The following is a 115343-nucleotide window of genomic DNA, read 5'->3' as shown; positions in this document are numbered from 1 at the left end:
CGACGCGGAGGACAGCACGAGCGACGACGCGCCGTAGAAGCCGTTGTCGACGATCTGGTCGGCCAGCATGAACGAGGTGAAGAACAGCGGCCGGAAGAGGACGAGCAGATCTTCGTCGTCGGCCCGGTACGCGGCGTCACCGGTGGTGAGGCGGTAGGCGTTGTACGGCGACGGCAGGTCCGCCCGGTGGGCGGTGGCGTCCCGGAAACCGGTCGCCCCGACCCGTTCCGGACGCACGACAAGGTGCCCGGCGGGCGGAAGGTAGCCGTAGAACCGCTGGCCCTCGTCGACTCCGGGAACGGTCGACGCGATCACGTCGGCGAACCCCCATACCGGCGGCAGCCCCCACTCCGCGTCGAGTCCACGGGGTTGGGGCGGGAAGAACTCCCAGTACCGCATCGCGTCTCCGAGGACCGCGTACGTGATGTTGTTGGCGGTCAGCCCGACCCGGTCCACGCGGAGGAGGGCTGCCCCCTCGGGCGGGTCGGGAACGTCGTTGTCGACCAGTGTGGTGCGGGCGAGGTCGGCACGGGCGACGGCGAACGTCCAGGAACGGGGCATGGCGTGACGGTAGGAACACCCGTTCCTGCTGACAACCGTCGGTCCCTGTGACGTTGTCCGACGGGACGAACGTGACACGCTCATCTCGCGGTGGCAGTGAGCACACTGGTGCCCGACGGAGAGGGGTGGTCATGGCGGTGGATCCGACCGGCGAGGACCTGGCGGCGTTTCTGGCCGGCGACCCGGACAGCCCGGTCGTCATGCTGAATCTTCTGCGGTTCGCCGAGGGTGGCCGCGAGCCGTACAGGGAATACAGCGAAGCGTTCCAGCGGACGTTCGCGCCGCGCTACGGCGTCGAGGTCATCTACGCCGGTAACGGTGAGACCGCGCTGGTCGCCGAGGACGGGCAGCAATGGGACGCCGTGCTTCTCGTGCGCTACCCGACGCGCCGCGCGTTCAGCCAGATGGTCGCCGACCCCGAGTACCGGCAGATCACCCACCTGCGCCGCAGGGCTCTCAGCGAGGCGGTCCTGCAACCGACGCAGCCGTGGGGGCGTCGACCCGACTCCGGAACGACTTCGGGCTGACCGGACCGACATCGTCGTGAGCTACCTGACGCGCTGATCGGTCCCCAGGGCACCCTCGGTGCACCCCGGTTGCCCGGGCCGGAACCGGTATCCTCACAGGCGTCGATGGCGAGCGGAGCGGGGCCCGAGAACGACTCGCGGGACTGGCGTCTGGCCGGGGGGATCGCCGACTTCGCCGGGCTCGACCAGCATCAGCTCACCGAACTGCGCGGCAGCGTCCTGCGCGGCCGCGACGACAGCAGGAATCTGATCGCGGCCGCCGTGGACGTGACCCGGCCGATCGAGGCACGCCTGGACGGTGGCTGGATCCTGCCCCCGGCGCTCGCCGCGTTGGTGGAGGACGTCGGGCCCGCGTCGTCGGGGCCGCTCGCCCGCGAGGTCTACACCCGCGCCGCTCAGCCCGGCGAGGACGAACTGTACCGGCAACTGCTCGGCACATCCCCGGCGTCGGTGGACCCCGCCGGCGGCGCCGTGGCCTGATCGTGGCCGGCGCGATCGGTGCGTCGGTGGTGGCGTCGGTGGCCTGGTTGATCGTCCGGTCGCTGGGTCCCGAGACCGGGGAGCTGCCGTACTCGCCCAGTGCGTTGTCCGACGTCTGCGACGGCACCGTGTACCCCGACGCGTCCGGCTACACCGGCGCCGGGCCGCACCTCACGATGCTGTACGCCACCGACTACAACCTGCGCCAGACCGGCCGCTGGAGCACCCCGCCGGAGATTGTCGACGCCGGGAACGCCGCAGTGTTCTCTCCGCGGCCTGGAGGCCGCAGGAGTCCAGCGAGGTCCGGGCGGTCGCCTGCATGGCCGTCGACGAGAAGAGCCAGAACACGATCGACCGGTGCGGGTACAGAGACCCGCAGCGGCCGGGACTCGCCCAACCCCCGATACCCGTTCCGATGTACCGCGGTGAGTTCACCATCACCCTGTACGAGACCCGCACCGGCCGCCGCATCCACCGGACCACGATCTCCGGCCAGGACGCCGAGTGCCCGTCGACCCTGCCCGCCGGGGTTTCGTCGACGGATGAGCGAGGGTCGCCGATGCGGCGGTGCTCGCGCATCCCCGCGTGCCGTGTGCGCGCGGATGTGGGCACGGTCCGGGTCGGTCCGGACGCACGGGGTCAGGGCGGAGCGCTCGGGGTGCCGCAACATGTTGTGAAGTTCTTACGGGCAGCGGGATCTTCTTACAGACCGGTTACCGGTACCGCTGTCTTCCTCGTGTGGTGGTTCGTTGCGCGTATCCCCGGATGCCGCCGTCGTGCCCGGCCGGCACGGAACACCACAACGAGGTGAGAGCGAATGAGACACGGAACGGTAGGCATCCCTCCCCGGCGGTTGCGGGTGGGACTGGTCGTGGTGACCGCGGTCGGGTTGGCCGTCGCGGGGATCGGAACCAGCGTCTGGAACGCGCGGGCGTCGGCGGAGGCCGCGCCGAGGTCGGCGTTCGTACGGATCCAGGACGTCGCACCGAACGTGCGGACGCCGCAGGTCCTGCCGACCGGCTCGACCGGTGTGTTCACCGTGGACTGCGGCACGAACGGCAACCGGAAGTTCAGCCCGGACAACCCGGTGGCCCAGCCCGGCGTGAAGAACGGCGCTCAGCACGTCCACGACTTCGTCGGGAACCTGTCCATCAGCGCGGAGTCGTCGGACTCCAGCCTGGAGGAGTCCGACACGACGTGCCGCAACGGCGACAGGTCGTCGTACTTCTGGCCGGTCGTGCGGATCGACCGGAAGGCCAACGTGATGGCGCCGGACGTGTCGGGGACACCGACGGTCAGTTGCCCCTCGGTCGCCGGCCGGCTGCCGGCGGTTCCGCAGCAGGCACGCGCCGAGGTTGACCGGAACCTTGCCCTCCTGGGCCAGCAGGTCGCCGAGGCGAACCAGCGGCTGGCCGCTACCCGTGGACAGGGCGGGCCGGACTTCGTCAACAACGCGATCCTCGGCCCGTTGCGCAGCAAGCGGATCGCCACCCTCGACCGGATCGCGATCGCGATCGGCCGCACCGGTCCTCGACCCACCGGCCTGGAGTCACTGGCCGACTGCGATCTCAGCTACGACGGCGCACACGCCGGTCACGCCGCGCGCCGCACGTCCCGTGGCCAGGCCTCCACGCCGCTGGCCGTCACCCCGACGGTGAACTGCCCGACGGTGCGGGACCGGCTGCCCGGTGTTCCGGCGCAGGCGCTCGACGAGGTGAACCGCAATCTCGACCTGCTGGACAAGCAGATCGCCGAGGCGAACCAGCGCCTGGTCGCCACCCAGGGCCAGGGCGGGCCGAACTTCGTCAGCAACGCCATCCTCGGCCCGCTGAGGGACAAGCGGGTCGCGACGCTCGACCGGATCGCGATCGCGATCGGACGGCATGCCGCCCGGCCCACCGCACTGGAGTCCTTCGCGCAGTGCGCGCTGACCAACGGCGGTGGCGTGACCGCGACGCCGGGCGGCGCCTCGCCCGCGCCCACGGCGTCCCCGTCCGACCTGCCCGGTGTGGTGGGTCCGAACCTGGAGATCGCCGGCAACGTCGGCGGCATCGTGCGACCGGCCAGCGTCACCATCGAGTACCGCGGCAACGCCGTCGACCGGGTGGTGCCCATGCCGAAGTTCCTGAAGGCCATCGTCGGCGACGCCAAACCGACCAGCCGCGGACCGGCCAACGCCCGCGCCACCTGGACCTGCAGCGGCTTCACCGACCGGTTGTCGGCCAAGTACGTCATCTGCCCGGCCGGCAGCCAGGTCATGCGCGTGCACAACTTCGCCAGCTGCTGGGACGGCAGGAACACCGACAGCGCCAACCACCGCGACCACCTGAAGTTCGCGGACCCCGTGACCGGCGCCTGCCCGAGCGGGACCGTCGCCGTACCGCAACTACGCATCACCATCGCCTACGACATTCCCCGCAGCGTCCAGAAGAAGGGCCAGTACCAGCTCGACTCGTTCCCCGAGGAGAACCACAACCCGTTCTCCGACCACAACGACTTCGCCAACGTCAACTCCACCGAGACGATGGCCAGGATCGCCGCCTGCATCAACGCCGGCGGCCGCTGCAGGTAGAACGCCTCGACGAAGACCCGGGTGGGTGGTCGACAGGCCACCCACCCCGGAGGTTGCGTGTAGCCCGTGTATAGGACGCTGTGATCGACTGTCGTGTACGCAGCCCCCAGACCTGTCGAGGCAGAGCGACCAGCCACATGAGTTCCGACCCACCCGATCCGTATGTCGTGCTCGGTGTCTCGCCTGGCGCCTCTCTCGAGGACCTCAAACGGGCCCGCCGCATCCTGGCGATGAAATGGCATCCCGACCGGGGCTGGGCCGACTCGGGTACCGACAGGCTCGAACGCGACCGGCAGATGAAGCTGATCAATGCCGCGTATCAGGAGCTCTCCCGGCGGGATCCCGTTCGGGAGGCGGCCCGCGCGCGGTCCGAGCAGGCGGAGCGTGAACGGGAAGCACGCGAGCGGGAGGCCCGTGAGCGCGCGGCGGCCGACACGGCTGCCCGTGAACGCGCGGACCGCGAGCGGAGGGCCCGCGAGCGCGCCGAGGAGGCCGCCCGCGAGCGCGCGGAGCGCGAACGCCGGGAGCGGGCGGAGGGTGCACGCCGGGAGCGCGAACGCGCGGAGCGTGAGCGCGCCGAGAACGAACGCGTGCAACGGGAACGGGCCCGGGCGGAGCGCGACGCGCGTCAGCCCAGCCGGTTCGCCGCGGAGACGTTGTCCGAACGCACCACGTTCCGTCCCGTGGGGCTCGTGTTCCCCAGCGGGCGGGAGGGTTTCACGATCCGGATATGCGTCGACGGGGACGACGACGTCATCTTCCTGGCCCGCGGACGCCGCCTCCTGCTGTTCGACTCACCGGGGTCGATGGCGACGTTCCTGGTGACCGACTACAACCACGACCTGACCAGGCTTCCGGCCTGGAAGGACATCCGCACGTCGATGGCGCAGTCGCCACCGGTGCCGGACGTGGACGACTACGCCGACTTCGAGTTCATCCTGCAGTCGCTGCATGCCGCGCCGGCGGAATGGGTTCCGGAGCCGTTCCTGGTGTGCCGCGACATGGTCCTCGAGATCGGGACGGCGTTCGACCACCGCAGACTCCTGGAGCTGGTCGGCCCCGGAACACCCATCGACCGGCTCGACGACCTCCTGCGGGCCGTCGAGACCCCGTTACCGGGGTGGCGTTCGCGTCGCCAGCTTCGGAAGCTCGACGCCAACCAGCTCGGCATGCACTGGCGACTCGCCGCCAGCCGGCTACGGAGCATCGCGCACTGGCACGCCCTGCCGTGACACCGCCCAACGCGTCGGCACCGACGGGCGGCGTTACCTCCGACGGATCCGGGTAGTACGCCCTCGTGGAGTCGTTGATATTCGGAGCGGTCGCCTCCAGTGCTCTCGTCCTCGGGGCGCTGGCCGGTGTCCGTATCCGGCTGCCGAAGGCTGTACTCGCGGGCATGCTCGCGTTCGCCGCGGGAGCGTTGATCACCGCTCTGTCCTTCGAGCTGTTCGAGGACGCCTATGAACGCGGTGGGATCTGGCGGGCCGCCCTCGGCCTGGTCGTCGGTGCCACCGTGTTCACGTTCCTCAGCCGCTGGCTGGACCGCGTGGCGCAGGGCCGGCACGAGGAGGCCCACGGCAGCGAGAAGCTGGATCTCGACGCGCCGGCCCAGGATCGGCCGGCCTCGACGGCGTCGACGTCCGGAGCCGCCGGCCTGGCCCTGCTGGCGGCGGTGACGCTGGACGGCGTGCCGGAGAACGTCGCGTTGGGGGTCTCGCTGGAGGAGGGCACCGGCGGTCTGGCCCTGCTCGCGGCGATCTTCGTGTCGAACTTTCCCGAGGCACTGGTGGGCAGCGCGTCGATGCGGGCGCAGGGACGCTCGCAGCGGTTCGTCCTCGGCACCTGGGCCGCGTGTGCGGCACTGCTCACCCTTGCGGTGGTACTCGGCGCCGGACCGCTGTCGAACACGTCGGGGGAGACGATTTCGCTGCCCCTGGCGTTCGCGGCCGGCGCGGTTCTCGCGTCGTTGGCCGACACCCTCATGCCGGAGGCGTTCGAGAAGGGCGGCCCACTGGTCGCGTTGAGCACCACGGCCGGGTTCGTCCTGTCGTTCGTCCTGGCCACGCTCTGAGCCGCGGTCCGCACATCGAGGCGCGTACGCGCCTCGAGCGCATTCCGGTCGACGTCGGCAGTCAACCTTTTGCCATCGGCGGTCGTCTTGCTCCCCGACGAAGGGAGCATCCATGCACTTTCCGCTCGGGCGCCGCATTCCGCCGGCGCTCGCGTTGACCGGTCTGGTCGCGGGATCGACGATCGCGCTGACCCTCCTGCCCGGGCCGAGGGCCGAGGCCGAACGACAGCCCGTCGGGCACCACGCCGGCGGGCGCACGGTCACGCTGGTCACCGGGGACCGGGTCACGATGGAGGGCGACCGGCCGCTCGTCGAACGGGGACCGGACCGCGACGGCGTGACGTTCACCGTCTCGACCGGCGACGGGCGGGTGCGGGTGGTTCCGTCCGACGCGGCCCCGGCGCTGACCGCCGGCCGGCTCGACCCACGGTTGTTCGACGTGACCGGGCTGCTCGACATGGGGTACGACCGGACCGGCTACCTGCCGCTGATCGTCACCGGCGACACTCCCGCGCTGAGGTCCGCCACCGGCCTGCGGCAGCAGCGCAGCCTGGCCGCGATCGGCGCGACCGCCGTCCGGCAGGAGCGCGCCGGCGCCGCCCGGTCATGGCAGGCCCTCACCGCGAACATCAAGGGCAAGATCTGGCTGGACGGGATGCGCAGGCCGGCCCTGGACGCCAGCGTGCCCCAGGTCGGCGCCCCCGCCGCCTGGGCGGCCGGGTACACCGGCACCGGGTCCACCGTCGCGGTGCTGGACAGCGGCGTCGACGACACCCACCCCGACCTGGCCGGACAGGTCACCGCCCGGATGAACTTCACCGATGGGCCGGAGCCGGACCGGGACCTGACCGGCCACGGCACCCACGTGGCGTCGACGATCGCCGGCACCGGTGCGGCGTCCGACGGGCGCTACAGGGGCGTGGCGCCCGGGGCGAAGCTGTTGGACGGCAAGGTCTGCGGCGTCGAGGGCTGCGCCGAGTCGGCGATCCTGGCCGGGATGAACTGGGCCGCCGCCGAGCAGCGCGCCAGGGTGGTCAACCTGAGCCTCGGCGGCGAGGACGACCCGGCCGTGGTCGACCCGGTCGAGGAGGCCGTGCAGACGCTGTCGGACCGGTACGGCACCCTGTTCGTGGTCTCCGCCGGAAACAGCGGAATCGGCGCCGTCGACGTGTCCGGACAGATCTCCTCGCCGGGCAGCGCGCCGGCCGCGCTCACGGTCGGTGCGGTCGGAGGCGACGGGCGGATCGCCGGCTTCTCACTGCGCGGGCCGACGGCCGACGGATCGCTCAAGCCGGACATGACCGCACCGGGCGTCGACATCACCGCCGCCCGCAGCGCTGAAAGCCCGGGCAGCGGACCGTACACGGCGAAGTCCGGCACCTCGATGGCCGCGCCGCACGTGGCCGGCGGCGCCGCGATCCTCGCCCAGCGGCACCCGGACTGGACCGGCCAGCAACTCAAGGCCGCGCTCGTCGGCTCGGCGACGCCCAACGCCGCGTTCGACGTGTACGCGCAGGGCGCCGGTCGGCTCGACCTCGCCCGCGCGGTCACCGCGACGGTGACGGCGGCACCGGCCACCATCGGGTTCGGCATCCAGCGCTGGCCGCACGCCGACGACGCCGTGCTGACGAGGACGGTCACCTACCGGAACTCCGGCCGGGCGGCGGTGACCCTGGCCCTGCGGCTGGACAGCGCCTCGCCGGTGTTCGCACTGAGCACCGCGACGCTGACCGTGCCGGCCGGCGGCACCGCCGACGTGACGGTCACCGCGGACACCCGGACGGACGCGCCGGACGGGCTTCTGGGCGGCTGGTTGATGGCGAGCGCTGGCGAGGTGACCGTCCGCACGCCGGTCGCCGTGCACAAGGAGGTCGAGAGCTACGACCTGACCATCCGGCCCACCGACCGCAAGGGAGGCACACCGCCGGCCTTCGGGCTGACCATGATGACCCACGCGGGTGCGGCGGTGATCACCACGGGGTTCACCACGGTGAACGGGACGCGCACGTTCCGGCTGCCGCGCGACAGCTACACCCTCGTCGGCACGGTGGCGGAGAGCACGACGAACCCGAAGGAGGTCCCGGTCCGCACGCTGCTCGCGCAGCCGGACCTGGTGCTCAACCGCGCGCTCACCGTCGACCTGGACGCCCGGGTCGGCCAGCCGATCACCGTCACGGTTCCCCGTTCCGACGCCAGGCAGGTCGCCGCGCACCTCGGGGCCGGCACGGACGCGGGCGGTGTGACCTTCCTCGGCGACGACTTCTCGACCGTCTTCGCCGGCCGCATCGGCGGCGACACGCGGTTCGAGAAGTTCCGGGTGTTCGTCGGCGCCGATTTCGCCCGGGCCGACGCGACCGGATCGACGTTCGCCAGCCCGTACCACTACGCGCTGGCCTACCCGCAGCGCGGCTCGATGTTCGCCGGGTTCCAGCGCACCGTGGTCGACAGCGAACTTGCCCGGGTGACGGCGGACTTCGCGGCGTCCGGCAGGGACGGGTCGACCGGCCTGAAGCGGACGCGGATGATCGCGGCGGAGATGGGCGCGTCGGCGTCGGTGTTCATGCCGGTCCCGCTGCCGTTCACGCGCACCGAGTACTACAACACCGAGCCCGGCGTGACGGTGGCCGGCGACTTCAGGGAGCAGGACGCGGACGGCAACGAGGTGCAGTCCAACCTGACCGAGGGCGGCGTGTCCTACCGGGCCGGCCGGTCGTACCGGGAACTGTGGAACCGGGGCGTGTTCGCACCCGCGGTCGCCACCACGCCCGGCAGCGCCTTTGCCGGGGTGGGCCGGGACGGTGACACCATGGTGATCCGGCCCGCCCCGCTCGCCGACGGAGCCGGCCGCCCCGGCGGCGACGCCACCGCGACGACCACGACCCGGCTGTTCCGCAACGGGATGGAGATTCCGCTGGGTCCGCCGGGGGCGCCGACGTCCGTGCCGTCGGCCGACGCCGCGTACCGGTTGGAGTTCCGGTCGACCCGCACCGGTCCGCTGTCCCCGACGGTCGACGCGGTCTGGACGTTCCGGTCCGGACCCGTCGAGGCCGGTACGCACACCAACCTTCCACTGTGGACGGTCCGGTTCGCGCCGCGGCTCGACGGGCGCAACACCGCACCCGCCGGCCGCCCGTTCACGGTGCCGGTGCTGTTCACGCCGCAGCCCGGATCGGGCACCGGCACGCTGAGGAGCCCCCGCGTGGAGGTCTCCTACGACGACGGCCGCACCTGGGTGCCGGCGAGAATGAACGGCCTCACCGCACACCTGACCCATCCGCGGAACGGCGGGTTCGTGTCGCTGCGGGCCACGGCGTCCGACAGCCGGGGCAACACGGTCACGACGACCGTGATCCGCGCGTACCGCTACGCCTGATCCGGCGCGGGCATGGGCCGCCCCGGGCGGCCCATGCCCGCGATTGACCTGCCGTGTGGACGGCTGACCCGGCCGGCGAGAGTCGTGGCCGGACGCCGGGACCGTGCGATGCGCGCGCTCATCGGCGATGCTCTGTGCCATGGCTGAACCGGAGATCCTCAAGGACGAGCCGCACCGTCCCGTGGTGCGGATCGGCGACACCGTCCGCCGGCCGGTGCAGCCGTGGACGCCGGCGGTGCACGGGCTGCTGCGGCACCTGGAGTCGGTGGGCTTTCCGTACTCGCCGCGCGTGCTGGGCATCGACGACGAGGGTCGCGAGGTTCTGACGTACCTGGAGGGCGAGTCCGGCACCGACGGCCTGGCCAAGGTGGTCGACGACCGCGGACTGGTGGCGATGGCCCGGCTGCTGCGCGAGTACCACGAGGCGGTCGCCGGGTACCGGCCGGCCGGCGCCCGATGGGCCCTGACCATCGCCACGACGGGCGCGGCCGATCCTCCCTCGCCCGGCGAGCTGATCTGCCACGGCGACTTCGGCCCGTGGAACCTCGTCTGGCGCGGTACCGAACCCGTCGGCATCATCGACTGGGACTACGCGTTGCCGCATCCGCCCCTGTGGGACGTCGCCTACGCCCTGGAGTACGTGGCCCCGTTCCGCGACGACGCCGAGTGCCTGCGGTCGCTGCGCTACCCGGCGCCGCCGGACCGCAGGGCCCGCCTCGAGCGCTTCGCCACCGCCTACGGCCTGACCGACCTGACCGGCCTGGCCGACGCCGTCATCGATCAGCAGCAGTCCGTCCTCGACTGGTCGCTGCGACTCGCCGACGAGGGCCACCAGCCCTTTCTCGCCTGGCGCGGTTCCGGCCACTTCGACGGGGTGGCCGAGCGGGTCCGGTGGAGCCGCGCCAACCGCCACCTGTTCAGCGCGGCGCCGCCTACCTCGGCATCCTCGTCGCCGCACGCACCCTGACAACTACCCGAGCGATGTACGGGAGGATCGGCGGTGGTCAGCGTCCCCAGCGGTCGGCCCGCCAGAGCCGGATCCGGCCCGTGTAGCTACCGGTGACGAACCGGGTGCCGTCCGGGCTGATCGCCACCGTCGATATCTCGTCGGCGTCGACCCGCCAGACCGACCGGCGATCGCCGGTGGCGGCGTCCCAGAGCCATACCCGGCCGCCCTCGTCGGCGGTGACCATGGTCGATCCGTCCGCATTGAGTTCGACCTGGACCAGGCTCGTGTCGACGGTGCGGCGCCACCGGACCCGACCGGTGTCGACGTCCCACGACCGGACGAGTTCGTGACCGTCGGCATCCTTTTCGATCGTGGCCAGGGTCGATCCGTCGCCGCTGAAGGCGAAGGCGGAGTCCGCCGCCCTGGTGAGGCTGTGGAGGCGGGCACCGGTCGTGGTGTCCCACAGCGCGATCCCGTCGTCATTGGTCGACGCGAGCGTGGGCAGGCGTGGATGGAACAGGAGGATGGAGGCGTTCGGGACCGGGAGGGTGCCGACCGTCCGGCCGCTCGCCACGTCGATCAGGCGGACGCCGTCCTCCTCGGCGGACGCGAGCACGGAGCCGTCGGAGCTGAGGGCCAGTTCGCCGGATGAATCCAGGGTGGTGTCGGCGACGAGGACCGTGCGCCGTTGGCCGGTCGCCGCGTCCCAGATACCGATCTCCCGGGGGGAGAATTCGTCCAGGTTCGACGCCAGGGCCGTGACATCGGCGGCCAGGGTCGACCCGTCCGCGCTGAGGGCGAGTGCGAAGCCCACGTTGATGCCGTCGCCGACCCGGACGGTGCGGCGAATGCGGTGGGTCACGGGATCGTGGAACCGGGCCGTGCCGTCGTCGGAGCCGCTCACCAGGGTGCCGTCGGTTCCGTACAGCAGATACGTCACGGTGTCGTCGTGGTCCGGTAGGTCGGCCTCGTACGCCTCGGGGAGCACCACCGACGTGACGGGCAGCAGCGCGACCGCGAGCAGGGCCGCCATGGGCCACCACCGGCGGGCCCGGGGATCGGTCCGGTCGGGCGGAGGCGGCTCCGGCGGCGCCAGGTGGACGCGGAGCAGGTCGTGCCGGAACTGGTAGGACGGGCCGGCCTGGCGCAGGACGCCAGCGGCGTGCGCCCGCCGGAGGAAGCGCATCGGCCGCCACGGCAGGTGGCCGCGTGCCGCCAGCCACAGCCGCGCCATCGTGTAGGACAACCACGCCGCCCCGGTGCCGAACGCGGCGAGCAGACCGAACACGGCGGCGATCGTCAGCGTCACCACCGGGTGCAGGCCTAGAGGCGCGGCGTAGATGAAGTGGGCGGTGACCGCGGTACCGGCGACGACCACGGTGACGGTCGCGAGCAGCGCCGTTCGGTCGCTGCGCAGCATCGACAGGGGTGAGGTCACGACGTCGGCCGCCGGTGTGCCGGTGAGCCAGCGACCCAGACCGACCGGAATCCCGATGACAAGCATGAACGCGAGCGGAAGATATGGACCCCCGAGTGGAATCGTCAGGAGGCCCACGAGGAGCCCGAGCGTCAGCCCGAATCCGAGGCTCGGCAACAGGCGCCCGGGGCGCAGCGAACTCCGGCGTGGTTCGCCGCCGCGGCCGGCGCCGAGGCCGGCGAGCACCGCCGCGAAGATCGAGCCGATCACCGCGAATGTCACGGCGTAGCCGGGCTGGATCACCAGATCGGTGCCGACGATGACGAGCAGGGTGTTCGCCGCCACGGCGCCCGGCGGGTCGAGCAGCCCCCGGACCGCCAGGAACGCCGTGACGAGCACCGAGAACAGCGCGGCCACGGTCGTCACCGCGACCGTCACGTCCACTATGGAGTTTCGTGCCGTCGCCCAGATCCAGCGCCGGCCGGTGACCTGTCCCGTCGCCCGGGTCACGCGGACGGTGTGGCGGCCGCACAGCACGCCCACCGAGAGACCGATCGCCGCGCCGAACGCCGCATTCGGGGCGCTGCCGTCGACTGCCAGGCCCGTCAGCGATCCGACGACGGTCAGCGCGGCGGCGACGATGCCGATCAACACCCCGTCGGGGACCGCGCGGGCCAGGCGCCACCAGAGCAGGTCCGGGTCCCGGGCGGTGTCGCGCAGGTGCCGGGCCAGGTATGCGAGCCAGCGGCGTTCCCGCCGGCCGGCGTCCGGGCCCGGGTAGGCGGTCTCGAGCAGGCGGTCGAGGAGGTGGCGTTCGAGTTCGGCCACGGTGCGAAAGGCACACAGCTGGGAAGGATCGGTGCCGGGACGCTGGTACACCCGACGGGCAAGGGCGATCATCAGCGGCGTCGACAGGACCGTCGCGATCGGACCGGTCGGGTTGCGGCGTAGCTCGTCGAGCACCGGTTGCCAGCGGGTGCTGCCGGACACCTCCCGGTCGGTCAGGAACGCCTCGGCGTCGGCGGCGCGGACCGGGTCGATCTCGACCACGGCGGCGTTGGACAGCGCGCCGGCTTGGCCGACGGCCTGCTCGAACTCCTCGTGCCGGCACGTCACCACCATCGGGAGGCCGCTGCCGGCGGCCCGGTCCAGGCTCTCCAGGGCCGGGCCGAGCAGGGGCAGCGGCATCTCGTCGAGGCCGTCGAGGACGGGCAGGACGAGCCGGCCGTCGATCAGCTGCCGTACCGTGGCGACGGCGGCGGGTCCGAACCCGGCGACCGCCGGGTAGTCCGCGGCGATCCGGCCGGCCACCCAGGTCTCGATGGGCTCGGCCGGGTTCCAGCCGGCGACGGTGAGCAGCACCGGTACCGGCCCGTCGGCCGCTTCCGCGGCCGCGATGGTGAACAGCACCGCGAGCGTCGTCTTGCCGGCGCCGGGCGCGCCGAGCACCACCAGTTGCCGCTGGCCGTTGGTCCGAAAGGCGTCGACGAGCCCGCGGGCCGAGGCAAGCGCGTCCCGGTCGGCCAGTGACCCGCGCAACGACCGCGTCCCGGTGCCCGGGGCCGCAACGCTCACCGGACGGGCGGTCGGGTGCCAGGTCAGCCGCAACGGCCGCGGCTGGGTGAGACGGCGGGCGGCGGCCTCGGCGGTCCACTGCACGCGGACCGCCTTCCGGAGCCGGTCGGCCACCGGCGGGCCACCGTCGTCGACGCGGCGTGCGAGGCGGACCAGCCACACCACCAGCGAGCACAGCGCCAGCAGGCCGGCGAGCACGAGCGACAGGACGCCGGCCCAGTCGCCGGAGCCGTCCATGCCCTGACCCGCCACGAACACGGTCACGCCGGCCAGACCGGCGAATCCGGCCAGGCCGACGCCCACGGCGGCGACGAGCCACGGCGTCCGGCGAGTGCTCACTTACGCAGTGTGATCGATCGGCGGCATCGATCGCATCCGCTCGACGGTCGGCATTCGGACCCCGCTGTCGTATCGGGGACGGTCGCTACTCTCTGCGTCGTGACCTTCTCGGAGCAACTGTGGCTGGTTCTCCTCCAGGCGTCGTCGACCGCCGTTTTCGTCACGATCCTCGGAACCGTTGTCGTGTCCAGCTGGACAACCCGGCGCGAGCGTGGCCGGGCCGCGTTCGAGACCAGGACCAAAATCCTCGACGAGGTGGCCCGCATCGGCCAGGGCACCTACGTGTTCATGCAGCACACCCGTCGGCAGATCATCCGCGCCTCCGACGAATCCGATAGGGCCGAGACCCTGCGGGCACTGGACCAGCGCTTCTTGGACTTCTCCGTCGAGGCCGCGCGAATTCAGACCGTCATCCGTGCCCGGTTCGGAGTCCAGCGAGCGGCTGCGACGCCTGGTGCCGGCGCGTTCCTTGTCGAACAGGAGCCGGCCGACGCCCACTCTGGGGCCGGTGCGGGTATGCCAGGGCGCGAACAGCCGCGTGCCTTCGCGGCCCATATCTCCGTTTGATCACCAGCCGACTGGCGGCAATATACCGACGGTCGGTATATTGCCGGAATGGTCATGCAGGAACCGACGTTCTTCATCCTCACCGCGCTTGCCGAACGGCCACGTCACGGTTACGGCGTCATCCAGGCCGTCGCTGACTTGTCCGACGGGCGGATCAGGCTACGCGCGGGCACGCTCTACGCCGCGCTCGACCGGTTGGCCGATGGCGGTCTGGTGACCCTCGACCGCGAGGAGGCCGTCGGCGGGCGCCTGCGCCGGTACTACCGGCTGACCGAACACGGCGCCGCCGCCCTCGCCGCGGAAGTCTCCCGGTTGCAGACCAACGCCGCCGTCGCCGCCGCCCGGATCCGGTCCTACGGTTCCCGTACCGCCTTGGGGTCGGCCTGATGAGCGCCGCCGACCCGCTCGCCCGCGCCTACCGTCGACTGCTGCGGGCGTACCCGCGCCACTACCGGCGCGTCCGCGGCCTGGAAATGCTCACGACGCTGCTCGACTCCGTCGCCCCCGGCCAGCGCCGGCCGTCGGCGCGCGACGTCGTCGACATCGTCTACGGCGGCGTGGCGTACCGATTCAGGGTGCCGCCCACCTTGGGCTACCGGGTGATCGCCGCCACGGCCGCGGTGTCCGTCGCCGGACTCGCGGGGTGGATCGGCGCCCTGGCCGGCTGGCAGCGGGGTACGAGTCTGCCGACCAGGGCCGAGGTCGTGGCGGCGGTCACCGTCGCCGTTCCCGACGCCGCACAGCGCATGCCCACCGGGCAGAAGACCTGTGACTGGCGATGCGACCCGTCCGACCCGTCCGACGACGCGGTGACCACGTACCGCGGTCCGTTCCAGTCCGACCCCATACATGCGCAGCTCTTCGACCGTCCGCGGGGGACCGATCCGGCGGTGAACCGGGTCTATCTGCCGTTGACGACGCCCCGCGATCAGATGCCGACGACCGCCGCACAGGCGCACGACCGGCTGGCCGCGGCCGGCTGGCGGGTCAGCCCGGTACGCATCGATGGCGACACCCAGGGCTTCTGGGCCGTGAAGGGCGGCCTCACCCTCCGGTTCCAGGGGCGCGGCACGACATACCCCGACGATCCGGCGGTCGCGTTCATCGTCCACCACGACGCGCCCGCGGCCACCCTGCCGGCCGCCGTCGTCGGTGCCGGCGTGGGCCTTGTCTGCGGCTGGTGGGCGGCCGCGTTCGCGATCCGGCGTTTCCCCCGCCACGGCCGGCCGATCCAGACCGCCATGCTCTCGACCGGCGTGGCCGCGCTGTCCGTCGCCGCGGTCACCTCCGCGAACGCCCTGCTGAACACGGTGTCCCACCTCAGCAACGGCGGCCCGGGCCAGGCGCAGTCGGTTCTGCTCGGGGCCATGTTGCAACCGCTGCTCCCGCTCGCGGCGATGGGCCTGCTGGTCTGCCTCGTCCTGGCCATGACACCGGTACGAAGGACCGCGGAGATGCCCGCACCCGGCCCCCGGCCCGACCCCGGCCCGACCCCGGCCTGACCCTGTCCGCGCGCAGCTGGCGCGGGGCGTGGCCCGGAAGACGCCCGACACGACCCCTCGGTGCCGGTGTCCGATGTCGATCGACCGCAATTCCCTGCGGCGCGGCCGGATGAGATCGCCCAGGAGATTCAGGGCGCGGATGGACAACGAGATCGCCGACGGGCGGCCGCTCGCCAGCAACGTCGACCAGGTCGAAGGATGAGGACGAAGCCCGACCCGGTGGGGATTGTGTTCCCGGCGGAATCGGGCGACTGCCCGGCGGATCGGGCACCGTCCCGATCCCCACGGGCCCACCGCTGGGCGACCGTGGACGGGACCGCGTCGACCGGATGAAGGGTGGCGACCGTGTCGTTTGCGAATCTGGGAATAGGAGCCTGGGCCGCCGTCTGGATCGCCGTCGCCGGGGTCGTCGCGTACCGGGCACGCCGCGGCGACCGGCACCGCGCCGCCGCCTGGATGATCACCGTCGCGGCCTTCCTCGCCGTGCAGGAGGACCCGGCGCTGTGCATCTGGTACGCCTCGGTCCCGCCGAGCGTCGACCCCGATGGCGTTCTCGGTGTCGTCCACGCGCACTCGCGCGGTCACATGCTCGGCAGTGGGGTCTTCGCCGTGGCCGGACTCGCGGTGGCCGTCTGGGTCGCCCACGTCGCGTTGAGACGCGGTGAGCGCTGGGCGTGGCGCGCGCTGCTGGCCTACCTGCTGCTCGGCGCCGCGGTCGACATCGCGCAGGTGCTGTTCATCTACCCGCACGGCTTCCCCGTGGGAGCCACTCCCGCGGATGGCGTGCGCGGGTTCGGCTGGCCGCAGATCGCGGCGTGGATCGCGATCTGGAGTTTCGCACTGTGGTTCAGCCGTGGAGAGGCGGTCACCAGAGCCGGCCGGAAGCCATCACTGACGCACCGGTCGACCCCGGAGAACGGATGAACGCCAGAACCCGATCGACGCCACCACGCTGACCGGCCCCGGATCCGGTGCAGGCCTGCTCACCGTGGCGGGCGACCCGCTGACCGACCTCACCGCGCTGACCGCGGTGCGTGCCGTGTTCCGGGCAGGCGTCCGGGCCACGTGACATCCCCGATGCCCAACCCACACGGATCCTCCGCTACCGGCGGCTGGCGAGCACGGTTCGTGCGAGGTCGGCCGGGTCGCGGAGGCGCGGTTCGAAGGGCTCGTCGTCGGTGGTCAGGTCGGTCGGTACCGGCTCGGCGCGGCGGCGAGGCGCGCGAGCCCGGGCGGGCCGTCGCGGTCGAGGTCGGTGTCGAGGTCGCGGTCGTCGGTGGTTTCATGGGACGGGCGCAGCACGGTCAGCAGGTGCTGCAAATCCTGCTGGGCCTCGCGTCCCGCGGCGGCGACGGTGTCCAGGGCCGCCCGGGCTGTCGGCGGGTCCGTGGTGAACACGTACTGGGCAAGGTTGGCCTGCACCGAGATCACCGACATGTGGTGCGCCACCACGTCATGCGGTTCGCGGGCGATCCGCACCTGCTCCTCGGCGACGGCCTGCCGCTCGCGCGCCTCCTGCTCGCGCCGTAGCTGCTCGGTTCTGCACGACCAGGATGTGCATGGGAACCAGGTCGTAGTTGGTGCCGCTCCACGTGGTGGTGGTGAACGTCAGGACGGACCCGATGACGGCCATCCACCGTGGGCGGTGCGCGACGACGAAGTACAGCCCGATCACCGGTCCCCACCACACCAGGTCCATGTGGTAGCCGACGGCCATGTAGAACATGTGCGCGCCGTTGGAGATCACCAGCGCGGTCATCGGGAAGTACCGGCGGCCGGCGAACGGCAGCACGATGAGAGCGCTCAGCAGGTACGCCGGTCCCTCGAAGTCCTTACCGGTGACCGGGTCGTGGTTCCCGCCGGCGAACCAGGTGAGCCCGACCAGCGCGAGGTAGAAGACGACGTCCCAGAGCAGCGGTCGCCGGACGAACGCCATGACCGCTGCGTAGGGCGCGGGGGTGGTGGCGGTCGTCCGGTCAGGGGTGGACATCGCGCTACCGCGCCGGGTGGACGAGGCCGGACTCGTACGCCATCACCACCGCCTGCGCGCGGCTGGTCAGGCCGAGTTTGGCCATCAGGCGGGTGACGTGCGTCTTCACGGTCGCCTCGGCGACGACCAGCCGGCCGGCGATGTCGTGGTTGGACAGTCCCCGGCCGATGAGGCGCAGCACCTCCTGCTCCCTGGCGGTCAGGGCGTCGAGCGAGGGGCGGGCGACCGGCCGTTCGGTGTACGCCTCCACCAACCGGCGCAGCACGCTGGGCGCGTAGACCGCCTCGCCGTCGGTGACGGCGGTCAGCGCCGCCAGCAACCGGTCCGGCCCGGGCTCCAGGCCGGACTCGTCGGTCAGCAACTGGCGGGTCCGGCGGTAGGCGGCGAGCGCTTCGGCCCGCCGCCCACCGCGGTACAGGGCGGTCATCAGCTGGCCGGTGAGGCGCTCGCGCACCGGATTGGTCGTGACCGCGTCGACCAGGTCGGCGACGATCGCGAGGTGGCGTCCGGCGGCAAGCTCCGCGTCGAAGAGCTCCTCGACCGCGATGATCCGCCGCTCCTCCAGCGGCACCTTCAACTAGATGATCTATTCCGAGGGCTCGGACGTCCGTCCGCCTGTTTCGTGATGAATGTCGGGAGCTCCGCCATACCGATACGTCGATGATCGTGAGCGGGTGGGAGGCTATGAACATCAACAAGCGTTTGTGATGTTCGTAGCCTCCCACCCATCGGCATCGGTTGATGGCCGATGGTCCCGTGCGGGTCGCGGAACAGCCATCAAACAGGCAAAACGCCCAGTCATCCCGTGCCAGGCCTTGGAATCAATCATCTAGATGAACGAGGGCGAGGGCGTCCACGATCTGGACACCCTCGCCACCGCACCGTATGTGGAGATCGATGCTGGCGAACCGCTTCGGCTGCGTTGTGGCTGGCCGGTTTCGAGGTCAGGTCGACGGATATCCGAAGGTGACCGTCCCGAGCGGAGCCGCCTTCGCCGACGCGAAGACGGTCGTGCCGTTGACGGACAACCGGAAGGAGCGCAGCCGGAAGATCGTCGGCCCGTCGGTTTCGAGCACGAGCCGGTCGATGTCGCCGAGGTGGAGGTCGCCGTACGTGTCGACGACCCCGAGGCCGTTGACCGGGCCGTCGATGCGGTACCGGCGGTCGGCGGCGACGCGCAGGAACATCGGCACGGCGCTGAGCGGGATCGTGATCGGGCCCGGCACGGTCTGCTCGGCCTCGACCTCCACCGCCAGCACGTCGACGACCATGTTCTGCAGCGCGGCCCGCAGACCCGTCTCCGGGCGCAGGCCGTAGCGCCGCAGCGTCGTCCGGACGCTCATCGGGTCACCGCCGATCCGGGTGAGATCGCGGCGCAGTGAGGTCTCGCGGTGCCGCGCATGCCGGGCGACGATGCGGTCGGCGTACCGCCGGGCGCCGGCCTCGTTCGGGTGCAGGAACGAGGCGATGACGCTGACCTCGATCCGCCCGATCTCCCGGTTGACCGCCGAGACGGCGGTCCGCACGTTGGTCTGGAACTGTCCGGCGCCGTCCTCGATCACGGTGGTCAGCCGGGCGAGCATCGAGGTAGGACCGTCCAGGGAGTCGCGAATGGCCGTCAGCTCGCGCAGGACGCGGTCGCGGACGTGGTCCCGCAGGTCGGTCCCCACCAGGTTCGTGAGCTGAACGGCCCGCTGCAGCTCGGGAAGCCGGCCGATCCTCGGGATGGCCGCGGCGCGGGCCTCGAGGGCGACGTCGCGGACCTCGTGCCGGCCGTCGCCGGGCGCCCGGTACCCCTCGTGCAGGAACGGCGTGCCGTCGGCGAAGAGGCTGTTCTCGGGACGGAAGCCGGGATGGACGAAGAAGGTGCCGGTGCCGGGCGACACCTCGGCGACGGCTCGGCGCATCCAGTACAGGCCCCGGGTGTGTGCGAACTGCGACCGCCGCACGACCTCCCTGGCGAGCTCGTCGACGTCCTCGGTGAACAGGCCGGTGAACCAGCCCAGGTTGAACGGCAGCGCCCATCGGGAGAACCCGGTGGTGAGGACGTCGTTGAGCCACAGCTGCCAGCCGGGCCGACCGGACATGTGCTTGGCCATCGCCACGAGCTGGTCGTGGTCGGTCTTCGTAGAGAACGGCGAGTAGTACCCGGTCACCGCGATCACTGCCCGGGGGAAGGTCGCCCGGGCCCGCTCGAGCATCCGGAGCGTCCGTTCGTACGCGAACCGCTGGACGGCCCGGTCGATCTCGTCCAGGGAGCTTCCGTCGAGCGGGTCCAGGGCCTCGTCGATGCCGACGTCGTTGACGCTGCCGTCGACGATGAGCAGGTCGATGCGACGGGCGCGCGCGTCGTCGACCTGGTCCAGCTGGTAGGTGATGGTGGGGAACACGGCCGGTACCTCGCCGCAGGCGGCCCGGTTCGACGTGCCGCACAGGTCGCGCACCATGCTCTCGTCGCGGCCGCTGAGGAAGGCGGTGGCCTGGTCGTCGGCGACGAACAGGGCCGGGTAGGTGTCGTAGAACCGGTACCGGTCGCCGTCGGGCACCGTACTGGTGGCCCCGGAGGGCAGCGTGACCCGCCGTTCCCGGTCGCGCGTGCGGGCCGCCTCGAGCTTGGCCCCCGACCGGGCCGAGAACGGCGCCAGGACGAGCGTCCGCCGGTCCTCCTGGGCGATGCGACGTGCGGCCAGCCGGGCGAACGTGTCGTCCCGGGCGAGGCCCTGTCCCCACATCGCGGAGTCACCGAGAACGGCGACCCGCAGCACCTGATCGGTCACGGCAGCTCCCTCGCGCGGCGAACTTTGTCCTTTTCGTCATCTACGTGACATCGATCGACGTTCTGTGCCACGTCCTGGCACACTCGCGTGCGATGGGCTTCGTCGGCCGTCAGCGCGAGCTTCAGGTGCTCGACGACGTCCTCGTCGCGGCGGCAGGCGGCGAGGGCAGCGCGGTCCTGGTCACCGGTCCGGCGGGGATCGGGAAGACGGCCCTGTGCCGTGAGGTCGCGGCCCGCGCCCGGCGGGCCGGATTCACTGTCGCCTGGGGCGGCTGTTGGCCCGACGGCGGGGCGCCGCCGTGGTGGCCCTGGCCCGAGATCCTCGGCGCGGTCGACGGCGGGCGCGGCGCCGACCTGTTCGGCGCCGCCCACGACGCGGTCGAGCCGGAGCGCTTCGCCCGGTTCACCGCGATCCTGCGGATCCTCGACGCGGCCAGCGCGCAGGCGCCGCTGCTCGTCGTCGTCGACGACATCCACGCCGCCGACGCGAGCGCGCTCCTCCTGGTGCGCTTCCTCGCCCGGTCGGTTCCCTGGCGTCCCGTGCTGCTCCTGCTGACCCGCCGCGACGCCGCGGCGGGTCCGCAACCGCAGGACCCGGATCTCCACGACGAGACCATTCCGGTGACGCTCGGCGGCCTCGACCGGGCCGACACCGGGGCACTGGTGCGCGCCTGGGGCGAGCCGATCGACGACGATCTGCTGACCACGCTGTTCCGGGTCACCGGCGGCCATCCGCTGCACCTGCGCCGCGTGATGGCGATGGGTGGTCCGCACGAGGCCCGGCACGGGGTCCGTGAGGTCATCGCCCGTGCCGTGCGCGGGCTGAGCGACCACGCCTGCCGCGAGCTGAGCCTGGCCGCCCTGCTCGGACCGGCGCCGTCGGTGTTCGAAGCGGCCACCCTCAACCGGATCAGCCCGGCGGCGTTGCGTGAGTCGTTGGCCGAGGCGGCCGCCGACGGTCTGGTCGAGCTCGTCGGCCGGAGCCGGTTCACGTTCACGCACGAACTGGTCCGCGAGGTCCTCGTCGAGCAGCTGCGGCCCGCCGAGGAGGCGGAGGCGCACGCGCGGGCGGCCGACCTGTTGTCGGGCCCGGCCGGCGACGTCGACCGGCTCACCCGACGGGCACGGCATGCGCTGCTCGCCGCCGACCGGTCGGCCACCGACGCGCGGTTGGCGGTGACGGCCTGCCGGGCCGCCGCCCGGGCCATGCTCGACAGCTTCGGATACGAGCCGGCGGCCGACCTGTTCGCGGCGGCGGTGGCCGCCCATGAGCGCGCCGGTACCGACGAACCCCGGGCGCCGCTGCTGGTCGAGCACGCCGAGACGGTGCTGCGGTGCGGGCGGTTGGCCGAGGCGCGGGCGTTGTTCGACACGGCGGCCCGGGCGGCGGACGCGGAGGGCGACGTCGTGGCGATGGCGTCGGCGGCCGCCGGTCTCGGCGGTGTGTGGATCAACGAGCACAGAGATCGATGGGACCGGGAGCGCGTGGCCGCGCTGCAGCGGCGCGCGCTGGCCGCGCTTCCGCCCGACGAGGCGCACCTGCGGCACCGGCTGCGCCTGCGCCTCGCGGCGGAGGCGGTCTACCAGGGCGGTCCGGTCGACGCGGCGGTGGCGGCCCTCGACGACGCCCGTCGGCTGGGTGACGGAGGCGTCCTGGCCGAGGCGCTCTCGCTGGTGCATCACGCGTTGCTGACGCCGCGCCACACCGCCGACCGCCTGCCGCTCGCCGACGAGCTGATCGCCGTCGCGTCGCGGGCAGGTGAGGGCATGCTGGCGCTGCTGGGCCTGTGCTGGCGCACGGTGGACCTGTTCCACCTCGGTGACCACCGGGCCGAGCGGACCCTGACCGAGCTCGGCCGCCGCGCCGACGCGCTGGGCTGCCTGAGCATCCGGTACATCGTCGACGCCATCTCGACGATGCTGCTCATCCGGTCGGGGCGGCTGGAGGAGGCCGAGGCGTCCGCGTCGGCCTGCTACGACCTCGGCGCCCGGGTCGGCGACCCCGACGCGATGGGGATTCTCGGTGCACACCTGATGTCGATCCGCTGGCTGCAGGGCCGCGATGTCGAGATGCTGCCCATGGTCGAGGAGATCGCCGGTTCGCCGGGGCTCAACCCGGCCGAGTTCGCGTTCCAGGCGACGGCGGCGAGCCTGGCGGCCCGGGACGGCCAGCGGGAGAAGGCGGAGCAGACGCTCGATCGGCTGCTGGAGCCCGGACTGGAGGTGCTGCCGGAGTCGAGCACGTGGCTCGCGGGCATGCTCGCGATCGTCGAGGCGGCCCGGGCGCTCGACAACCGCGAGCTGGCCCGCCGCGCCCACGCGGTGCTGCTTCCCTACGCCGCCCTGCCGGTCATGCCGTCGCTGGCGGTGACGTGCTTCGGCTCGGTGGAACGCGTACTGGGGCTCGCGGCGTTGGTGCTCGGCGACCGGTCCCTCGCCGTCGCCCATCTGGAGCGCGCCGTCGCGGCGAACCGCGACCTGGGCAACCTGCCGGTCACCGCGGTGACCCGGGCCGACCTCGCCGAGGCGCTGATGGCCCGGTGCGGGCCCGGCGACCGCGACCGGGCGCGCGAGCTCGTCGAGCGGGCGTGCGCCGACGCCGACGGCATGGGGATGGCGGCCCGGACCGCCGCCTGGCGCGGGATCCTGGGCCGCACCGTGGCCCGGGACGGCACGATCCGGCGGCAAAACCGCTACTGGGCGCTCACCGTGGACGACCGACGCGTGGTGGTGGCCGACCGCATCGGGGTGCGGTATCTCGTCCGGTTGCTGACCAACCCCGACCGGGCCGTGCCGGCGCTGGAACTGGCCGGCACGCCGGCGGGAGCGGCACTGGCGGCGACGTCGTCGCAGCCACTGGCCGACGGGCCGGCGCGGGCGGCGTACCGCCGGCGGGTGCAGCAGCTGACCGACGCCCTGTCGACCGCCGACGCCCGCGGCGACCACGTCGGCAGCGAACGGCTGCAGTCGGAGCTCGACGCGCTGCTGGACGAGCTTCGACGCATGACCGGCAGGGGCGGACGCAGCCGCGCCTTCGTCGACGAGAGCGAACGGGCCAGGACCGCCGTCCGCAAGGCGATCAAACGCGCGATCGACGAGATCGCGGCCACCGAACCGGAACTGGGCCTCATGCTGCGGACCACCGTGACGACCGGCTACGTGTGCCGCTACACACCCGACCCGGTCGAGCCGGTGACCTGGACCCACCTCACCTCTTCCTGAGACAGAGCACGTAGTCGCCGCTCGTGCCCGGGCTCTTGTCCATGACGTAGCTCGCGTTCCACCTGCCCGCACCGGCCGTCGTGTCGCACCGTTTCTCGTCGGTGGTGAACGGCACCTTGGCGACGACCTCGTACGACTTCGCCGTGGTACAGGCGACCTTCCGGACCTCGGCATCGTTCTCGGTGCCCTCGTTGACGAAGCAGTCGCCCTTGACGAAGGTGTCGGGGTTGCTCCCGCCGGACCCCGTCGTCGGTGGTTTCGTGGTCCTGGTGGCGGTCGGTGTCGGCGGCCGGTCCGGCTTGTCGCCGCCCGCCTGCCCTCCTGGGCCGCCGATCGGGGGCGGAGCCGCGGATGGGGCCGACGCCGCCGACCCGGTGACCGACGCACCCGACGACGCGATGACGCCGGGGTAGCTCGACGGCGCGTCGTCGGTCTGTCCACTGAGGACCCACGTCGTCGCGCCGACGGCCACGGCGGCGGCGAGAACGGCGGAGCCGGCGGGAACCACGAACCACCGGTGCCGGGAGCGGGACGCCGACCGGTCGCCGTGGCCGGGGTCCTTGTCGTCTCTCATCGGGTACATCGGCAGTCCTCCCCGGCCAGCACCGTCATCGCGGCGTTGAGGCCGGTGTCGACCTGCCCGCCGCGTTCCAGGATGTTGAGGCCGAGCTCGTTGAGCCGGCGCAGCGTGTCGCCGTCGCGGAACTTCTGCTCGATGGCCGCGGCGACCCGGGTGTAGTGGGCGAGCCAGGCCTCCTGGGCCTGTCCCGCCGCCGTGTACTGCTGGCGCAGCTTCTCCGGAACCTCCTGCTGTGCCAGTTGGGCGAACTCCGTCCGGACCCGGGACACGTTGCCGCGTATCACGGCGAGCAGGGGACCCTTGTTGATCCGGATCATGTCCTCCGGGTTCGTCACGCCGGGGCGCGGGTCGGGCCGCAGGATCTCGTTGTGCTCCGTCGTCACGATGCTGTGGACCCGCTGGCACGTCGCGAGCACCTGCTTCCGGTACGCCACCACGGGTTCGTCGCGGTCCGGCAGGAGCGCGACGATGCCGGTCACCACGCCGAAGATCACCCCGGCGACCGTCGCGACCCCGACGATCGTCGCCAGCTTGTCCCGCCGCTGCCGTTCGCCGGACGAACCGGCCGGCGGATCGTCGCGGCCACCGGCCTCCGTCGGCGCCGGACGGCTCCTCCGATCCGGTCGTTTGTCCGGGTACCAGTCGTGGTCCGGTCGCATCGTCACCGCTCCTACTGCAGGGCCACCAGGATCGGCACGAGGCCACGTCCCGACGCCAGCGGCCGCAACGCCTTGCCGATCACCGCGCCGAAGGCGCGGTCGCGGTCGGTCGCTCTCATCGCATGGCCGGCGACAGTGGACGTGGTGAGCAGGTCACCCACGCCCACCGGGGCCACCACGGCGTCGACCTTGCAGAAGACGCGTCCGTTGAGCGCCAGCGGAAGCCGCGTGTCCGCGGCGGAACCGCCGCCCAGCACGAGCCCCGGCCGGTAGTCCCCGGCGCCGGAGATGACGCCGGCGACCCGTTGGTCGTACGCGCGGTCGGAGCCGCGGAGCCGGCCGTCGTCACCGAGCACCATGACGGTGCCGGGCTCGGGGTCCTCCGCGTCGTCGATCGGGAACACCTCGGCGCAGTCGGCGCCGGTGAGGATGATGTCGCCGCGGACCCGCAGCCGGCCCGCGGAGTCGAGGATCAGGTCGTCCTCTCCCGCCGACTCGTTGCGGACCACGAACCGCCGCCCGCCGGCCGGATCCGCGTCGTTGGTGGCCCGCATGCTGTAGCGCTGCGTACCGTCACCCCGCGAGTACAACGTGATCCGGGGGCTACCGCTGCGTTCGATCTTGATGTCCTTGTCGGTGAAGATGCCCTCGAGGTCGAACACCAGGATGTCGACGCCCTGGCTCTCGTTGCGCACCACCAGGCGTCGTCCGCCCGAATCGTCGCGGTCGTTCGTGGCCCGGATGCTGAACCGCTGCGTGCCGTTGCCCCGGGAGTGCAGAACCAGGCGGGGGCTTCCGTTGTACTCCAGGGTCACGTCACGGGCGATCTCCACCGGGGCGGCCGTGCCGCCGCCGCGCACGCCCACCGAGTCGGTGCCGAGAACCAGCGGGCTCACGGTGCCGTTCTGGTCGGCGACCGGTTGGCCCGTTCCGTTCAACGGGTTCTCGATCTCCAGCCCCACGCTCATGTGATGTCTCCCCTCGCGAGATCCGCTACCTGACCCGGACGGCGTGACACCGCCCGGCGATGTATGTGCCGCCCGACGGCACATACATCCGCACGGACGGCACGTCGAACCGAGGTAGCCCGACCAGGACGAGAGGAGCGACACGTGCGGACGTACGGCTTCATCCAGGCGCTACGGCGTCACCCCGAGGTCACAGACCGGCCGGTCTCGGTCGATTCGCTGCGGGAACGGTTCCGGCCGCGACCGGCCACGTCCGCGCGGGCGTTGCTCATCCGGATGGGACCGTTCGTCGCGGCGACCGACGCGTTCCGGTTCACCAACGGCTTCCCGATCACCGGTGAGATCGCGGCGCGCTACGCCGCCTTCGTCGGCGAGGAGCTCATCGAACAGGTCGCCCGCGCCGCCCTGCCCGGCTACCTGGAGGTGCTGACGGATCTCCGCATCCCGAACCCGATACCCGGCCTGCCCGACTTCACCCTGCCGGACGCCGTGATCGACCTCGTCATGAACCGCACGCTGGCCCGGCTCGTCGGTGGTCTGGTCGACCTGGGCCTCGACCCGATCGGGTCGACCTACGGCCGGTGCGGCGGGATGGCCTTCGCCGCCAACGACCTGTACCTCCGTGGTCGTCCGGTCGACCCCCGCACGACGATCCCGCCGGAGGACAGCCCGCTCGACGGGTACCTCCTCGACCGGCTGCTCGACAGCCTCGACCTCAACGTGCGCACGTTCCTGGACTGGCTCATGACGCTGCACGTGATGCCGAAGGTCGGCGAGTTCGCCACCGCCGCACTCCTCGACGCGGTGGGCGCTCCGCTCGGCACCGCGTTACGGCTGTTGGTGGGGTCGCGGCTGGACATCTTCGGGCTGGGCGGTGCCGACGTGCTGCTGACCCGGACGAAGCAGCAGTGGCGCACCCTCACACGTCGCCTCGACGAGCAGGCGGCCTGGCCCGTCGGAATCGTCTTCGGTGCCAGAAGGAACCCGTTCGACCAGCACCAGGTGCTCGCGATCGGCTACGACGACCCCGGAAACGGCACGGCGGAGCTGACGATCTGGGACAACAACCACGGCAACCGGGACCACACCCTGCGGATCGACTTCCGCGGCGACGAGCTGAAGGTACGCAACTACGACGGAGACGTGAAGGGAATCATCGCCGAACGGTACGAGGCCCGGATACCGCCGGCGCGGGTATGACGACGGCGGCCATGGTCTCGGCCCGCATACGTCGCGCAGGTCTGTGACGATGCCGCCGGCGGACGGGACGGTTCTCCCGAACCGTCCCGTCCCGCGCGTCGGTGCGGGGCTTTCAGCTGTGCGCCTTGGTCAGGTCGGGCCGGTGCTCCGGCGTCGGATCGGCGTCGTGCTCGTCGTGCTCGTCGAGCATCGTCGCCTCGTCGAACGGGTCCTCGCCGGACAGGACAGCGCGGGCGCGGTCCCGGTCGAACTCGCCGGTCCAGGTACCGACCAGGATCGTGGCGACGGCGTTGCCGGCGAAGTTGGTCAGAGCCCGCGCCTCGGACATGAACCGGTCGATGCCGACGATCAGGCCGACCCCGTCGACGAGGTCGGGACGGTGGCTCTGGAGGCCGCCGGCGAGCGTCGCCAGACCGGCACCGGTGATCCCGGCGGCACCCTTGGACGCGATCACCATGAACAGGAGCAGCGACACCTGCTCGCCGACCGACAGCGGGTCGCCCATCGCCTCGGCGATGAACAGTGACGCCATGGTCAGGTAGATCGCGGTGCCGTCGAGGTTGAACGAGTACCCGGTCGGCACGGTGATCCCGACGACCGGCTTGCTGACGCCGGCGTGCTCCATCTTCGCGATGAGGCGGGGCAGTGCCGACTCCGACGACGACGTCGACAGGATCAGGAGGAACTCCCGGCCGAGGTAGCGCAGCAGCGCGAAGAGGTTGATGCCGGCGACCGTGCGCAGCAGCACGCCGAGGACCACGAACACGAAGACGGCACACGTCGCGTAGAAGCCGAGCATGATCTGCGCCAGGCTCTTGAGGGCGTCGGTGCCGGTCGCACCGACGACGGCGGCCATCGCGCCGAACGCCCCGATCGGCGCCAACCACATGATCATCGCGAGGATCCGGAACACCAGCCGCTGGGCGGTGGCGACGGCCCGCAGCACCGGTTCCCCACGCGCACCCATGAGCTGGACGGCGAACCCGACGAGCAGCGCGACCATCAGCGTCTGGAGTACCTCGCCGGAGGTCAACGACGACACCAGCGTCGTCGGGATGATCCCGAGGATGAAGTCGGCCGTGCTCTCGTGGCTGGCGCCGCTGGCCGCCTTCTGGCCGGCCGCGGCGACGCTGTCGCTGAGGTTCAGCCCCGCACCCGGATGGACGAGGTTCCCGACGACGAGGCCGATCGCGAGCGCGACCGTCGACATCACCAGGAAGTACCCGAGTGCGAGCCCGCCGACCTTGCCGACCTTCGCGGCCTGCCGGACCGAGCCGACGCCGAGCACGATCGTGCAGAAGATGACCGGGCTGATCATCATCTTGATGAGGTTGACGAAGCCGGTTCCGATGGGCCGTAGCTCCACGGCCACGCTGGGTGCGGCGAAGCCGAGCGCGATGCCGGCGATCACGGCGACGATCACGGCGATGTACAGGTAGTGGGTGCGGTCCCGGCTGACCCGCCGGTCGGTGCTCTGGGTGGCCATGCCGAGAATGTGGTCTGGGTCTCAGCCGAACTCACGGTTACGGTCATTCTGTTCATCGCCCCGACCCAGGAACGGAACGTCCCGATGACACGTCGATGGAGCATCGCCGCACAGCTGTTCGCGCTCCAGGTCGTCGTCGTCACCCTCCTCGTCGGCGGCGGCCTGGCCGGCGCGGTGGCCCTCGCGCGCGACGACGCCCGCGACGCCGCGGTCGAGACCGTCGTCGCGGTCGCGGAGACGGTCGCGCGCTCACCGTCCACGGCCGAGGCGCTGGCGTCGGTGGACCCGGCGGGCCGGCTCCAGCCGTTCGCGGAGTCGACCCGGCTCGCGACCCACACCGACTTCGTCGTGGTGATGTCCCCGGACCGCACCCGGTACAGCCACCCGAATCCGGACCTGATCGGCAAGCGGTTCACCGGCGCGATCGAGCCGGCGCTGGCCGGCGGCCGGGTCGTCCAGGTCTTCACCGGCAGCCTCGGGGAGTCGGTGCGGGCGGTGGTGCCGGTCCGCGCTGAGAACGGGGCCGGTGACGGGGCGATCGTGGGCCTGGTCTCGGTCGGCATCACCACCGAGGAGATCAACCGCCGGTTGTCGCGGCAGGCGCCGGCGCTCGCGCTCGCGACCGCCGCCGCGCTGGTGCTGGCCGCCGGCGGCGCCTGGCTGTTGAGTCGTCGGTTGCGGCGGCAGACCCATGGTCTGGGACCGGCGGAGATGACCCGGATGTACGAGTACCACGACGCGGTGCTGCACGCCGTCCGCGAGGGTCTGGTGGTGGTCGACCGGGACGGGCGGATGACCCTCGCCAACGACGAGGGCCGGCGGCTGCTCGGCCTCCGCGACGACGCCGGCACCGACCGTCCGGTGGCGGACCTGGACCTGCCGGCGGCGGTCGGTGAGCTTCTCGTCTCGGGCCGGCCGGCCGAGGACGAGGTCGTCGTCGCCGGTGAACGGGTCCTGGTCGCCAACCAGCGCGTCACCCGGTTCGACGGACGGCGCCTGGGTACGGTCCTGACCCTGCGCGACCACACCGACCTGCGTATGCTCGCCGGCGAGCTCGACTCGGTCCGCGGCCTCACCGACGCGCTGCGGGCGCAGGCGCACGAGGCCGCCAACCGCCTGCACACCGTGCTGACGCTGGTGGAGCTCGGCCGCACCGACGAGGCCGTCGGGCTGGCGACCGCGGAGCTGGCGCTCGCCCAGCAGCTCACCGATCAGGTCGTCGGCGCGGTCACCGAGCCGGCGCTGGCCGCGTTGCTGCTCGGCAAGTCCGCACAGGCCGCCGAGCGCGGCGTCGAGCTCGTGGTCGACGACGGAGCCCGTCTCGACGGCGAGCCGGTGCCGTCGCGGGACCTGCTCACCGTGGTCGGCAACCTCGTCGACAACGCGCTCGAGGCGGTCGCCGGCACCGAGCCGCCGCGCCGGGTCACGGTGCACGTGTCGGCCGACGACGACGAGGTGGTGGTGCGGGTCGGCGACTCCGGGCCGGGGCTGCCCGCCGAGCAGGTCGCGGAGGCGTTCCGGCGCGGCTGGTCCACCAAGCAGCAGGGTCGCGGCCTCGGGCTGGCGCTGGTCGGTCAGGTGGTCCGGCGCTACGGCGGCCGGTACGACGTCGGTACCGCGCCGGTGGGCGGCGCGCTGGTGACCGTGCGGCTGCCGAGGCGGACATGAGTCCGGACATCCGGGTCCTCGTCGTCGAGGACGAGCCGCTGCTGGCCGAGGCGCACCGGGTCTACACCGAGCGGCTGCCCGGCTTCACGGTCGTCGATGTCGCCCTGACGGCGAGGGACGCCTTCGCGGTCCTGCGCACCGGTTCGGTCGACCTGGTGCTGCTCGACCTCAACCTGCCCGACCGGCACGGCCTGGAGATCTGCCGCGCCCTGCGGGCGGCCGGCAGCGGCGTCGACGTCCTCGCCGTGACCTCCGCCCGCGACCTGACGGTGATCCGTGCCGCCGTGGCGCTCGGGGTGACCCAGTACCTGCTCAAGCCGTTCACGTTCGCGGCGTTCCGCGACAAGCTCGACCGCTACGCCCAGTACCGCAGCCAGGTCTCCGGCACCGGAGAGGTCGCCGCCCAACACGAGGTCGACCGGGTCTTCGCGACCCTGCGCGCCACCCCGGCCACGTCCCTCCCGAAAGGCCTCGACGCGACGACGCTCGACCTGGTACTGGCCGCCCTACGCACCGCCGAGCCGGACGGAATGTCGGCGGCGGAGGTAGCGGACCGGACCGGCGCGTCACGCGTGACCGCGCGCCGGTACCTGGAGTACCTGGCCGAGACACAGATGGTGGTGAGGGCTCCGCGCTACCGCGGCCCGGGCCGGCCGGAGGTCGAGTACCGCCCGGTCCGTCCGTAAGCGGTGGCACGCTGCCACATCGCGGCACCGCCGCTGGGGATCCGAACGGCTGATCGCCTCCGGGTGAATCGCCGGACCGCCCGCCCGTTGAGCACGAAGCGGCGCTTGCGGTTCAGTACAAATAGGACGTCGTGCCGACGCCGGTCCGGTCCGGCCGACTCGCGGCAGGTGTTGGCGGGCGGGGCCCGACTCAATCTCAAGGGTGGCTTGATGGTGACGCTTGCGCGGGTGGTGTTGGATGACGGCTCGTCGATCCTGGTGGAGGCACCGGTGCCGGCCGGTGGTCCGGTGAAGGCAGGACGACTCGGCGACACGATTCGTGACCTTCCGTCCACCCTTGGGACGGCACTGGGCCCGGTGGCCAGCATGGCGCGCACCGTGCTCAACCAGTTGCGTCAGGCAGGCCCGGACGAGCTCCAGGTGGAGTTCGGAGTCGAACTCGCCACCGAGTCCGGGGTGGTGATCACGCGCGCGCAGGCGACCTGCCACCTCCAGGTGACGATGACGTGGCGGCGCGAGGCAGGTGTGTCGGATTCCCCCCTCGCCGTTTCCGGCTAGCGGCGAAGACCTGCGCGACACAGTGGTGGAACACCCTCGGGAAAACGCTGGATGACAGCCACGACAGATGGAGCCGGGTCGGAGGGCGCGACGTTCTGGCCGCCTCCGGTTCGGGCGGTGGCGCAGATCGTCGACCCGAACGGGACCGTCGTCGGCGCGGGGTTCCTGATCACTCCTGACCTCGTCGCCACCTGCGCGCATGTCGTCGTCGCCGCGGACGCTGCGCCAGGTGGTCACGTTCAGGTGCGCATGCTGCGTCCGGGTCACGACGACGGTCTGCTTCCGGCGAGAGCGAGTGTCGAGGTCGACGGATGGCGGGACTCGAGCGCCGAAGACGTGGCGCTGCTGCGGCTCGAGCGACCCGTCACGGACGTGCCCACCGCGACGTTGGGTGCCGCCGCGGCATGTCGGGGGCGTTCCGTGGCCGCTTTCGGGTTTCCCGCACAGGGACAGCCCAACGGCCAACACGCTCGGGCGACCGGTGGGGACCTCGTGCCGACCGGCACCGCCGCCGGAACCCTGCTGCAACTGCACGACGCGAACGACCTGACTGTCGGGTTCAGCGGCGGGCCCGTGTTCGACGAGGCGTCGGGCGTCGTCGTCGGCATGCTCACCGAGATCATCGGCGCGGATCAGCACCTGCGCGGCACCGCGGTCGCGTTCGCCACCCGCGCCGAGGTGCTACGAGAGGTCGTGGCGTCGCTGGCGCCGGGCCTCGCCCACGATGCGCCGTGCCCGTACCGGGGCCTCCAGCCGTTCACCGAGGAGCACGTCCGATGGTTCCACGGTCGTGACGACGCGATCGAGCGCGTGATAGATGCCCTGCGCCGGTCTCGGCTCGTGGTGCTTCTCGGCCCGTCCGGAGCGGGGAAGTCGTCCCTGGTCCGGGCTGGCGTCCTGCCCGCGGTCCGAGCGGGCGGCATCGCCGGTGGGGCGCAATGGATCCAGGTCGTCGCCCGACCCGGTCGTGACCTGCGATCGGAGCTGAGGCAGGCCGGTCTGCCCGCGGCTGCGGGCGAGCAAAGCCTGGCCGCCGCGGTGTCAGCTCGCCTGTCCGGACGGGAATCGACTCAGGCATCCGAAGCGGGCGCGATGGCGACCACCGCAGCAGGACTGTTGCTGGTGGTGGACCAGTTCGAGGAACTACTCGTCCAGGCGCCCGCCGAGGACCGTGTCGGTGCGAGCCCGACGGGTGTCCACGGCGATCTGCTGGCCGCACTCGACGCGGTTCCCGCGCTGCGACTCGTCCTGATCGTCCGGGACGACTTCTATCCGCAGCTGGCAGCACAGGCGCCGGCGCTGCTGCGGCGAGCGACATCGGGGCTGGTCAACGTTCCGGCGACGCTCAACCGCCGGCAGCTTCGCGACATCATCGTCCGCCCCGCCGAACAGGCCGGCTTGCATGTGCCGGACGCGCTGGTCGAGCAGATCATCACCGACGTACTCGCCGTCGATCCGATGGGCCCATCCGACCACGCACCGGTCACGGTGCTACCACTTGTAGAGCTGGCGTTGGAACAGTTGTGGCACCGCCGGGTCGCGGGTGCTCTCACCAGCACCGCCTATCGTGAGATCGGCGGGGTCACGGGCGGCATGACGACCTGGTGTGAAACCGTTCTCCACGGACTCGCTGACGCTCAACGGCGCGCGGTCCGCGGCGTACTGATCGCCCTCGTACGGCCCGCCGACCCTGACTTCGCCGTCCCCGCCGTTCGTCGCTCGGTGCCCGTCGAGGCGCTGGAAGAGCTGGTGCCGGACGCGAACAACGTCCTTCAGGCGCTCGTCGCAGCCCGGATCGTGACCACCCGGACTGCACTGCCTACTGAAACCCAGCCACACCCCGGTCCGGTCGCCGAGCTCGTCCACGAGGCCCTGATCCGCGACTGGCCGGCCCTCCGCGAGTGGGTCGCCACTGACCGCCTGTTTCAGGACTGGCTCGATCGCGCCGATCAGCACGCCCGGCGCTGGAGCCGTGGCCGTTCGGCCGACGACCTGCTGCGGGGAAGCACTCTCGAGGAAGGGTTGACGTGGTGGGAGCAACGGCCGCTGCCCGGACCCGTCACGGAGCTTCTTGCCGCCAGTCGCACGGCCCGGCGCCGGTCCGCACGGCGTGTCCAGGCCGTCATCGCAGCTCTGGTCGGGCTGCTCGCAGTCGCCGTGGTCGTCGGCTCGCTCGCGCTGTGGCAGCGGCAGGTTGCGGTCACCGCGCAGCAGGCCGCCGAGTCGCGGCAGCTCGCCGCAGAGTCGGCCAGCCTGGCCGAGAGCCAGCCGGACCTGTCGGCGCTGCTGGCGGCGGAGGCGTTCGAACACGCGGCGACCGCTGAAGCGGCAACGAGCCTTGTCGTGGCCGCCAACCGTGGCCTGTTGCGGACCCTGCGGGGGCACTCTGACACCGTGTGGTGCCTGGCGTACCGACCTGACGGGCGGACACTCGTCACCGGCTCCTGGGACGGCACCGCACGACTATGGGATGTCGCCACCGGCACCCTGCTGACCACCTACACCGGGCACAACGACCGGATCACCGCGGTCGCCGTAGCTGCGGACGGCCGCTGGGTCGCCACGAGCAGCGATGACGGCACCACACGACTGTGGTCCGCCGCCACCGGTGAAACGATCGCCATCGTCGGCGCACCGCCGTCCGATGCCGCGGTGCCGCACCGGGTCAACCACGTGACGTTCAGCCCGAGCGGCGACCTGATCGCCACCACCGGCGACGACCGGGCCATCCGCTTGTGGCGGGTACCCGACGGCAGGCCGGCAGGTGCCCTCACAGGCCACCTGACAAGCACCAACCTCGTCGTGTTCAGCCCTGACGGCGCCACGCTCATGTCGACCAGCAACGGCTCACCGGTGTATCTGTGGGACGTCGCGGGCGCACGCTCCATCGGGTCGCTCAACGGTCACACCGCACGGGTACGGACAGCCGCGTTCGGCCCAGACGGCGAGACTGCGGTCACCGGAAGCGACGACGGCACCGCGCGACTCTGGAACCTCAGGACAGGCGCGGTCATCGCGACACTCGTCGGCCACGGGGCGCCGGTCATCACGGCGGCCATCAGCCCGAACGGATCGCTGCTGGCCACCGGCGGCGACGACGGCACGGCCCGGCTGTGGAACGTGCGAACAGGCACCGCCGTTGCAACCCTGACCGGGCATAGGGCGCCGGTCAACACGCTGGCTTTCAGTCCGGACTCCGCGGTGCTCGCCACCGGCAGCAGAGATCACACCGTTCGACTGTGGACATCATCCGGTGGCCGACCCGTCGCCGCCCTTGCGGGTCACCACGGCGACGTCACCGCGCTGGCGTTCGGCCCGGACGGATCGACCCTCGCCTCGGCCGGTGCCGACCACACGGTCAGGCTGTGGACACCGACGGCGGGCCGTCCGACGAGGACGTTCGTCGGGCACACCGGCGTGGTGTCGACAGCCGCCTACGGCACCGACGGACGGGTGGCGGTGAGCGCCGGCGCCGACCGGACAGCCCGGATATGGGACCTGACCTCCGGCCGTCCCGGCCCCGTCCTGACCGGCCACACCGACGCCGTCGGAGTTGTCGCAATCAGCCCGGACAGCCGAACCGTCGCCACCGCCGGCAGCGACGGGACCACCCGCCTGTGGGACGTCAACAGCGGGCGGGCTGGACCGGTGCTGACAGGTCACCACGGCGCCGTCACCGGCGTGACCTTCACCGCCGACGGTCGATCCGTGCTGACCGCCGGTGCCGATGGAACCGCACGTCTGTGGGAGGCGACGTCCGGACGGCCCGGACCGGTCCTCGCCGGCCACACCGACAGGATCCGGTCCCTGGCTCTGAGCCCGGACGGCCGGGCCGCTGTCACGGCTGGCTCCGACGGGTTAACACGGCTGTGGCGGGTACCCGGTGGTGACCTCATGCTCACCCTGAGCGGTCCGGACGGTGAGGTCACCAGCACGGCGTTCAGCCCGGACGGCCGCATGATTGCCACTGCATACCTGACCGGGGCGGTTCACGTGTGGTCGATCCACGACGGGAGGATCATCTTGACCTTGCACGATCCGTCGGGACGGGGCGCAGCGCCGTCCGCTGTGACGTTCAGCCCTGACAGCCGCTTCCTCGCATCAGCCGGCTCCGACGGTTCCGCGCGCCTGTGGTCGCTTCCGGCCGGCCACGCGGCGGCCACCCTCACCGGGCACACGGCACCGCTGTCGAGCGCGGTGTTCAGCCCCGACGGGCAGATTCTCGCCACCGGCAGTGCGGACGGCACCGTCCGGTTGTGGGATCTGGAGACCTACGCGGAGATCGCCCGGTTCGACGGCGCCTCCGACCCGAATCGAACGGTCGCGTTCAGTCCGGACAGCCGTCACGTCTTCGCCGCGTACACCTCGACGAAGCTCGCGCTGTGGCCGGTACCCGTACGCGGACTTCAGGCACTGGCCGGCCTGTGCACGGCCGTCGGCCGGCAACTCAGCCGGGAGGAACGCACACTCCATGTCCCCACCCGCAGAGGCCGTGCCGCGGCCTGCCGACGTGAAGGGTAATCATGAGGACGGTCCGACCCTGGATGTTGACCACCGCGGCAGTCGCGCTCGCTGCGACGCTGATCGGTGGGGCGGCCTACATGATGGCGCCCACCGCACAGTCCGACGATACGGTGACGCAGACCGAGAGCGGTGGGATGTCGACACCGTCGGTGGTAGCGACCTCCGAACCAACCGGCCACGTGCCCACTCCGGTGCCCACGACACGGGCACCCAGAACGGGACCACCGCGAGTCGTCGTCTCCAACCAGGGACTTGCCAACTGGGCCATTCCGCGCAGGATGACAGATGCCGACCTGGAGTCGCTCAATGCGGCGGGCCCGCCTGGAGCGGACCAGGCGGAGCGCCATACGGCGGTCATGAAGTGGCTGATCAAGAACGGTGGGGCCGAGATCCGCACCACCGACCTGACCCTGACCGTCACCGCTGTAGATCCTGGTACGGCGATCACGGGGGTCCGAGCGCGAGTCAAAGCCCGCGGGGCGGTCCACGCCGGTGGAGCCCTCCGGGTCCAGCAGGGCGGAGAGATCCCGCCGCTGATCGCCACTCTGGACCTCGACGGCTCCGCCCCGGCGGCGCCCGAGTTCGACCGGCGGTCCCTGCCACTGGAGGTCGGTCGGTCGGTCGAAGTCGTCGTCATGGCCAGGGTCAGCCACTCCACCGTGTCGTGGGACCTGATACTGGACATTTCGGCAGGCGGGATCGCCTCGAGTATCACGGTCGACCACAGCATGCCGACACTGCGGACAACCGCTGTGGCCGGCACCACGAACGGCGACTACACCGAGAACTACAAGTACGAGGACCATTATCAGAGCGTGGCTGACTACGGCGACACCATCCAGTGGGCAGGTCCGAGCTGACCGGAGCCGGATTTGCATCGACGTTCGGGCCGTCTGGCCCCGACCGGCGGTGGCTTGCGGTCACTGGCGTTCCTGCACGCGTTCCTGCACATCGGGCAGCGGGACAATTGCGACCGACATGAGGTTCGGAGTTCGGTGCGGCCGCGCTTGTCGACCCAGGTCTGGCTCAGCGCCCGCTTCGGGCCCACTCGGATGCCCACGGCCGGCCCGGTCCTGTGTGTGATCGAACAGAGGACGTGGAGGCAGGCACAGCAGCGATCGGTGCGCCAGCTTCAGCGACTTTGCTCGCTGTCCCCGTGGCGTTCAGCGCCGCGCGTGGACCGCGGCTGGCGGTCGCCGCGTCGGCGGCCATGCTGATGGCGGCGTCGAGCGGACCGACGACCGCGCTGACGGTGACCGAACCGCGGCAACGGATGCCCACCGTCGCGGGGTCGATCAGCCGCCGCTGCGTGAGGCGCTCGGCTGCGCCGCCGGTGCGGCGTCGACGGTGTAGCCGGCGAAGCCGTCCCTGGTCGCCACCACGACGTGCCGGCCGACGATGGCCTGTACACCGACCCACCGGGTGACGGCCCACAACGGCCGGCCCTCGGTCGGGGCGCCCACCCGGTTGCACACCGTCAACGCCGCGCCGCCGGGACGTCGCTTGGCGGTCTTCGCGTCGGGGGTGCGGTAGGTCTCGCGGAAGTCGTACCGGATCGACTCCCAGCACCACATCGGCTCGTCCTCGCCGACCGGGCGGGTGTTGCCGGTGCGCAGGTCGAGCGCGGCGAGCGCGTTGTCGACCGGCACGACGATCTGACCGTCGCCGGCGACCGGTGGGTACGCCCCGGGGCCCTGGTCACCGGCCAGCCCTTCGACCGGACCCAGGTCGCGGGTCCAGGTCGTGCGTCCGGTGGCCAGGTCGAAGCCCTCGATGGTGACGTTCAGCGCGTCGAACACGGTCTCGTCGTCGGCGAACCGGACGGTGCCCCGGTAGCGGCAGCGCACCCCGGCCCCGGGCGGCATGTCGATGCCGGCACACCCGTACCAGCTGCCGTCGTCACGCCATTTCACCTCGCCGGTCTCCTCCGACAGGGCGACGGTCGAGCTGCCGGTGGCCAGATCCCGGGAGTAGTAGCCGGCCGTGTACCCGGGCTTCTTCCACACCGATCCCACGAACAGCCGCTGGTCGGCGATGTGCTGCCACCGGTAGCCGCCGTCGGTGGTGAAGCCGCCCGGCAACGCCTCGGCCAGCGGACGCTTCCACACGATGCGTCCGTCACGGCGCAGGGCCAGCACCTCCGCGGGGCGGACGCCCAGTTCCACCAAACCCTTGTCGGCGAGGACCCGCATCGAGTCGGCGTCGGTGCCGTCGCGCTCGAAGGCTCCCGTGGCGGCGACCAGCCGCTTCGGGACGGCTTTCGTGCCGGTCTTCGGCGCGGAGGTGACGCACACGTCGGTGTTGTTGGCGCAGGGCGACAACACGCCGGTGAACACCGCGGGGCTGGTCTTCGCCACGTCGGCACCGGTGCGGGGGTCGGCGAGCACCAGCTCGGCCAGCTTGTCCGTACTCTGTGTCGGGCGCAGGTAGGCGACCCGGTCGCCGACCAGCGCGGGCCGCGCGGCCGCGCCGAGGTTGAGCCAGCCGAGGCTCGCCTCCTTCTCCCACCGCACCGCGCCGGTCGACGGCTCGATGCCGACGAGGTACAGGCGCTCGGCGCGCGTGGTGTACGTGACCACCATGCCGGCGACCGCGTAGGGCTGCGTCACCGGCGTGGCGGCGATCGTCCACACCCGCACCGGCTCCGGATCGCCGACGACCGCACCGGACTTGAGGTCGCCACCGCAGCCGCCGACGCCGAACGCGGCCACGACGGCAGCCGAGAGTGCAAGGAGCCGCATGTCGACCCTCCCCGTGATGCGGAACCGCCTTACTATGCCGTCGGACGCCGAGAGCTCAAAATCGGTCGATGCAAGGCCGTGGGTCCGCGTCCTGAACCGAGCAGAATGGACGACGATGGCCCTGACCCTCGAGTACGCGTTCACGATCGCCGCCGATCTCGGTGAGGTCCGTGAGGTCGGCAGGACCCACGCCGGTGTCCGGCGGGTCATCCCGATCGTCGGTGGCACCGTCACCGGACCGTCGCTGACCGGCGAGATCCTGCCCGGCGGCGCCGACTGGAACGTCGTGCGGTCCGACGGGGCCGTTCATATCTGGGCCCGGTACGAGATCCGGCTCTCCGACGGCGCGATCGTGTCGGTCGTCAACGAGGGACTCGGGTACGTCGACGCGGCGGCCCCCGACGCCGGGAACACGCGGTCGATACCGACGCACCCGGTGTTCGAAGTACCCGACGGCGGCCCGATGTGGCTCGCCACAGGGTTCTTCCTCGGCGAGCTCAAGCCCGGCGACGGCCACGTGACCATCGACGTCAGCCGCGTTCGGACCGCCGCGAAGGCGTGACGGGGTGATGTGCCTCAAGGAGGCGGCCGTGCGTGGGCCAGCACGTCCCGCACCGCGTCCGTCGTGCGGGCGAGCGCCGGCGCGGTAAGCGCTGTCAGCTTCTCGCGGCCGAACTGGCAGCCGGTCAGTTACCGCACCGGTTGACTACCCGATGATCGGCGCTGCCTGATCAGCGACGAACGACGGTCAGCAAACTGCCCGGCCCGGCCGGTAGTGATCGGCCGTTATGATCCCGACAATGACTCCGATTCGGGATCCGGCCCTGCTCACACGGCTCCCGACAGACGAGGCCGAGTGGCCGGCGGTCACCCAGCTTTCGGCCATGGAGGTGCGAGACCTCGCTGGTCTCGAACGCTGTTCGGCTCTGGAGGTCCTGGCCCTGTCAGGGTGCGGCGACCTCGACGTCAGCCACCTCGCCGGCCTTGCCCGGCTGGAGGCCCTCAGCATCTCCGACAGCGGACTGACCTCGATCGCGGGACTGACCGGCAGTACACAGCTCGGATCCTTCGACCTGTCCCGCAACCTCGTCACCGATCTGCGGCCGCTCCTGGAGATGCCCAACCTCAGCATCATCGACGTCACCGGCAACCCGATCACGGACGACTCGTTCAACCAGGTACTGCCCAAGCTCCAGGCGCGCGGCGCGTTTGTCCAGTACTCCACCCGCGCGGACTGGCAGCTGACCATTCGACTGCGAGAAGCCGGTCTGCCGTTCAGCGTCTACCGTAAGCAGAGCAAGCTGCGCCTGTTCAGCCCCGGGCTCGATCACACGACGTCGCCGGCCTTTGGCCACACCGTCGTCACCGCCGCGGAGATCGATCGGCTGCTCGCCGACGATCCGGCCGGGATCTACGCGCTCTTCGCCAAGGGCGAGGACAACTGGCAGATCTAGCCATATAGGTGCGGGTTCCTTACGTGTCGCCGGGCGCGTGTCCCGCACAGACTGCACACGTCGACGATGACCGAGTCGGCGCGAGATCTCGATCTTCGACGCCCCCCGAACGGTGAACGCCGCGTTCAGGATTCCAACCTCGGGGAGTCGGAATGGCATTTCTGGTGGCCGCGCTCGTCCTCGTCGGACTGTTGGCGGTGGTGAATCTGTTGTTCACACTCGACCTCGTCCGGCGCCTGCGGAAACACACGGAGCTGATCAGCAAGATGGGGACGGCCGGGCCGATGCGGGGCGCCACCATGCTGCCCGCGGGGCAGTCGGTGGGCGCGTACACCGCGACGACCGTTGACGGCGCGACGCTGTCGGCCGACGATCGCGACGGGTCGGAGCTCGTCGGCTTCTTCTCCCTGGGCTGCCAGCCCTGCGCTGAGCGGTTGCCCGAGTTCGTGGCCGGCGCCGCCGATCACCCGGGCGGCCGGCACCGCGTGCTGGCCGTCGTCGCCGGCCGCGACGACGAGGGCGACGCACAGTCCTATGTGGACGACCTGGCCCCGGTCGCGCGGGTGGTGCGCGAGGAGATGGGTGGCCCGCTCCAGAAGGCGTTCACCGTACAGGGATACCCCGCGATCGGCGTGGTCGACGGGTCCGGAGTGGTCGTGACGAGCGGCACCACCATGCCCGATCTCGCGCCGGCCAACGCCTGAGCTCCCCGGACGTCTGTCCAATATGGATGGGGGTCCGGGGTTCGGTATGCACCGCAACGGTTCCGAAGGAGGCACAATGATCAAGGCCCTCAACCGGCTGGGTGACCGCATGGTCGGCCGGTTCGTCCCGCGCATCACCGCAGCCGCCAACCACTGCTACACCGAGCGCTGCTGCGGCCAGAAGTCCTGCCGGTACTGCTGTCACCACGAGGTCCTCGGCACCACCTGCCAGGCCTGGTACTACTGCTGATCCGGATCGGTCCCCGATGACCGTCCGGTCGCCGCGCCACGAGGAGCGGCGGCCGGGCGGTCGCCGTCGTCGTAAAGGACACTCGATGGACGCCCTGTGGCGCCGGCTCGGTTCGGCGGTGGCGCTCGCGTGGCGGGCCGACCGGCCGGCGATGACGCTGTCCGTACCGGCGCCGGTGTGGCCTGGGCGCTCCTCGCCGCCGCCGGTGGTGGACTCACGATCGGGGACGTGTCGGTGTTCGTGGCCGCCGCGGCCGGCATCCAGGTCGGGTTGGCGGCCCTCGCCGGTGAAGGAGCCGAGCTCCACAATGCGTTGCTGATGCTCAGGCACTACTTCGACGTGGTCCGCTCCGCGCCCGACCTGCCGGTGGCGGAGCAGCCGGCCGAGCTCGGACCGTTGCGCGAGGGCCTGGTGCTGCGCGACGTGGTTCCGGTACGACGACGGCCATCCGTGGGTGCTGCGCGGGGTCGACCTGGTGGTGCCGGCGGGAAAGTCGGTCGCTGGTCGGTCTCAACGGTGCGGGCAAGTCGACGGACCACCCCACCGGCCAAGGACCGGTGCATCCGGACACTCGCCGCCGTTACCTCCGTAGGGGGACGTGCCGGGATCGGCCGGTGTTGCTTCGCGTACGGTCAGCGGGTGTCGTCTCGGTTCGAGCAGCGGGTCATCGACGAGTTCATCGCGTGGGCGGACGGGCAGGGGCTCATCCCGGCCGGCAAGGCAGGGCGGGACCGGATCTCGATCCTGTTGCAGGGCCGTGCGGACTACCTCGACCGGCCTGACCCGACCCGGTGGCGCAGCGGTGACGTCCACGATCTGCTCATGACGTACGTGGTGCCGCGGCAGGTCGACCTGTGGGACCTCGCCGGGCACGGCGTGGACACCGTCAGGGAATACCTGCGTTTCCTCGATGCGACCGGGCGGCTGCACCCGGCCAGTACGCGCGTGCCGACGTTGCTGAAGGAGCTGGACCGGCTGGCCCCGAAGTATCCGGCCGCGATGGCCGACACGTCCCGGTGGCGGCTGGCCAAAAGGGTGTTCACCGCGGCGGCGGCCGACGGGATCCGCATCGACGCCGACCCGGAGGTGCTCGACGCGTGGGCGCGGCGGTTCAGCGCCCGTGACGCGGACGGTCGCCGTGAGGTCCTCGGTGAGCTCATCGACCAGCATCCGGAGTACGCGGCCGGGACGGTACTCATCAACGACGGGCAGGTCGCGGTGCTGCGGGCCGGAACACCGGCGGTCAAGCATCTGGCCTGGCCCGACCGGGCCTGCGACTGCGGCTGCGACCAGCAGGCGGTGTTCCCGCCTGTGACCCTGCCCGACCCGGCGGTCCTCGCCAAGCACGTCACCTCCGACGGGTCGGGGCTGCTGCGGCAGCTCGCCACCCTGGCGGCGTGGACCGGCGACGGCGGTCGACCGGTCGACGATCGGGGCGAGGTCCGCAAGGGCGACCGGGCCGGTCTGCTCGCCGCGCTGGGCCTGGCCGACCAGCCGGCCGTGAGCACGGACGCACCGACAGTGACGCGGCTGTGGCGGCTGTCGATCGACTTCGACGTCATCCAGATACGTCGCACCCGGATCGTCCGTGGCGACGGCGCGGCCCTGGTCGACGCCGTCCTCGCCGGCCGGGCCGAGACAGAGCAGACGCTCGACCTGTGGACCGATCTCGCCCATGCGCTGGTCCACCCATCTGCTCCGGCCTCGACACAGAAGGGCGCCGAGCGGCTGCACGCCTGGCTCCAGCCATGGACGCCGCGCTTCCTCGGCCTGCTCTACACGGCGAACGCGGCCGCTGAACCCGTCGACGTGGAGGCACTGTGGGATCTGCTGCTCGACGAGTATGCGCAGCGGCTGCCGCCGGGCGATCCGGACCTGTTCGCGGGCATGGCCGCCGTCTCGGTGCGGCAGACCCTGGCTGAGCTCGACCGCCACGGTGCCGTGGTGGTCACCGGCGACAGGAGCGACCCGGATCCACGACACGTCGCGACCGCGGCAGTGCTCGGCGGCGCGGCCTGGGCGGTGCACCCGGAACCCGGTTTGATGGTCGGCCTGACCGATCTCGGCCGCCACCTGGTGCGCCAACGACTACTGGCCGAGAACGCCGACGCGCCCCTCACCGCCTGAGGCCACCGAACCTGCCCGGTTCGCGCGACCCGGTGGCGCCCATCGCATCGATAGGCTGCGGGGCATGGACGAGCGCCAGCGAGTGACAGGATGAACGCGGATGCTGTCGGCAGACACATGCCCGCTGTTGCCACGCTCGACGACCTGACCGCGATGATCGCCGCCGACCCGTACGGGCACCGCTACGAGTTGGGCCCGGACGGGGTTCTGTCGATCACGCCACCGGCCGATGGCGAACACGCGTTGATCGCGACGCGGATCATGGCGTGGCTGCTGGCGGCCGGGTGGCCGGGTGGCCGGTCGGCCAGATCGCGCAGGCGGTCGGGCTGTCCATCCCCGGTGCCGACGGCGTGACAGGTGGTCGCATTCCCGATCTGGTGGTGTGGAGCCGGCCACTGGCCGATGCCCGGCAGGTGTGGCTGCCCGTCACGAGGTCCGGGCCACCACGCCGCTGGCCTGGGTGCTCCAGACCAGCGTGACCGAACACCTCGACCTCGCCTGACCGGCCTTCGCCGGCAGCAGCCCCGGTGGGACGCGGCGCCATCAGAGGAACTGGCGGCCGCCGTCGACGACCATCGTCTGGCCGGTCATGAAGCGGGCGTCGGGCGAGGCGAGGAACAGCGCGGCGCCGACGATGTCGGCCGGCACGCTGGCGCGTTTGATCGACCCGCGTTCGACGCCGTACCGGGCCGCGTTCTCCATCACCGACAGGCTCGCCTCGGTCAGGGTGAAGCCCGGCGCGACGGTGTTGACGGTGATGTCGCGCCGGCCGAGTTCCTTGGCCATCACCCGCGTCATGGCGATGACGGCGCCCTTGGAGGCCACGTAGTGCAGCCACTTCTCCGAACCGCTGAACACGGTCGCCGAGGCGATGTTGACCACGCTGGAGCCCGCGCCGAGGTACGGGCTGGCGGCCCTTGTCACCAGCCACGGGCCCTTGACGTTGATGCGCATGACGAGGTCGAACTCGTCCGGGTCGATCTCCTCGAACGGTGAACGTTTGAGCGTGGCGTAGATACCGGCGTTGTTGACCACGGCGGTGATGGTTCCGCCGCCGAACGCGGCGACCTCGGCGGCGACCGCTGTCGTCTGCTCGGGGGAGGAGACGTCGAGGCGGCCCGACCAGGCGCGCGTGCCGAGTTCGGTGACGAGTTCGGCGGTCTTCGCGGCGCCCTCGGCGTCGAGATCGGCCACCGCGACGTCCCAGCCCCGCCCGGCGAACCCCAGCGCGAAGGCGCGCCCGAGCCCGCCGGCGGCGCCGGTGACGAGAACCGTCCGGGTGGGGCGGTCGGTCATGTGCTTCCCTCCTTTCGCGGAGCAGGTCACGGGAGCCTGGCACGGCTCAGTCCTCGAACCACTCCTGTTCCAGCACCCCGACCGCGTGCGCGACGGCGGTGGCGCACGCGCGCATGGACTCCACGTGCGCGCCGAGGTTGCGGTCCAGCGGCCCGATGACGGCGATGGCGGCGCTGACCTCGCCGTCGCTGCCGAACACGGGGACGGCCACGGACGCGCGACCCAGCCGATGCTGCTGCCTGCTCTCGGCCAGCCGCGTGCGGCGGGTCTTCGTCAGCTGCGCTCGGACCAGGGCCGGGTCGGTCACCGTGAACGGGGTATGGGGCACCATCGCCTCCAGCACGGCGTCCTGCGTGGCCGGGTCCGCGAACGCCAGCAGAGCCATCCCCACCGCGGTGCAGTACAGGGGGAGCCGGGCGCCCGGGAGGTGACGGGTCGGCAGGGTCCGGGAGCCGGCGAGCCGGTCGACGATCAGCGCGGCGTGCCCGTCGGGCACGGCGAGGTGGACGGTGTGCCCGGTCCGCGCGACGAGATCCTGGAGGTGCGGCAGCGCCGCCTCGCGCATCGAGGTGGGCCGGGTGAGCAGTCCCAGCCGCCACATCCGGGTGCCGATCTCGTACAGCCCGTCGGCCCGTTGGGCGAGAAGCCGGCCGTCGACCAGGTCGCGCAGCCGGCGTTGCGCGGTGGCCAGGGGGACGCCGGTCCGCCGCGAGATCTGCGTCAGGCTGAGCACGCGGTGCTGCCCGTCGAAGGCGTCCAGCAGTCCGAGGGCGCGGAACGTGACCGATTCGCCGGGTGCCGTCCTCACGACCGCCACGCGACCAACTCCCTTCCCTGCCGGAACGCTAGGACGACACCGCCGGCTGACCTGCGCAGTATCTCATTGAATGAAAGCAGGGCTGCCGCCTTCTCGTGGCGGGCCTCACAGTCGAGGGCGCGCCGACCGGCGTCCGAGTGCTCGGAGGAGACCCGTGAGCCCTGCTGCCCGTTACGACGCCGTCGTCCTCGGCGGCGGTCACCACTCGACGATCATCGCGCCGTACCTGGCGCGGGCCGGCATGTCGGTCGCGGTGTTCGAGCGTGGCGGGCGATTCGGTGGTGCGGCGATGAGCGGCAAGGGTCCGCTGACCGGCTTCCGGATGAACCTCTACTCGCACTGGACCCGGTTCTACTCCCACCCCGCCTACCGCGACTTCAACCTCTACGACGAGGGCCTGCGCTACGCGTTCCCCGAGGGCAACGAGGCGATGGTGTTCGACGACCGCACCGCTTTCGTCGGGTACTCCGCCGCCCGGGTGGTCGACGACCGGGGAACGCAGGAGCCGTGGCCGGAAGGCGTCAAGCGCACCGAGGAGGCGATCCGGCGCTTCTCCGACGCCGACGCCGACACCTATCTGCGCATCCACGACGCGTACACCAACGGGCTCAAGCAGGCCTTCGGCGCTCACCGCTTCACCGCCCCGCCGCCGTGGGGGGTGAAGGACCCGCTGGAGGCCCACCTGTCGCCGGATGGCCTGATCCAGCCGGTCCACCAGTTCATGAGCCTGCGCCAGCTCGCCTACGACTTCTTCGAATCCGACGAACTGCGCACCCTGTTCATGCGTGCCGCGACGACGTCGACCGGCTGCTACGGCGACGACGTCCCGGGCCTGCAGGGGCTGGTCCACGTCCTCGGCCTGACCCTGTCCCTGGAGCCGGCCGCGATCGCGATCGGCGGCACCCAGGCGATCACCGACGCGCTCGTCTCGGCGGGCCGCAGGCGCGGCGTGGAGTACTTCGGCAAGGCCCCGGTCACCGGGATCCTCACCCGCAACGGGCGGGCGAGCGGCATCCGGCTGGCGTCCGGGGACGTCGTCGAGGCCGACCTGGTCGTCAGCGGGCTGGGTCTGCCGCAGACCCTGCTCACCCTCGCGTCCGGGGTCTCCCTGCCCCGGCGAACGGCCAACCGGCTGCGCAACGTGCACTACGACCGCGGTCAGCTCGCCTGGATCAACGTCGCCGTCCACGAGGCCCCTGACTACGCCTCGGCCGTCGGCGACCCGGGTGTCGGCGCCCAGCCGCGGCTCTACTGGGGCCCGAAGGACCCGGACTGGCTCGGCAGCCGCTACCAGGCCGAGATCTTCACCCGCGGTCACAGCAGCAGGTTCTTCGCGCTGTCGAGCACCGACACCCTCTGGGACCCGTCCCGGGCGCCCGAGGGAAAGCACGTCGTCGGCGTCGAGGAGTTCGTCGCACCGCTGCGGTTCTTCGACCGGCAGCAGTGGAAGGCGATCGAGAAGAGCGTCGTCGACCTGCTCGTCGAGTCGTGGCCGACGTACGCGCCGAACATGACCCGCGACAACATCGCGGGGGTGCACATCCTGCTTCCGCGCGACATCCAGGCCACCCACCCGGACATGATCGAGGGCGGCTACAGCCAGGGCACCACCATGGCGAGCCAGTCCGGCAGGTTCCGGCCGGTCCCGGAACTGTCCGGATACCGCACCGTTCTGCCCAACCTCTACAACTGCTCGTCCTCCATGCACTCCGGGTCCGGGATCGGCCGTGGCAGCAGTCTCAACTGCTGGCGCGCCATCGCGACCGATCTCGGCATCGACCCGGACGCGACCGTCGCCCCGCCTGCGGCACGTTCCTAGAGCCGCATCCTTCCACCGCAGGAGTTCGCGCATGACCGCCACCGACGTCCCCCGCACCGACACGGCTTCCGACGTCCGCTTCCCGGACCCGTACGAGATCGAGACGCCGCCCGGAGCCGAGGGCTGGCAGGAGATGTACTGCTACTACAACCTGTTCCTTCCGCAGCGTCGGGACAAGGACGCGGCCAAGACGTGGTTCCGCAACGGCATGCATTTCCCGGAGCCGATGCCACCGTTCGACATCGTCACGGCCGACACGGCCTACATGAGCACCGGCGTGATGAACACCCGGGTCTTCGCCCTACCGCCGGCGCTGGGCCTGGATGTGCGCTGCCTCAACGGCTACATGTACATGCATTCCCTGGCTGTGGAGGATCCGGCCGAGGTCGAGCGCCGCGCCGGCGAGTTCGCCGTCCGGGTCGGGCACTACTACCAGAACTGGCCGCAGCTGTACGCGTCGTGGGAAACGAAGGTGAAGAACCACATCGCGGAGCTGAAGGCCATCACGCTGCCCGCCCTCGGTGAGTTCGAGCCGGTCGAGCACGTCCTCGCCGGACGTGGCATCACCGAGGCCAACGACCTGCTCGTGGCCTACCAGGCGATCCTCGCCTCGCTGGACCAGGTCTGGAGCCTGCACAGCGAGATGCTCAACATGGGATATGCCGCCTACCTCAACTTCCTCATGACGGTGAAGGCGCACTTCCCCGAGATCCCGGACCAGACCGTCGCGAAGATGGTCAGCGGCGTCGACGTCCTGCTCTTCCGCCCGGACGACGAACTCAAGCGGCTGGCCGCCAAGGCGATCGAGCTCGGCGTCGCCGACACGGTCGCGGCGGCGACGAGCTTCGAGGCGCTCGCCGGGGAACTGCGGGGGAGTGAGGCCGGTGCCGCCTGGCTCGCCGAATGGGACGTCTCGGCCGACCCGTGGTTCAACTTCTCCTACGGCAACGGCTTCTACCACCACCACCGGTCGTGGGGTGACGACCCGACCTTCCCGCTCACGATGGTGGGCGAGTACGTCGGCCGCATCCGCAACGGTGAGAACCTCGACCGGCCGCTCGACGAGGTCGAGGCGGAGCGTGACCGGGTCGTCGGACAGTACCGTGCGCTGATCCCCGAGGGCGACGAGCGCACGGCGTTCGACGACGCGCTGGGTCTGTCCAGGGTGGTCTTTCCCTACGTCGAGAACCACAACTTCTACATCGAGCACTGGTACATGACCGAGTTCTGGCGCAAGATGCGCGAACTCGGCGCGCTCCTGGTCCGCTTCGGCTTCGTCGGCGCCGTCGACGACATCTTCTTCCTCAAGCGCACCGAGATCGCCGAGGCGGTCTGCGACCTGCAGTTCTCCTGGTCCAGCGGCGGCGAGGCGCTCGGTCCGGCGCACTGGCCACCGATCGTGGCGAAGCGGCGCGCGATCCTCGCCGCGCTCAAGCGCTGGACGCCCCCGCCCGCCCTCGGACCGGCCCCCAGCGCCATCGTCGAGCCCATGACGATCATGCTGTGGGGTATCACCGACGAGCAGGTCGCCAAGTGGCTCGCCCAGGCGGCCGGCGGCGAGCAGGGCAACGTGCTCGAGGGGTTCGCCGGCTCGCCCGGCGTCGCCGAGGGCCCGGCCCGCGTCGTCCTGTCGCCGGAGGATCTCGACGAACTGCTGGACGGCGAGATCCTCGTCGCGCCGATCACCGCGCCGTCCTGGACGCCGGTGTTCGCCCGGATCAAGGGTGCTGTCAGCGACATCGGCGGGATCATGTGCCACGCCGCGATCGTGTCCCGCGAGTACGGCCTGCCGGCGGTCGTCGGCACCGGCAGCGCGACGGCGACGATCCGCACGGGGCAGCGCGTGCGGGTGGACGGCAACGTCGGTGTGGTGACCATCCTCGATGACTGACGGCCTTCGGGGGGCCGCCACGGCCTCCGCCGACCCGACCGACTCCGTGGAGGGACCGAGCGTGGTGGGTCGTCGTATCGTCTGGTTCGACGAGCTGCGCATGACCGACCGCCCGAGCGCCGGCGGCAAATGCGCCAGTCTCGGTGAGCTCATCAGCGCGGGGATCCCGGTACCGATCGGGTTCGCCGTCACCGCACAGGCGTGGCAGGAGGTCATCGACCACGCCGGCCTGCGGAACCGTATCGGCGACCTCACCCGCGCCGTCGACGTCGGCTCGTCGGCGGACCTGCGCGACCTGCAGACCCGCGCGGTCGACATCATCCACGGCGCGGAACTGCCGCCGGGGCTGGAGGAGGAGCTGCGCGCGGCCTATGCCGAACTGTGCCGGCGCGCCGGCCGCGAGGGCGTACCCGTCGCCGTCCGGTCCTCGGCCGTCGCCGAGGACGGCGCGGCGAACTCGTTCGCCGGTCAGCAGGAGACCTATCTGTGGGTGTGCGGCGCCGACGACGTGGTCTCCCGGGTTCGTGACTGCTGGGCCAGCCTGTTCACCCCACAGGCGGTCGCCTACCGCGCCAGGCTCGACGAGGCACACCGCGGCGAGGCGTCGAAGATGGCCGTCGGCGTGCAGGAGATGGTCGACGCCGAGGTCGCCGGGGTGGCGTTCACGGTCAGCCCGAAGACCGGCGACCCGTCGGTGATGGCGGTCAACGCGTCGTGGGGCCTCGGCGAGGCGGTCGTCTCCGGTGAGGTGACCCCGGACGAGTTCTGGCTGAGCAAGATCGGCTTGACGGTGACTCGCAGGACGGTCACGCACAAGGCGCACCGGTGCGTCCCCTCCGCCACCGGGCCGGGAACGCAGATCGTCGACGTCCCGGCCGAGCTTGCGGACGTGCAGTGCATCAGCGACGAGCTGTTGCACGAACTCGGTGAGCTCGCCGTCCGAGTGGAGAAGCACTACGGCTCGGCGCAGGACATCGAATGGGCGCTGGCGCGTGACGCCGACGGCAGGCACCGTTTCATGCTGCTGCAGAGCCGACCGGAGACGGTGAACGGGTCCGCCCGCGAAACCGTCAGGGCCAGGACCACTACCGCCGGTGCGGCGTCGTACTTGTCGGTGCTGAGGAGCCTCAGCGCCGGGAAGGGTGGAACCTCATGACCGGTGCCGCACCCGGGGGCGCGGGCACGCCGTCCTGGTCCGACGTGCTGGCGCTGGTCGCCCAGCTCGACGCGTCGGGCATCGCCGACGCCGAGGTGGTCTCCGCCGGGGTGAGCGTACGGGTGTCGCGCACCGTCCTCGGCATCCCCGCCGGGCAGGCACCGGTGGCCGCCACCGGTCCCGCGTCCGCTCCCGCTACCGGTTCCGCCCCCGCCGGCCCCCCGGCGGCAGCCCCCGCGTCGGCTCCGCCCGTGCCCGCCGGGCCGGTGATCACCGCTCCGATGCTCGGAGTGCTCTACCACCGCCCCGGGCCGGACCAGCCGCCCTTCGTGGCGGTCGGCGACACCGTCACGCCGGACACCACGGTCGCGATCATCGAGGTGATGAAGCTGATGAACCCCGTCTCCGCGGACGTTCACGGCGTCATCGCCGAGGTCTGCGTCCCGGACGCGACCGCCGTCGAGCACGGCGACGTGCTGTTCCGGCTCCAGGGTTGAGGCCGGCGCGGATGTCGTTCCCCACCGGCCCGGCCGTCTCCCGGCCCCGGGTACTCGTGGCCAACCGCGGCGAGATCGCCGTCCGCGTGGTCACCGCGTGCCGCCGGCTGGAGTTCGAGCCGGTCGTCGCGGTGAGCGCGGCCGACGTCGACTCCCTTGCCGCGCGCCTGGCCGACCGGGTCGTGCGGCTCGGCCCGGCGCAGGCGAGCCGGTCGTACCTGCGTCCGGAGCTCATCGCGCAGGCGGCGCTGCAGACCGGCTGCGACATCGTCCATCCCGGATACGGGTTCCTCTCGGAGAAGGTCGAGCTGGCGGAGCTGCTCGAACGGGAAGGAATCGCCTTCGCCGGCCCGCGGTCGCAGACCCTGCGGGAGGTCGGCGACAAGGCCGCCGCCCGGCGCATGGCCGTGGCCACCGGCGTCCCCGTCGCGCCGGCGTCCGAGGTGGACGATCCCGCGAGCGCGCGGGTCGCGGCCGCCGAGATCGGCTACCCCGTGCTGCTCAAGGCGGTCCACGGCGGCGGCGGGCGCGGTATCCATCGCGTCGACGGCCCCGACGACCTGGCCCGCCTGGTCGACGTCGCCGCCGCCGAGGCACGCGCCGCGTTCGCCGACGGTGCGCTGTACCTGGAGAAGTTCTACGGCTCCGGCCGGCACGTCGAGGTGCAGATCTTCGGTGACGGCGAGGGCGGCGTGCTCATCCTCGGCGACCGGGACTGCTCGGTGCAGCGCCGGCATCAGAAGCTCATCGAGGAGTGCCCGGCGCCCGGCCTGTCCGAGGCGACCCGGGCCCTCCTGCACGACAGCGCCCGCCGGCTCGCGGAGCACCTGCGCTACCGCGGCGCCGGGACGTGCGAGTTCCTGGTCGACGCCGCCTCGCCGCACGACCCCGCGACCGTGGTCTTCCTGGAGATGAACGCCCGCATCCAGGTCGAGCACCCGGTCACCGAGGAGGCGTTCGGCATCGACCTCGTCGCGGCCCAGTTGCTGCTCGCCGCCGGGCGCCCGCACGGGCTGCCGGAGGTGCCACCGGTGCCGCCTGCACACGTCGTGGAGTGCCGGCTCACCGCCGAGGACCCCTGGCACGACTTCCGCCCGTCGCCGGGCCGGATCACCCGGCTCGACCTCCCCCGCGGGCCGGGCGTGCGGGTCGACACCCATGTCTACGAGAGCTACCTGTTCCCGCCCTACTACGACAGCCTCCTGGCCAAGGTCATCGTGCGCGGGCACGACCGCGCGGCCGCGGTCGCCGGCGCGCTGGCCGCGGTCGACGCCATCCGGGTGGACGGCGTTGCCACGTGCGCCGACGTGCACCGTGTGGTCCTTGCCCACCCGGACTTCCGCGCCGGCGGGGTGACCACCGGCTGGCTCGCCGGCGTCTGGCCACCAGCCAGCGACACTGCCGTCCACGACGACTTCCCGCGCCCGCCCGCCGACCAGGAACCTCGCGACACCGCAGGAGCACCGGCATGACCCGACCCACCGTCCGGCTGGTCGACACGAGCACCCGGGACGGCAACCAGAGCCTGTGGGGAGCGGCCGGCCTGACCTGCGGCATGGTCGAGGCCATCGGCCCGCACCTCGAGGCGGCCGGTCTCGTCGCGGTCGACTACACCTCCTCGACCCACCTGTCGGTGGGCGTGCGCTGGCACCGGGAGAACCCGTGGGAGCGCATCGCCCGGATGCGCGCCGTCGTACCGACCACGCCGCTGTCGCTGATCACCACCGGCATGCGGTTCATGACCTGGGACCGCACGCCGGCCGCGCTCATGCGCATGTCCATGCGCGCGATCGCCGGGGCCGGCATCCGCCGGCTGCAGATCGCCGAGCCGATGAACGACACCGCGGCCGCCGCCGCGGTGGCGCGAATGGCCAAGGAGGAGGGCATCGAGCAGGTCGTCGCGGCGCTGACCTACACCATCTCGCCCGTGCACGACGACGCGCTGTACGCCTCGTGCGCCAGGGTCTACGCCGACGACCCGAACGTCGACGTGGTCTACCTCAAGGACCCCGGCGGACTACTCACGCCGGAGCGGACCGCGCACCTCGTGCCGGAGATCCTCGGCGCCCTCGGCGGAACCCCGCTGGAGCTGCACTCGCACTGCACCACAGGCCTCGCTCCGCAGGTGTACGTCGTCGCGGCCCAGGCCGGGGTCACTGTGCTCCACACGGCCATCGGAGCCCTCGCCAACGGCACCAGCCAGCCGTCGGCGACCCGCCTCGTGGACAACCTCGACGCCGTGGGCGTCGACGTCGACGTCGATGTCGACGCGCTGCGCCGGGCGGAGGAGGTCATCGCCGTCATCGCCTCGTCCCAGGGCCTCGAACCGGGCCGACCGACCGAGCTCGACCTGGCCTACCAGCGTCACCAGATCCCGGGCGGGATGATGGGGACGCTGCGCCGGCAGCTCGCCGAGATCCGCCGGACCGACCTGCTACCCGAGGTGCTCGACGAGGCCGGACGGGTCCGGGCCGAGCTCGGCTACCCCATCATGGTCACGCCGTACAGCCAGTACGTGGGCAGCCAGGCCGTCATGAACGTTCTCGCCGGACTTGCCGGCGCCGAGCGCTGGTCGCGGATGCCGGACGAGATCGTGCGCTACGTGCTCGGCCACTTCGGCACGCCGCCGGCACCGGTGGACCCGCTCGTCGTCGAGCGGGCGAAGGCCTCACCGCGGTACCGGGAACTCGACCGGCCGCAGGCCGAGCCGTCCGCGGACGAGGTACGGGCCAAGGTCTCCGCGGCCCTGGGCCGCTCCGCCGACGATCGCGAGGTGCTGCTGCGCTCGGTGCTCCCGGCGGACCAGATCGACGCGATGGAGGCCGCCGGGCCGGCGCCAGCCTGGTCGCCCAGCCCGCCGGTGACGACCGCGGCCGGCTTCGTCGCCGCCGTGTCGGCGCTGCCGAACTGGCGGTCCCTCGACGTGACGTTGGGAGACGAACGGATCCTGCTGCGCCGGGCCGCGGGCGGGCAGGAGGAACAGTGAGCGACGACAGGCTCTCCGAACGACTCGCAGGGGTCGAGGGACTCGTCTTCGACGTCGACGGCTGCCTCATCCTGTCCTCTCAGCCGGCGGGCCACGACGGCACGGCGCTGCCGGGCGCGGTCGAGGCGGTGGCGGCGCTGCGGGCGTCGGGACGCCGGCTCGTCGCGTTCACCAACGCCTCCAACCGGCCGCCGCGGCGGATCGCGGAGTCGTTGCGGGAGCTCGGCTTCGACTTTCCCGACGAGGACGTCCTCACCCCGAGCGTCGTCGCGGCCGACGTGGTCCGGCAGCGGTTCGGGGACGCGCCGGTCCTCGCCTTCGGCGCGACCGGGGTCGTCGACGTGCTGGCAAAGGCCGGGGTACGGCTCGCGACCCCCGGCGACGGCACGGCGGTCGCGGCCGTCGTCGTCGGCTGGGACACCGCCTTCGACCAACCCAAGCTCCAAGCGGCCGCCGAGGCGATCTGGGCCGGCGCGCCGCTGCTCGTGACGAGCGATGCACCCGCGTTCGCGACCAAAGGGCGGCGCACCGCCGGGGTGTCGGGATTCATCGCGACGGGTCTCGCGCACATCGCCGGGCAGACGTACGAGGTCGTCGGCAAGCCGTCCCTCCTTGCCGCGTCGACCGCCGCCGCCCGGCTCGGGGTGCCGCCCGAACGGATGCTCGTCGTGGGCGACGACCTGTCGCTGGAGGTGGCCATGGCCCGGCGGGTCGGTGCGGTCGGCGTCCTCATCACGACCGGCGTGTGCAGCCGGACGGACGCCGACGCCGCCGCCGAGGGGCAGCGCCCGCACCTCGTCGTCGACTCCCTCCTCGAACTCGCCACGCTGATGCTCGCCTCGGCCACGGCGTGAGCGGGCCGATGACCTCGCAGACCCCGTCGACACCACGGCCGGTCGCCGAGGGCGACGTGCTCCGCCCCGTCCCGTCCGACGCCCGTGCGACGAGCGGGGTCGGTGCCTTCCTCGGGTGGCTGGAGCGGCACCGGGGGCTGGCGTTCGCGGACTACGACGAGCTGTGGCGCTGGTCCGTGGACGACCTCGACGGCTTCTGGGGCGCCGTCGCCGCGTACTTCGGAGTCCGGTTCTCGACGCCGTACGAGCGGGTCCTGACGTCCCGCTCGGTCTCCGGCGCGCGGTGGTTCACCGGCTCGACGGTCAACTACGCCGAGCACATGGTGGGTCTCGTCGAGGACCCGGCCGCCGATGCCGACGACCTCGCGGTGCTCGCGTACTCGCAGACCCGCGAGCCGATCCGGCTCACCTGGGGTGAGTTGCGCGACCAGGTCGCCCGCGCCCGGGCCGGGCTGCGACGTCTCGGCGTCGGCCACGGCGACCGCGTCGTCGCCTACCTGCCGAACGTGCCCGAGGCCCTCGTCGCCTTCCTCGCGACGGCGAGCCTCGGAGCGGTCTGGTCCTCGTGCGCGACGGAGTTCGGCGCCCGCAGCGTCGTCGACCGGTTCTCCCAGCTGGAACCGACCGTGCTCCTCGCGGTGCCCGGGTACGTCTACGGCGGCCGGTCGGTCGACCGCCGGGCCCGGGTCGTCGAGGTCGCTGCCGGGTTGCCGACCCTCACCCATGTCGTCGAGGTGCCGTACGGGGCCGGTGCGCTCGACGCCGCGTTCTTCGGGAGCCCGGCGCTCGTCGGTTGGGACGACCTGCTCGCCGCGGCGCCGACCGGTCCCGCACTCTTCGACCCGGTGCCGTTCGACCACCCGCTCTACGTGCTCTTCTCCTCCGGCACGACCGGCAGACCCAAGGCGATCGTCCACGGCCACGGCGGGATCCTGGTCGAACACCTCAAGAACCACGCCCTGCACTGGGACCTGCGCCCGGGCGACCGGCTCCTGTGGTACACGACCACCTCGTGGATGATGTGGAACGCTCTCGTCTCGGCCCTGCTCCTCCGGGCGGTGCCGGTGATGATCGACGGCAACCCGTTCTTCCCCGACCTCATGGCGCAGTGGCGCCTGGCCGCGCGGGTCGGCGCGACGCTGGTCGGGGTGAGCCCCGGCTACGTCATGGCCTGCCGCAAAGAGGGGCTCGCACCGTGGGACGAGGTCGACCTGTCGGCGGTCCGCCAGATCGGCTGCGTGGGCTCGCCGCTGCCCGTCGACGGGTTCTCCTGGCTGCAGAACGGGTTCGGGCCGCGGGTGCTGCTCAACGTCGGCAGCGGCGGGACCGACGTCTGCAGCGGCATCGTCCAGGGCGGGCCGCTGCAGCCGGTGCTCGCCGGGCAGATGTCGGGCGCGGCACTCGGCGTTGCCGCCGCGGCGTTCGACCACGACAACGCTCCGGTCGTCGGTGACTTCGGTGAGCTCGTCATCACCGCTCCGATGCCGTCGATGCCGGTCGGATTCTGGGGCGACCCGGATGGAAGGGCGTACCGCGCGGCGTACTTCGACGACATCCCCGGTGTCTGGCGGCACGGTGACTGGATCCGCTTCACCGACCGCGGCAGCTGCGTCATCACCGGCCGGTCGGACGCCACACTCAACCGTGGCGGCGTCCGGCTCGGAACGGCGGACTTCTACGCCGTCGTCGAGGAGCTTCCCGACATCGTCGACAGTCTCGTCGTCCACCTCGAGGACCCGGACGGGGGTCCCGGCGAGCTCATTCTGTTCGTCGTGCACCGGGACGGGCTTGCCGTCGACGACGATGTGCGCCGCCGTGTCGTCGAGGCGTTGCGCACGAACCTGTCTCCGAGGCACGTGCCGGACGCCGTCGTCGGGATGGCCGCCGTCCCGCGCGGCCGCACCGGCAAGAAACTCGAACTGCCCGTCAAACGGATCCTCCAGGGTGCCGACCCCGACACGGTCGTGAGCCGCGACGCGCTCGCGGACCCGCAGGCCCTCGTGGCGTACGTCGAGGAAGCGCGCCGCCGGCAGGTCGTCAGGTGGTGATCAGCTTGCGCGACAGGGCGTTGAGCGACATCGTGGCCTGGTCGTAGTTCGACAGCATGACGGTCGTCCAGTCCGAGGTCGGGTACCAGGCCAGTTCGGTCGACACCCCGGGCGCGCCGCCGTTGTGCCAGTACAGCCATTGGCTGCCGCTGAGGATCGCCATCGGAGCGTAGGTGGCGAAGCTCGTCTCCTCGACGCCGAACGGGGTGGTTCGTCGGCCGCGTGGTGCCTTGGCCCCGTGCAGAAGGTGTGTGAACGGCGCGGAGAGCAGCCGGTCGCCGCGCAGGGCGTCGGCGAACCGCACCAGGTCGGGGGCGCAGGCGTGCGCACCACCGGCGGGGGAGCCGACGAAGATGTGCGCGTCCAGTCTGTCGACCCGCTCCGCCGGCGGTTGGCCGGCGTACGGGCGGGCGATGCGGCGGTCGTCACGCCAGTGTGCGGTGGTGTAGAAGTCGGCGGTCGTCATGCCGGCCCGGCGGAACACGTGGTGCCGCACGTAGTCGTGATACGACCGCCCGGACACCGCGGCCACGATCGCGCCGAGGAGGTGGTACCCGGAGTTGCTGTACTCGTACGCCGAGCCGGGCACGAACCGGACCGGATCCCGTCGGGCGAACGACATGCTCCCTTCCCACACCTCCTCGACGGTGTCCCAGGTGAGCGCCACCTTCCAGTACTCCGGGTCGGCCATGTAGTCGCGCTGCCCGCCCGCGTGGGTCACCAGGTGGTGCACGGTGGCCGCGGCGAGCTCGCTCGGCAGGCCGGTGAGGTAGCTGCCGATCCTCTCGTGGTAGTCGACCTTCCCCTGCTCGACGAGCTGCGCGATCGCCACGGCGGTGAACAGCTTGGTGATCGAGCCCAGGGAGAAGATCGTGTCGGGACCGTTGGCGGCACCCCGTGCCTTGTCGGCCAGGCCGTACGAGCGGGCGAGCACCGGGCGTCGACGGTGCACGAGCAGTACCGTCCCGGAGAATCTGTCCTGCGCCGCGAGGTCGGCGGCCATCCTGTCGAACTCGCCGCCGGGCCGCAGGCCGGCGGGGACGGCGGGCGCCTGTGGGCCGGCCTCGGCGGTGTTGGTCACGGCGACGAGCCCGCCGGCCGCCACGGGAACGGCGGCGCCGAGGAGGCCGAGTGCGCCACGTCGGGAAAGACCCCGTCGAGGGGACGTCGATGTCATGGCGACCACTGTCCCGACGCAGAGGGCCGGACGCGTCCGGCCCGCGACGGATCAGATGCGTCTGTCCTGGGGAAGAGGCGCATCCCTCGCACGACAGACGCGGCACCCGGGAATCGGGCCGTACGCTCGGAACGCGATGAGACGGCATCCGATGGTCCACGACGCGGTACTCGCCGCCACGGTGCTGGCGGCGTGCCTGGTGGCTGTCGGCTCGCACCCGTCGCCGGTGTGGTGGGCGACCGTCGCCGCCGGGCTGGCCGCGGTCACGGTCCGGCGCCGCTGGCCGCTGCCGGCGCTGGTGCTGGCCGTAACGGCCGCCGGCGTTCGCCTGGCCACCGTCGCGCCGGTGTCGCTCGTCGACGTCACGGTGCTCATCTGCGTGTACACCGTCGCGGCCCGGTACGACCGGGGGCGGTCACTCGCCGCGCTGGCGGTCCTGCTGCTGGCCCTCGGCGGGTGGACGGCGTTCCACAGTGCGTACGGGCGTCCGGTACCGGGCATTCCCCGCCTGGCGTTCCACGTGATCGAACGGGGGGATGCGGGCCCCGGCGACCAACGCCGGGACGCCGCGCGGACCGTGCGTGGAAAGCCGCCGGCGCCCGCCGACGTGCCCTGGGCCGGGCTGTTCGTCGTCGGCTCGGCGCTCGTCGTCGCCTGGGCCTTCGGATCGACGGCGCGTGGCCGCCGCGAACACCTCGCTCATCTCCGGGAACGCGCCGAACACCTGGAGCGCGACCGTGACCAGCGGGCCGCGCTGGCCGTGGCGGCCGAGCGCGGCCGGATCAGCCGCGAGATGCACGACGTCGTCGCACACGGGCTGGCCATGATCGTCATCCAGGCACAGGGCGGTGCGGCTTCCCTCGACGCCGAACCGGCACAGACCCGGGCAGCTCTGGACGCGATCGTGTCGGTGGGCCGGGCGGCCCTGGCCGACATGCGCCTGGTCGTCGACGCGCTGGGTGGCGACGGCGGGGAACCCGTCGGCGGATGGCGTCCGCCGCCCGGTCTGGCGCAGCTGCCGGCGCTGATCGACAGCGTCGAGCGGGCCGGTACCCCGGTGCGGCTGCGCATCGACGGCACGCCCGCACCGCTGCCGTCGGCCGTGGACCTGTCGGCCTACCGGGTGGTTCAGGAGGCGCTGACCAACACCATGAAACACGCCGGCCGGGGCGCTCGGGCCGAAGTGGTGCTCACCTACCGTCCCGACACGTTGCTGCTCGAGGTCAGCGACGACGGCACGGCATGCACCGACACCCCGGGCGGCAACGGGCTGCGCGGCATGCGGGAACGCGTGCGGCTGCTCGGCGGCCGGGCCAGCACCGGCCGCGCCCCGACCGGCGGGTTCCAGGTGCGGGCGGTGCTACCGACCGGTGGTTGTTCGTGATCCGGGTCCTCATCGCCGACGACCACACTCTCGTGCGGACCGGCTTCCGGATGGTGCTGGCCGGTGCGCCCGACCTGACCGTGGTCGGTGAGGCCGGCGACGGCGCCGAGGCGGTGTCGGCGGTCGTCGACCTGCGACCCGACGTCGTCCTCATGGACATCCGCATGCCCGGCGTCGACGGCGTCGAGGCGACCCGCCGGATCTGCGCCGCCGGCAGCCCGACCCGGGTACTGGTCCTCACGACGTTCGACCTCGACGAGTACGTCTACGCGGCGCTGCGTGCCGGCGCCAGCGGCTTCGTGCTCAAGGACGTGCTCGCCGCCGACCTGCTGTCGGCGATCCGGGTGGTGGCCCGCGGTGATGCCGTGGTGGCGCCGAGCGTCACCCGCCGGCTCCTCGAACGGCACGTGCTGGGCCCGGCCCGCCCGTCCGTGGCGGTGGCGCCGGAGGACGTGCTGACCTCCCGCGAGCGGGAGGTGCTCGTCGAGGTGGCGCGCGGTCTGTCCAATGTGGAGGTCGCCACCCGCCTGTACGTGTCGGAGGGCACGGTCAAGACGCACGTGAGCCGCATCCTGGCCAAACTCGGCCTCCGCGACCGGGTGCAGGCGGTGGTGTACGCGTACGAGTCCGGCCTGGTCACCGGACGCGGACCCGGATAGGTCCTCCGCCGACCGAACGGGGACGTTCAGACCCCGTCGGCGTTGTCAGGAGTCCGACAGCGGCCGATCCGTCGGCCGGCATCCCGCGAACCCAGCCATGGCCACCCACGCGCGGACAGAAGGGCCGGGACTCGGGATGCACTCGCGACACAGCAGTAGGCGACGGCTGACGCCGTTCGCGGCGGCAGGGCCGCGGCCACCGGTGCGGTCACATCCGGGGCGGCGCTGGTGGCCGGTGCTGGGCACCCTCACCGTACTGGCGTCAGCGGTGCTGGTCCCGCTGACCGCGGGCGCCGGGACGGTCGCCGGCTGCCCAGGACCGACCGGCAGCCCGTCGGCCTCGCCGACCGGGTCGCCCGACAGCACTCTGACGCTTCCTCCCAAGGTGACGGCCTCCGCGTCGGACACCGCGGTGCCGGTGCCCGACCGGCCGCCGCGCGATGATCCGGGCGATCCCATCATCGCAACCCGCAGCCCGTCGACGAGCCGGTCACCTACCGCGGCGCCGTGCCCGTCGCCGTCCACCGGAGCGGACCCGACCGGTACCGCGAGCCCGGGTGGGCCCGGTCCGTCGGTCATCGCGACCGGACCTACGGACGCCCGGTGCGCCGACCTGCTCACGGTGAGCCTGATGCGGGCGCAGCAGCCGCTGGTGGCCGGCGCGGAACAGCTTCTCGCGGCCGGCGAGATGCTGGGCGGGTTCGCCGGGATCACCGTCGAGCCGGAGACGTGCACGGTCGCGGTGTACTGGGACGGGTCGCCGCCGCCGAGCGTCAGCGCGATCGTGGACCGGCTGCGGACCCGGATGTCGGTGCTCGTCTACGACGGACCGCGGCACACCCACGCCGAGCTGGCTGCCGTCGCCGGCGAACTGTTCGACACCCTGTACCAGGGATACAACCTCGGCGTCTCGGTCACCGAGGTGCGGATCAGTCCGGAGGGCACGCACGTCGACGTCGGCGTATGGCCGTTGCCGTCCGCGCCGATCGACCCGCAGCAGGCGGCCGCCCAGGCGCAGTCGTTCTGGGCGCCCTACTTCCCGGTGGCGGTCACCGCGGTACCGCCGGCGCCGGTGGCGTCGCGGTGGCAGGACGTCACCCCGTGGAGTGCCGGGGGCAAGGTGACCAACGGCGGGTCCTGGTGCTCGACCGGCTGGCCGATGACGGCCGTCAGCGGGGCCCGCTACCTGCTCACCGCGGCGCACTGCGCAGTGGTGCCGTACGGCACGCCGGTCCGCGACGGCCTGGGCACCGCCGTGATCGGCACGATCGAGGGAATCGACGCGTCGCTGGACACGGCTCTGATCAAGGTGCGCCCGCCGGCGGACGTCAATCCGCGGACGTGGGACGGCGGGGTGAGCGACGTACGGCAGCCATTGGGTGTCAACGACGACATCGAGTCCATGAGGCCGATCGTGGACTGGAACAACACCTTCCGAGGGATGTACCTGTGCACCTCCGGGTCGGCGACGGGAGCGCACTGCAACATCAAGGTCAAGGACGCCGACATGTCGTACACCAACGACATTGGCTGGAAGGTCAAGGGTTCCGCGTTGGGTAAGCAGGTCGACGGCACGGTGGCGCTCGGCAAGGGCGACAGCGGTGGACCGATCTTCTCGCTGTACGGCGAGCGGGCCGACGCTGTCGCGATCGGGGTGATCGCGGCGGGCGACGCTTACGCGGTCCTGGGGTGCGCCGCTCATCCGAGCCCGGAATGCTATTCGAAGGTGCGCTTTACCAAGATCTCCGCTATCCGTACCAACTGGGCTCTGTCCAACGTCATCGTCGGTGGCTCGATCTAGCACCTGACGTGCGTCGGCATCACCAGGTCCTGTGGGTGGTGGTCCGGATGCTAGGCAGATTGTTGACGGTTGCAACGTGAACGCCTAGCTTCGATGTCAGGCGCCGGGACCAGAGGAACGCCGTGGGTCTCACCGGGGCCGCTTCCGGAGACGTCCATTCCGAATGAGTAACCCCGCGTAGATGTTCGCCGCGCATGTGCACCCCGGCCCGGGTGCGTCTGATTACCGTGCCCGAGATCGGCTGGCCGTCCACATCGGACGGTCTTTTTTCATTTCCTGTCATGTTGCTTCCCCTTTGGGCCGCATACGCCTGGCGTCGTTTTCACGCCCTTGACCACGTCCTACGCTTTGTGTCTGTTGCTTTTCGCCGTAGGGAGGTCGCGTGATTCAGTCCAGGAGAGATGCGCTTCGAACACTCGGGAGAACCGGGCTGGCTGTCGCCACCGGATCGGTTCTGGCGGTGACCCTGGAGAGCCAGGCAACGGCCGCGCAGAGTGAATGGCGCTGGTGCCGTTACTGCAAGCAGCTGTGGTTCCGCGACTACGCGTTCTACGCCTGCCCTGGCCGGCCCGGTCTCGGACACTCCAAGGACGGCAGCGGGAACTACTCGGTCCTGTTCGCCACCGACCCTGGAAACGGGACGATCGACTGGCGTTACTGCCGCTTCTGTAAGACCTTGTGGTTTGCCAAGGAACCCAACGGACCCTCCTCGTGCCCGGCAATCAGCGGAGGGCTCGGACAGCACTCGATCGTCGGGAGCGGGAACTACAAGGTCGAGTTCGCGTCCTCCGGTGGAGGGCAGCCCGGCTGGCGGCTGTGCAATCTCTGCAAGGCTCTGTGGTTCTACGACGGGAACTTCGGTACCGGGCGAGGCGTCTGCTCCTTCGGTATCGCCTTCGGAACCAACAGGACGCACAGCGGTGAAAGCGGTACCAACTACCAGGTACGGCTGGTCTGAGTCGTCGGTGCCGGACGGGCGCGCGGAGGCCGCCCGCCGGCATCAACGGCGACAGTGGAGTTCGATCGGTCCGCGTACGAGACACCGTGACCGGACAACGGTCGAACACGGGCTGATCAGTCGATGAAGGGCCGGTCGTGACGCCGGGCGGCGTCGTCGAGGACCGGGACGTCCGGTGCGAAGAGGGGAGCGGGAAGCCGATCGAGTGCGAACCAGCCGAGTTCGGCGGCCTCGCCGTCCGGTGCCCCGGTCTGGCCGCGCGGTGTGGCGAGAAAGATGGCGCCGACGCAGTGGATGACCCGTCCGTTCGGGTAACGGTGTGTCTGGGTGGCGGGATCGCTGTACAGGCCGAGCAGGTCGTGCAGATCGATGTCCCAGCCGGTCTCCTCCCGGCATTCGCGCCGGGCGGCCTGCTGCCACGTCTCGCCGACCTCGACGCCGCCGCCGGGTAGTCCCCAGGTTCCTTCGCCGCGACGGCGCATGAGCAGTACCCGCTCACGGTCGTCGAGGACCACCACGCCGCAACAGACCCGAAGTTCCATCTCCTTGTCCATGCGTCGATGCTGCCAGGTGCGGCCGGCAGGAGGATCGGCGACGGTCGCGCGCGGCGGCCGCCATGCCGGGTCAGGTCACGTGGCGGGTGACCAACGGTTCGAGCAGCCGTTTCAGTTCGGTGAGGTCGGTGCTGGCGGGCATGGTCTCGTGACCGCCGGGACCGTGGCGGACCGTCGTTTCCACGCACTCGCGGTAGACGCCCTTGACGGTGAAGGACGCGAGGAGCCGCCCGGTCGCGGCGACGAAGATGTGGTAGTCGTACTTCGCGCTCTGCGTGGTGACGGTGTAGATCGCGCTGCCGCCGACCGCCTTCCACCCGCACGAGCCGAGGTCACCCTCGTCGCCGACCCCGTACCTGTACTCGCAGGCGACGAGCTCCAGCGTGTCGACCCGGTGTGCCCAGCCGGTCGCACGCGGCGGATGCCAGTCGCCGGGGAGGGCCTCGGTCGCATCGGACGGTCCGACGACCACGACGTGGTGCGGACCCGGTCCCTGGTAGGGCCGGGACTCGTCGATCATCCGCGACGGGCGGACCGGCGTGGTACTCGACCGTTCCTCCGGGCAGAGCGAGTACGTGTCGGTGTCGTCGTCGAAGAACGGGTGGCGCACCAGCACCACGACGGCTGCGCCGGTGAACAGGACCAACAGGACCAGCAGGGTCACGAAGACCAACCGGGCACCCCCGTCAGCACGCGCCATGGACAGAAGTCTATCGGCGGTCCTCTCGCTACGGTGGCGGTCGGTGACGACCGGCGTGACACGTTCGGTCCAAACGGCTCACGATCGCACCCGGTTCGCCGAACAGATCGGTGATGCTGACCTGGATCAGGACCGGCCGGGTGGCCGCGGCAGGCGTACTCGCCTGCGCGGTCCTGCTCGTCGTGCAACAGGCCTGGTTCTTCGGCCGGTGGGGCGGCGACGAGCTCAGCTCGCTGGTGACGGACGCCTCATACGTCCCGCTGGCAGTCGTCTTCACCGTGCTGGCCGCCCGGGTGGCCCTGTCGAAGCGGCAGGAGGTCCGGACGCGGCGCGCGTGGCGGGTGATCACCGTGGCGTTCGCCTGCCAACTCGCCGCGCACTGCGCCTGGTTCGTCCAGTCCCACGTCCTGCACGTCACCGGCTACCCCTCGGTCGCCGACTACTGCTTCCTGCTCTTCTCCCCGTTCATGTTCGCGGGGCTGCTGATGCTGCCCGGACAGCACCGGCGCCGGCAGGACCGGCAGAAGCTGGCGCTCGACGCGCTGATCGTCGGAGCCGGCGGCTTCATCGCCATCTGGTACCTGCTGCTCGGCCCGATCCTCAACGCGCCGGGCATGTCGGGGTGGGAGCGCACGTTCACGGCCGCGCTTCCGATCGGGGACCTGCTGCTCGTGCTTGCCATGTCGACCGCGATGCTCCGACGTCACCAGCCCGACGTACCGGCCCCGTTGCGGCTGCTCGCCGGGTCGATCGCGCTGACCGCCACCGCCGACGTCTCCTACAGCTGGATCCAGCTGAATGGCGGCTTCACCGGCGGTTCCTGGCCGGACCTGCTGTGGTTGGCGGGCTGTTTTCTGCTGGTGGTGGCGGCTGATCAGCAGTACCGCCGGCCACACCGTCCCGCACCGAGACACGGGAACCGCAACGCGGTCTTCGTCCTTCCGTACGTGGCCAGCGTCGCCGCGTACCTCCTGCTGGCCGCACAGGCGTCACATCTGCCGCTCAACCCGTACGGCGGCATGATCCTCGGTTCGGCAGTGCTCACCCTCCTGGTCATGGCCCGCCAGTTGCACGCCCTGCGCGACAACCGCGAGCTGGCGGTCACCGATGGGCTGACCGGCCTGGCCAACCGCGTCCTGGTGACCGAACGCCTGGCGCAGCTTTCCCACCAGCCGATCCGGGCGGGCCGGTACACTGCGGTTCTGCTCATCGATCTCGACCGGTTCAAGCCCATCAACGACACGTTCGGCCACGAGGCGGGCGACGCCGTCCTGGTCGCCGCCGCCGACGCCATGCGTGCGGTCATCCGTGAGGGCGACCTGGCCGGACGCCTCGGCGGCGACGAGTTCGCCCTCGTCCTGCGGAACCTGCCGTCGCGGGACGTCGCGGGAGCGGCCGCCGCCCGTCTGCTGAACGCCCTGCGCACGCCGGTGATCTTCGGCGACCAGGTGCTCATGATCGAGGCGAGCATCGGCGTGGCCGTCCACGACGACCCGGATACGTCCGGCGACACCCTGCTGCAGCGGGCCGACACCGCCCTCTACGCCGCCAAGCGGGCCGGTCGTGGTCGCTTCGAGTACTACTCGGATGTCATGGACACCAAGGCGCGCGAAGCGGAGCTGCGCCGGGCCATCGCCGACGACGAGCTGGTGGTGTTCTTCCAACCCGCGGTCGCGTTGGACACCGGCGAGCTCCGGGCGGTCGAGGCACTGGTCCGCTGGAATCATCCGACCCGGGGACTGCTCGGCCCCGCGGCGTTCATCGACCTCGCCGAGGAGACCGGCGCGGTGGTCCCGCTGGGCGCGTGGGTCCTCCGCAGGGCCTGCCAGGAGGCCGCCGACTGGCGCGCCGCCCTGCCCGGTGCGGAACCGTTGCGGCTCACGGTGAACCTGTCGCCGAAGCAGGTCGCCCAGGCCGACCTCGTGCAGACCGTCGAGAAGATCCTGGCCGACACCGCCTTCCCGCCCGACCGGCTCACCCTGGAGATCACCGAGAGCGTCATCCTGAGCCCCGACCAGCTGACCGTCGACCGCCTCGAGGCCCTGCGGGACCTCGGCATCCAGCTGGCCGTCGACGACTTCGGCACCGGCTACTCGGCACTGAGCTACCTACGCCGCCTACCCGTCACGGTCCTGAAGATCGACCGCTCGTTCGTGACCGGCATCGCCGACGACCCGGAGGCGCGCTCGGTGTGCGAGGCGGTGGTCCACCTGGGCAACGCGTTCCGGATGAACGTCGTCGCCGAGGGCATCGAGACGGCCGAGCAGGCGGCCGCCCTGATCGACATGGGCTGCTCGGTCGGCCAGGGGTTCCACTTCCACCGCCCGTTGCCGCCGGCCGAGGCCGCGGCTCTGGTCCGTGACCGGTTCGCGGCCGTGGTTTAGTGGTACACGGCGGTGCGCGTCAGCCGGCGGTGACCCGATCCACGAACGACGACAGATTGGCCATCGCCCGGTCGATGCGTTCCTCCATGGTGAGCGTCTCCTCGCGGCGGACCAGCCGCATCCTGGGTTGACGCTTGCCGCGCAGGTACAACGAACACGCCAGATCCGCGCACAGATACTCGCCGACCGTGTTCCCCCGCCGCCCGGCCGCACCGGCCAGGGGAGCGACGAACAGCGCCACCCCCGATGCGCCGTGCTCGGTCAGGCACACCCGGCACATGGTCGAGCGGACCGCGCTCGCCTTCGCACCCGAGGCCTCCGGTCGTCGCAGTACCAACCCGGTCACGCCATCGGCGCGGGGAACGACGAGCAGCGACCGCAACGGCGCGCCGGGGTCGGTCCAGCCCAGATAGTCGAGGTCGGCCCAGCGGATGCCGCCGAGTCCGCTGGGCATCCGGATCCGGCCGACCTCGCCCTTGCTGCAGTTGACGAAGGACGACCGGATCTCGCGCTCGTCAAGTGATCGCACGACGGGCCAGCCTAGACGGCTCCCCAACCGACGCCGACCGGTTTTCCGGTCACGTGCTGTCCGGCTCGTGGCGTCGGCCTCGACCGGCAGGGTCAGGTAGGTGCCGTAGTCGGTCCGGGCAACCGCTTCCACCCCTTCGCCCCGCATCCACTCCTCGCTGCCCGGAACCATCCGCGTCAACCATCTGGTTTGAAGTGCGCACGCGAACGGGAGCCCGGAGTGGGAAACTCCGGGCTCCCGACAAATGACGGACGACGAGACGACGAGGGCTGTGGCTACCCGGCGATCAGGCGCCAGCCCTCCACAGTGGTGGGTGCGTTGGTCGTCCCGGACTTGACGCCCTCGTCGATGCAGCTCTTCTTGCCGGGGGGTGGCAGGTTCGAGCCGATGAAGCGGTACTGGTGCGCCGTGTAGGTGATGTTGTACGCCTCGATGCCGTACTGGCCGTCGACCCGGCCGTGCGCCGGGACCGTGGCCGTCGCGGAGACCCCGATCGACGTCGTGCGGCTCTGCACGATCGTCGCGCTGACGTTGGCCGTGAGGAAGCCGAAGAACGACGCGCTGAAGCCGGCCGTCACAGACAGCTCGTACGTGCGGGACTGCTGTGAGGTGAAGGTGGCCGACGCCGGCGTGTCGAGCCCGTTGATCACCGTCCGCGCGTCGCTCACGTTGAACGTCGGCGTGACCGCGTGCAGGGTGTAGACGTGGCCGCGCCAGTTGGGTGGGCGCCCGCCGACGTGCGTCCACTGAACGTCCGGGCAGGCGACGCCGGCCGCGCTGGCGGGTGCGCCACCCAGCGCAACCGTCAGGAGATTCGCCACCAGAACCGCGACCAGACCGAGCCAACCCAGGCGCCTGCCGACACCGCGGCGCCCCGGGTCCTTCCTACTGATGACCGCCATGTACCGATTCCTTCCGGTCGGACGGGGGTTGATCGACATCGACAGGTTTGCATGATCCGCTGGACCCCGACTGGACGGTGACTTGACCGGGTCCCGGCGATCCTGACGGCGCGGCCGGGGACCCCCGGTGAATGCCGGATACATGTCGGCCGAACGCCGACCGGTCACGCAGCCGCGGTCGACGCGGTCAGGAACAGGAGGCCAGCTTCCCGCGGATCCCGGCGGAGTCTGCGTGGCCGAGCGCGTCGAGGATGTCCAGGGCGGCGCGCCAGGATTCCGCGGCCGCCGCCGGGTCGCCGGAGGCGAGCCGGGTGTCGCCGAGCCGGTGCAGGCTGGCGGCCTCGTAGTAGCGGTCGCCGAGGTCGCGCCGGAGGTCGATGGCCCGCTGGTAACAGGCGGCGGCTTCGTCGAAGCGGTCGAGACTGTGGTGGGCGTACCCGAGGCTGTCCCAGGTGGCGGCCTCGCCGTCGCGGTCGCCGATCTCCTGCTGGAGTGCGAGCGCTTCCTGACAGGCGGCGATCGCCTGCTCGTGGTGGCCGAGCTGGACGTGGCACCACCCGGCCGAGTTCATCGCGTTGGCCTGGCCCGGCAGGTTGCCCGCGAGTCGGAAGAGGTCGAGGGCCCGCAGGGCGTGGCGCAACGCCGTGCGCGAGTCGCCCCGCTGTTCGAACAGCGCGCCGAGCCCGAGATGGGTCTGGCCCTGTCCCGCGTGGTCGCCGCACCGGCCGAACAGGTGCAGGGCCTGCCGGTAGTGGTACTGCGCGTCGTCGGGGCGGCTCAGTTTGGCGTGTGCGCGGCCGAGGTGATGACGCGCGTGCGCCTGCCCGGTGTCGTCGCCGAGGCGCTCGGCGGCCCGCAGAGCGAGCCGCTGGGTGATGGCCTGGTCGTGCCAGTGCCCACGCCATTGGAAGAAGGTGCACAGCGTCCACGCCAGTCGCGCGGCGTCCGCGTCGAATCCGGTGGCGGCGGCCTCCCGGGTGACCGTGACCAGCGTCCGGTGCTCGGCGGCGAACCACCGCATCGCCGCGTCCCGGTCCTCCGGCGTCTCCGGCGTGGTGCCGGGCGGCATCCGGTCGAGCACGACCGGAGGTTCGCGGTGCGGCAGCAGCAGCCGGTCGGCCGTGCGCGCGGTGTGCAGGTAGTGGCCGATCATCCGGCCGCGCGCCGCGTGCAGAGCGTCGGGCCCGTCGACGGTACGGGCGATCTCGGCCGCGTATGCGTGGAGCAGGTCGTGGCAGCTGTACCGGCCGGGGCTGGGCTCCGTCACGAGGTTCGCGCGGGTCAGCTCGGCCAGGGCCGGCCGGACATCGGACGCGGGTAACCCGGCCAGGCTCGCCGCCGCCGGCAGCGAGACCGCCGGTCCCGGATGCGAGCCGAGCCGCCGGAACATCGTGGCCGCGGCCGGCCCGAGGGCGCGGTACGACCACGAGAACACGCTGCGGACGACACTGCCGTGTTCGTCGGTGCCGAGCGCGTCCAGCCTGATCCGCTCGTCGCACAGCTCACCGGCGAGGTCCCGCAGCGAGAAGTGCGGGTTGGTGGCCGCCCGAGCGGCCACGATCGCCAGCGCCAGGGGCAGGCCCGCGCACCGGTTGACGATGTCCGCCACCGCTGGCGCCTCGGCCGCCACGCGGTCGGCGCCGAGGCGAGCGGCCAGCAGATCGCGGGACTCGGCGGCGTCGAGCAGGTCGAGCCCGACCGGTTGGGCGCCGTCCGTGGCGACCAGACCGGCCAGCTGGTTGCGGCTGGTGACGAGCACGAGGCAGCGCGACCCGCCCGGCAGCAGCGGGCGCACCTGCGCCGTGTCGCGGGCGTTGTCGAGCACGAACAGCATCTGCCGGGTGCAGACCAGGCTGCGGAACAGGGCCGTCTGTGCGGCGACGCTGACCGGGACGCGATCCTCGGGCACCTGCAGCGCGTCGAGCAGGTCCCGGACGGCCTCGGCCGGCTCCACCGCCCGGCCGCTGCCGTGGAACCCGCGCAGGTCGAGGAAGATCTGCCCATCGGGAAACTGGTCGGCGACCTGATGCGCCCAGTGCACGGCGAGGGCCGTCTTGCCGACACCGGCGGTGCCGGACACCGCGACGATCGTGGTGCCGGCGGACCCGGTGATCGCCTTGTGCAGCCGGGCGAGTTCGGGGACCCGCCCGGTGAAGCCGCGGATCGCGGCGGGAAGCTGCGCGGGCGCCGCCGGGCGACGGTGGTCGTCGGCGGATTTACCCGACCCGACGCTGTGCAGCAGGTCAGTGTGTGCGCGCACCAGCTCAGGCCCCGGGTCCACGCCCAGCTCCTCGACGAGCCGGCGGCGTACCTCACCGAAGAGCGTGAACGCCTGCCCTCGCCGGCCGGCCGCGCCGTACGCCCGGATCAGGCGCGCCTGGGCCACCTCGTCGAGCGGGTTGGCCGCCGCCACCTGCTCCAGCTTCGGCAGGACGTCGGCAGCCGACCCGAGGGCGATCATCAGGTCGCCGTACCGTGCGAGTGCCACCCGCTGCTCGGCGGCCAGTGCCACCGTGTGGGGATGTCCGGCGAGTGCCGGTATGTCGGCCAGCGGCGGACCGTGCCACAGCCCGAGCGCCTCGTCGAGCAACGCCGCCGCCTCCTGCGGGTCGCCGGCGAGCTGCCTGCGCTCCGCCGACTCGACCAGCTGCCGGAAGCGCAGCAGGTCGACCGCCGCCGTCGGGGCCCGCAACGCGTAGCCGTCGCCGACCTGAACCAGCACGCCCGACCGGCCCCGCGACGGCCGGTCCGGCTCCAGCTGGCGGCGGAGCCGCAGGACATGCGTCTGGATGACGTTCACGGCGGACGCCGGGGGAGTGCGGTCGGGCCAGAGGACGTCCATGATCGCAGTGCGCGGAACCACCTGCCCGCCAGCGACCGCGACCAGGCCGAGGACGGCCCGTTGGGCGGTGGATCCGAGGCTGAGCGGCTCACGATCATGCCAGGCGGCCACGTGGCCGAGCACCTGGATCCGCAGCACCACAACCCGCCCGCACCCTCGACAGGCCTCGCACTTTACGTCAACGATCCTCGATGCGGCAACGCCTCCCTCGTCTACGCCCATGGCGATCAGCCGTGCACCCTCGACCTGCCCAAGCTGGCGCCAGCCTCGGCCAGATCGCGGTCATGACGCTCGCCGTACTGGCGGTGACGCCGAGTCCAGCACACGCACCGTCGAGCCGACGCTCCTGGCCGTGCCGCGCAACGGATTCACTACGGCCCGCGGGCTCCCGCCGTGGTCACTCGTCGACGACCCGACCCGGAGAGCGGCCCTCGGCACGGTCGTATACCTCACGCTGATCGCCCTGCGGGGAGCGGGACTCGGCTCCTGCTGCGACACCGCCGGTGCGTTCACCGCCACTCTGGCCGTCCTCTACGGGGCGCCGATCGTCGCGAGGTTCATCGGCGATCTGACATGGCAGCACCGCATTCACCGGTTCTCGCCGATGGACGCGGGCCCGGCCGTCCAGGCCGCCCGCAACCTCGCCGCCGACCACATCGGCCCGCAGGGCCGGGCCGCATTCCGGCGACCCGGCCACGACCCCTCCTGCACGACGCAGGGGCTGAGCACACAATGGTCAGGTGTTGCGGACCAGTCGCCACAGGTTGTCGCTCGTGCCGTTGTCGGACTCCTGAACGGCGAAGGCGCCGTTGGCGGTGGAGTTGTTCTGGATGGCGAGCAGCTTCCCGCTGTTGACGTTGACGATCTTGTAGCTTCCGTCGGCCTGGGCGATCATGGTCCACCGGTGGTCGGCCGTGCCGTTGTCGGCCCATTGCAGGACATTCGCGTTGTCGGCGGTGGACATGTTCTGCACGCCGAGGACCTTGCCGCTGTAGGCGTTGCGGAACCGGACCGCGCTTCCGTCGGTGATGATTTCCCAGTTGTGGTCGGCGGTTCCGTTGTCGGCCCACTGCATGGCACGGCCGCCGTCGGCCGTGGACATCTGGTAGAGCGCCAGCACGAGGCCGCTGCCGACGTTCGCGAGGCGGTAGGTGGTGGGGGCCGGGCCGACGGTCGCGCCGACCACGAACGTCATGATGCTGCGGGCCGGGAGGTTGACGGTGAGCGAGCCGTTCGACATCGTGAGCGCGCCCTGGGGCGCGACGGTCCGGCTCGCGTCGGTCAGCCAGTTCGCGACGCTGCCGGAGGTCGTGCTGTTGGCCAACGTGAACTGCTGGCTCACCGAGGAGGTGTTCTTGTTGACGGCGACGATGACGACGGTGTCGCCGCCCCGGTACGCCGACACGTACACGTTCGACGTCGGGTTCGCGGTCGCGTCGATCCGTACGTAGCCCGGACGCACGAACCGGGAGAAGTGCGCCATCATGGCGCCGCGCTTGCTGATCTGACCGTCTTCGCGCATCGGGCCGTAGCCGCGCCGGATGGTCCACCAGATGTAGGCCTGGAACTCCGCGTCGACCATGGCGTGGTGGATGTGCTGGCCCACGTCGAGTGCCTGGGGCCACAGGTCGCCGGAGTCACTGCTGTTGGGGTAGTAGACCTCGGTCATCCACAGCTCTTTGCCCGCGCCCTTCTGCTTGAACAGCGGGTACGGGAAGTTCGCGTACGACGTGCCATACAGGTGCGCCCCGATGATGTCGACGTTGGCCAGCGCCGCGGGGTCGTTGAGGATCGGGTCCGACAGCGACTTGATGTACTGGAAGGACTCCGGCGCGATGACCCTCGTGCTGATCGAGCCGGCGTTCTCCCGAAGGAACCGGACGATCTCGGCGGAGGTCCACCAGGTCCATTCGGCGGCGTAGTCGGGCTCGTTCTGGATCGATATCCCGTACAGGTTCACGCCGTTGTTGCGCATGTAGGCGGTGAAGTCGTTCAGGTGCTGGGCGTAGGCGGCGTACGAGCTGTAGCGCAGACGCCTGGCGTTGGTCTGGCTGCCGCGCGTGAAGGTCTCGATCATGCTGGCGGGAGGGTTCCACGGCGACGCGATGACGGTCGCTCCGAGCGCGACCGCGCGCTGGGCGGTCGCGAGGTCGCGACTCCAGTCGGACTGGGTTTCGCCGACGGGGATCCGTAGCACCGAGAATCCCAGCCGGCCCTCGCCGGCGCCGAACGCCGTGTCCCGCTGGGCCGCGGTCAGGTCACCGATCCAGAGCGCGTGGGCCATGCCGCCGAAGCCGCGGATCGTCTGGCGGGTCGACGACGGGTTGATGTTCGCCGCGGCCGCCGCGGCCGGCGTGGCCCCCACGACCGACGCCGCGACCGTGAGGGCCGGGACGGCACCCATTGTCGTCAGGACGGTTCTCCGGCTCAGCAGTCGTTCGCCGCGCCCGGGCTCGTTCTGGTCGTGCGTCATTGTTTCGTCCTTCTGGCTGTCGGTGCTAAACCGCGCCCGCTCGGTCTCGTGGACCCGGTCGCACCGGTCGTTGCGCCGCCGCGGGACTGACCGTGATCCCGGTGCCGACACCCGATAACAATCGATGGGCATCCATCGGAAGCTCACTTTGGCAGAACCGGTCTGCTTCCGCAATGACCATTTCTCTCGGTGCGGGTTTCGAGACGAGCACGACCATGAGCAGCGAACTATTGGACTTCGTGGAGCAGGACATCGGCGCAATAGCTCCACTACTCCGCGCCGGAATGGCTCCACGCCTGACCAGACAGGGCGCCGCGCGCGGTGCATGGAGCCATGTGGAGCCATCGATGGATTGGTGCGCTACGGTGTCGCCATGGCCACCGGAAATGCGGAGCCGCGGGCACGGGGTGAGATCGAGACGCTGCCGAGCGGCTCGCTGCGGGTGCGGGTCTACGCGGGCGTCGACCCTGCCTCGAAGAAGCGCCAGTACCTGGTCCAGACCGTGCCCGCCGGTGCCGACGCGGCGCAGGAGGCCGACCGGGTGCGCGTCCGCCTGCTGCGGGAGGTCGCCGAACGGCGCGGTTCGCGGCGCCGCCCGCTGCCAGCCCGGGACACCGGCGCGTCGGACCGTCCGGATACGCCGGTCAGCGCGTCCGCCCCGCCTGCGCCCTCGGCGACCCGGGCCACCGGGAAACCCGGCCGCCGCCGCGGTGCGCTCACGGTGGCCGCGATCGCGCAGCTGGCCGGTGTCTCGCCGCCCACGGTGTCGAAGGTGCTCAACGGCCGTCCGGGGGTGGCGGCGGACACCCGTCGCCGGGTGGAGGAGCTGCTGCGCGGGCAGAACTACCGGCGTCCCGAGAAGGTCACCCGCGCCGCCTGCGTCGAGGTGGTCTTCTACGGTGCGCTGGGTCAGGTCGCGATCGAGATCATGCGCGGCGTCAAGCAGGTCGTGGTCGAGCACGACCTCGCCGTCGGTTTCACCGACGTGTTGCGGGAGGCCGCGACCGGCCGCAACTGGGAGCGGGACCTGTTGTCGCGCCGACCGGCCGGGATGATCGCCGTGCAGATGGGGGTCGCACCCGAACAGCGTGGGCTGCTGGCCGCCGGCGCGATCCCCGTCGTCGTGGTGGATCCCATCGTGGAGCCGCTGCAGCCGGTGCCCTCGGTGGCCGCGGCCAACCGCCGCGGCGCCTTCGCCGCCGCTCGGCACCTGCTCAACCTGGGCCACCAGCGGATCGCCGTGATCAGCGGACCGCTCGACCGCCTGTGCGCGCGCGAACGCCTGGACGGCGTGCGGGCTGCCCTCGCCGCGGGTGGCGCGCCGCTCGACGGGAACCTCCTGCGCTCCGGAATGTGGTTCTCGTTCGAGGACGGCCGGACGCACGCCGCGGAGCTGCTGCGTCTCGACGAGCCACCGACGGCCGTGCTCTGCGGTAACGACCTGCAGGCCTTCGGTGTGTACGAGGCCGCCCGGCTGGCCGGGTTGCGAATTCCCGACGAGCTCAGCGTGGTGGGCTTTGACGACATCTCCTACGCCGGCTGGTGCGGGCCACCGCTGACCACGGTGCGGCAGCCGATCAGCGAGATGGGCGCCACCGCGGCCCGGCTCGTGCTGGCCCTGACGGCCGGGAAGACCATCACCCAGACCCACGTCGAGCTGGCGACGACCCTGGTCGTGCGCGGCAGCACGGCCGCACCCGCACGGCGTTGACGCGGACGTAGGGTGCTCGGCCCGTTCGACCGGTTCGGGACGCGGGCGGGCGGCGACAGGCGTGCGCGACGCCGCCCGGAGGTCGGTGAGCGCGGCCATACCGTTCACCCACAAGGGTTATCGGCGCCTCGAGGTCCGACCGACCGGACGGACGCGGGCCCGGCCCGGCGCCTCCCGGCCCGGTCGCCAGGGGAGGGGGCCGTGAGCGGTGAAGTAGCCACCGGTCCGGCCGTCCGGACCGGCCACGCCGCTCGGCCGATGATGGCGGCGCCCTCCTCGGCCGTCTGGAACCCGAGTTGGCGTGGAGATCGGTCGCGGTGAAACCTGACGCCCCCGCTCCCGCCGATCCGACAGCCGAGACGGCACCTGCGAAGTCCCAACTCACCTGCCCGCGAACTGTGCGAATCCGGCTTCCGGAGCCGATGAGCGCGCACATGATCTCATTGAACGCGGTGGCCGTGGCCGCCGGCCCTGCCGGGTTCGCCACCCCCGGCGTCTGCAACCCCGAGGCCTTCGGCCCACGCGTCGGTGGTCCACCAGGTGGACGGATGTCATCCCCGACCCCCACTCGTGACCAGCAGAAGCGCTTTCTTGGATTGGCCGTAGGCGTCGCCGGGTGGGGCCGGACGCTGGGCGCCGACCTCGCTGCCGTCGACATCGCCGGTGACGGCGAACGGAAGGAACGGCATCCACGTCGAGCGGCGAGCACTGTTTCGGGGCCGGTGTCGGCACGGCGCGGGTCGGCTACACGCCCATCACGGCGCCCGGCGGACCTGGATCGCGCTGCGGCGGGCCGGGTTCGACGTGGCCCGTAGCAGGGTCGAGCGCGTGATGCGTGGAATCGGCGCACCGATCTCACCCCGGATCCAGCAAGGCCGTCGTGCGCCAGTGAGTTACCCGGACGGGCACTGATCATCGCCCTAGCCTCTGCAACGCCTTACGGATCGACGTACCCGTGCCACACTGCTGCGCGTCATTGACGACACGTGCCCCCTTGGGAGAGGTCTTGAAGAAGCGCAAAATGCTGTTCGTCGCCGGTGTCACGATGGCGGTGCTCGGTGCCGGGTTCGCGGGGCAGACGGCGTTGGCGGGGCAGATCGGCGGCACGGCGGCCGGACAGCGCGCTGCCGCCGTTCGCACCATCCAGGGCGACTTCGTGCGGGTGATTCCGCCGTTCGCGCCGGATCAGGCATCCGACGAGTACGCGTATCAGGTGGTCGTGCAGGTGCGGGGTCGCCGGATCGTCGCGGTGGCCGGCGCCTGGGGGCACTGCAACAACATCAGGTGCGGACCGGCTTCCAAAGGCCTGAGCATGTGGGACGACACCGCGTTCGCGCTCAACGCGCAGATCGCCCGGCAGTTGCGCGCCGGTGGGCTCGACATCGACGCGCTCGCCTATGACGGCGGCCAGGGCCCGATCGACCAGGCGATGGTCGACGCGTACAAGAAGTCGCTCCGTTCGGCCGTCGCCAGGATCAGCTGAGCCGCCGGCGCCAGCGGGCCGCCACCGACGAGGGATGTCGGCGGCGGCCCGTTTCGTTCGGTCAGGTGCGGGTGAGACACGCTGTATGCGAGGCCGGCCCCGTGGCACCGGCTGTTGCTGGATGACGCCGACCCGGTCCCCGGCAGAGCTGACGGGCTGCGTCGGAGGCCGCCGGCGCCTGGACGGGACGGCATGTCGGCGATCTGCTCTCCGTCCTCGGTGTTCCCGACACCCCAGCGGGCGACCAACTCCTGATCTGCCGCGACTCGGTCGCCCAAGCTTGCGGCATAGGTCCCCGCCTGACCGCTCGCTCGTACCAGGGTGGCTGTGGCGAAGCAGGTAAGCGCCCTTATCGCCCTGATCCCCAGGTCCAGGGCCAGTTCACCGATGTGGACCAGGTGGGGCGACACGCTAGAACCAAATGAAACCGTCATAGTCAGGTCGGACTAGGTGCAGCGGCGACTCGCATCGGAGGTAGACGACCCGCACGTCCTTACCGTCCTTGCACACGACGGCCGAATCCGGAAGGTGCGCACCGTCGCAGCCGAGCGCCTGCGCCGACTCTCCGGCCGAGCCGCAACGCCCGACCAGTCCGAGCCGAACTCTTCCAAGCCGCAGCGGAGATCGCCGGGCCATAACCTGCCCTGATGGGTCTTGATCAGGCGCGAACATCTGCCGCGGACAGCGCACGACGGTACGGTGCGTTATCGATCGGATATCGGCCCAGAGCCCGTGACGGTGCTCGATATGCTGCGGGCATGGTGGGGTCCGGGCCGGAAGATCGCGTGGTGTGCCCCGTCTGCGGGCTGCCGGGTCGACCGATCATGTACGGACATCCCAACGAGCGGGGCGCGGCCAAGGCCCCGGCCGGGCGGATCGTGCTCGGCGGTTGTGTGATCCTGCCCCGCACGGCCGATTACATGTGCCCTCGATTTCACGGGTGGCGTACCGGCGCACCGCCGCCCGCCGGTCCGGAATCGCCCGAGCTCGCAGCGTCGCGCCGATATGCGGCGGGCGACCTCGACGGCGCCGAGCGTGCCTACCGCGAGCTGCTCGACGCGAGCATCGTGGAGCGGGGCGAGCGCGACCCGAACACGCGAGCGCTGCGTCACACGCTCGCCATCGTACTGGCCACTGCCGGCCGCGCCGACGAGGCCGCGGCGGCCTACGCCCCGCTGCGTCCACCCAGCACCGACGAGGAGATTGCCGCGCGCATCGAGGAACGTTATCGCCGCGCCGGCCTGAGCTGGCAACCACCGCAGCGATGATCAACGACGACGGCCACGGCAGGGCCGGAAACCCCCGCCGGTGATCAGTGAGCGGGTTGCACCCGGCGCAGGGTGACGCGCCGACCCGGGCGCCTCGTAGGAGCGGCGGGAACCAACGATCGTAATGGACCTGCCAAATTCTGGCGTGGCGCCCGCCTGGGTCGACTTCTACCGATCTGCGGGTCACACCCGGGAACTCGCCGCAGCGTTATGGCAGTGGCACCACCGCTGGGGCGCTCACCTCGTGGCTTGCTGGGACACCATGCTTCGACTCGTCGCCCACCGCCCGCCGGAGCCCGGCGAGCCCGCGTTCGCACTTGCCGGGCAACTCCTGGCCGTCGCCACTCATCTGGAAATGCGTCAGTGGGCCCTCGCAACCGTCCTGCCCGACAGCACGGCATGGTCCTCCGCAGCCCCCTGATCCAGGATCCGATCAATCCGAGCCCTCCCAACGCGTCGCGGCTCCAACAACACCTGAGGCCGGCGAGAACACGTCAAGACCAGGTGAGCCCTGTCATCGAAGGCTGGGGGACGAGCTGCGTCTGCTGAGGCGCAGGTATTGATCCCGAACGGTCCTATCGCTATCCGATTGCTAGCGATTGGTATACGATTAGGAAGGTGGACACCCGTGCCGCGGCGGCGGCTCTGCGCGTGATCGCCCGTGGCTTCACCGATCTGGCCGACGCGCTCGACGGTGATGGCGGCCTGTCGGAGGACGACCGGATCGTGGCCCTGCTCGAGGAGTGGGGATTGCGCGGGCTGACCCGGGAGGAGGCCAGCGCACTGTTCCGCCGGCACGGGTTCGCACCGCAGACCGCGGGTGGCTGGGCGCGGGGGGAGTGGATCGAGACCCGCGACGGGCTGCGGTACGCGAGCGAGCGGTCGCGGAAGTGGCTGAGCGAGCGGCGGGCCTGACGTGTTCTCGGTACGGATTGAGGTGCGGTCGTACGAGCTCGACCCGCAGGGCCACGTCAACGGCGCAGTGTACGTCCAGTACGCCGACCACGCGCTGTACGCCTGCGTCCGGGCGGCCGGCGTCGACACCGACGCGCTGCTGCGCTCCGGCGTCGGCCCGGTCAACATCGAGACCACCATGCGCTTCCACCGCGAACTCCGAGGCGGCGACGAGGTGACCGTCTCCTGCGCCTTCGAGTGGGGCGGCGGCAAGACGTTCCGCGTTCGCCGCGAGTTCCACAACCGCGCCGCTGTGCTGGTCGCGGAGGTCTGCACCGTCACCGGACTGCTCGATCTGCGGACCCGCCGGCTGGTACCCGACCCGGCCGCCCGGTGGCGCGCGGTCGCCGGCCACCCCGAGATCCTCGGCCTTGCGGCAGTTACGAACGCTTGACCTTCGTTCAGTCGATCTCGTACGCGCGTGGCTCATCGAGCACACGGTTCCCGCGATTCCTACGGTTTGCGGCTAAACGCTCGCGCTGGCCCAGTTCGAGTCTCCGACCAGCGGCGCGGATGTGCCAATGGACGCCGCGATCATCGACCCACTGGCCTTCCCGAATTGGCTGAGGCTGCCCGGCACAGCCGGCCACTGCCATCCTCATCTGCCGCTCCGCGAGTGATTACCGAAGACAACCGAGTGGCCCGGGACGTGGTGGCCGGTCGTGGTGGCCGGCTACCGTCATCCCGGGTCCGGGTGGCCCGATTCCGCTGCGAGCCTACGAAGGTATGGGTTTCGCCGAAGTGCTGGTTGAGCGGAGAAGATCAGGGAAAGGGCGTCGGTCAGGGACCGGTCGACGAGGCCATCGAACGCTTCGAGCGGACACGAGCCGTCGGCCGCACGGTACCGGTATCCGTCGCGGAGCCTGTACCGCCTTCGCAATCTGACCCGGTCGTCCCCCTCCTGACGGTCGAAGACCCACTCCCCGACGCGATCGGACAACTCCAGTGCCGCGGCGCCGTCCTCCCGCAGTATCGCTCTGGCGGCCTGCAGCATGAGAGCGAAATCCAGTACGCACACCGGGACACCGGACTCGCTGAAGTCAGCGCCGCCCAGCCTGAACTCGGCCTGCACCCGGAAGTTGCGCCAGATGAAAGCGGACTGACCGAGGTCCTCAAGGCGCACCGGCTGCTCACCTACAATGATCGGATCCCATCCCGGTCGCCACGACGGATCCCGTGCGGCAGGTCGGAAGACCAGGAGCGTCTCGGGCTCCACTTCATCCAAGCAACGCCATCCTCAGCCAACATCGAGATCGACAGGTTCCCAGCGCACCGTAACGCCGTCGCCTGAACGCTATGTCCCGATCTTCGTGAGTACGGCCGCGGCCAGGTTCCACAATTGCTGGGAACAATGAATGGTCTGCTCCTCGCCGTCCGTGTAGGCACTGAGAACTGTGTTGGGGAGCCCGGTTACCGGATCTGCCGCGACGAACGCATACTCGGATCGGAGGCGCTGGCCGTCGGCGATCATCATCGAGCGCGTCCGTTCGCGTTCCCGCCCCGACTCCGCGCTCTGGTCCGGACGCGATGGACTTCACTGGCGATGACCGATCGACACCAGCTGACCGAGGAGTCCGGGTGTCCACGTCAAGCGGACCGTGGGCACCCGGCCGCCGCTGAAGGACGGGCGTCACCATCCGATCGTGGCACGGCCTCAGGCGGGTACCGGCAGCGCGCCGAGGGCACGGCCGGCCTCGCGAGCAGCGTCGAGAGCGCTGGCGTGCATCTGCGCGGCCGTTTCGGTGAACGGGTCCAGGGCGGGGTTGACGCCGACGAGCGTGAACTCCCGCTCGACGACGGTCAGGTCGGAACCCCAGGAGTCGGCGAGGATGCGACGCAGGTACGGGGTTGAGTGGTCCCAGCCCTCCCGTGGGGTGCCGCTGCCGTACGCGCCGCCGCGGACCGTGGCCAGCACCACCGGCCTGCCGGCCAGCAACTGGGCGCCGGTTGCGCGGGGGTCGGTGCAGATGAGGTCGATGTAGGCCTTGAAGTGCTGGGAGACGCCGAAGTTGTAGAGCGGCACGGCGAACAGGATCGCGTCGGCCGACAGCAGTTCGTCGACCAGCGTCGCGGCGAGGGCGACGGCCTCCCGCTGTTCGGTGGTCTGCTCCGCCGGTGGGGTCATGCCGGCGGTGACGGCGGCCGCCCAGACGGTCGACGGCAGGGTGTCGACGCCGATGTGACGGCGGGTGACCGGGTCGCCGGGGTGGGCCGCGACCCACTCCTCCTCGACGATGTCCGCGATCTCGCGGCTCGCGGAGCCGTGGGTACGGATGCTGGCGTCCAGCCGGAACAGGGTCACGGCTCCTCCTCGCAGGTTGGGTTCAAGCTTGAAGCTCACGGTAGACCTCGGATGCTTCAAGCTTGAACCGAGTGTGGTGCGACTCACTTCACGGTTGAAGCTCGACGTAGGCTGACGGGCGTGCCGGACAATCCGAAATGGCTCAACGACCAGGAACGCGAGGCCTGGTTCGCCCTGGCCAAACTTGTCTTCAACCTGCCCGGCGCCCTCGACGCCCAACTGCTCCGCGACAGCGGGCTGACCCTGTTCGACTACTTCGTGCTCAGCCTCCTGTCGATGGAACCGGGCCGGGCGATGCGGCTCAGCGACCTGGCCGCCCACATCGGCAGCTCCCTGTCGCGGCTGTCGAACGTCGTCAAACGCCTACAGCAACGCGACCTGCTGTGCCGCGAGCCCGACCCGGACAACCCGCGCTACACCCGGGCCGTGCTGACCGAGCCCGGATGGGAGGTCGTGGTCGCCGCGGCACCGGGCCACGTCGCGGCGGTGCGGCGCCTGGTCATCGACGGACTCACGCCCCAGCAGATCGAGGTGCTCCGCGAGATCGCCTGCCACGTCACCGGGCAGATCGACAAGGCGCCGGACTGAGAGGCGGCCGTCAGAATGAAGGCGGTGTTCGTCGGGGAGTGGTGACGTTCCTGGCGTCAGTCCCAGGTCACACGTCCGTTACTGGCATTGAAGTCGATAGCCCGGCTTCCGGGCTCTGCGCGCGCAGCGTGCAAGAGCTTTCGTCTTTGCGTCGCAGCAAGCCTGGAGGATCGGACCGTCGGCCCTGGCGAAGCGGCTGGAGCTCGCGTTGAGATCCGACGGTTGATCGAGTAAGACGCGACATCCGCACATGCCGCGAGGAGCGCGGCCTTGCTGATCTGCCGCAGACCGGGCGCCTCGGTCGCCGGCGATCGTGACGCTCCGTTCCTCGCCTCGACCGGTGGGCACGGCCGGTGCGCGGTCGCGCCGATGAGCGGATGCCTGAGGTGACGGGGCGGATTCCCGTACGGTGGCGTTGCAGGTTCATCGGTCCGAGGTGATGACGGTGGTGTGGGCGGAGCGCTTTGAACCGCTGGTGTCGGCGGCTGGCCCCTTCGATCGGTGGTTGACGCCCCGCTGGGAGATGTCGTGGCGGCCCAGTGCCGCTCCGATCGACGGGCCGGTCGCGAAGCTCGGAGGACAGCCATTCTGGGTGGATGAGCCGTTCTGGCCGGCGTCGCGGAGTTCCGGCGATCCGATGACGTTCATTGGGCAGTTTCCGTTGCCGGGGTCGTGCGGCAGGATGGCGTACCTGTTCCTCAGCGATGAAGACGGCACCTACGATCTGGACGGCGGCGAGAACGCTCTTCTGGTTCAACCGCATGGACGCGTGCCGCCCTTTGTGAACGGCGATATCCGGGGTACCGGACCGTCGTTGTCGCGACGGGGCACCGACTGGTTCGCGCGGGAGCCGGTGGAGCTACATCTCGACCTGAGCGCTCCGAACGACGCGGAGGCCACGGCGTTCGAGCGACACGTCGCCTACCGCGACGCGGCGCTGCAAGGTGCGTCAACGGAGGACGGTGAGCTTCCGGATGTGAGCTGCCGCAGCTATGTCGGTGGTCAGCCCTTGTTCTGGCAACCATGGACGCCGCCACAGATAGATGATTCGTGGCGGTTCTTCTTCCAGTTGGATGGCGCCGAGGGCTGGGGTGAGGACGCGTTCGCGCTCAACTTCGGTGGCGGCACCGGATACGCCTTCCTAAGCCAAGATCAACGGGAAGGTCGATTCTTCTGGGACTGTGTCTGATCGTCCGCTCATGCCGCTGAGCGCTCGCCTGCCCTCACGGAACGGCCCGGTGCGGTGGCGAGACTCAGTCGGGTATGTCGTTGACCTCGCCAGGTCCGTTGGCCGGGGCAAGCGGGGCCAGATCGAACGGCCGCACCACCCGCCGGTAGGCAATGCGCCAAGTGCCGTCGGCGTTGCGATAGTCGTCCTCGTAACAGCCGCCGCCGGCGATCCACCGGCCGTCAGGCAGCTGAACGAGGACCACCACGTCGCATCGGCCCTTCGCTGTGACGCCGTCGAGGTCGACGACGTGGTTGGCGGTGGCGTGCTGCATGATCGGGAAACTCCGCCACTGTTCCTGGACGGCGTCGCAGATGGACTCGATACCGACGAAGCGGCGGTCCGGGCTGGTCTCCCACACCGCGTCGGTAGTCCACACCGACGTCCACCGTTGCAGGTCACGGTGATCGGCGCCGACGCAGTAGTCGTGTACCAGCCTGTGCAGCGCCAGTCGCGCCTCGACCCGCTCCAGCCGCAGCGCCAGACTCTCGATCGTGACCACGATGGGGGACGTTACGACGCCCGCACAGCGGTCCGACATCGGGGCCGAGTGAAGCCATCCCGAACGGCACCAGACCAACAAGGCATCCGGATCTGCCGCTGACGTTGCGGGCGCGGAACGCCCTCTGGCCGATCTGCATGTCCTGGCGCGGCCGGTAGCACGACAACGTCAGGAGGCGGTGTCGGCCCAGCGCCGATCGGCCGTCCGCGGCGCTCCCACCCCGCGTCAAGAAGTGGTTGATCTGCGTGATGCACATCAGCCACTTCCTGATGCTCGTCCACTGTGGACAGCCGGGCGACGTCGCGCCGCCGTCGTCGTCTGATGCCGGTGGCCCCTCCGGGACGGGTTCTCAGCGCGGGTGGCCGACGAGGGCGGCGACCTCGCGGACGGCCGCGGCGATGACCGGGGAGTCCTTCTTGAGCAGCGCACCGTGATTGCTGGCGACCTTCGCGTGGATCCGGACGTTCGGGTTGCGGGCGGTGACTGTGTCGAGGCCGGCGCGGATCCGTTCCTGCTCGTCGCCGCGACTTCCGAGGGATGCCCCCGAAGCGACCACGTACCGGGTGGGGACGGCGAGGGCGTCGAGCACAGGTCCCAGCTCACATACGCGGGAGAGCCTGCCGAGCTCGATGTTGCTGTCAGCCTGCTGTTCGGCGGTCATCCGCGGGACCAGACCGGTCGGGCGCAGCAGCGGCAGGAACCAGCCCATGCGCCGGAACAACTTCCGGATCCGTTGCTCCATGGCCTCGTCGAGCCAGTCGTGCGGGTAGGCGCCGTCGGCCATGACCGCGCCGATCGTGCGGTCCGGGTGCCGGTGGGCCCAGTGTGCGGCGACCACTGCGCCGTAGGACCAGCCCACGAGCAGCACCCGGTCCACCCCGCGGGCGGACAGCACGGCGTCGACGTCTCGCACGGCGGCCTCGAAGGAGTAGTCCGCCGAGCGGTTCGATCTGCCGCGGGCCCGCTCGTCGTAGGTGATGTGCCGCCATTCGGTACCCAGTTCGGCGATGACCCGCCGCCAGTACCCCTGGGTGGCGAACTGTCCGTTGAGGTAGATCACCGGAGTGCCGGTGCCCCCGGTGTCGGTGACGGCCAGGGCCGTGTCGTCGACCGGCACCATGCCGGACCACGTCGACGCGGCCGGGACGTTGCTGTCCTTCGTCATGCGTTTCACCTGCTCCTGTCGTGGTGGCCGGCCGTCACAGAGTGCGTGCGGTGATGTTGCCGTAGGCGGTGGTGGCGTGGATGGTGAGGTCGGCGGCGGGACCGCTGGTGTTGGTGAGGGTGTTGTGGATGCGGCCGAGGGCGGTGCCGGCGTCGAGCGTGGCGGAGGTGCCGTGGGCAGCGCCGACGCAGATGTCGCCGTGGTCGGTGTGCAGGGTGACGGCGCCGTGGACGGCTTCCGTGATGTGCAGGTCGCCCTTGCGGGTGCTGATCTGTGCCGGCCCGCCGAGGCGGCCGACCTTGACGTCACCGGCCTGCAGGGTCAGGCGGGCGCTTGCCGTCTCGTCCAGGGTGATCGATCCGCTGGCGCTGTCGACGGTGACGTCGCTGAGGCGTCCGACGCCCCGGACGTCGGCGTCGGCCGTCGTGGCCCGGACCCGGGAGCCGGCGGGTAGCTGGACCGTCACCTCGACGGAGCCGGTGGCGCCGATGGTCCGGCTCGCCGGGTCGGCGGCCGCGATCCGCAGGACACCGTCGGTGTAGGCGACCCCGATCCGCTGCGCCGCCTTGATGTCGCGGCCCTTGGTCGCGTCCGCGGGCAGGACGTCGACCGTGGTGTCGGCCCGGTCGGCGGCGATGAACCGGACACGACCCGCGGGGACGTGCAGCACGGCGGAGATCGGGGCCGGGGTGGTGAACGTCTTCATCGTGAGCTCCTTCGATCGAGTGTTTCTGACAACCGAAAAGCTACGTTGCCTTTACTGCTGGAGCAACGTCAATGTTGCACTGAAGGAGCATAAGCACTGGTAAAGCGCCTGTAATCATTGCAATGGGCCAGGATGCAACGCAATGAGTACTCGACTGATCGTTGCAATGGGGAGAGGTGAACGCTATGGTGACGACCGTTGTCGACTGTGAAGGAGACCGTGATGCCGGGCGGCAGGCTCACCCAGCAGGATCGCCAGCAGATCGCGCTCGGGCTGGCCGACGGTCTCGCCTACGCGGAGATCGCCCGGCGCCTCGATCGCCCGACCTCCACCGTCACCCGGGAAGTCATGCGCAACGGTGGCCCGGTCGCGTACCGCGGCGACCTCGCCCACCACGCCACCGAACACCGCGCCCGCCGCCGTGCCAAGGCCGCGCCCGGGCAAACGTCGGCGTCGCGGCCGGCCGACGGGCGCGACACCGACCGGGACACCGACGCCGTGCGCGCGTACGAGGACACCTTCGCCGGCATCTTCATGCAGTCCGGCCTTCCCCGGATGACGGCCAGGGCCCTGGCCAGCCTCTACACCACCGACACCGGCAGCCTCACCGCTGCCGAGATCGCCCGGCGACTGCAGATCAGCCCCGGATCGGTCTCCAAGGCCGTCGCGTTCCTCGACAGCCAGGGCCTGATCCGCCGCGAACGCGACGAACGCCGCCGCGAACGCTACGTCGTCGACGACGACGTCCTGTACCAATCCGTCATGGCCAGCGCCCGATCGACCGCCCAACTCGGCGACATCGCCCGCCAAGGCGTCGACATCCTCGGCCGCGACACCCCGGCCGCCGCCCGCCTGGAGAACATCGCACGCTTCGTCACCTTCGTCTCCGAAAACATGGCCCGCGCCGCCGACCAGGCCCGCGACATCCTCCACACCAAACCCGGCGCCCCCGCGGGCAGCGCTTCCTGACCCGGCACCGGTCACTACGGAGCGTCGCGACCGAGTGGGCTGCCCGGCTTCCTTACATGCCGCGACGGCGCGGCCTTGCTGATCTACCGAGACTGTGAAACTTCGTCGTCTCGGAGTGCGAGCATGGGCCGATGGTGCCCACCGACGTCGACTATCTGTGGTTCGAGCAGAGGTTCCCCGATCTGGCTGAGGCGTACTGCGTCACGCTCGTCGGCAACGAGACCTCGGCAGGACTGCTGGACAGGTTTGGAGTGGGCGGCGACCGCGTCGATCGCGTCGGTGTCGGCGAGCTCGTCGACCCGAGCTACGCCGTGTGGGACGCGCATCAGGGAGACGTTCAGCTGATCGCGGCGACCTCGGTCGGGCAGTGGGCCCTGGCGGTAGAGGTGAACGGCTATCTCGGCGTGACCGAGGAACTCTTCGCAGGGTTGTCCGCCGGCAGCCGCCTGGTTTCCCATTTCCGCAATGTCAATGCGGCGGATCGGTTCTGCCTCGTCGACGATGGCCAACTGGTGGTCGACTTCGAGCCGCTGTTCGCCTGGCACCGTTCCGGGAGCCATCCTGACCTCTATGCCGAGCTCATGCGGACCGTGGGAATGCGCATGGGGCAGGACGACGACCTGGGCGAGCCTGGTGCTGCGGCGTTCGCTCTCGCCGAGGCGATAACCGGCGTCCGGCTGACGGCCGAATTGTTCGAACGGTCCGCATTTACATGCGGCCTGGCCCGGCTGCCTCGCCGCACTCGCAGGTAGCACCACCACCCAACCCGAATCGACCAATCCTGGACGAGTTCCACGCGATCGCGACGGTTCGAGGGATGACACGTGGCGAACAGGCGTTCCAGGCGTCGGGCCGTCGCCTCGTCTCCGAGGCGGCGCTGGGCAGGTCGCAGTTGAGCCACCTCAGCACCCAGCCGTTGTCCGGGGTGCCGAAGCCGCCTCGGAGGATGTCGTTGAGGGCGTCCAGGTTCCCGCGGCCGGGCGACCAATGCCGTGCGACTGCCGCCGACGGTGTGGCTGGTCCAGAATCTGTTTGCGGGACAACGCTGTTGTGGCCGAGGCTGCCCGGGTGACGGACGACCAGCAGCCACCGAACGTGTGGATCTTCCACGGCGACGGTGCGCCGTTCGCGTCAGGCGTGTTCTCCAATAGACAGGACGCAATGGCCTGGATCGCCCGGCATCGGTTGACCGGCGTCGTCACCGAGTACCCCGTCGGTGACGGCTGCTATGACATCGCGGTACGTGACGGACACTTCAGGCCGAGCCGGCCACACCACGGAACACCACACCACGTCGCACTCTTCTCACCCAGCAACATGTCCCATTGTCACGTCCGTGACGGACGGGAGGGCCATCACTACGGCGACGGGGACCAACCTCCGCCGTAGATCACACGGTCACATCTGCCGCTGTCAATGTGCCGTCGGTTACCGAGGGCTGACCACAACCAGGCCACGTTGCGCCGACGAGACAGGGGCACGTCACGTCCTGGCGCTTGTAGTCGTAGGAGCGGGATGACCGCAGTGGCAGACGCAGAGCAGCGTGTGCGGGGGCGCCGCATGCCGGGCACGGTGTCGGCGCGTCTGGACCGGTCACCGTCGGCGCGGAGCAGGCCCATCAGGCAACGATGCGCTCGGCCATGGAGTCGATCTCGGCGTCGGCCGCGCGGCGGGCGGGCCGGCGCGACGAGCCGGTCGGAGTCGTTCGCGACCGCCACCCGCGTCCCACCAGCATCCTGGCCTCCTACGACTTCCTGACAGCCGCCTGACCGTGGCCGGTCCCGGTGGTCCCGGCCACGACGACGTCAGCGAGACTGGGAGCAATGCCGCTCTACGATCTGGAGCTTTCCTATGCCGCACGGGATCGTCCGCTGGTTCGACGCCGAACGGGGGTTCGGCTTCCTCGCGCCTGACGACGGCTCACCAGACGTGTTCGTGCACGCCTCCGAGATCGTCGGGGACGGCGGCTCGAAGGTGCTCCGTGAAGGCCAGGCCGTCGAGTTCGAGGCCGGCGAGAACGACCGCGGTCCCCAGGCGCTGCGCGTGCGCGTCACCGCCGAGCAGGCCGCTGGCGGTGCCGTGGGACTGCTCGGCACGGTCACCTGGTACGAGCCGACCAAGGGGTACGGGTTCGCATCGCCGGACGGCGGCGGCCCCGACATCTTCGTGCACAGCTCGGCCATCGTGACCGGTGGCGTGGTCAGCGACGGGCAGCGGGTGGCCTTCGTCGTCGTCGAGGGCGAGCGCGGCCCGCAGGCCGCGCACGTCGTCCCGCTCGGTCCTGGGGCCGGCCTGTCCGCCACGGCAGGCGGTGCCGACGGGGCGGACGGAACCGTCTCCTGGTACGACGAGGACAAGGGCTTCGGCTTTATCGCCCCCGACTCCGGCGCCGAGGACGTCTTCGTCCACGCCCGGTCCCTGGCGGAGGGCCTCACCTGGCTGACAGAGGGCGACCGCGTGGCGTACGAGGTGGTCAGCAGCGACAAGGGCCCGCAGGCCCGCGACGTGCGGCTGGTCCGAGGGGCCGAGCCCGTGCCGCCACCGCGACGCCCGGCACCGGCCGGGCCGTCACCCGCCAGGAGTAGGCCGCCGTCACGGGGCGTGCCCGCACGCGCGGGCCAGGGCGTCGTCGCACGTTACGACGGCGACCGCGGGTTCGGGTTCATCACCCCGGACGCCGGAGGCGACGACCTGTTCGTCCACGTGTCCGTGGTCGCCGGGTCGGAACCGCTGCAGCAGGGCGACCGGGTCCGGTACACGGTGCGTCAGAGCGACCGGGGCCCGCAGGCCGACCGCGTGGAGCGCCTCTGACCTCGTGAACACATGCTCATCTAATGGGTTTGTCAGCCTGCTGCGGCCTGTCCCAGGGAGGTGAGATGGGCATCCGGCTCGTTGCGGCACCGCGGCGCGCATCACGGTGCCGTTCGAGTTCCTGCCGCGGTGGGACGGCGCAGGCAATCCACGGACTCGGTCTTGAGACTGTTTGACGCGCTCGGCCCCACCGAGAAGACCCTGCACGCGAATCCCGGCAGCCGCTTCCGGGTCCCGCCGTTCGAGGTCGACAGCTCGATCCGGTTCCTCGTTCACACCGGCCCGGCACCTGGGCAGGCCCGGCACCGCGCCGGCGTGAACGAGGAACCGGCGCGTAGGGGTCAGGCGGTCGTCACCGGCTTGCTCGGCGGGCTCGCCACCAGGCCGATCATCGCGCCGGCGATCGCGGCCAGCACCACGTTGCCGGTCCACAGCTCGACCGGCCAGCGGACCCCGTCGCCGATGGCGAGGCCCAGCAGGTGCCCCGACCACACCAGCGAGCCGAACAGGGCGCCGACGATCGGCAGGCGCAGTGGGGCGTCCGGGCCGCGGACCGCGTCGAGGCGTACGGCCAGAACATCGACGGCGAACGCCCCGAGGGTGGCGCCGATCCCGGCGAGGGTCAGCGTGGCGGGGAAGTTGAACTGGGCCAGCTGGAATATGAAGATCGCGCCGAGTACCGCGGTCGCGGTGCCGAGGACGGCTCGGCGGCGCAGCACGAGCAGCACCGGGATGAGCAGGATCAGGGTGGTTGCCAGGTAGCGCGCGGAGCCGTAGGACGCCTCCAGGTGGCTGGGTGAACCGGTCACGAAGTCGTAGGCCCGCGTGGCCGCCGTGGAACGGAACGCGGTGGTATGGCTGAGCAGCAGCACGCCGAAGATCGAGCCGAGCCCCAGGGACGCGAGACCGGTCAGCGCCCGCGACCGGGTGGTACCGCTCGCCCACCACGAGCGCAGTGGGCTGGTGACGAGCAGCGTGCCGGCGACGGCCAGCAGCAGGTGGGTGGGGCTGAGTACGGCATCGAGCGAGACCTCGACCCCGAAGATCGTGTGCCAGAGCATGTCGCCCACGCCGGCGGCGAGGAAGCCGACCGCGCCGAGGGCGCCGAGGGCGTAACCCGCCGGCCAGCCCTCACGCCACCAGCGTGGCGTACCGCCCCGGCGGCGGAAGGCGAGCCAGATCGTCCAGGCGGCGGTCGCGGCGAACCCGCCGTACAGGAGCCCGTGCCACGGCGTGAAGAAGGTTTCCAACTCGGAGGCGAGGTTGCTGTGCGCCCACGCGTCCGCCAACGACCCGCCGATCAGCAGGCTCGCCAGCATGACCGTGACGAGATCCTCCCTGGGGGTCGTGACGTACGGACCCGTACCGCTCATCGCCGACGGCCGCGTCTGCCGAATGGCCATGTCGCGTCACCTCATCTCGTTAAGATCGATACAAGTCGATTATTTCAGGTGTGAGGGCCCCGAGATAGGTAGGGGATGCGGGCGGTCAGCGCGTGCCGCCGGCCGGGGTGTCGCCGACGTGCAGGGTGCCGTCGAGGGCTTCCACGCGATCGGCCAGGCCGCGTAGGCCGGTCCCGACGGACACGGCCGCATCGCCGACACCGCCGTCGGTGATCTCCACGACGAGTCGGTCGGCTCGGGAAGTGCCGGTCCCGGCTCGCCGACGACCGTGGTCGGTATGGCCGACCGAACGGCGAGCCCTTCGAGCGCGATGCCGAGACCGCTGGTCGAGCGTCAGGGGTGGATGCCGCGGACGCGCTCGCGGAGCATGGCCAGGACCGGGCGAGTTCGTCGCCTGCCGCGGCGGCGAACTGCTCGGGCGGCGTCCGAGCCGTCTCGGATCCGCCGCTGGATCAGCGAGAAATTGCAGGGTCCGACCTGATCATTCTCGACAAGACCAGCATCCGCTCATGCCGCGGTCCGGTCGGGGGATGGATTCGTCGTTCGTGGCGCCGCTGGCAGTACTCTGCAGGCGTGGCGGACAGTTTCGAAGCCGTCCAGGCGGGGACGCTCAGCGCGCGGTTGCAGAGCCCACGGATCCTGCTTCGGCAGACCAACTGGTCGTTGCTGGGCCATGCGTACGGCAGCGCCGAGGACGTCCCCCGGGCACTGACCCGGCTGACCGATGACGCTCCCGACGTCAGGGCAGCAGCGTTGCGTCACCTCGAACGAGTCAACCACCAGAACACCATCTACTCCGCTACCGCTCCCGCCGCCCTCTACATCGCCGGCATCCTGAACGACCCACGGACCATCCCGGCCATCAACGCCAACTTCTCGGCCCTCCCTACCACGAACCGATCCCTGAGGGCGATGCTGCTGGACTGGCTTGGCGCCATGGCCGACGACGTCAGCGCACAAGTCGAACGAGTCGCCGCGAAACACGGCTTCGCCCTGGCAGAGCTTCCGGAGGTCATCGCATTGAGGGCGGCTCGGCCGGCGATCTTCGACGCCGTCCGCCGCTACCTCAACGACCGGGACGACGATGTGCGCCGGTCCGCGATCGTCGCGGCAGGACTGGTCCTCGACGCGCCGGAGCTCGCCAGCCACCGTCCCGCACTCCTGCCTCCGCTGAGGGAGGTCCTGGCCAACGATCCCGACCGCCGCCACCGCGCCTACGCCAAGCGCATTCTCCTCGGATGGGGTGCGACTCCGCCGTTCTGATCACTTCGGCGCCGTCATTTGCTGCAACCGGTGTCCCCTCGGCCTGACCGGTTGAGGTTGTCGGTCGTCAGCCCTGGCTGGAGGGGCGCGAGCTGGCTCTCGGTAGCTGGCATGGCCTCTGTCGCGTGTCACGGGCGAGGACGGACGCGCGGCGAGCCTGGATGTTCATTGACACGTGTCGCCGCTGAAGCTCTGATGGCCACGGCCGGACTGGCATTTCTGGGACGCTTTCCCCGAGACGAACCGGTGCAGCCCGTCGTCGCCGCGGTCGAACACGAGCCGGTACCGCTGTGCGCTAATCGAGTCGTCACCCAGCCTCGTGAGCGTGAACGTCACGACCTCGCCGTCGTCGAGCAGGTAGACCTCCACCGGCCCGTCGAAGCCGCGGTCGAGGTCGAGCAGCTGCGCGCCGGCGGTGGCGGCGGACTTCGCCCACTCGGGGCGGTTCGACTCGACGAAGTCGTTGAAGCCCGGTGCGGAGACGTCGTCGGTCGTGAAGTCCACCGCCATCCTGCCGTCCCACCCCGGGCCCGCGCTCAGCTGCGGGGTAGGGGACCAGCGCTCAGCACCGTCCTGAACAGGATCTTCGGCACAGCCGGCGAGGACGGCGACGGCAACGAAGATGATCATCAACCTGCGCACCGGCCGACTCTAGCCGCCGGCCGGTGAGGCTCCCGTCGTGATCCTGTGAAGATCGTTCGAAGCTGCATGGCAACTGCCTGACGATGGCCGCCGCGGACTGCGGTGTGACCGTGCACGGGACGAGGGAATCGGGGCTACAGCCATCCGGAGGTGATGTCGCAGATTTCCCAGCCGTTCTCATCGATCAGCCCGACGCTGTACTGTTGTGCCGCTGCGCCGGCGGGGGTGATGGTCACGTTGGCGGTGCCACTGTCGCCGGAGCCGTACGACGAGGCGTCGATCGCGAAGGTCCACGGTCGCGGGTACCGGTCGAACTCCGCTTCTAGCGAGTCGGCGGTGGTACGCGAACGGCTGGGCGCGCAGACCAGGGCGGCGGCCCCGGCGTAGTCGGCGTCGGAGAGCTTGCCGAGGAACGTATCGACGGCCGCGTTCGCCGCATCATCGGAGTTGAACAAGCCGCACCCACCAAGGACGAGGACAAACGGCAGCAGCAGAGCCAGGAGGGCGCGTCGACAGGTCATGCGGCTGACAGTAGGTACGGCGCATGGCCGTGTGCTCCGCATTTCGCGCCATTTCCGGTCACGGCCTGGCCGTTCCGCGCCACGATCCAACCAGTGCCGAAGGTGTGTACGTGACCGTCGAGGAGAGTGGCCTCACATCGGGGTGGTGATCCGGCTGTGCTGGTGGTCGCGGCGTTCCCGGGCTCTGCCGAAGGAACGGCACCCGCTCCTGGTCCACGCCGATGCAAGGGGACTCATCGGGTGAGGTGAGGTGACATGCGCGCAAGTGCCGGTGATCGTGCGGCTGGCTGCTTGCCGCCGGCAAGTGGATCCGGACCGGGCTGTTGGGGCAGCATCTGTCCGTGAGCTTCGACCTTGACGTGCTCGCCGTCGATCGGGATGCGGGCGATGATCTGGTGCGGGTGATGGCCCGGCGGTGCCGGCGGTCATCCACCTCGTCGCCGATCTGGCTGTACTCAACGGCCTGACGATCTACGACCTCCAGGGCGACGTCGTGACGCGACCGGGCGCGTCCGCTCGTACCGATGTCAGTATTCCTGCCCGTTGAACGGCCATTTGTCGTAGCAGGGGCAGTCGCCCCGGGGGTCTGTGTCTGATTGGTACTCCAGCCATGGCGCTATGACGCCCAGGAACAGCCACAGACTGAGGAACATAAAAACGCTATGCTCCCCAACCACAGGACCACTCTTTTCACGCTGGATCGTCCTCGCTTGTAATGGTGTCTACCGGGGAGACGGAACTCCGAGTTCCACGACGAAGCTGAACACAGCTTAGGTCAGAACAGCTTCTACCGACGCGACTTGAGCCGTCCGGTCGGGTCCGCAGATTGCGTTGAATAGGGCCCGCCTCGCAAGGTAGTCGCTCGATCTCTGCTCATTGGGGGGAGCGGCCCGCGCCTAGGCTGCCATGATCTCGTTGTACAGCTCCTCGCCTACGGTTACAATTCCGGGCAGAATAGCGTGCTGGACCACAACGGCGCAGAAGGAACTCGTCAGGAATCCCTACATGGGTGAGTTGGCAACGAACTGAAGGGGCTGATTAGACATTGTGTAGCAGCGGTTCGGCAGCATTCTGGTGCGGGTGAGACGACCGTTTGCGATCGCTCTTATTGTGGGCTTGTTACTGGTCGTGGTGCTCCTGGCCGGTTACTGCGTGTCTCGGTGGACCCGTCCTGTCACGGCGAACGATAGGTTCGCTGACACGCTAGAAGTCCAGTCGGGGATGTCTCGGACCACGCGTTTTCATTCGAAGAATGAGACCAAAATCGTCTATGTCGGTCGACCGGGCCTCACGGTAGAACAAATATTCATCGCACCAGAAATGCGCTACAGAGATCCTGCCGTCAAGGCTGATCCAACCTTTCTTTGGATCGGAGTTGGCGATGCAGACGGTCCGGATGGCGAAAGCTGCTCAGCGTACGCCCTAACCCTCAGACCTGAGAAGGAGCCACTCTCGTATATGGAGCTATCGAGGTCACAGAGGTCGAGGGTCGGGTCGGGAAAACTTGCCGTGCATGAAATCACCCTGGTCTGTTGAAACCGCCTGACCGAGCGCCATGGCCTCGCGGTGGGGCGGTGAGGAACTCGCCGAAGAAGCTCACAGATTCGTCGATGGTCCGGCGGCCGTCACCCTACCCGTTGGATCCTGCCCAGCCGGCCCAACTGGCAATGCCCAAGCGGTCGGGCGGCGCTGTTCGAGGCCTACGGCTCTGCACCGTTGCCGACCACTCATGCAGCGCTGTGCGCGTTGAACGATGTGCCGCCGTGTGGTCGGCGCTCCAGATCCAGAAGACGGCGTCGACGTAGTGCGGTGTGCCGCCCTGCAGGTAGGCGGGACTGACGCGTGTCTTGGGGGAGCCGATCGGCAAGTTCAGGGTTGGTCTCCGGGAGAACCCGGAGGACACTGTGGCCCCTTGGGCCGAAGCTGTGGGTTCCATTCGTGAGTGCGAGGGCAGGAGCACCGATGGCCGAGCCGCGCTTCAGTCATTTTGCCAACACCCGTCCGCGTCATCGCCGATGGACGATCATTGGCGTCGCGGAGTCGGCCCATGACCCGGGCGTGCAATCGATCGAAATCTTCCAGGGCCCGGATGACGACGAGCCGCGCCTGACGCTCCTGCCGGAGGATGTGCCACAGTTCGTGGCCGGCCTCATCGCGACGGTCATGCCGGGTGATCTGACCGCGGGCGAAGACTGAGTTCCAAGACGCGAGGGGTTGCGGGAGCAGGCTTCCGGACATCGCATGAGTCCCTTACCGTATCGCCGACGGCGCACATGAACGTCAGCACGCGGTAAGCCAACGGCCGAAGGGAACCGGCCATGGCTCGCTGCCCGGCTCGTAAAGGACCGAACGACCAGTCGATCGACGGCCGGGAAGCACGACCCACCTGCCGGACTCGCGCGCTGGAGGACCCGGCTCCACGACCCGAACAGCCCTCGACGCGATTCCTCGAAAGCCGGTGATCTCCTCCGTGCCGCACAGGCGCACACCGACCAGGAGTGCTTCCTGTGCCTGCGACCGTCGGCGCCGCGCGTCCTGGTGGGTGAGATCGCCGGCCCTTGCGGCCTGGTCCGCGGCTGACTGGCGGGAAGTGCGAAGCAGCGACCGAAGATTAAATTGACGGTTGCCAATGGGAGAACTATCGTCGGCACATGCTGGACTCCTCGCGACGCGGGTGGCGAGTGCTGGTCGGCTTCGCCGTGAGTGTGGCCGCCGCCGCGTTGGTGTTCGCCGGCGCACCGGCGGCGAGTGCGGCCACCGTCTTCCAGGACAGCTTCTCCGACGGCAACGCCGACGGCTGGACCTTGACCAACGGCGCTTGGGCTGTCGCCGCCGAGGACGGCAACCCGGCGCTGCGGCAGTCCTCTGCCGGCAGTGACGCGCGGGCCATCGCGGCAGAGGCCGGACGCGGTACCGCGCTGGGCACGATCGTCCAGGCGAGGTTGAAGCCGCACAGCCGGCTCGGCTCCGACGGCTCGATCTCGCTGTTGTTCCACGCACTCGACGCGGACAACTACGCCTTCCTCAGGCTGACGGCCAACCGGGTGGAGCTGGGCCGCCGCCAGAACGGTGCCACGAGCGTGTTCGCTTCCGCGCCCTACACGCCGGTGATCGGCACCTGGCAGGTCGCCACTCTGGACCTGTCGTTCCCGAACCAGGTCCGCGCGGTGGTTGCCGGCACCTCGCCCGGCGTGCAGGTCGTCGCTGCCATCCCGACTGCGACCGGCTCGGCGAACAAGGTGGGCTTCGCCGCCCGCGGTGCGGTCGCGTCGTTCGACGATGTGCGCATCTCCGACGACGTCCCCCCGATCGACACCACGCCGCCGAGCGCGCCGGGCACCCCGGTCGCCTCCGCAATCACGCCGAACGGGTTCACACTCAGCTGGCCGCCGTCCGCCGACAATGTCGGGGTCGTGGGCTATCAGGTCACCACCGTGGTCCCGCCAGGCTCCGCCGCGCCGATCCGGATCTGGACCACGGGCACGAACTCGATCACGATCACGGACCTGCCACCACGCTCGACGAACACGTTCCAGGTGCGCGCCTTCGACGCGGTTCCCAACTACTCCCAGCCGTCGCCGCAGATCACGGTGACCACCGCGCCGCCGCAGGATCAGACCCCGCCCACCGCGCCGGGCACACCGGTCGCCACCGCCGTGGCCGCGACCTCCGTCACCCTCACCTGGGCCGCCGCCACCGACAACGTGGGCGTCACCGCGTACTACCTGCGCAACCCGGCCGGCACCGTGGCGACGGGTCCGTTCACCGGCGCCACGGCCACCATGGTCAACCTCGCGCCCGCGACCACGTACACCTGGGTCGTCGTCGCCGTCGACGCGGCCAACAACATCTCTGACCCGTCCGGGCAGATCACGGTCACCACGCCGGCCGACACTCCGATCTGCGAGTACAGCTACCGTGTGGTCAACCAATGGCAGGGCGGTTTCCAGGCCGAGGTGACCATCCGCAACGTCAGCGGCGCGCCGGTGCAGGTCGACCGGATCCACTGGACGTTCACCAACGGCGAGACGATCAACAACATCTGGAACGCCGCCGTGACGATCACCGGCTCGACCGTGACCCTCCGTCCGACCTCGACCGCCATCATTCCGCCCGGCGGCACCTTCACCTTCGGATTCGTGGGAACCGGCACCCCGGTACCGCCGAACCCCATCTACCTCAACGGATTCCGATGCAGGCAGCTATGACCTGAGCAATCGCCCGGTGCCGGTCTCACGCAAGAGCAGGACTGCCGGAATCAGCCGGTCCGTGCACAGCAGGGCCGGCCCGGTGACGCGGCTGCTCTGCTGCGCCGACATGTCGACGAGGGTGCACTGGACAGGGTTACCTCGCTGCCGATGCGGACTCGTGCGAAGGGCTGGACAGATCATCGATCGTATTGTCGATCAGCATGGCCAGATCGGTGGCGACACCGGTGGTCGGCACGGCTTCGAGTGCTGCGATGGCCTCTGTTGCCAACGTGCGGTCATGGAAAAGGACGTCCAGGAGTAGAGATCGGCTTTCGACGGGGATTGAGACCGAAGCAACGCGACGTAGTTGTGGAAGCCGCCCGCGACTCCGTGGCGGATCTGTGTGACGTCGATCGAGCCGATCTGTTCGTGCGCCGGTCCGGTGACCTCCGCGGCTGATGTCCGCGCCAGGAGGTCAAGCGCGATGGTCTGCCGGGCGGCGTCATCTCAGGCAGACCGCGGCAGGACGGTAGCGACTGGCGTGCAGGCCTTGCAGGGGCCGGCCACGGACAGAGGGATCCGTTCGATCCGTTGCCCGAGCCGGGTCGCCTCCCCGTTGCTGGCCAGGGCGGTACCACCAGCCGGTGTTGATGCCGTTCACCTCCGTCACCGGGTGCATGGCGGTCAGGTCGATCTCGTCGACGGCCCGGCCGGTCAGCCGGTGACGGTGTCCGCGATGTTCGCCGCGGCGTAGGTCAGCGCGAGCGACTCGATCCAGCCTTCGATGCTGGAGCGCAGGGGTACCCAACGGTCGTCGGCAGACGGTGTCGAGAGACGCTGATCGATGATGCTTCACCGCCGGGGCTGGGAGGTGGCCGCTCAGGGCCGTGGCCGCGATGCTGTTGAACTCGTCGCCTCCTGCTGGGTGTTCGTCCAGTTGTTCTTCGTACGTCGATACTGAACCGGATCTCGATCTACGTGACGGTTGTCGACACCGGCCGCGTAGAAAATGCCAAAGCCGATAGTTGCGACAGATTGCCGACGCAGCCGGCCCCTTGTGCCCGGGACCCACCGCGGCCTTACCGTCAAACGTCGGGAAAACACCGGCGCGGTACGCCGCCCGAACGCCAACGGTGCGTGCTACCGACAGGTTCGATCACAACGGGGGTTGTGTTCATGCACAGAATCGTTCGTCGTACCACCGTGATCCTGGCTGCCGCGCTCGTCCTGCTGGCGGGCACGACCACGACGACGCCGGCGGCGGCCGCCGCAGCGCCGGCGTTCATCAGCAACGGCGACGGCAGCTGCCTCGGCGTTCGGGACAAGGCCGAGGGCCGGATCGCGTTCACGGCCGAATGCGGTGCTCTGTTCGCTTTCCAGCAGTGGGACTATGTCTTCATGGGTACCGACCAGTGGCGCAACAGCTGGTACCAACTCAAGAACCGCGGGTCCGGACTGTGCCTGGTCGTCCAGACCGGACAGGACAAGCCCGCGTTCCAGTACCGGTGCCTTCCCCAGTACGTCGACCAGCACTGGACGATGCCGTTCACCACACTGTCCGCGGACGGTCCGACCAGCTTCGTCAACCGCAACGGAAGCAAGTGCCTCGAAAAGTTCGGAGCCCACAGCCAGGGCTACGTCCACCAGTGGACGTGCGAGTTTGACCACGACGGGCCGGTTCCGGCGCAGCGCTGGCTGCGTTTCTGATCGACCGTGGTGCCGCCCGCGGCCTCCGTGGGCTGCACCGCCACGGTCACCGTGACCAGCATTGGGCGGTCGGGGCACTGCTTACACGGAGACCCCGCACCAGGGTCGGAAGTTCCTGGGCACCACAGGGCTGTCGCAGCGATCGGCTCGTGACCGCTGACCGAGCATGGGCCGATGGTGTCCACCTATCCGTGGTTCGGGCAGCGGTTCCCCGATCTGGCCGAGACGTACCGCGTGACGATCGTCGGCGACGGGACCTCGACTGCTGGTCATCGCGGAGATTGAATCCGTTGCAGGCGGACCGGTTCCGGGAACGTCTGGCGTCGTCGGGCAAGAGTGACGCTGCGGATGCGCGCATGCTGGCCGATACGGTGCGTACCGACTCGCATCGATCCGGAGCGCGGGATAGCTGCCTCCGTCGACGACGCCAGCCTGGCCGACCTGATCTCGAGCTATGAGCACGCCGCCGGCCTCGACATTCCCGGCCCGTAGCTCGACGCTTCGACGTCGGGGATGTGACGAATCACCTCCGCCCTGGGCGTCGGCTGACGCGACCAGCGTTGTCATGCATCCGATATTGCCAGCTCATCGAACTTGAATCGCCAGAATCCCGATGGCGCGAGGGCGTCCGGGTCCGCCGACTCCAGATTGCGATAGAACCTCTCGGTGGTTGCCCTGTCTCCGGCACCTGCGCTCAGAATGTCGATCATGGCGAGGTAACGCCCGGCCGTGAGCAGGAACTGCTCGACGCTCGAGTTCACGAACGCGGGAGGATGCTCGGCCGGATCGGGTGGTGATTCCCATATCGCGTCGGACAGCCATTGCAGCAGCGCTCCTGTGGCCAGGTCGGCGACGAAGACATATACGTAGGGCGAGTTGCGGATGGCTGGGTAACCGGCGATCGGAAGGCATCGGCGACCGTCGCGTTCGAATGGCCTCAATGCCTCCCCGCGCGTGAAGTCAAGGTCCCACAACGGCTTCGCGGGTAGCCCGACATCGGTCAGGAACGTACGGACATTCTCGGGCACCGCCGCGTCGATCTTCCCCGTCTCAGGTATCAACTGCCCCCACAGAAGGCGGATCTCCTCGATGGAGTTCACGGTGTCCTCCCAGGAAGCCGGAAGAGGGCAAAGTACCAGCCCCGCCGGTTGCGATGAGGTGCGCATGTCTGCCGCGCCACGCGGATCTGGCCGGGACGAGCGCGGCGTGCGGATCTGCCACGCTACGCGCGCTACGCGGATCTGCCACGCTACGCGCGCTACGCGGATCTGCCGCCGGGCGGGCGCAACGGCTTCGACGATCTGGTCACCGTCGTAGCTGGTCCTCCCGGTGCTGCGGCCGGCGGGAGACGCGCCGTCATGCTGAGGAAGAGCACGCAGTCCGTACCGCAAATTGCTTGCAAGTGCCGACCTCCGAGGGCGAGCGTGACGACTGTGACAGACCAGACTGCCGCCCTGCGACTGCCGCCCAACCTCTCTTCCGAGCACCGCGATGTGCTGGCGGACTTGGTGCGTCGCAATGAGGCGGACTACGGAGAGGACCTGGTGGGACTGGTCTTGTCGGGCTCGGCAGGCAGAGGCATGGCGACGGAGCGGTCCGATCTCGATGTCTTCACCGTCCTGGCCGACACCGGCGGACGCGGGCCCGAGACGAGCCGTTCCGCGGCGCTGGACGAGACCATCGTCGCGATCTCTGACCTCGAGCGGGTGCCGCCGTTCGGCACCAATGGATGGTGGTACCGGTGGTCGTTCGCTTGGGCGCCGATGCTGTTGGACCGCACCGAAGGGCGGTTGGCATCCGCGCTTCATCGGCAAGCCACGGTCACCATCGACGAAGCCGAATCAATTCTCGTCGAGCATGACCGGCTCGACGGCTGGCTCAATTTCGCCTATCGCGCTCTCAAGAACGATCGCGACGGACGATCGCTGGAACGACGCCTGGACGCCGCGGAGTCCATGCCTTGGCTCCTGGACGTCGTCTTCACATTGGAAGGACGGGTGCGCCCCTACCACAAGTACCTGCCCTGGGAACTCCGTCAACACCCCCTCACCCTGTGGCACGCCGAGGAACTGCTCGCCCTGCTGGCCGCCACCCTGGATGGTGACCCATCAGCGGTCCGGGCGACTTTCCAGCGTGTCGAAAGGGCCTGCGCGGCCTTCGACAGTCAGGTCGAGGTCCACGTCCTTACCCCTGTCATCGACAGCTGGGGCGACGAGCTCGAGATTCTGAGGCGCTGAAGCGACGGCCATTCAGGCCGATCTGCCGCCGATCGAGCGTATGGGAGCGGTCGAACTTCGAGAACGGTGACCTCGTGCGGTTAGCTGCCGGCGAGGTGCTTACCGTTCGCTACGGCAGCGGCCAGTGTCGGTTCCGTCTGAAGTTGGTCGAGGAGGACGCATAGGCGGTTTGCGCGGTAGGGCGCTCCGTTGGGAACGGGTTCGGTGGGCGGAAGTTGCGGGCCGAGGTCGTAGACGGCGTGTGGGCGTGCCGTGTCGTCGGGTGGCTGGGAGATCGGGCCAGCGGTCGAGCAGGCTGGGCGGAACGTCGGCCTTGATGACCCGGTGGATCCGGCGTACCGCGCCCTGCCACCGGAACGCCATGAAGCTCGGCGGGTCGGTGGGCCAGCCGCTGACCCCGTAGGGGTGGAAGTAGACGTGATCGTCGGTGACGAACTCGAGGAACGTGCGTGCGCCGCCGTCCGCAGGACGTGCGTCGTTGAGCGCGACGCGGTACGTCCAGCTCTCAGCAATGGACCGCAACCGGACCACTCTCCGTAGGTAGGTGTTCAGGTGGTCGAGCCATGTTCGTTCCTGCCCGCGAGCATCGACGCGGATGAAGCGTAGATCGGCCAGCACATCCCGCCAGCTCACGTGGATCACCTGACGCCGTCCACTTCCGGGGGCGTCCCAGTCGGCAACCCGGCCCTGCCGTGCTTCCTCGGCCAGACCAGGCTCTGCGTCCGGCGGGCGGGTCACCAAACCCTTCGCGCCGGCCGAGATCGCGGCCGATCCGGCGCTACGGGTGCAGGTTCTCCACTCGGGCAAATTTCTTCAGTGTTGCCTGGCAATTTCCGCCCGTGGTCGTGGAACGTTGCCACAGTCGCATGATCCCGAGGAGGAACAGATGTCCATCAAAAAGGTCGCGGTCGCGGGTTTCGGTGTTGTTCTGGCGGTGACGGCGGCGCTGGTGCCGGCGTCACCGGTGTTCGCGAAGCCGGTGCGCATCTCGGTCGACCAGCCCGCCGAAGGCCGGTGACCAGGGCCCGGGCGGGAATTTGACCACCTACGCCGGCGGCGTCAGCCGCCCGCGTAGGGTCCAGTCGAGTGGTTCCCACTGTTCGGCGCAGCGCAGCAGTGAGCGCGCCAGGTCGGGGTGCGACCCGCCCAGGTGGTGTCGAACAGGAACCATTGCTGGTAGCCGAACGGCTTGTTGCAGTGTATTGCCAGTTGGGCGAGGTGCTGGTCGACTACGCGACCGAGGAGATCCGCCAGACCTTCAACTACGTCACATCCCTTGGCCTCAGGGCCGCAGCCAGCGACGCGACGACGACGCGCGCCGAACTCGACAACCTCAGCTGGCAGGCGACCACCCTGACCGCCAACCTGGGCGCACTCATACGTGAAGAACTCTGGTAGCCAGGCGTCCACCAGCGGTCCTCGAGCCCAGCTGCGGCCGAGTCCACCGTCATCCGGATCGCATTCCCTGTGTAGGCCGGCAAACCCACGCCGCGGAATTCCAGACACCCGTCATCGTCACTGTCGTGATTGCCGGCCAGGGGCGCCGCGCGACACGGCTGCGATGTCGTGGCGACGGGGCCTCAATGCTGCAAGGACGCCGACCAGCGTCCCGGCTACGCCCGCGGCGACCAGGTCGACGCCCGTCCGCCAGCACGGCGCCGGCGACCGCGGTGATGCCGAACCTGGCGGGGCAAGAACGCGGCGGTAGCGGAGGACGAGGTGGAGATGCCCAAGAGGGCGTAGCGATGGGCGGCGAGCCGCCCGAGTCGTCCCGGCGTCATGACCGGTGCAGGACGCAACCGGAATCTCGGTCACCCGCAAGGCGCAACTGAACATGGACGCCTCCCTGCGTGCCAACTCGACCCGGCCGGCTACATCACGTCCGGCCATAGGCGGCGCGGTCCCTATGACCCCAGCCCTCCGACTAAACGGAGGGGACCTCAGATGAGAAGATCACTGACCTTCGGTGGCCGACGCGATCGAGAGGCGTAAGGCGTCCTCGGACGCCCGCAGCCGGCGAGGAGGACCGTCAACAGGACGAACGGTCGTCTCACACCGTCTCCGACGTGCCGGACCGGCGGCCGTTTCCCTTGTTGCGGTGGTAGTACCTGGCCTGGCGGTCGCGGTGGGCGCAGGAGTCGTGGCAGTAGCGACGCCGCGGGTGGTGCTGCAGGAAGAACAGGTGGCAGTCGGGGGTCAGGCAGCGGCGCAGCAGCCGGGCGCGGCCGTCGGTGAGCAGCTCGACACATGCGGTGGCAAGGCTGCCCAGCAGGGCCCGGTCACCGGTCGTGGTGTCCCGGCGGTCGGCCGCTAGCCCGCCGGTCGGTTGCGGCACGAGCTGCGGGTACGTCGGAGCGGCGGCCGCGACCGCGTTGACGAGCGCGATCGCGGCGTAGGGCGGCGCCGCGCCGGTGGCCGCGGCCGTGAAGAGGGCATGGATGCCATCCCGCAGTGACCGGGCCGCCACGATGTCGCGGAACGGGGCGACGCCGGCGGCGGCGCACCACGGCGCACCGAGGTGGTCCCCGCCGTGCAGGGTGTTGGCGTACTCCACCACCAGCGGCTCGGTGCCGAGGATCGGCAGCTCTTCGTCCATGCCGAAATACTATGCTGACGGTTACAGGCCCGTGTTACCGTCAGCGTCATGTTGACCTGGCGGCTCGTCACCCCGGAGGACTTCCCGCTGCTGGCCCGCTGGCTGGCAGCACCGCACGTGGCCCGCTGGTGGAACCACGAGACGTCGGTGGAGGCGGTACAGCGCGACTTCGGCCCGTCCGCGCGCCGCGAGGAGCCGAACGAGGACTGCCTGGCGTTCCTCGACGGCGCACCGCTCGGACTGGTGCAGCGCTCGTTCTGGCACGACTACCCCGAATATGTCGAAGAGCTCGCGCCGACGATGGCGGTGCCGGCGCGGGCGATGACCATCGACTACCTGATCGGCGACCTGGCCGACGTCGGACGCGGCATCGGCACCCGCATGATCCGCTCGGCGCTGGAGCACCTGTGGGTCTCGCATCAGGACGCCGAATGCGTGATCGTTCCGGTACACGCCGACAACATCGCGTCCTGGCGAACCCTGGAGAAGGTTGGCCTGACCCGCGTCGCGCAGGGCGAGCTTGAACCCGACAACCCGATCGACGACCGGCGCCACTACGTCTACCGGATCGACCGGCCACGACCCTGACGCCCTTGCCGCTCCGCGAGACTCTCCGGGCATGCGATCTATCGGCACCAGCGTGTTAACCACCGGTGAGGGCGCCTCGCAGCGGCAGATACGAGCCGCGGCCTGGTACTCCCGTGACACTTTGTGATCTATCCGGTGAGTTGGGCGAGGCGTCGCTGGTAATGGGCGTGGCCGGCGTTTCCGTGCCGGTGCCGGTGCCGGTGCCGGGCTGGCGGGATCAGTCGTTGTACTCGACGCGGTCGTAGTCGCCGTCGTAGTCGTCGTCGTAGCGCTCGATGTCCACGTCGTTGTCGCCCTGCAGGTCGATGCGCTCCCAGTCGGGCGCGCCGTCGTGGTTGCGGTCGATCAGGACCAGGTCGTAGCGGTGGTCCCCGTTGGTGTCGAAGCGGTACTGGTCGACCTTGCCGTCGCCGTTGGTGTCGGTGACCATGCGCTCGGGCGTGCCGTCGTCGGCGGCGTACTCGATCTGCTCGTACCGCCCGTCCTCGTGGCGGTCGAACCAGATTTCGTCCACCGTGCCGTCGTTGTCACGGTCGACGTACACGGTGTCGAGCCTGCCGTCGTGGTCGGAGTCGGTCCGCATTCCACCCGGGCCGGGATCGGTCGGCATGACCCCGTCGACACCGTCGACCCCGGAGCGTCCGCCGCCGGCGTCGGTGTGGGTACCCGGCACCAACCACTCGCGTGCCGAGCCGGTGCTCGTGGCGGAGTCGCGGTCGCCATAGGGGCCGGTCATTCGATCACCTCGCGGGCGCGGTCGAAGTCACCGTCGTAGTCGTCGTCGTACCGTTCGAGATCGACGCGGAAGTTATGGTTGGTATCTACCCGTTCGAGGTCCGGCATGCCGTCGTGATTGCGGTCGATCAGGGCGACGTCGTACCGGCCGTTGTCGTTCGTGTCGTAGTCCCATCGGTCGACCCGGCCGTCGCCATCGGCGTCGGTGACCTTCCGGTCCGGATCGCCGTCACCCTCGGTGTCGTACTCGACCGATTCGTAACGCCCGTCCTCGTCGAAGTCGCGCCAGTATTCGTCGACGACGCCGTCGCCGTCGGTGTCGCGCAGGAGCGTGTCGAGCGTGCCGTCGCCGTCATAGTCGGTCCGGATGCCGGGACCTACGGGGGTGGGCATGACGCCGTCGACGCCGTCGGCCCCGGTACGCCCGCCGTCGTCGACGGGTCCGCTGACGTCGGTGTGCCCGCCGCCGGCGTCGGTGTGGGTGCCGGGCACCAGCCACTCCCGCGCCGAGCCGCCACCCGTGGTGACGCCACTGCCGCCGTACGAATCGGTCATGGCGCGACCGTACGGTCGCCCCGCACGCACGTACATCGGGTGTTTCCCTACCCGCCGGGACGCAAGGCCGCGTAGTTGACGTCGTGTACGGGTCCACCCGCCTACGATCACCACCCGTGGACGATGTCGCGGATCGGTTGGTTGATCAGAACGCCGACGAGGTGTCAGGTCTCGGCCATGGTCAACGCGATCGGTCGGGTATGGCGGCCGTGGCGGGTCGGGTCGGGCGGTGTTGGTTCGGTGACGGCGGCGCAGGTGGCCAGGACGGCAGGGGCGAGTAGGACCAGGGTGGTGTGGCGGTACCAGATGGTCCAGCCGCGGACCCGGTAAAGGTCAAGACCGACGTGGATCTTGGCAGCCCGGAACAGTCCTCGATGTTCCACCGGACCCAGGCCACCCGTACGGGCCCCCAACTTCCCGGGGTGGCTCACCTCGCCTCCCGTTCAGCCGTGAGATCGATCAGCGCGAAATCGGCGGCCGCATGGCGCCGTCGTCGAGGTTGGCCTCGTCGCTCAAGCGTCCGGTCAACCGCAGCGACTGGCAGGACGGATCGATCACGAATGTGATGGCTGGTCGCCCCTGCGAGAACATCCAGCTCAATGCACTGATCATCTACGTAGGCGCGACTCGCCGGCAGGAGTTGCAGAACATCTCCCACGTCGCCGCTGGCCTGTAACTTGCACCGTTTTTTGATCGCCGTTGCCCGGCACGCTCGCGTCGTCGGGGGAGGACCCAAGCGATCTCTGTAGACCTGCGTCGGACCATGATCGGTGCGCATAAGAAGCCGATGTGCGGATACGGGATGCGCGGATAAATGCTGCCGTGATGCGAGGTATGGGCCGTACAGTGGGCGCTTCTCCTTCTCATCCGTGCCGCCGGCCATCGGTCATGGCGGCAACCCCTTTGGTGGAGGCCCGTGGCATGAGCGCCGCTGATCGTGGTCGGCACGACGAGCCGCGGCTCGCGACAGTCGGTGACGTTGACCTCTGCTACGAGACGTTCGGCGACCCCCACGAGGCCACGATGCTGCTCATCATGGGTATGGGCTTCCAGCTCATCCACTGGCCGGAGGATTTCTGCCGCCAGCTCGCCGCCGAGGGCTTTCGCGTGGTCAGGTTCGACAACCGCGACGCGGGCTGCTCGACGCACCTACCCGGACGCCGATACACCCTGGAGGACATGGCCGATGACACCGTCGGCCTTCTCGACGCCCTCGGGGTCGAATCCGCGCACGTGGTAGGTGCGTCGCTCGGTGGGATGGTCGCCCAGTTGATGGCTATCCAGGATCCCGGCCGGGTGCGCTCCTTGGCCTCGATCATGTCGACGACGGGTCGCCGCGGGAAAGGGCGCACATCGCTGCGCGTGTTCCGTCACCTCGTTGCCCGACCTCCCAGGACCGAGGAGGAAGCGATCGAACGCCGGGTTCGGGTGTTCTCGACGGTCGGTTCAACCGGCTTCACCCAGGACCTCGACGAGCTGCGGCGCGTCACCGCGCTTGCCTTCAAGCGCGATCCCCACGCACGCGACGGCCGCCGTCGCCAGCACCGCGCGGTACGCGCGGCCCGCGACCGGACCGAAGCGTTGCGACTGCTCACCGTGCCGACCGTCGTAATCCACGGAACCGAGGATCGGATGTGTCACCCGTCCGGCGGGCGAGCGACGGCCGAGGCCATTCCCGGCGCACGCCTCCACCTCATCACCGGGATGGGCCACGACCTCCCCCGCGGTGCGTGGCCGCAACTCATCCGCGTGATCGCGGAGAACGCCCGTCGTACCGGCGCACCGTGACCCCTTCAGCCGGATGCGGTGCATGGTGGACTTGACCCGATTCGGCGGACAGGGTCGATGTGGTGATCTTCAGGCTACGTTGCTGACGCTGGTTTCGTAGGCGGCGGGGCTGAGGTAGCCGAGGCTGGAGTGCCGGCGACGGGTGTTGTACCACCCTTCCACGTACTCGAATATCGCCCGCTGGGCGGCGGGGCGGGTGGGCCATGGTTGTCGGTGCAGCAGTTCGGTCTTGATCGTGGCGAAGAACGACTCGGCGACGGCGTTGTCCCAGCACTGCCCACGCCGACCGACGGACAGGCGGATGCCGTGGTGTGCGGCGAGGCGGGCGTGCTGGGCGCTGACGTATTGACAGCCGCGGTCGGAGTGGAACACCAGTCCCGAGGCGGGCCGGCGGCGGGTGAGCGCATCGGTGAGGGCGGCGTCGACCAGGTCGGTGCGCAGGTGGTCGGCAACGGCCCAGCCGACGATGCGGCGCGACGCGAGGTCGATCACGGTAGCGAGGTAGAGCCAGCCTTCCCAGGTGTTGACGTAGGTGATGTCGCCGCACCAGCGGGTGTCGACCGCGTAGGCGTCGACAGTGAAGTCTCGGTCGATCAGGTCCGGGCGAGCCGCAGCGGTTGGGTCCGGGACGGTCGTGGTCTGCCACCGGCGTGGACACCTGCCGCGCAGGCCGGCGGTGCGCATCAGGCGGGCGACGCGCTTGCGGCCGTGGCGGTGTCCGTCGGCGGCGAGTTCGGCGTGGACCCGCGGGGCGCCGTAGGTGCCTTTCGACGCTTCGTGGACGGCGGTGATCTGCTCGGTCAGGGTCTGGTCGACCTGTCGGCGCGGTGACCGGTCGCCGTGGATGTGCTGGTAGTAGGCGGATCTGGAGACCTTCATCAGCTCGCACGCACGCTTGACGTTGCGTCGGCCGGCCTGCTCCGCGCCGATGAAACGGATAGACGTTCACCGGGTCTCCTTCGCGAAGAAAGCCGTGGCCCGCTTGAGGATGTCGACGTCCTCGCGCAGCCTGCGGTTCTCCTGCCGCAACCGGGCAAGTTCAGCCTTCTCATCGCGGGACAGCCCGTCCGAGCGGGTGCCGGTGTCGAGTTCGGCCTGCTTTACCCACGCCCGGACCGCGGTCTCGGTCAGATCAAAATCCTTCGCGACCTGACCAACCGTGCGGTCCCCACGCTGGCACAACTCGACGATCTCGGCCTTGAACTCCGCCGTGAACACCCGACGCGGCCGCGACCGCTTCTTACCCATGCTCTCCATGATGGTGGACATCCTCCCGGAGCCGTCCGGCTCCTGATCTCAGATGTCCGTCAAACCGGGTCAGGCCCAACCTCGATGTGGACGACGACGCGATCGGACGGGTGCGTGCTGCTCTCCTGGAGATCCTGCAGTGCGCATGTTTCGTCGTCGACACGCTGGACGGCCGCACCGTCAACTGATCCACCGGCGGCACAAGGCCGCACTCTAGGGCGCCCGACACGCACGCTCATGCCGCGGACAGCGCGCTCCATCGCATGGGCACGCCACGCGGGATGTCACGACGGTCCAGCTGAGGTGAGCCGTGTCGTTTGTCGACGAGTCGGCGCCATGAACCCGCAAGGTTGACGGCCGGCTCCTTGATCTTCGTAGCCGCCGAAGCGACCGGTCCGAGTGCGCCAACATGCCGACTACTGTGACTCCGCGATGTAGCCTCGGGCATGGCGCGAGTCCTGCTCACGGGAATGTCGGGCGCGGGTAAGAGCACCCTTCTCGCAGCCGTTGCCCGGCGCGGCTTCACGACCGTTGACACCGACTACGACGGCTGGGAGCTGCCCGGCGCGTTATGGGACGAGCCCAGGATGAGCGCGCTGCTCGCCGAGCACGCCACCATCGCCGTCAGCGGAACGGCGCAGAACCAGGGCCGTTTCCACGACCGGTTTGAGCACGTGATCTACCTCCTCGTCCCGTTGGAGACGCTGCTCGACCGGGTGCGGGTACGGACCAACAATCCCTACGGCAAGACCGCGGAGCACCAGGCAGACATCACCCGGTACGTTGCCGAGGTCGAGCCCCTGATCCGCCGGACCGCAACTCTGGAACTCGATGGCCTACTGACGATCTCAGAGCTGGCCGACCGCGTGGAGAACTGCTTGCGTTCATGACACGCGACGTGCACGCGCATGCCGCCGTGAGCATGCATAGGAGACACCGGTTCCCGTGTGGTGATCAGTTCCAGGACTCGTTCGTGGTTCACCCCTTGTGCTTCATCCGTCGTCGGGCAACGGTTGGCGCCAGGTCGGGGTGGTGGTGCCGGTCAGCCGACGGACGAGGTTCGCTGTCGCCGCTCACCAGGTGCAGGACTCACTGGACGCGGGCCGGGTTTCGTACTCGCGCACGAGACGGCGGTGCAGCATGACGGTGCCGTGGACCTGTTCGACGATCCACCGCTTGGACAACGGCACGAACCCCGGCTTCGTATCACCGCGTTTGACCTGTTCGACGTCGATTCCGTTGACAGCGCCGTGGATCTGGACGTCGTCTTTGAACCCGGCATCGACCCACGCCTTGGTCACGGTCGGGGTGTGCTCGACGACCCGGTCGACCAGGGCTACGCCGATCTGGTTGTCGGCGGCCGGCGCGGCCATCACCACCACGGCGATTATCAAGCCCAGCGCGTCCACGGCAAGGACGCGTTTGCGCCCCGGAACCTTCTTGGCCGCATCTTTTCCGGTCGTCGCGGCCGGAACATGGTTGGCCGCGCGGATCAACTGGGTGTCCAGCACGACCGCGGTCGGATCCTCATTGCGGCCGGCCTTCTCCCGCGCCTGGCAGCGCAACAGGTCGTGGATCTGCTGGTCGGTGCCGTCATCGCGCCACGACAGGAAGTAGTAGTACGTCGCCGACGTCGGCGGCAAATCGTGCGGCACGTACGCCCACTGACACCCGGTCCGGTTCTGATAGAAGATCGCGTTCACGATCTCCCGAAGCGGATAGCGGCCCTGATGCCCCGACACCGACGGATGCTTCGCCTTCCACGCAGCCGGGAACGGGCCGACCACCGCCCGCTGCTCGTCGGTCAGATCGCTCGGATACGCTGCGCAAACATCCCTACATCGAGCGATGACGATCTACGGAAACGTTACAAAACGTCCACTCAGTCGCCGGTGCCCGCCGGGTAAGGGGCTCTGCGGTGGTAGGCGACCGTCGCGCGCGGACAGTGCTCTCGCCAGGCCTCCATCATGGCCTCGCGCTGCTCCTGGGTCTGGACGGCCGGGCCGCTGACGTAGCGGGCACCCGAGACAGTCCGCACGCTGAGCCAGGTATAGGTTGTCGACTCCTTGTACTCCGGGTCGTAGGGCCGCAGCTGCGAGCTGACCCGAACCTCGGCCACCTCGTCCAGCGGCAGCTCTTCGACGGCGCGGAAGCGGCGGCGGCCGATCAGCCGCCAGCGCAGGTCGCGGAGCCAGTTCTCGTTGAACGGCCGCCAGTCCGTCAGGCTCATGCCGCCGATGATGGCAGATAACTGCCGCGGCGGTTCACGACCGCAGCGCCGCCCCTCGGTGAAGCCGCGGACACTTACCCGGCGCCAGCCCGAACACATAGCCGACGCACTCAGGCCCTCGGTAGTCCGCAGCGGGGTTCGGGGATACGGGCCGGCGACTGGCCGGTGAAGCGGTGGAACTCCTTGATGAAGTGGCTCTGGTCCCAGTAACCGGCTTCGATCGCGACGGGCAGGTAGCTCGTCCGCGCCGGGTTGAGCAGGGTCCGGATCGACCGCTGGAACCGGGCCAGCAGCTGGAACTCCTTGGGCGGAACCCCCGCCGTGGACAGGAATCCGCGCCGCAGGTGCCGGGCGCTCAGGCCCAGCTCGGGTCCGAGCCGGTCCACGTGCAGGCTCGCGGCGTCGCGGTAGGTCCGGCGCACGGCCGCCTCGACCCGCGGGTCGACACGCGCCGGTCGAGCAGCGTCATCAGCAGGTTCTCCACGACCGTGGCGCGGGCGGCGAGCCGGTCGGACGCGCGGACCTCGACCTCGATCCGGCGGCCGACCGGGCCGAACACGTCGTCGGCCGCGACCGCATCGTCGACCGCCGCCGCGACCGGGCCCGACGAGAAGTGTGGCAGCGCCCCGGCGCGGAACCGGACCGCGGTGAACCGCACGGAACCGGAGCGCGGTGAACCGCACCGGACCGGCCATGGGTCATCGCGCGCCCGGGTCACCACGCGTCGACCGTCAGGCACAGGGCGACGATGAGGAACCACACGTTGGTGCTGAGCAGATACACACGCTCGGACAGACCGAAGACCCGCCGCAACGCCGGAACCACCATGGTGACCACCACAGCGGCGAGCCCGACACCGTATTCGCTGACCGCGTTGCGGATCGGGCTGTATCCGGTGCGCTGCAGGTGCAGCGCCACGAACAGGGTCAGGTAGACGAGGAGCAGTACGAAGGCGGTGACCGCCAGCAGAGATCCGGCCAACGCGACGCCTCATATCGATAGCGGGCAGGGTGGGACCGGGCGATCCTAGACATCGATCGGTACCTGGAGACACCCATGACGGTGCCCGGCCCCGCCCGGGGCCGGTCTCACGCCGCGAGCAGCGCCAGGTCGTGTTCGGTCAACCGGAGCCGGCCGGCCGCCACATTCTGTTCCAAGTGCTCGCGCGAGCCGGTGCCGGGGATGAGCACGATGTTGGACGAGCGGGCCAGCAGCCAAGCCAGCGCCACCTGCGGGACGGTGGCCCCGAGGCGGTCGGCGACGGCGGTCAGATGGTCGGCGGTCAGGGGGCGGTACCCGCCTACGGGGAAGAACGGGACGTAGGCGAGGCCGGCTTCGGCGCAGGCGTCGACGAGCGGATCGTCGTCGCGGGCCGCGATGTTGTACAGGTTCTGCACGCACACGATGTCGGTGACGGCGCGCGCCCGGGCGACCTGATCCGGGCCGACGTTGGAGACGCCGAGGTAGCGGATGAGGCCTTCGTCACGCAGGGCCGCGAGGGTCTCCAGTGCGGCCTCGAACGGGGCGTCGGTGTGTTCGCTGTCACCCATGCGCAGATTGACCACGTCCAGCCGGTCGACGCCGAGCGAGCGCAGGTTCGCCTCCACGCCGCGGCGCAGGCCGTCGGGGGTGAGGCCGCGCTGTTCCTCCGGGGGCCGGGTGATGTCGTCGCCCTCGACCAGCGCGCCGACCTTGGTCACGATCACCAGGTCGGCCGGGTACGGGTGCAGCGCGGTGCGGATCAGTTCGTTGGCGGCCACGCCGTCACGCGCGTAGTAGTGCGAGGTGTCGAGATGGTTGACGCCGAGTTCCACGGCCCGGCGCAGGATGGCCAGGGCGTCGTCTCGGCCGGGTCGCTCGCCGCGCGGCCAGCCGGTGAGCTTCATGGTGCCGTAGCCGATCCGCTCAACTGCCAGGTCTCCCCCGAATGACCACTGCTGATCAGTCACGGTCGCCGACAATATCCCCCTCGGGGGAGATCCGACGGGTGGGTTTCCAGGACAGCGGCGTTCCGGCGCTCTTCACCCGGCGCTCCGGCGACGCGACCTCGGCTTCCGGATCTGGCCGATCACAGTGCGTCTGCACACGGGTACTGGCGCTGCTTGCCGGCCATCTGAAGGAATTGTGGGCTCCTGGCCTCGATTGTCTGAACGGAATCAGGCGTTGGGCCTTCGATGAGCCCTTCACGATCTGATCCGCGGTTTGGAAGTATTCGGGCGTCATCCTTTTCGTGGACGCGGTTGCGGACCTCCTGGCAGCCGTCCCTTGTTACTGGTGGAGAGGTATCGGGATGCGGTACGTCCGGCTCGGCTCATCGGGTCTCAAGGTGTCTCGGATCGGCCTGGGCATGATGAGTTTCGGAGATCCGGCCGCCGAGGCGTGGTTCCTGTCGGAGGATGCGGCTGAGCCGATGGTGCGGCACGCCGTCGATGCTGGCGTGACCTTCTTCGACACCGCTGACATGTACTCGGGAGGGGTGAGTGAGGAGGTCACCGGGCGTCTGCTCGGCAAGCTCTTCGCTCGGCGCAGCGATTATGTCCTTGCAACCAAGGTCTTCTACCCGATGGGGTCCGGTCCCAACGACCGTGGCCTGTCCCGCAAACACATCATGGACTCTGTCGACGCTTCGCTGCGGCGGTTGGGCACTGATCACATCGACCTGTACCAGATCCACCGGTGGGACGCCGACACACCGATCGAGGAGACCATGGCGGCGCTGGACGATCTCGTGCGAGTCGGCAAGGTTCGATACCTGGGCGCGTCCTTGATGTACGCATGGCAGTTCGCGAAGGCTCAGTTCACCGCACGGACGGGCGGCTGGACCCCGTTCGTATCGATGCAGACCCGCTACAACCTCGCCTACCGTGAGGAGGAGCGCGAGATGATCCCGTTCTGCGCCGACCAGCGCATCGGCGTCCTGCCGTACAGTCCGTTGGCCCGGGGGCTGCTCGCCGGCGGTCGGCGTGACACGCCTCGTGCGCTCGCCGAACGGGCCGACGGATGGCAGCGTGTTGACGGGAGCGACACGGACGTCATCGACGCGCTGCGTGGGATCGCCGACCGGCACAACCGGCCACCTGCGCAGATCGCGCTGGCCTGGCTGTTGGGCAAGGCACCGGTGACCGCGCCCATCGTCGGCGTCACCAGGCCAGGCCAGCTCGATGACGCCCTGGCGGCCGTCGACTTACGCCTCAGCGACGACGACGTAGCGGTTCTGGAAGCCCCGTACCGTCCCCGCGCACTCCATGGCTACTCGTAACAGCCACCCGGCCGGGGATGGATGCCGCGCCTCCTGAGTCCAATTCCGGGGAGGCGATGCTGATCAGGCCGGAGTGGTTCCGGGATCGTTCCCCGTCGGCGGCATGCGTACACCTGGGTCGGCGTTCGGTGCTGAGCCGATGATGCGGCTCATCTCGGCGGTGAACGCCGGATGAGCGCCCTGAATGATCACCCATCGATGCGGGTCCACAGCACCCGGGCGAGGTTGTAGGCGATGTCGCCGCGCAACAGTACGGGGTCGACGGTCAGCCAGTTGTTCCCGAGTGCGGCGAAGGACCTGTGCCGAGTGGAGATCTCCGTTGACCGCTACCGCCGCGTCGAACCTGCCCAACTCGGATCCTGCGAGCATGGCCTGGTGATCTCCAGCCGCCTCGCCGCTTCGGCTGCGGCGAGTGTTGTGGAAAGTTCGTCGCGGGTGAGGTCGGTCGCGTGGGCGGGCGCGCTCGGTTGCTGCCGCCGTGACTCGGCCACGGTGCCGGTGATGGCGTCGGGATTTGATCCCCAGGGTTGCCAGATCATTTTCCCCACCCAGGTAGCGATGATGTTGTGTGGTTCGGGCGCGGTATGGGGGGATGAGGGACTGTGGAACAAACGGTGTAACTCCTGATCATGGAGGTGCACCCGATGTCCGGAGTTTTGATCGTCGAGGATCTGCCGATCTTCGGGAGTTGGTCTCCCTGCGATCTCGCCCGTGGAGGGTGCTGTTGGAGCGTGCGGTCGTCTTCAGGCCATTTGAGTGGGCTCTGTCGATCGTCTGCCGGCTGTCAGGTTTGTGACCACCCAGTCGCTCCGAACCCTACGTGACTACGCCACCACCCAACGTAGTGTCGTGATCAATCGCCGCGCCCATTGCGGCTGGGTCACTGAGGAGTACTGCCGTGTTCGTCCTGAATGGCGCGGTTCGGCGCCGCCTGTCTGCCCGATGTGCCGTGTTCGCAGCGGCCGTCGCCACGCTGCTGGCGGCGGGGTCGCCGGCCTGCGCCAAGCCCGAGCGAGGGGTGGAACCCAAGTCCGTCGAGCGCACGGTCGCGCCGGGTGAGTCGTTCGACGTCGACAAGGTGGTGCAGACCCCGACGATCCTGCCGAAGCCCGACGTGGTTCTGTTGATCGACACCACCGGCAGCATGGACGAGGCGATCGACAACGTGCGAGGCACGATTCTCGACATCATCGGCACGGTCCACGCGGCACAGTCGGAGGCGCATTTCGCGGTGGCGTCCTACCGCGACCAGACCGACGGACCCGAGATGTTCAAGGTGCACCAGACCCTCACCGGCGACGCCGGCAAGGTCAAGGCCGCCGTCGACGGGCTGACCACGGGCGGCGGTGACGACGAGCCCGAAGACTGGATCAACGCGCTGGTCGAGGTGGCCAGCTTCAACTTCCGGAACGACAGCAGCCCCGTGGTGGTGCTGATCGGC

106 protein-coding genes and 3 pseudogenes (2 of these 109 cut by a window edge) are annotated in these 115343 nt (G+C 70.3%); 66 read left to right on the top strand and 43 right to left on the bottom strand.

Annotated elements, in window-relative coordinates:
* Positions 1 to 561, bottom strand: partial view of a DUF2855 family protein gene (locus Voc01_RS39130; RefSeq protein WP_203932738.1) — the 5' portion only. Its footprint begins 507 nt before the window's first position; only the first 561 of its 1068 coding nucleotides appear in the window; its start codon is at positions 559 to 561; its stop codon lies off the left edge, out of view.
* Positions 562 to 692: 131 nt separating this feature from the next.
* Here Voc01_RS39130 and Voc01_RS39125 point away from each other — a divergent pair, with 131 nt between their 5' ends.
* From Voc01_RS39125 to Voc01_RS39095, 7 genes are all read left to right on the top strand, one after another.
* Positions 693 to 1088 carry a DUF1330 domain-containing protein gene (locus tag Voc01_RS39125; RefSeq protein WP_203932737.1) on the top strand — a complete coding sequence of 132 codons (396 nt, stop codon included), beginning with the start codon at positions 693 to 695 and terminating at the stop codon, positions 1086 to 1088.
* A gap of 105 nt (positions 1089 to 1193) precedes the next feature.
* Positions 1194 to 1568, top strand: a complete 375-nt coding sequence (locus tag Voc01_RS39120; protein WP_203932736.1) for a hypothetical protein — start codon at positions 1194 to 1196, stop codon at positions 1566 to 1568.
* An 817-nt stretch (positions 1569 to 2385) separates the two neighbouring features.
* Complete coding sequence (locus Voc01_RS39115; RefSeq protein ID WP_203932735.1) at positions 2386 to 4140, top strand: DUF1996 domain-containing protein; 1755 nt, start codon at positions 2386 to 2388, stop codon at positions 4138 to 4140.
* 137 nt (positions 4141 to 4277) lie between these two features.
* Positions 4278 to 5372, top strand: a complete 1095-nt coding sequence (locus Voc01_RS39110; protein WP_203932734.1) for a J domain-containing protein — start codon at positions 4278 to 4280, stop codon at positions 5370 to 5372.
* Between the two features lie 65 nt (positions 5373 to 5437).
* Positions 5438 to 6211, top strand: coding sequence for a ZIP family metal transporter (locus Voc01_RS39105; protein ID WP_203932733.1), 774 nt, complete (start codon positions 5438 to 5440; stop codon positions 6209 to 6211).
* Positions 6212 to 6323: 112 nt separating this feature from the next.
* Positions 6324 to 9584 carry a S8 family serine peptidase gene (locus tag Voc01_RS39100; RefSeq protein ID WP_203932732.1) on the top strand — a complete coding sequence of 1087 codons (3261 nt, stop codon included), beginning with the start codon at positions 6324 to 6326 and terminating at the stop codon, positions 9582 to 9584.
* 139 nt (positions 9585 to 9723) lie between these two features.
* Positions 9724 to 10551 (top strand): aminoglycoside phosphotransferase family protein, encoded by an 828-nt coding sequence (locus Voc01_RS39095; RefSeq protein ID WP_203932731.1) that lies wholly within the window; start codon positions 9724 to 9726, stop codon positions 10549 to 10551.
* 37 nt (positions 10552 to 10588) lie between these two features.
* On the opposite strand, the gene Voc01_RS39090 is transcribed toward Voc01_RS39095, so the two are convergent.
* Positions 10589 to 13864, bottom strand: a complete 3276-nt coding sequence (locus Voc01_RS39090) for a hypothetical protein (RefSeq protein ID WP_203932730.1) — start codon at positions 13862 to 13864, stop codon at positions 10589 to 10591.
* Positions 13865 to 13963: 99 nt separating this feature from the next.
* Here Voc01_RS39090 and Voc01_RS39085 point away from each other — a divergent pair, with 99 nt between their 5' ends.
* The 4 genes from Voc01_RS39085 (at position 13964) to Voc01_RS39070 (ending at position 16857) form a co-directional block, all read left to right on the top strand.
* Positions 13964 to 14431 (top strand): hypothetical protein, encoded by a 468-nt coding sequence (locus Voc01_RS39085; RefSeq protein ID WP_203932729.1) that lies wholly within the window; start codon positions 13964 to 13966, stop codon positions 14429 to 14431.
* Positions 14432 to 14485: 54 nt separating this feature from the next.
* The gene (locus Voc01_RS39080) at positions 14486 to 14818 is read left to right on the top strand and encodes a PadR family transcriptional regulator (RefSeq protein ID WP_203932752.1); all 333 of its coding nucleotides are present in this window, start codon (positions 14486 to 14488) and stop codon (positions 14816 to 14818) included.
* A complete protein-coding gene (locus Voc01_RS39075) occupies positions 14818 to 15933 on the top strand; it encodes a hypothetical protein (RefSeq protein ID WP_203932728.1) in 1116 nt (371 codons plus the stop codon). The genes Voc01_RS39080 and Voc01_RS39075 overlap by 1 nt, the downstream gene beginning before the upstream one ends.
* A gap of 345 nt (positions 15934 to 16278) precedes the next feature.
* The gene (locus Voc01_RS39070) at positions 16279 to 16857 is read left to right on the top strand and encodes a hypothetical protein (protein WP_203932727.1); all 579 of its coding nucleotides are present in this window, start codon (positions 16279 to 16281) and stop codon (positions 16855 to 16857) included.
* 258 nt (positions 16858 to 17115) lie between these two features.
* Here Voc01_RS39070 and Voc01_RS39065 read toward each other — a convergent pair whose 3' ends face one another.
* The 4 genes from Voc01_RS39065 to Voc01_RS39050 all read right to left on the bottom strand — a co-directional run bounded on the left by Voc01_RS39065 (position 17116) and on the right by Voc01_RS39050 (position 20700).
* Complete coding sequence (locus Voc01_RS39065; protein WP_203932726.1) at positions 17116 to 17412, bottom strand: histidine kinase dimerization/phosphoacceptor domain-containing protein; 297 nt, start codon at positions 17410 to 17412, stop codon at positions 17116 to 17118.
* On the bottom strand, positions 17387 to 17923 hold the full coding sequence (locus tag Voc01_RS39060; RefSeq protein ID WP_203932725.1) for a hypothetical protein: 537 nt from the start codon (positions 17921 to 17923) through the stop codon (positions 17387 to 17389). Before Voc01_RS39060 ends, Voc01_RS39065 begins: the two co-directional genes overlap by 26 nt.
* Positions 17924 to 17927: 4 nt before the next feature.
* Positions 17928 to 18494 carry a BTAD domain-containing putative transcriptional regulator gene (locus Voc01_RS54280; RefSeq protein ID WP_275423802.1) on the bottom strand — a complete coding sequence of 189 codons (567 nt, stop codon included), beginning with the start codon at positions 18492 to 18494 and terminating at the stop codon, positions 17928 to 17930.
* A gap of 373 nt (positions 18495 to 18867) precedes the next feature.
* Positions 18868 to 20700 (bottom strand): hypothetical protein, encoded by a 1833-nt coding sequence (locus Voc01_RS39050; protein WP_203932723.1) that lies wholly within the window; start codon positions 20698 to 20700, stop codon positions 18868 to 18870.
* Between the two features lie 44 nt (positions 20701 to 20744).
* Here Voc01_RS39050 and Voc01_RS39045 point away from each other — a divergent pair, with 44 nt between their 5' ends.
* Complete coding sequence (locus Voc01_RS39045; protein WP_203932722.1) at positions 20745 to 23921, top strand: ATP-binding protein; 3177 nt, start codon at positions 20745 to 20747, stop codon at positions 23919 to 23921.
* Here Voc01_RS39045 and Voc01_RS39040 read toward each other — a convergent pair.
* Genes Voc01_RS39040 through Voc01_RS39030 form a run of 3 tightly spaced genes read right to left on the bottom strand, consistent with a single transcriptional unit; the run spans position 23908 to position 26128 of the window.
* On the bottom strand, positions 23908 to 24504 hold the full coding sequence (locus tag Voc01_RS39040; RefSeq protein ID WP_203932721.1) for an LppU/SCO3897 family protein: 597 nt from the start codon (positions 24502 to 24504) through the stop codon (positions 23908 to 23910). The two genes, Voc01_RS39045 and Voc01_RS39040, sit on opposite strands and share 14 nt — an antisense overlap.
* Positions 24492 to 25166, bottom strand: a complete 675-nt coding sequence (locus tag Voc01_RS39035) for a hypothetical protein (RefSeq protein ID WP_203932720.1) — start codon at positions 25164 to 25166, stop codon at positions 24492 to 24494. The genes Voc01_RS39040 and Voc01_RS39035 overlap by 13 nt, the downstream gene beginning before the upstream one ends.
* 5 nt (positions 25167 to 25171) lie before the next feature.
* A complete protein-coding gene (locus Voc01_RS39030) occupies positions 25172 to 26128 on the bottom strand; it encodes a hypothetical protein (RefSeq protein ID WP_203932719.1) in 957 nt (318 codons plus the stop codon).
* 144 nt (positions 26129 to 26272) lie between these two features.
* Here Voc01_RS39030 and Voc01_RS39025 point away from each other — a divergent pair, with 144 nt between their 5' ends.
* On the top strand, positions 26273 to 27328 hold the full coding sequence (locus Voc01_RS39025) for a hypothetical protein (protein ID WP_203932718.1): 1056 nt from the start codon (positions 26273 to 26275) through the stop codon (positions 27326 to 27328).
* Positions 27329 to 27440: 112 nt separating this feature from the next.
* Here Voc01_RS39025 and Voc01_RS39020 read toward each other — a convergent pair whose 3' ends face one another.
* Complete coding sequence (locus tag Voc01_RS39020) at positions 27441 to 28814, bottom strand: cation:dicarboxylate symporter family transporter (RefSeq protein WP_203932717.1); 1374 nt, start codon at positions 28812 to 28814, stop codon at positions 27441 to 27443.
* A gap of 84 nt (positions 28815 to 28898) precedes the next feature.
* On the opposite strand from Voc01_RS39020, the gene Voc01_RS39015 reads away from it, so the two are divergent.
* The 5 genes from Voc01_RS39015 (at position 28899) to Voc01_RS38995 (ending at position 37110) form a co-directional block, all read left to right on the top strand.
* Complete coding sequence (locus Voc01_RS39015; RefSeq protein ID WP_203932716.1) at positions 28899 to 30482, top strand: sensor histidine kinase; 1584 nt, start codon at positions 28899 to 28901, stop codon at positions 30480 to 30482.
* Positions 30479 to 31168, top strand: a complete 690-nt coding sequence (locus tag Voc01_RS39010; RefSeq protein WP_203932715.1) for a response regulator — start codon at positions 30479 to 30481, stop codon at positions 31166 to 31168. Before Voc01_RS39015 ends, Voc01_RS39010 begins: the two co-directional genes overlap by 4 nt.
* 210 nt (positions 31169 to 31378) lie before the next feature.
* On the top strand, positions 31379 to 31726 hold the full coding sequence (locus Voc01_RS39005; protein ID WP_203932714.1) for a CU044_2847 family protein: 348 nt from the start codon (positions 31379 to 31381) through the stop codon (positions 31724 to 31726).
* Positions 31727 to 31777: 51 nt separating this feature from the next.
* Positions 31778 to 36247 carry an nSTAND1 domain-containing NTPase gene (locus Voc01_RS39000; protein ID WP_203932713.1) on the top strand — a complete coding sequence of 1490 codons (4470 nt, stop codon included), beginning with the start codon at positions 31778 to 31780 and terminating at the stop codon, positions 36245 to 36247.
* A gap of 23 nt (positions 36248 to 36270) precedes the next feature.
* Positions 36271 to 37110: a hypothetical protein gene (locus Voc01_RS38995; RefSeq protein ID WP_203932712.1), complete on the top strand. Its 840-nt coding sequence runs from the start codon at positions 36271 to 36273 to the stop codon at positions 37108 to 37110.
* Positions 37111 to 37545: 435 nt separating this feature from the next.
* Here Voc01_RS38995 and Voc01_RS38990 read toward each other — a convergent pair whose 3' ends face one another.
* Entirely contained in the window at positions 37546 to 38991 is a 1446-nt protein-coding gene (locus Voc01_RS38990) for an outer membrane protein assembly factor BamB family protein (RefSeq protein ID WP_203932711.1), read from the bottom strand.
* A 115-nt stretch (positions 38992 to 39106) separates the two neighbouring features.
* Here Voc01_RS38990 and Voc01_RS38985 point away from each other — a divergent pair, with 115 nt between their 5' ends.
* The 6 genes from Voc01_RS38985 to Voc01_RS53535 all read left to right on the top strand — a co-directional run bounded on the left by Voc01_RS38985 (position 39107) and on the right by Voc01_RS53535 (position 43880).
* On the top strand, positions 39107 to 39553 hold the full coding sequence (locus Voc01_RS38985) for a DUF3237 family protein (RefSeq protein WP_203932710.1): 447 nt from the start codon (positions 39107 to 39109) through the stop codon (positions 39551 to 39553).
* Positions 39554 to 39791: 238 nt separating this feature from the next.
* Positions 39792 to 40445 carry a leucine-rich repeat domain-containing protein gene (locus Voc01_RS38980; RefSeq protein ID WP_203932709.1) on the top strand — a complete coding sequence of 218 codons (654 nt, stop codon included), beginning with the start codon at positions 39792 to 39794 and terminating at the stop codon, positions 40443 to 40445.
* A gap of 152 nt (positions 40446 to 40597) precedes the next feature.
* Positions 40598 to 41149 (top strand): TlpA disulfide reductase family protein, encoded by a 552-nt coding sequence (locus Voc01_RS38975; protein WP_203932708.1) that lies wholly within the window; start codon positions 40598 to 40600, stop codon positions 41147 to 41149.
* 76 nt (positions 41150 to 41225) lie between these two features.
* The gene (locus tag Voc01_RS38970) at positions 41226 to 41399 is read left to right on the top strand and encodes a hypothetical protein (RefSeq protein ID WP_203932707.1); all 174 of its coding nucleotides are present in this window, start codon (positions 41226 to 41228) and stop codon (positions 41397 to 41399) included.
* A gap of 177 nt (positions 41400 to 41576) precedes the next feature.
* Positions 41577 to 43526, top strand: a complete 1950-nt coding sequence (locus Voc01_RS38965; RefSeq protein WP_203932706.1) for a hypothetical protein — start codon at positions 41577 to 41579, stop codon at positions 43524 to 43526.
* A gap of 117 nt (positions 43527 to 43643) precedes the next feature.
* Entirely contained in the window at positions 43644 to 43880 is a 237-nt protein-coding gene (locus Voc01_RS53535; RefSeq protein ID WP_239160812.1) for a PDDEXK family nuclease, read from the top strand.
* A gap of 189 nt (positions 43881 to 44069) precedes the next feature.
* Here Voc01_RS53535 and Voc01_RS38955 read toward each other — a convergent pair whose 3' ends face one another.
* The gene (locus Voc01_RS38955) at positions 44070 to 44822 is read right to left on the bottom strand and encodes an SDR family NAD(P)-dependent oxidoreductase (RefSeq protein ID WP_203932705.1); all 753 of its coding nucleotides are present in this window, start codon (positions 44820 to 44822) and stop codon (positions 44070 to 44072) included.
* A gap of 46 nt (positions 44823 to 44868) precedes the next feature.
* The gene (locus Voc01_RS38950; protein WP_203932704.1) at positions 44869 to 45639 is read right to left on the bottom strand and encodes an IclR family transcriptional regulator; all 771 of its coding nucleotides are present in this window, start codon (positions 45637 to 45639) and stop codon (positions 44869 to 44871) included.
* Positions 45640 to 45793: 154 nt separating this feature from the next.
* Between Voc01_RS38950 and Voc01_RS38945 the strand changes: the two genes are divergently transcribed.
* The 8 genes from Voc01_RS38945 (at position 45794) to Voc01_RS38910 (ending at position 56890) form a co-directional block, all read left to right on the top strand.
* Positions 45794 to 47458 carry a phytoene desaturase family protein gene (locus Voc01_RS38945; RefSeq protein ID WP_203932703.1) on the top strand — a complete coding sequence of 555 codons (1665 nt, stop codon included), beginning with the start codon at positions 45794 to 45796 and terminating at the stop codon, positions 47456 to 47458.
* A gap of 31 nt (positions 47459 to 47489) precedes the next feature.
* Positions 47490 to 49349: a PEP-utilizing enzyme gene (locus tag Voc01_RS38940; RefSeq protein ID WP_203932702.1), complete on the top strand. Its 1860-nt coding sequence runs from the start codon at positions 47490 to 47492 to the stop codon at positions 49347 to 49349.
* Positions 49350 to 49410: 61 nt separating this feature from the next.
* Complete coding sequence (locus Voc01_RS38935; RefSeq protein WP_203932701.1) at positions 49411 to 50505, top strand: PEP/pyruvate-binding domain-containing protein; 1095 nt, start codon at positions 49411 to 49413, stop codon at positions 50503 to 50505.
* The gene (locus Voc01_RS38930) at positions 50502 to 51002 is read left to right on the top strand and encodes an acetyl-CoA carboxylase biotin carboxyl carrier protein (RefSeq protein WP_203932700.1); all 501 of its coding nucleotides are present in this window, start codon (positions 50502 to 50504) and stop codon (positions 51000 to 51002) included. Before Voc01_RS38935 ends, Voc01_RS38930 begins: the two co-directional genes overlap by 4 nt.
* Before the next feature lie 11 nt (positions 51003 to 51013).
* Positions 51014 to 52474, top strand: a complete 1461-nt coding sequence (locus tag Voc01_RS38925; RefSeq protein WP_203932699.1) for an ATP-binding protein — start codon at positions 51014 to 51016, stop codon at positions 52472 to 52474.
* Complete coding sequence (locus Voc01_RS38920; protein ID WP_203932698.1) at positions 52471 to 53988, top strand: hydroxymethylglutaryl-CoA lyase-like TIM-barrel protein; 1518 nt, start codon at positions 52471 to 52473, stop codon at positions 53986 to 53988. Before Voc01_RS38925 ends, Voc01_RS38920 begins: the two co-directional genes overlap by 4 nt.
* Positions 53985 to 54842: an HAD-IIA family hydrolase gene (locus Voc01_RS38915; RefSeq protein WP_203932697.1), complete on the top strand. Its 858-nt coding sequence runs from the start codon at positions 53985 to 53987 to the stop codon at positions 54840 to 54842. The genes Voc01_RS38920 and Voc01_RS38915 overlap by 4 nt, the downstream gene beginning before the upstream one ends.
* 8 nt (positions 54843 to 54850) lie before the next feature.
* Positions 54851 to 56890 (top strand): acetoacetate--CoA ligase, encoded by a 2040-nt coding sequence (locus Voc01_RS38910; protein WP_203932696.1) that lies wholly within the window; start codon positions 54851 to 54853, stop codon positions 56888 to 56890.
* Here Voc01_RS38910 and Voc01_RS38905 read toward each other — a convergent pair.
* Entirely contained in the window at positions 56880 to 58067 is a 1188-nt protein-coding gene (locus tag Voc01_RS38905; RefSeq protein ID WP_203932695.1) for a serine hydrolase domain-containing protein, read from the bottom strand. The genes Voc01_RS38910 and Voc01_RS38905 overlap by 11 nt on opposite strands.
* A 136-nt stretch (positions 58068 to 58203) precedes the next feature.
* Here Voc01_RS38905 and Voc01_RS53530 point away from each other — a divergent pair, with 136 nt between their 5' ends.
* The 4 genes from Voc01_RS53530 (at position 58204) to Voc01_RS38890 (ending at position 62869) form a co-directional block, all read left to right on the top strand.
* The gene (locus Voc01_RS53530; protein WP_239160811.1) at positions 58204 to 59451 is read left to right on the top strand and encodes a sensor histidine kinase; all 1248 of its coding nucleotides are present in this window, start codon (positions 58204 to 58206) and stop codon (positions 59449 to 59451) included.
* Positions 59442 to 60110 carry a response regulator gene (locus Voc01_RS38900; RefSeq protein ID WP_275423798.1) on the top strand — a complete coding sequence of 223 codons (669 nt, stop codon included), beginning with the start codon at positions 59442 to 59444 and terminating at the stop codon, positions 60108 to 60110. The genes Voc01_RS53530 and Voc01_RS38900 overlap by 10 nt, the downstream gene beginning before the upstream one ends.
* A gap of 235 nt (positions 60111 to 60345) precedes the next feature.
* Entirely contained in the window at positions 60346 to 61911 is a 1566-nt protein-coding gene (locus Voc01_RS38895) for a trypsin-like serine protease (RefSeq protein ID WP_203932693.1), read from the top strand.
* Positions 61912 to 62293: 382 nt separating this feature from the next.
* The gene (locus Voc01_RS38890) at positions 62294 to 62869 is read left to right on the top strand and encodes a hypothetical protein (protein ID WP_203932692.1); all 576 of its coding nucleotides are present in this window, start codon (positions 62294 to 62296) and stop codon (positions 62867 to 62869) included.
* Between the two features lie 116 nt (positions 62870 to 62985).
* Here Voc01_RS38890 and Voc01_RS38885 read toward each other — a convergent pair whose 3' ends face one another.
* Positions 62986 to 63423, bottom strand: a complete 438-nt coding sequence (locus tag Voc01_RS38885) for an NUDIX domain-containing protein (protein WP_203932691.1) — start codon at positions 63421 to 63423, stop codon at positions 62986 to 62988.
* 70 nt (positions 63424 to 63493) lie between these two features.
* Positions 63494 to 64123, bottom strand: a complete 630-nt coding sequence (locus Voc01_RS38880; RefSeq protein ID WP_203932690.1) for a hypothetical protein — start codon at positions 64121 to 64123, stop codon at positions 63494 to 63496.
* Positions 64124 to 64236: 113 nt separating this feature from the next.
* Here Voc01_RS38880 and Voc01_RS38875 point away from each other — a divergent pair, with 113 nt between their 5' ends.
* Positions 64237 to 66507, top strand: coding sequence for a putative bifunctional diguanylate cyclase/phosphodiesterase (locus tag Voc01_RS38875; protein WP_239160810.1), 2271 nt, complete (start codon positions 64237 to 64239; stop codon positions 66505 to 66507).
* A 19-nt stretch (positions 66508 to 66526) separates the two neighbouring features.
* Here the strand turns inward: Voc01_RS38875 and Voc01_RS38870 are convergent, their stop codons facing one another.
* The 4 genes from Voc01_RS38870 to xynC form a co-directional block, all read right to left on the bottom strand.
* The gene (locus Voc01_RS38870; RefSeq protein ID WP_203932688.1) at positions 66527 to 67036 is read right to left on the bottom strand and encodes an FBP domain-containing protein; all 510 of its coding nucleotides are present in this window, start codon (positions 67034 to 67036) and stop codon (positions 66527 to 66529) included.
* 275 nt (positions 67037 to 67311) lie between these two features.
* Complete coding sequence (locus tag Voc01_RS38865) at positions 67312 to 67938, bottom strand: hypothetical protein (RefSeq protein WP_203932687.1); 627 nt, start codon at positions 67936 to 67938, stop codon at positions 67312 to 67314.
* A 187-nt stretch (positions 67939 to 68125) separates the two neighbouring features.
* The gene (locus Voc01_RS38860) at positions 68126 to 70921 is read right to left on the bottom strand and encodes an AfsR/SARP family transcriptional regulator (protein ID WP_203932686.1); all 2796 of its coding nucleotides are present in this window, start codon (positions 70919 to 70921) and stop codon (positions 68126 to 68128) included.
* Positions 70922 to 71516: 595 nt separating this feature from the next.
* The gene (gene xynC, locus Voc01_RS38855; RefSeq protein WP_203932685.1) at positions 71517 to 73253 is read right to left on the bottom strand and encodes a glucuronoarabinoxylan endo-1,4-beta-xylanase XynC; all 1737 of its coding nucleotides are present in this window, start codon (positions 73251 to 73253) and stop codon (positions 71517 to 71519) included.
* Positions 73254 to 73626: 373 nt separating this feature from the next.
* On the opposite strand from xynC, the gene Voc01_RS38850 reads away from it, so the two are divergent.
* The 6 genes from Voc01_RS38850 to Voc01_RS38830 all read left to right on the top strand — a co-directional run bounded on the left by Voc01_RS38850 (position 73627) and on the right by Voc01_RS38830 (position 79063).
* Positions 73627 to 74964, top strand: a complete 1338-nt coding sequence (locus Voc01_RS38850) for a LacI family DNA-binding transcriptional regulator (protein WP_203932684.1) — start codon at positions 73627 to 73629, stop codon at positions 74962 to 74964.
* A gap of 1006 nt (positions 74965 to 75970) precedes the next feature.
* A complete protein-coding gene (locus tag Voc01_RS38845; protein ID WP_203932683.1) occupies positions 75971 to 76447 on the top strand; it encodes a hypothetical protein in 477 nt (158 codons plus the stop codon).
* Between the two features lie 758 nt (positions 76448 to 77205).
* The gene (locus Voc01_RS38840; RefSeq protein WP_203932682.1) at positions 77206 to 77715 is read left to right on the top strand and encodes a hypothetical protein; all 510 of its coding nucleotides are present in this window, start codon (positions 77206 to 77208) and stop codon (positions 77713 to 77715) included.
* 124 nt (positions 77716 to 77839) lie between these two features.
* Positions 77840 to 78136, top strand: a complete 297-nt coding sequence (locus Voc01_RS54845) for a DUF4253 domain-containing protein (RefSeq protein ID WP_373873922.1) — start codon at positions 77840 to 77842, stop codon at positions 78134 to 78136.
* 197 nt (positions 78137 to 78333) lie between these two features.
* Complete coding sequence (locus Voc01_RS38835) at positions 78334 to 78630, top strand: hypothetical protein (RefSeq protein WP_203932681.1); 297 nt, start codon at positions 78334 to 78336, stop codon at positions 78628 to 78630.
* Positions 78631 to 78652: 22 nt separating this feature from the next.
* Positions 78653 to 79063, top strand: coding sequence for an acyl-CoA thioesterase (locus tag Voc01_RS38830; RefSeq protein ID WP_239160809.1), 411 nt, complete (start codon positions 78653 to 78655; stop codon positions 79061 to 79063).
* 285 nt (positions 79064 to 79348) lie between these two features.
* Here Voc01_RS38830 and Voc01_RS38825 read toward each other — a convergent pair whose 3' ends face one another.
* The 3 genes from Voc01_RS38825 to Voc01_RS38815 all read right to left on the bottom strand — a co-directional run bounded on the left by Voc01_RS38825 (position 79349) and on the right by Voc01_RS38815 (position 80971).
* Positions 79349 to 79894 (bottom strand): hypothetical protein, encoded by a 546-nt coding sequence (locus Voc01_RS38825; RefSeq protein WP_203932679.1) that lies wholly within the window; start codon positions 79892 to 79894, stop codon positions 79349 to 79351.
* Positions 79895 to 79963: 69 nt separating this feature from the next.
* Positions 79964 to 80143: a hypothetical protein gene (locus Voc01_RS38820; RefSeq protein WP_203932678.1), complete on the bottom strand. Its 180-nt coding sequence runs from the start codon at positions 80141 to 80143 to the stop codon at positions 79964 to 79966.
* Between the two features lie 180 nt (positions 80144 to 80323).
* Entirely contained in the window at positions 80324 to 80971 is a 648-nt protein-coding gene (locus tag Voc01_RS38815; protein WP_203932677.1) for an FMN-dependent NADH-azoreductase, read from the bottom strand.
* A 120-nt stretch (positions 80972 to 81091) separates the two neighbouring features.
* On the opposite strand from Voc01_RS38815, the gene Voc01_RS38810 reads away from it, so the two are divergent.
* Both Voc01_RS38810 and Voc01_RS38805 read left to right on the top strand, forming a co-directional pair.
* Positions 81092 to 81559 carry a MarR family winged helix-turn-helix transcriptional regulator gene (locus tag Voc01_RS38810; protein WP_239160808.1) on the top strand — a complete coding sequence of 156 codons (468 nt, stop codon included), beginning with the start codon at positions 81092 to 81094 and terminating at the stop codon, positions 81557 to 81559.
* A gap of 409 nt (positions 81560 to 81968) precedes the next feature.
* A complete protein-coding gene (locus Voc01_RS38805; RefSeq protein WP_239160807.1) occupies positions 81969 to 82748 on the top strand; it encodes a hypothetical protein in 780 nt (259 codons plus the stop codon).
* Positions 82749 to 82812: 64 nt separating this feature from the next.
* Here the strand turns inward: Voc01_RS38805 and Voc01_RS38800 are convergent, their stop codons facing one another.
* The 3 genes from Voc01_RS38800 to Voc01_RS38790 all read right to left on the bottom strand — a co-directional run bounded on the left by Voc01_RS38800 (position 82813) and on the right by Voc01_RS38790 (position 85160).
* Positions 82813 to 83289, bottom strand: coding sequence for a nuclear transport factor 2 family protein (locus Voc01_RS38800; RefSeq protein ID WP_203932676.1), 477 nt, complete (start codon positions 83287 to 83289; stop codon positions 82813 to 82815).
* A gap of 349 nt (positions 83290 to 83638) precedes the next feature.
* Positions 83639 to 84454 (bottom strand): alpha/beta fold hydrolase, encoded by an 816-nt coding sequence (locus tag Voc01_RS38795; protein ID WP_203932675.1) that lies wholly within the window; start codon positions 84452 to 84454, stop codon positions 83639 to 83641.
* A gap of 34 nt (positions 84455 to 84488) precedes the next feature.
* Positions 84489 to 85160, bottom strand: a complete 672-nt coding sequence (locus Voc01_RS38790) for a DUF4097 family beta strand repeat-containing protein (protein ID WP_203932674.1) — start codon at positions 85158 to 85160, stop codon at positions 84489 to 84491.
* 222 nt (positions 85161 to 85382) lie between these two features.
* Here Voc01_RS38790 and Voc01_RS38785 point away from each other — a divergent pair, with 222 nt between their 5' ends.
* From Voc01_RS38785 to Voc01_RS54840, 7 genes and pseudogenes are all read left to right on the top strand, one after another.
* Positions 85383 to 86129 carry a GbsR/MarR family transcriptional regulator gene (locus tag Voc01_RS38785; RefSeq protein WP_203932749.1) on the top strand — a complete coding sequence of 249 codons (747 nt, stop codon included), beginning with the start codon at positions 85383 to 85385 and terminating at the stop codon, positions 86127 to 86129.
* A gap of 131 nt (positions 86130 to 86260) precedes the next feature.
* The gene (locus Voc01_RS38780) at positions 86261 to 86881 is read left to right on the top strand and encodes a DUF6461 domain-containing protein (protein ID WP_203932673.1); all 621 of its coding nucleotides are present in this window, start codon (positions 86261 to 86263) and stop codon (positions 86879 to 86881) included.
* Positions 86882 to 87116: 235 nt separating this feature from the next.
* On the top strand, positions 87117 to 87518 hold the full coding sequence (locus tag Voc01_RS55075; RefSeq protein WP_445009834.1) for a DUF7710 domain-containing protein: 402 nt from the start codon (positions 87117 to 87119) through the stop codon (positions 87516 to 87518).
* Positions 87519 to 87769: 251 nt separating this feature from the next.
* Positions 87770 to 87898, top strand: a complete 129-nt coding sequence (locus Voc01_RS54275) for a hypothetical protein (protein WP_275423797.1) — start codon at positions 87770 to 87772, stop codon at positions 87896 to 87898.
* 82 nt (positions 87899 to 87980) lie between these two features.
* Positions 87981 to 88178: pseudogene (locus Voc01_RS38775) on the top strand (cold-shock protein); the annotation flags it as partial.
* 36 nt (positions 88179 to 88214) lie between these two features.
* Positions 88215 to 88406 (top strand): annotated as a pseudogene (locus Voc01_RS38770) (cold-shock protein); the annotation flags it as partial.
* Positions 88407 to 88421: 15 nt separating this feature from the next.
* Positions 88422 to 88940 carry a cold-shock protein gene (locus tag Voc01_RS54840; protein WP_275423801.1) on the top strand — a complete coding sequence of 173 codons (519 nt, stop codon included), beginning with the start codon at positions 88422 to 88424 and terminating at the stop codon, positions 88938 to 88940.
* 341 nt (positions 88941 to 89281) lie between these two features.
* On the opposite strand, the gene Voc01_RS38760 is transcribed toward Voc01_RS54840, so the two are convergent.
* Positions 89282 to 90343, bottom strand: a complete 1062-nt coding sequence (locus Voc01_RS38760; protein ID WP_203932672.1) for a hypothetical protein — start codon at positions 90341 to 90343, stop codon at positions 89282 to 89284.
* A gap of 85 nt (positions 90344 to 90428) precedes the next feature.
* Positions 90429 to 90563 (bottom strand): hypothetical protein, encoded by a 135-nt coding sequence (locus Voc01_RS54265; protein WP_275423796.1) that lies wholly within the window; start codon positions 90561 to 90563, stop codon positions 90429 to 90431.
* Positions 90564 to 90682: 119 nt separating this feature from the next.
* On the opposite strand from Voc01_RS54265, the gene Voc01_RS38755 reads away from it, so the two are divergent.
* A complete protein-coding gene (locus tag Voc01_RS38755; RefSeq protein ID WP_203932671.1) occupies positions 90683 to 91606 on the top strand; it encodes a hypothetical protein in 924 nt (307 codons plus the stop codon).
* Positions 91607 to 91771: 165 nt separating this feature from the next.
* Here the strand turns inward: Voc01_RS38755 and Voc01_RS38750 are convergent, their stop codons facing one another.
* The gene (locus Voc01_RS38750) at positions 91772 to 92248 is read right to left on the bottom strand and encodes a hypothetical protein (protein WP_203932670.1); all 477 of its coding nucleotides are present in this window, start codon (positions 92246 to 92248) and stop codon (positions 91772 to 91774) included.
* A gap of 134 nt (positions 92249 to 92382) precedes the next feature.
* Positions 92383 to 92769, bottom strand: coding sequence for a hypothetical protein (locus Voc01_RS38745; RefSeq protein WP_203932669.1), 387 nt, complete (start codon positions 92767 to 92769; stop codon positions 92383 to 92385).
* Between the two features lie 415 nt (positions 92770 to 93184).
* Between Voc01_RS38745 and Voc01_RS54260 the strand changes: the two genes are divergently transcribed.
* From Voc01_RS54260 to Voc01_RS38730, 4 genes are all read left to right on the top strand, one after another.
* Positions 93185 to 93316: a hypothetical protein gene (locus Voc01_RS54260; protein ID WP_275423795.1), complete on the top strand. Its 132-nt coding sequence runs from the start codon at positions 93185 to 93187 to the stop codon at positions 93314 to 93316.
* A 1415-nt stretch (positions 93317 to 94731) separates the two neighbouring features.
* A complete protein-coding gene (locus Voc01_RS38740; protein ID WP_203932668.1) occupies positions 94732 to 94965 on the top strand; it encodes a hypothetical protein in 234 nt (77 codons plus the stop codon).
* 455 nt (positions 94966 to 95420) lie between these two features.
* Positions 95421 to 96977, top strand: coding sequence for a cellulose binding domain-containing protein (locus tag Voc01_RS38735; RefSeq protein ID WP_203932667.1), 1557 nt, complete (start codon positions 95421 to 95423; stop codon positions 96975 to 96977).
* A gap of 1158 nt (positions 96978 to 98135) precedes the next feature.
* Positions 98136 to 98666, top strand: coding sequence for an RICIN domain-containing protein (locus tag Voc01_RS38730; protein WP_203932666.1), 531 nt, complete (start codon positions 98136 to 98138; stop codon positions 98664 to 98666).
* Positions 98667 to 99229: 563 nt separating this feature from the next.
* On the opposite strand, the gene Voc01_RS38725 is transcribed toward Voc01_RS38730, so the two are convergent.
* On the bottom strand, positions 99230 to 99766 hold the full coding sequence (locus Voc01_RS38725; RefSeq protein ID WP_203932665.1) for an SUKH-4 family immunity protein: 537 nt from the start codon (positions 99764 to 99766) through the stop codon (positions 99230 to 99232).
* A gap of 333 nt (positions 99767 to 100099) precedes the next feature.
* Here Voc01_RS38725 and Voc01_RS38720 point away from each other — a divergent pair, with 333 nt between their 5' ends.
* From Voc01_RS38720 to Voc01_RS38715, 3 genes are all read left to right on the top strand, one after another.
* Positions 100100 to 100903 (top strand): hypothetical protein, encoded by an 804-nt coding sequence (locus Voc01_RS38720; RefSeq protein ID WP_203932664.1) that lies wholly within the window; start codon positions 100100 to 100102, stop codon positions 100901 to 100903.
* An 886-nt stretch (positions 100904 to 101789) separates the two neighbouring features.
* Positions 101790 to 101921 (top strand): hypothetical protein, encoded by a 132-nt coding sequence (locus Voc01_RS54255; RefSeq protein ID WP_275423794.1) that lies wholly within the window; start codon positions 101790 to 101792, stop codon positions 101919 to 101921.
* 191 nt (positions 101922 to 102112) lie between these two features.
* A complete protein-coding gene (locus tag Voc01_RS38715; RefSeq protein ID WP_203932663.1) occupies positions 102113 to 102301 on the top strand; it encodes a hypothetical protein in 189 nt (62 codons plus the stop codon).
* Between the two features lie 652 nt (positions 102302 to 102953).
* Here Voc01_RS38715 and Voc01_RS38710 read toward each other — a convergent pair.
* Positions 102954 to 103499, bottom strand: coding sequence for an ABATE domain-containing protein (locus tag Voc01_RS38710; RefSeq protein ID WP_203932662.1), 546 nt, complete (start codon positions 103497 to 103499; stop codon positions 102954 to 102956).
* A gap of 48 nt (positions 103500 to 103547) precedes the next feature.
* Here Voc01_RS38710 and Voc01_RS38705 point away from each other — a divergent pair, with 48 nt between their 5' ends.
* On the top strand, positions 103548 to 104087 hold the full coding sequence (locus Voc01_RS38705; protein ID WP_203932661.1) for a GNAT family N-acetyltransferase: 540 nt from the start codon (positions 103548 to 103550) through the stop codon (positions 104085 to 104087).
* Positions 104088 to 104304: 217 nt separating this feature from the next.
* Here Voc01_RS38705 and Voc01_RS38700 read toward each other — a convergent pair whose 3' ends face one another.
* From Voc01_RS38700 to Voc01_RS38690, 3 genes are all read right to left on the bottom strand, one after another.
* Positions 104305 to 104823 (bottom strand): hypothetical protein, encoded by a 519-nt coding sequence (locus Voc01_RS38700; protein WP_203932660.1) that lies wholly within the window; start codon positions 104821 to 104823, stop codon positions 104305 to 104307.
* Complete coding sequence (locus tag Voc01_RS38695; protein WP_203932659.1) at positions 104820 to 105377, bottom strand: hypothetical protein; 558 nt, start codon at positions 105375 to 105377, stop codon at positions 104820 to 104822. Before Voc01_RS38695 ends, Voc01_RS38700 begins: the two co-directional genes overlap by 4 nt.
* A gap of 459 nt (positions 105378 to 105836) precedes the next feature.
* A complete protein-coding gene (locus Voc01_RS38690) occupies positions 105837 to 105989 on the bottom strand; it encodes a hypothetical protein (protein WP_203932658.1) in 153 nt (50 codons plus the stop codon).
* Between the two features lie 309 nt (positions 105990 to 106298).
* On the opposite strand from Voc01_RS38690, the gene Voc01_RS38685 reads away from it, so the two are divergent.
* Positions 106299 to 107165, top strand: a complete 867-nt coding sequence (locus Voc01_RS38685; protein ID WP_203932657.1) for an alpha/beta fold hydrolase — start codon at positions 106299 to 106301, stop codon at positions 107163 to 107165.
* A 69-nt stretch (positions 107166 to 107234) separates the two neighbouring features.
* Here Voc01_RS38685 and Voc01_RS38680 read toward each other — a convergent pair whose 3' ends face one another.
* Positions 107235 to 108095: an IS3 family transposase gene (locus Voc01_RS38680; protein WP_275423800.1), complete on the bottom strand. Its 861-nt coding sequence runs from the start codon at positions 108093 to 108095 to the stop codon at positions 107235 to 107237.
* A 15-nt stretch (positions 108096 to 108110) separates the two neighbouring features.
* Positions 108111 to 108413, bottom strand: a complete 303-nt coding sequence (locus tag Voc01_RS38675; RefSeq protein ID WP_203932656.1) for a transposase — start codon at positions 108411 to 108413, stop codon at positions 108111 to 108113.
* Between the two features lie 446 nt (positions 108414 to 108859).
* Here Voc01_RS38675 and Voc01_RS38670 point away from each other — a divergent pair, with 446 nt between their 5' ends.
* Positions 108860 to 109303 (top strand): AAA family ATPase, encoded by a 444-nt coding sequence (locus Voc01_RS38670; RefSeq protein WP_239160806.1) that lies wholly within the window; start codon positions 108860 to 108862, stop codon positions 109301 to 109303.
* Between the two features lie 186 nt (positions 109304 to 109489).
* Here Voc01_RS38670 and Voc01_RS38665 read toward each other — a convergent pair.
* From Voc01_RS38665 to Voc01_RS38640, 6 genes and pseudogenes are all read right to left on the bottom strand, one after another.
* Positions 109490 to 110263 (bottom strand): annotated as a pseudogene (locus Voc01_RS38665) (IS5 family transposase); the annotation flags it as partial.
* 32 nt (positions 110264 to 110295) lie between these two features.
* Positions 110296 to 110643, bottom strand: coding sequence for a hypothetical protein (locus Voc01_RS38660; protein WP_203932655.1), 348 nt, complete (start codon positions 110641 to 110643; stop codon positions 110296 to 110298).
* 110 nt (positions 110644 to 110753) lie between these two features.
* Entirely contained in the window at positions 110754 to 111065 is a 312-nt protein-coding gene (locus Voc01_RS38655) for a helix-turn-helix domain-containing protein (RefSeq protein ID WP_203932654.1), read from the bottom strand.
* Complete coding sequence (locus Voc01_RS38650) at positions 110999 to 111301, bottom strand: hypothetical protein (protein WP_203932653.1); 303 nt, start codon at positions 111299 to 111301, stop codon at positions 110999 to 111001. The genes Voc01_RS38655 and Voc01_RS38650 overlap by 67 nt, the downstream gene beginning before the upstream one ends.
* A 56-nt stretch (positions 111302 to 111357) precedes the next feature.
* Positions 111358 to 111624, bottom strand: a complete 267-nt coding sequence (locus Voc01_RS38645; protein ID WP_203932652.1) for a hypothetical protein — start codon at positions 111622 to 111624, stop codon at positions 111358 to 111360.
* Between the two features lie 107 nt (positions 111625 to 111731).
* A complete protein-coding gene (locus Voc01_RS38640; RefSeq protein ID WP_203932651.1) occupies positions 111732 to 112592 on the bottom strand; it encodes an oxidoreductase in 861 nt (286 codons plus the stop codon).
* 341 nt (positions 112593 to 112933) lie between these two features.
* Here Voc01_RS38640 and Voc01_RS38635 point away from each other — a divergent pair, with 341 nt between their 5' ends.
* The 3 genes from Voc01_RS38635 to Voc01_RS38625 form a co-directional block, all read left to right on the top strand.
* A complete protein-coding gene (locus tag Voc01_RS38635) occupies positions 112934 to 113902 on the top strand; it encodes an aldo/keto reductase (RefSeq protein WP_203932650.1) in 969 nt (322 codons plus the stop codon).
* 306 nt (positions 113903 to 114208) lie between these two features.
* Positions 114209 to 114529, top strand: coding sequence for a hypothetical protein (locus Voc01_RS38630; RefSeq protein WP_203932649.1), 321 nt, complete (start codon positions 114209 to 114211; stop codon positions 114527 to 114529).
* A 322-nt stretch (positions 114530 to 114851) separates the two neighbouring features.
* Positions 114852 to 115343: the 5' portion of a vWA domain-containing protein gene (locus tag Voc01_RS38625; RefSeq protein WP_203932648.1), read on the top strand. It continues 1041 nt past the right edge of the window; 492 of the gene's 1533 nt are visible here — the first part of the coding sequence; it begins with the start codon at positions 114852 to 114854; its stop codon lies beyond the right edge, outside the window.

It is taken from the genome of Virgisporangium ochraceum, assembly GCF_016863655.1.
In the GTDB taxonomy this organism is placed as follows: domain Bacteria; phylum Actinomycetota; class Actinomycetes; order Mycobacteriales; family Micromonosporaceae; genus Virgisporangium; species Virgisporangium ochraceum.
This window is presented reverse-complemented; position numbering and strand designations above follow the sequence as displayed.

Coding starts and splice junctions, on each gene's coding strand:
- Voc01_RS39125 (WP_203932737.1), top strand. CDS start 693: ATGGCGGTGGATCCGACCGGCGAGGACCTGGCGGCGTTTCTGGCCGGC.
- Voc01_RS39120 (WP_203932736.1), top strand. CDS start 1,194: ATGGCGAGCGGAGCGGGGCCCGAGAACGACTCGCGGGACTGGCGTCTG.
- Voc01_RS39115 (WP_203932735.1), top strand. CDS start 2,386: ATGAGACACGGAACGGTAGGCATCCCTCCCCGGCGGTTGCGGGTGGGA.
- Voc01_RS39110 (WP_203932734.1), top strand. CDS start 4,278: ATGAGTTCCGACCCACCCGATCCGTATGTCGTGCTCGGTGTCTCGCCT.
- Voc01_RS39100 (WP_203932732.1), top strand. CDS start 6,324: ATGCACTTTCCGCTCGGGCGCCGCATTCCGCCGGCGCTCGCGTTGACC.
- Voc01_RS39095 (WP_203932731.1), top strand. CDS start 9,724: ATGGCTGAACCGGAGATCCTCAAGGACGAGCCGCACCGTCCCGTGGTG.
- Voc01_RS39080 (WP_203932752.1), top strand. CDS start 14,486: ATGCAGGAACCGACGTTCTTCATCCTCACCGCGCTTGCCGAACGGCCA.
- Voc01_RS39075 (WP_203932728.1), top strand. CDS start 14,818: ATGAGCGCCGCCGACCCGCTCGCCCGCGCCTACCGTCGACTGCTGCGG.
- Voc01_RS39060 (WP_203932725.1), bottom strand. CDS start 17,923: ATGTCCACCCCTGACCGGACGACCGCCACCACCCCCGCGCCCTACGCA.
- Voc01_RS39040 (WP_203932721.1), bottom strand. CDS start 24,504: ATGTACCCGATGAGAGACGACAAGGACCCCGGCCACGGCGACCGGTCG.
- Voc01_RS39030 (WP_203932719.1), bottom strand. CDS start 26,128: ATGAGCGTGGGGCTGGAGATCGAGAACCCGTTGAACGGAACGGGCCAA.
- Voc01_RS39020 (WP_203932717.1), bottom strand. CDS start 28,814: ATGGCCACCCAGAGCACCGACCGGCGGGTCAGCCGGGACCGCACCCAC.
- Voc01_RS39015 (WP_203932716.1), top strand. CDS start 28,899: ATGACACGTCGATGGAGCATCGCCGCACAGCTGTTCGCGCTCCAGGTC.
- Voc01_RS39010 (WP_203932715.1), top strand. CDS start 30,479: ATGAGTCCGGACATCCGGGTCCTCGTCGTCGAGGACGAGCCGCTGCTG.
- Voc01_RS39005 (WP_203932714.1), top strand. CDS start 31,379: ATGGTGACGCTTGCGCGGGTGGTGTTGGATGACGGCTCGTCGATCCTG.
- Voc01_RS39000 (WP_203932713.1), top strand. CDS start 31,778: ATGACAGCCACGACAGATGGAGCCGGGTCGGAGGGCGCGACGTTCTGG.
- Voc01_RS38995 (WP_203932712.1), top strand. CDS start 36,271: ATGTTGACCACCGCGGCAGTCGCGCTCGCTGCGACGCTGATCGGTGGG.
- Voc01_RS38990 (WP_203932711.1), bottom strand. CDS start 38,991: ATGCGGCTCCTTGCACTCTCGGCTGCCGTCGTGGCCGCGTTCGGCGTC.
- Voc01_RS38985 (WP_203932710.1), top strand. CDS start 39,107: ATGGCCCTGACCCTCGAGTACGCGTTCACGATCGCCGCCGATCTCGGT.
- Voc01_RS38980 (WP_203932709.1), top strand. CDS start 39,792: ATGACTCCGATTCGGGATCCGGCCCTGCTCACACGGCTCCCGACAGAC.
- Voc01_RS38975 (WP_203932708.1), top strand. CDS start 40,598: ATGGCATTTCTGGTGGCCGCGCTCGTCCTCGTCGGACTGTTGGCGGTG.
- Voc01_RS38970 (WP_203932707.1), top strand. CDS start 41,226: ATGATCAAGGCCCTCAACCGGCTGGGTGACCGCATGGTCGGCCGGTTC.
- Voc01_RS53535 (WP_239160812.1), top strand. CDS start 43,644: ATGCCCGCTGTTGCCACGCTCGACGACCTGACCGCGATGATCGCCGCC.
- Voc01_RS38955 (WP_203932705.1), bottom strand. CDS start 44,822: ATGACCGACCGCCCCACCCGGACGGTTCTCGTCACCGGCGCCGCCGGC.
- Voc01_RS38940 (WP_203932702.1), top strand. CDS start 47,490: ATGACCGCCACCGACGTCCCCCGCACCGACACGGCTTCCGACGTCCGC.
- Voc01_RS38930 (WP_203932700.1), top strand. CDS start 50,502: ATGACCGGTGCCGCACCCGGGGGCGCGGGCACGCCGTCCTGGTCCGAC.
- Voc01_RS38925 (WP_203932699.1), top strand. CDS start 51,014: ATGTCGTTCCCCACCGGCCCGGCCGTCTCCCGGCCCCGGGTACTCGTG.
- Voc01_RS38920 (WP_203932698.1), top strand. CDS start 52,471: ATGACCCGACCCACCGTCCGGCTGGTCGACACGAGCACCCGGGACGGC.
- Voc01_RS38910 (WP_203932696.1), top strand. CDS start 54,851: ATGACCTCGCAGACCCCGTCGACACCACGGCCGGTCGCCGAGGGCGAC.
- Voc01_RS38905 (WP_203932695.1), bottom strand. CDS start 58,067: ATGACATCGACGTCCCCTCGACGGGGTCTTTCCCGACGTGGCGCACTC.
- Voc01_RS53530 (WP_239160811.1), top strand. CDS start 58,204: ATGAGACGGCATCCGATGGTCCACGACGCGGTACTCGCCGCCACGGTG.
- Voc01_RS38885 (WP_203932691.1), bottom strand. CDS start 63,423: ATGGACAAGGAGATGGAACTTCGGGTCTGTTGCGGCGTGGTGGTCCTC.
- Voc01_RS38880 (WP_203932690.1), bottom strand. CDS start 64,123: ATGGCGCGTGCTGACGGGGGTGCCCGGTTGGTCTTCGTGACCCTGCTG.
- Voc01_RS38875 (WP_239160810.1), top strand. CDS start 64,237: ATGCTGACCTGGATCAGGACCGGCCGGGTGGCCGCGGCAGGCGTACTC.
- Voc01_RS38865 (WP_203932687.1), bottom strand. CDS start 67,938: ATGGCGGTCATCAGTAGGAAGGACCCGGGGCGCCGCGGTGTCGGCAGG.
- xynC (WP_203932685.1), bottom strand. CDS start 73,253: ATGACGCACGACCAGAACGAGCCCGGGCGCGGCGAACGACTGCTGAGC.
- Voc01_RS38850 (WP_203932684.1), top strand. CDS start 73,627: ATGGCCACCGGAAATGCGGAGCCGCGGGCACGGGGTGAGATCGAGACG.
- Voc01_RS38840 (WP_203932682.1), top strand. CDS start 77,206: ATGGTGGGGTCCGGGCCGGAAGATCGCGTGGTGTGCCCCGTCTGCGGG.
- Voc01_RS54845 (WP_373873922.1), top strand. CDS start 77,840: ATGGACCTGCCAAATTCTGGCGTGGCGCCCGCCTGGGTCGACTTCTAC.
- Voc01_RS38820 (WP_203932678.1), bottom strand. CDS start 80,143: ATGATGATCGCCGACGGCCAGCGCCTCCGATCCGAGTATGCGTTCGTC.
- Voc01_RS38795 (WP_203932675.1), bottom strand. CDS start 84,454: ATGACGAAGGACAGCAACGTCCCGGCCGCGTCGACGTGGTCCGGCATG.
- Voc01_RS38790 (WP_203932674.1), bottom strand. CDS start 85,160: ATGAAGACGTTCACCACCCCGGCCCCGATCTCCGCCGTGCTGCACGTC.
- Voc01_RS38785 (WP_203932749.1), top strand. CDS start 85,383: ATGCCGGGCGGCAGGCTCACCCAGCAGGATCGCCAGCAGATCGCGCTC.
- Voc01_RS38780 (WP_203932673.1), top strand. CDS start 86,261: ATGGTGCCCACCGACGTCGACTATCTGTGGTTCGAGCAGAGGTTCCCC.
- Voc01_RS55075 (WP_445009834.1), top strand. CDS start 87,117: ATGCCGTGCGACTGCCGCCGACGGTGTGGCTGGTCCAGAATCTGTTTG.
- Voc01_RS54275 (WP_275423797.1), top strand. CDS start 87,770: ATGGAGTCGATCTCGGCGTCGGCCGCGCGGCGGGCGGGCCGGCGCGAC.
- Voc01_RS38760 (WP_203932672.1), bottom strand. CDS start 90,343: ATGGCCATTCGGCAGACGCGGCCGTCGGCGATGAGCGGTACGGGTCCG.
- Voc01_RS38745 (WP_203932669.1), bottom strand. CDS start 92,769: ATGACCTGTCGACGCGCCCTCCTGGCTCTGCTGCTGCCGTTTGTCCTC.
- Voc01_RS38740 (WP_203932668.1), top strand. CDS start 94,732: ATGGCCGAGCCGCGCTTCAGTCATTTTGCCAACACCCGTCCGCGTCAT.
- Voc01_RS38735 (WP_203932667.1), top strand. CDS start 95,421: ATGCTGGACTCCTCGCGACGCGGGTGGCGAGTGCTGGTCGGCTTCGCC.
- Voc01_RS38730 (WP_203932666.1), top strand. CDS start 98,136: ATGCACAGAATCGTTCGTCGTACCACCGTGATCCTGGCTGCCGCGCTC.
- Voc01_RS54255 (WP_275423794.1), top strand. CDS start 101,790: ATGTCCATCAAAAAGGTCGCGGTCGCGGGTTTCGGTGTTGTTCTGGCG.
- Voc01_RS38710 (WP_203932662.1), bottom strand. CDS start 103,499: ATGGACGAAGAGCTGCCGATCCTCGGCACCGAGCCGCTGGTGGTGGAG.
- Voc01_RS38705 (WP_203932661.1), top strand. CDS start 103,548: ATGTTGACCTGGCGGCTCGTCACCCCGGAGGACTTCCCGCTGCTGGCC.
- Voc01_RS38700 (WP_203932660.1), bottom strand. CDS start 104,823: ATGACCGGCCCCTATGGCGACCGCGACTCCGCCACGAGCACCGGCTCG.
- Voc01_RS38695 (WP_203932659.1), bottom strand. CDS start 105,377: ATGACCGATTCGTACGGCGGCAGTGGCGTCACCACGGGTGGCGGCTCG.
- Voc01_RS38690 (WP_203932658.1), bottom strand. CDS start 105,989: ATGATCAGTGCATTGAGCTGGATGTTCTCGCAGGGGCGACCAGCCATC.
- Voc01_RS38685 (WP_203932657.1), top strand. CDS start 106,299: ATGAGCGCCGCTGATCGTGGTCGGCACGACGAGCCGCGGCTCGCGACA.
- Voc01_RS38675 (WP_203932656.1), bottom strand. CDS start 108,413: ATGGGTAAGAAGCGGTCGCGGCCGCGTCGGGTGTTCACGGCGGAGTTC.
- Voc01_RS38670 (WP_239160806.1), top strand. CDS start 108,860: ATGGCGCGAGTCCTGCTCACGGGAATGTCGGGCGCGGGTAAGAGCACC.
- Voc01_RS38660 (WP_203932655.1), bottom strand. CDS start 110,643: ATGAGCCTGACGGACTGGCGGCCGTTCAACGAGAACTGGCTCCGCGAC.
- Voc01_RS38635 (WP_203932650.1), top strand. CDS start 112,934: ATGCGGTACGTCCGGCTCGGCTCATCGGGTCTCAAGGTGTCTCGGATC.